At 71.5% G+C, this 112753-nt stretch carries 102 protein-coding genes and 1 pseudogene (2 of these 103 only partly in view); 37 read left to right on the top strand and 66 right to left on the bottom strand.

What is annotated here, in order from left to right:
* Positions 1-1293: the start of a UPF0182 family membrane protein gene (locus ACZ5NW_RS17130; protein WP_468745090.1), read on the bottom strand. Its footprint begins 1698 nt before the window's first position; only the first 1293 of its 2991 coding nucleotides appear in the window; the start codon lies at positions 1291-1293; the stop codon falls past the left edge of the window.
* Between the two features lie 163 nt (positions 1294-1456).
* Between ACZ5NW_RS17130 and ACZ5NW_RS17125 the strand changes: the two genes are divergently transcribed.
* Positions 1457-1999, top strand: a complete 543-nt coding sequence (locus ACZ5NW_RS17125) for a PPA1309 family protein (protein WP_468744640.1) — start codon at positions 1457-1459, stop codon at positions 1997-1999.
* Between the two features lie 74 nt (positions 2000-2073).
* Here ACZ5NW_RS17125 and ACZ5NW_RS17120 read toward each other — a convergent pair whose 3' ends face one another.
* From ACZ5NW_RS17120 to ACZ5NW_RS17105, 4 genes are all read right to left on the bottom strand, one after another.
* A complete protein-coding gene (locus ACZ5NW_RS17120; protein WP_468744639.1) occupies positions 2074-3171 on the bottom strand; it encodes a YlbL family protein in 1098 nt (365 codons plus the stop codon).
* Positions 3172-3225: 54 nt separating this feature from the next.
* Positions 3226-3408, bottom strand: coding sequence for a hypothetical protein (locus ACZ5NW_RS17115; RefSeq protein WP_468745089.1), 183 nt, complete (start codon positions 3406-3408; stop codon positions 3226-3228).
* A gap of 162 nt (positions 3409-3570) precedes the next feature.
* Positions 3571-4032: a molybdenum cofactor biosynthesis protein MoaE gene (locus ACZ5NW_RS17110; protein WP_468744638.1), complete on the bottom strand. Its 462-nt coding sequence runs from the start codon at positions 4030-4032 to the stop codon at positions 3571-3573.
* 134 nt (positions 4033-4166) lie between these two features.
* Entirely contained in the window at positions 4167-5276 is a 1110-nt protein-coding gene (locus tag ACZ5NW_RS17105; RefSeq protein ID WP_468744637.1) for an SDR family oxidoreductase, read from the bottom strand.
* Positions 5277-5470: 194 nt separating this feature from the next.
* Between ACZ5NW_RS17105 and ACZ5NW_RS17100 the strand changes: the two genes are divergently transcribed.
* Positions 5471-6949, top strand: coding sequence for a zinc-dependent metalloprotease (locus ACZ5NW_RS17100; RefSeq protein WP_468744636.1), 1479 nt, complete (start codon positions 5471-5473; stop codon positions 6947-6949).
* Positions 6946-7461, top strand: a complete 516-nt coding sequence (locus ACZ5NW_RS17095) for an NUDIX hydrolase (protein ID WP_468744635.1) — start codon at positions 6946-6948, stop codon at positions 7459-7461. Before ACZ5NW_RS17100 ends, ACZ5NW_RS17095 begins: the two co-directional genes overlap by 4 nt.
* 55 nt (positions 7462-7516) lie before the next feature.
* Here the strand turns inward: ACZ5NW_RS17095 and ACZ5NW_RS17090 are convergent, their stop codons facing one another.
* The 4 genes from ACZ5NW_RS17090 to ACZ5NW_RS17075 form a co-directional block, all read right to left on the bottom strand.
* Positions 7517-8272 (bottom strand): AIM24 family protein, encoded by a 756-nt coding sequence (locus ACZ5NW_RS17090; RefSeq protein ID WP_468744634.1) that lies wholly within the window; start codon positions 8270-8272, stop codon positions 7517-7519.
* A gap of 18 nt (positions 8273-8290) precedes the next feature.
* Positions 8291-8971 carry an AIM24 family protein gene (locus tag ACZ5NW_RS17085; RefSeq protein ID WP_468744633.1) on the bottom strand — a complete coding sequence of 227 codons (681 nt, stop codon included), beginning with the start codon at positions 8969-8971 and terminating at the stop codon, positions 8291-8293.
* A gap of 11 nt (positions 8972-8982) precedes the next feature.
* Entirely contained in the window at positions 8983-10686 is a 1704-nt protein-coding gene (locus ACZ5NW_RS17080) for a TerD family protein (RefSeq protein WP_468744632.1), read from the bottom strand.
* A 157-nt stretch (positions 10687-10843) separates the two neighbouring features.
* Positions 10844-11440: a M48 metallopeptidase family protein gene (locus ACZ5NW_RS17075; protein ID WP_468744631.1), complete on the bottom strand. Its 597-nt coding sequence runs from the start codon at positions 11438-11440 to the stop codon at positions 10844-10846.
* 244 nt (positions 11441-11684) lie between these two features.
* On the opposite strand from ACZ5NW_RS17075, the gene ACZ5NW_RS17070 reads away from it, so the two are divergent.
* Both ACZ5NW_RS17070 and ACZ5NW_RS17065 read left to right on the top strand, forming a co-directional pair.
* On the top strand, positions 11685-12911 hold the full coding sequence (locus ACZ5NW_RS17070) for a TOMM precursor leader peptide-binding protein (protein ID WP_468744630.1): 1227 nt from the start codon (positions 11685-11687) through the stop codon (positions 12909-12911).
* Positions 12904-14274 carry an ABC1 kinase family protein gene (locus ACZ5NW_RS17065; RefSeq protein WP_468744629.1) on the top strand — a complete coding sequence of 457 codons (1371 nt, stop codon included), beginning with the start codon at positions 12904-12906 and terminating at the stop codon, positions 14272-14274. Before ACZ5NW_RS17070 ends, ACZ5NW_RS17065 begins: the two co-directional genes overlap by 8 nt.
* 7 nt (positions 14275-14281) lie before the next feature.
* Here ACZ5NW_RS17065 and ACZ5NW_RS17060 read toward each other — a convergent pair whose 3' ends face one another.
* From ACZ5NW_RS17060 to ACZ5NW_RS17040, 5 genes are all read right to left on the bottom strand, one after another.
* On the bottom strand, positions 14282-14494 hold the full coding sequence (locus ACZ5NW_RS17060; protein ID WP_468744628.1) for a hypothetical protein: 213 nt from the start codon (positions 14492-14494) through the stop codon (positions 14282-14284).
* Between the two features lie 136 nt (positions 14495-14630).
* Positions 14631-14954 carry a hypothetical protein gene (locus ACZ5NW_RS17055; protein WP_468744627.1) on the bottom strand — a complete coding sequence of 108 codons (324 nt, stop codon included), beginning with the start codon at positions 14952-14954 and terminating at the stop codon, positions 14631-14633.
* Positions 14951-15319 (bottom strand): WhiB family transcriptional regulator, encoded by a 369-nt coding sequence (locus ACZ5NW_RS17050; RefSeq protein ID WP_019072119.1) that lies wholly within the window; start codon positions 15317-15319, stop codon positions 14951-14953. Before ACZ5NW_RS17050 ends, ACZ5NW_RS17055 begins: the two co-directional genes overlap by 4 nt.
* Positions 15320-15495: 176 nt before the next feature.
* Positions 15496-15819 (bottom strand): hypothetical protein, encoded by a 324-nt coding sequence (locus ACZ5NW_RS17045; RefSeq protein ID WP_468744626.1) that lies wholly within the window; start codon positions 15817-15819, stop codon positions 15496-15498.
* A 167-nt stretch (positions 15820-15986) separates the two neighbouring features.
* Complete coding sequence (locus ACZ5NW_RS17040; protein ID WP_468744625.1) at positions 15987-18248, bottom strand: ATP-dependent DNA helicase UvrD2; 2262 nt, start codon at positions 18246-18248, stop codon at positions 15987-15989.
* 191 nt (positions 18249-18439) lie between these two features.
* On the opposite strand from ACZ5NW_RS17040, the gene ACZ5NW_RS17035 reads away from it, so the two are divergent.
* Entirely contained in the window at positions 18440-18682 is a 243-nt protein-coding gene (locus ACZ5NW_RS17035) for a mycoredoxin (RefSeq protein WP_468744624.1), read from the top strand.
* Between the two features lie 72 nt (positions 18683-18754).
* Here ACZ5NW_RS17035 and nudC read toward each other — a convergent pair whose 3' ends face one another.
* From nudC to ACZ5NW_RS17010, 5 genes are all read right to left on the bottom strand, one after another.
* Entirely contained in the window at positions 18755-19699 is a 945-nt protein-coding gene (gene nudC, locus ACZ5NW_RS17030; protein ID WP_468744623.1) for an NAD(+) diphosphatase, read from the bottom strand.
* Between the two features lie 152 nt (positions 19700-19851).
* Entirely contained in the window at positions 19852-21264 is a 1413-nt protein-coding gene (locus ACZ5NW_RS17025) for a dipeptidase (RefSeq protein ID WP_468744622.1), read from the bottom strand.
* Positions 21265-21274: 10 nt separating this feature from the next.
* A complete protein-coding gene (locus ACZ5NW_RS17020; protein WP_468744621.1) occupies positions 21275-24835 on the bottom strand; it encodes an ATP-dependent helicase in 3561 nt (1186 codons plus the stop codon).
* 101 nt (positions 24836-24936) lie between these two features.
* Positions 24937-28446 (bottom strand): ATP-dependent helicase, encoded by a 3510-nt coding sequence (locus ACZ5NW_RS17015; protein WP_468744620.1) that lies wholly within the window; start codon positions 28444-28446, stop codon positions 24937-24939.
* A 227-nt stretch (positions 28447-28673) separates the two neighbouring features.
* Complete coding sequence (locus tag ACZ5NW_RS17010) at positions 28674-29060, bottom strand: MGMT family protein (protein ID WP_468744619.1); 387 nt, start codon at positions 29058-29060, stop codon at positions 28674-28676.
* Between the two features lie 186 nt (positions 29061-29246).
* Here ACZ5NW_RS17010 and ACZ5NW_RS17005 point away from each other — a divergent pair, with 186 nt between their 5' ends.
* The 3 genes from ACZ5NW_RS17005 (at position 29247) to ACZ5NW_RS16995 (ending at position 35339) form a co-directional block, all read left to right on the top strand.
* Entirely contained in the window at positions 29247-31991 is a 2745-nt protein-coding gene (locus ACZ5NW_RS17005; protein ID WP_468744618.1) for a lysylphosphatidylglycerol synthase transmembrane domain-containing protein, read from the top strand.
* Between the two features lie 108 nt (positions 31992-32099).
* Positions 32100-33644, top strand: coding sequence for an alpha/beta hydrolase (locus ACZ5NW_RS17000; protein ID WP_468744617.1), 1545 nt, complete (start codon positions 32100-32102; stop codon positions 33642-33644).
* A 138-nt stretch (positions 33645-33782) separates the two neighbouring features.
* Positions 33783-35339, top strand: coding sequence for an alpha/beta fold hydrolase (locus ACZ5NW_RS16995; protein WP_468744616.1), 1557 nt, complete (start codon positions 33783-33785; stop codon positions 35337-35339).
* Between the two features lie 65 nt (positions 35340-35404).
* On the opposite strand, the gene moeZ is transcribed toward ACZ5NW_RS16995, so the two are convergent.
* From moeZ to ACZ5NW_RS16960, 7 genes are all read right to left on the bottom strand, one after another.
* Positions 35405-36583, bottom strand: coding sequence for an adenylyltransferase/sulfurtransferase MoeZ (gene moeZ, locus ACZ5NW_RS16990; RefSeq protein WP_468744615.1), 1179 nt, complete (start codon positions 36581-36583; stop codon positions 35405-35407).
* Between the two features lie 63 nt (positions 36584-36646).
* Positions 36647-37396: a spherulation-specific family 4 protein gene (locus ACZ5NW_RS16985; protein WP_468744614.1), complete on the bottom strand. Its 750-nt coding sequence runs from the start codon at positions 37394-37396 to the stop codon at positions 36647-36649.
* Positions 37384-38343: an NAD-dependent epimerase/dehydratase family protein gene (locus ACZ5NW_RS16980; protein WP_468744613.1), complete on the bottom strand. Its 960-nt coding sequence runs from the start codon at positions 38341-38343 to the stop codon at positions 37384-37386. The genes ACZ5NW_RS16985 and ACZ5NW_RS16980 overlap by 13 nt, the downstream gene beginning before the upstream one ends.
* 110 nt (positions 38344-38453) lie before the next feature.
* Entirely contained in the window at positions 38454-39548 is a 1095-nt protein-coding gene (locus ACZ5NW_RS16975; protein WP_468745088.1) for a hypothetical protein, read from the bottom strand.
* A gap of 365 nt (positions 39549-39913) precedes the next feature.
* On the bottom strand, positions 39914-41689 hold the full coding sequence (locus ACZ5NW_RS16970) for a DUF3492 domain-containing protein (RefSeq protein WP_468744612.1): 1776 nt from the start codon (positions 41687-41689) through the stop codon (positions 39914-39916).
* A 217-nt stretch (positions 41690-41906) separates the two neighbouring features.
* Entirely contained in the window at positions 41907-43436 is a 1530-nt protein-coding gene (locus tag ACZ5NW_RS16965) for a DUF3152 domain-containing protein (RefSeq protein ID WP_468744611.1), read from the bottom strand.
* An 8-nt stretch (positions 43437-43444) separates the two neighbouring features.
* Positions 43445-44410, bottom strand: a complete 966-nt coding sequence (locus ACZ5NW_RS16960; RefSeq protein WP_468744610.1) for an alpha/beta fold hydrolase — start codon at positions 44408-44410, stop codon at positions 43445-43447.
* Positions 44411-44585: 175 nt separating this feature from the next.
* Between ACZ5NW_RS16960 and ACZ5NW_RS16955 the strand changes: the two genes are divergently transcribed.
* The 4 genes from ACZ5NW_RS16955 to ACZ5NW_RS16940 all read left to right on the top strand — a co-directional run bounded on the left by ACZ5NW_RS16955 (position 44586) and on the right by ACZ5NW_RS16940 (position 46502).
* Entirely contained in the window at positions 44586-44810 is a 225-nt protein-coding gene (locus ACZ5NW_RS16955; RefSeq protein ID WP_468744609.1) for a hypothetical protein, read from the top strand.
* A 253-nt stretch (positions 44811-45063) separates the two neighbouring features.
* On the top strand, positions 45064-45705 hold the full coding sequence (locus ACZ5NW_RS16950; protein ID WP_468744608.1) for a TetR/AcrR family transcriptional regulator: 642 nt from the start codon (positions 45064-45066) through the stop codon (positions 45703-45705).
* A 133-nt stretch (positions 45706-45838) separates the two neighbouring features.
* Positions 45839-46066 (top strand): DUF3107 domain-containing protein, encoded by a 228-nt coding sequence (locus tag ACZ5NW_RS16945; protein WP_398859754.1) that lies wholly within the window; start codon positions 45839-45841, stop codon positions 46064-46066.
* A 166-nt stretch (positions 46067-46232) separates the two neighbouring features.
* On the top strand, positions 46233-46502 hold the full coding sequence (locus ACZ5NW_RS16940; RefSeq protein WP_468744607.1) for a hypothetical protein: 270 nt from the start codon (positions 46233-46235) through the stop codon (positions 46500-46502).
* 109 nt (positions 46503-46611) lie between these two features.
* Here ACZ5NW_RS16940 and ACZ5NW_RS16935 read toward each other — a convergent pair whose 3' ends face one another.
* A complete protein-coding gene (locus ACZ5NW_RS16935) occupies positions 46612-47358 on the bottom strand; it encodes a ferritin-like fold-containing protein (protein ID WP_468744606.1) in 747 nt (248 codons plus the stop codon).
* Positions 47359-47869: 511 nt separating this feature from the next.
* Between ACZ5NW_RS16935 and ACZ5NW_RS16930 the strand changes: the two genes are divergently transcribed.
* Positions 47870-50527: a DEAD/DEAH box helicase gene (locus tag ACZ5NW_RS16930; RefSeq protein WP_468744605.1), complete on the top strand. Its 2658-nt coding sequence runs from the start codon at positions 47870-47872 to the stop codon at positions 50525-50527.
* Between the two features lie 163 nt (positions 50528-50690).
* Positions 50691-51569 carry an alpha/beta fold hydrolase gene (locus ACZ5NW_RS16925; RefSeq protein ID WP_468744604.1) on the top strand — a complete coding sequence of 293 codons (879 nt, stop codon included), beginning with the start codon at positions 50691-50693 and terminating at the stop codon, positions 51567-51569.
* Between the two features lie 10 nt (positions 51570-51579).
* Here ACZ5NW_RS16925 and ACZ5NW_RS16920 read toward each other — a convergent pair whose 3' ends face one another.
* A complete protein-coding gene (locus ACZ5NW_RS16920; RefSeq protein WP_468744603.1) occupies positions 51580-52473 on the bottom strand; it encodes an NYN domain-containing protein in 894 nt (297 codons plus the stop codon).
* Between the two features lie 203 nt (positions 52474-52676).
* Here ACZ5NW_RS16920 and ACZ5NW_RS16915 point away from each other — a divergent pair, with 203 nt between their 5' ends.
* On the top strand, positions 52677-52829 hold the full coding sequence (locus ACZ5NW_RS16915) for a hypothetical protein (protein WP_388209616.1): 153 nt from the start codon (positions 52677-52679) through the stop codon (positions 52827-52829).
* A 106-nt stretch (positions 52830-52935) separates the two neighbouring features.
* Here ACZ5NW_RS16915 and ACZ5NW_RS16910 read toward each other — a convergent pair whose 3' ends face one another.
* The 4 genes from ACZ5NW_RS16910 to ACZ5NW_RS16895 all read right to left on the bottom strand — a co-directional run bounded on the left by ACZ5NW_RS16910 (position 52936) and on the right by ACZ5NW_RS16895 (position 56062).
* Complete coding sequence (locus ACZ5NW_RS16910) at positions 52936-53541, bottom strand: MarC family protein (RefSeq protein WP_468744602.1); 606 nt, start codon at positions 53539-53541, stop codon at positions 52936-52938.
* A gap of 53 nt (positions 53542-53594) precedes the next feature.
* Positions 53595-54452, bottom strand: coding sequence for a PHP domain-containing protein (locus ACZ5NW_RS16905; protein WP_468744601.1), 858 nt, complete (start codon positions 54450-54452; stop codon positions 53595-53597).
* 134 nt (positions 54453-54586) lie between these two features.
* Positions 54587-55228, bottom strand: a complete 642-nt coding sequence (locus ACZ5NW_RS16900) for a DUF6758 family protein (RefSeq protein WP_468744600.1) — start codon at positions 55226-55228, stop codon at positions 54587-54589.
* A 249-nt stretch (positions 55229-55477) separates the two neighbouring features.
* Positions 55478-56062 carry a suppressor of fused domain protein gene (locus ACZ5NW_RS16895; protein WP_468744599.1) on the bottom strand — a complete coding sequence of 195 codons (585 nt, stop codon included), beginning with the start codon at positions 56060-56062 and terminating at the stop codon, positions 55478-55480.
* Between the two features lie 443 nt (positions 56063-56505).
* Here ACZ5NW_RS16895 and ACZ5NW_RS16890 point away from each other — a divergent pair, with 443 nt between their 5' ends.
* Together ACZ5NW_RS16890 and ACZ5NW_RS16885 are read left to right on the top strand one after the other, a co-directional pair.
* Positions 56506-57630: a magnesium and cobalt transport protein CorA gene (locus ACZ5NW_RS16890; protein ID WP_468744598.1), complete on the top strand. Its 1125-nt coding sequence runs from the start codon at positions 56506-56508 to the stop codon at positions 57628-57630.
* A gap of 23 nt (positions 57631-57653) precedes the next feature.
* Complete coding sequence (locus ACZ5NW_RS16885; RefSeq protein WP_468744597.1) at positions 57654-58169, top strand: hypothetical protein; 516 nt, start codon at positions 57654-57656, stop codon at positions 58167-58169.
* Here ACZ5NW_RS16885 and ACZ5NW_RS16880 read toward each other — a convergent pair whose 3' ends face one another.
* On the bottom strand, positions 58170-58925 hold the full coding sequence (locus tag ACZ5NW_RS16880) for a hypothetical protein (RefSeq protein WP_468745087.1): 756 nt from the start codon (positions 58923-58925) through the stop codon (positions 58170-58172). It abuts the gene before it with no gap.
* A 233-nt stretch (positions 58926-59158) separates the two neighbouring features.
* On the opposite strand from ACZ5NW_RS16880, the gene ACZ5NW_RS16875 reads away from it, so the two are divergent.
* The 3 genes from ACZ5NW_RS16875 to ACZ5NW_RS16865 are packed head-to-tail and all read left to right on the top strand — an operon-like array spanning position 59159 to position 62274.
* A complete protein-coding gene (locus ACZ5NW_RS16875) occupies positions 59159-60472 on the top strand; it encodes a magnesium transporter MgtE N-terminal domain-containing protein (protein ID WP_468744596.1) in 1314 nt (437 codons plus the stop codon).
* Complete coding sequence (locus ACZ5NW_RS16870) at positions 60456-61097, top strand: DUF1003 domain-containing protein (RefSeq protein WP_468744595.1); 642 nt, start codon at positions 60456-60458, stop codon at positions 61095-61097. Before ACZ5NW_RS16875 ends, ACZ5NW_RS16870 begins: the two co-directional genes overlap by 17 nt.
* Positions 61098-61140: 43 nt before the next feature.
* Positions 61141-62274, top strand: a complete 1134-nt coding sequence (locus ACZ5NW_RS16865) for an Mrp/NBP35 family ATP-binding protein (RefSeq protein WP_468744594.1) — start codon at positions 61141-61143, stop codon at positions 62272-62274.
* Between the two features lie 82 nt (positions 62275-62356).
* Here the strand turns inward: ACZ5NW_RS16865 and ACZ5NW_RS16860 are convergent, their stop codons facing one another.
* The 5 genes from ACZ5NW_RS16860 to sigE form a co-directional block, all read right to left on the bottom strand.
* A complete protein-coding gene (locus tag ACZ5NW_RS16860; RefSeq protein WP_468744593.1) occupies positions 62357-63016 on the bottom strand; it encodes a hypothetical protein in 660 nt (219 codons plus the stop codon).
* A gap of 213 nt (positions 63017-63229) precedes the next feature.
* A complete protein-coding gene (locus ACZ5NW_RS16855) occupies positions 63230-63685 on the bottom strand; it encodes a sec-independent translocase (RefSeq protein ID WP_468744592.1) in 456 nt (151 codons plus the stop codon).
* Positions 63686-63889: 204 nt separating this feature from the next.
* Positions 63890-65338, bottom strand: a complete 1449-nt coding sequence (locus tag ACZ5NW_RS16850) for a S1C family serine protease (protein ID WP_468744591.1) — start codon at positions 65336-65338, stop codon at positions 63890-63892.
* Positions 65339-65415: 77 nt separating this feature from the next.
* Positions 65416-66420: an anti-sigma factor family protein gene (locus tag ACZ5NW_RS16845; RefSeq protein WP_468744590.1), complete on the bottom strand. Its 1005-nt coding sequence runs from the start codon at positions 66418-66420 to the stop codon at positions 65416-65418.
* Positions 66417-67127 (bottom strand): RNA polymerase sigma factor SigE, encoded by a 711-nt coding sequence (gene sigE, locus ACZ5NW_RS16840; protein WP_468744589.1) that lies wholly within the window; start codon positions 67125-67127, stop codon positions 66417-66419. Before sigE ends, ACZ5NW_RS16845 begins: the two co-directional genes overlap by 4 nt.
* 235 nt (positions 67128-67362) lie before the next feature.
* On the opposite strand from sigE, the gene ACZ5NW_RS16835 reads away from it, so the two are divergent.
* Positions 67363-68061, top strand: a complete 699-nt coding sequence (locus tag ACZ5NW_RS16835) for an O-methyltransferase (RefSeq protein WP_468745086.1) — start codon at positions 67363-67365, stop codon at positions 68059-68061.
* Between the two features lie 87 nt (positions 68062-68148).
* Here ACZ5NW_RS16835 and ACZ5NW_RS16830 read toward each other — a convergent pair whose 3' ends face one another.
* Entirely contained in the window at positions 68149-68316 is a 168-nt protein-coding gene (locus tag ACZ5NW_RS16830) for a DUF3117 domain-containing protein (RefSeq protein WP_003966491.1), read from the bottom strand.
* 375 nt (positions 68317-68691) lie between these two features.
* On the opposite strand from ACZ5NW_RS16830, the gene chcB reads away from it, so the two are divergent.
* Positions 68692-69495, top strand: a complete 804-nt coding sequence (chcB, locus tag ACZ5NW_RS16825) for a 2-cyclohexenylcarbonyl CoA isomerase (protein ID WP_468744588.1) — start codon at positions 68692-68694, stop codon at positions 69493-69495.
* Positions 69496-69552: 57 nt separating this feature from the next.
* Here the strand turns inward: chcB and ACZ5NW_RS16820 are convergent, their stop codons facing one another.
* Positions 69553-70137 (bottom strand): DNA-3-methyladenine glycosylase I, encoded by a 585-nt coding sequence (locus tag ACZ5NW_RS16820; protein WP_468745085.1) that lies wholly within the window; start codon positions 70135-70137, stop codon positions 69553-69555.
* A gap of 5 nt (positions 70138-70142) precedes the next feature.
* A complete protein-coding gene (locus tag ACZ5NW_RS16815; protein ID WP_468745084.1) occupies positions 70143-70499 on the bottom strand; it encodes a DivIVA domain-containing protein in 357 nt (118 codons plus the stop codon).
* Positions 70500-70654: 155 nt separating this feature from the next.
* Here ACZ5NW_RS16815 and folP point away from each other — a divergent pair, with 155 nt between their 5' ends.
* Positions 70655-71515, top strand: a complete 861-nt coding sequence (gene folP / locus ACZ5NW_RS16810; protein WP_468744587.1) for a dihydropteroate synthase — start codon at positions 70655-70657, stop codon at positions 71513-71515.
* A gap of 89 nt (positions 71516-71604) precedes the next feature.
* On the opposite strand, the gene ACZ5NW_RS16805 is transcribed toward folP, so the two are convergent.
* Positions 71605-72366 carry an LOG family protein gene (locus ACZ5NW_RS16805; protein WP_468744586.1) on the bottom strand — a complete coding sequence of 254 codons (762 nt, stop codon included), beginning with the start codon at positions 72364-72366 and terminating at the stop codon, positions 71605-71607.
* 110 nt (positions 72367-72476) lie between these two features.
* On the bottom strand, positions 72477-73556 hold the full coding sequence (gene dapE / locus ACZ5NW_RS16800; RefSeq protein ID WP_468744585.1) for a succinyl-diaminopimelate desuccinylase: 1080 nt from the start codon (positions 73554-73556) through the stop codon (positions 72477-72479).
* A 96-nt stretch (positions 73557-73652) separates the two neighbouring features.
* Here dapE and ACZ5NW_RS16795 point away from each other — a divergent pair, with 96 nt between their 5' ends.
* Together ACZ5NW_RS16795 and ACZ5NW_RS16790 are read left to right on the top strand one after the other, a co-directional pair.
* The gene (locus ACZ5NW_RS16795; protein WP_468744584.1) at positions 73653-74630 is read left to right on the top strand and encodes a heavy metal transporter; all 978 of its coding nucleotides are present in this window, start codon (positions 73653-73655) and stop codon (positions 74628-74630) included.
* A 278-nt stretch (positions 74631-74908) separates the two neighbouring features.
* Positions 74909-75313, top strand: coding sequence for an ATP-binding protein (locus ACZ5NW_RS16790; RefSeq protein WP_468744583.1), 405 nt, complete (start codon positions 74909-74911; stop codon positions 75311-75313).
* Positions 75314-75385: 72 nt separating this feature from the next.
* On the opposite strand, the gene ACZ5NW_RS16785 is transcribed toward ACZ5NW_RS16790, so the two are convergent.
* Both ACZ5NW_RS16785 and fdxA read right to left on the bottom strand, forming a co-directional pair.
* Positions 75386-76486, bottom strand: coding sequence for a bifunctional succinyldiaminopimelate transaminase/glutamate-prephenate aminotransferase (locus tag ACZ5NW_RS16785; protein ID WP_468744582.1), 1101 nt, complete (start codon positions 76484-76486; stop codon positions 75386-75388).
* Positions 76487-76602: 116 nt separating this feature from the next.
* Positions 76603-76923 carry a ferredoxin gene (gene fdxA, locus ACZ5NW_RS16780; protein ID WP_003998156.1) on the bottom strand — a complete coding sequence of 107 codons (321 nt, stop codon included), beginning with the start codon at positions 76921-76923 and terminating at the stop codon, positions 76603-76605.
* A 111-nt stretch (positions 76924-77034) separates the two neighbouring features.
* Here fdxA and ACZ5NW_RS16775 point away from each other — a divergent pair, with 111 nt between their 5' ends.
* Positions 77035-78126, top strand: coding sequence for a GNAT family N-acetyltransferase (locus ACZ5NW_RS16775; protein WP_468744581.1), 1092 nt, complete (start codon positions 77035-77037; stop codon positions 78124-78126).
* 17 nt (positions 78127-78143) lie between these two features.
* Positions 78144-78998: a transglutaminase family protein gene (locus ACZ5NW_RS16770; RefSeq protein WP_468744580.1), complete on the top strand. Its 855-nt coding sequence runs from the start codon at positions 78144-78146 to the stop codon at positions 78996-78998.
* Positions 78999-79025: 27 nt separating this feature from the next.
* Here ACZ5NW_RS16770 and ACZ5NW_RS16765 read toward each other — a convergent pair whose 3' ends face one another.
* From ACZ5NW_RS16765 to ACZ5NW_RS16725, 9 genes and pseudogenes are all read right to left on the bottom strand, one after another.
* The gene (locus ACZ5NW_RS16765; protein ID WP_468744579.1) at positions 79026-79640 is read right to left on the bottom strand and encodes a response regulator; all 615 of its coding nucleotides are present in this window, start codon (positions 79638-79640) and stop codon (positions 79026-79028) included.
* On the bottom strand, positions 79637-80836 hold the full coding sequence (locus ACZ5NW_RS16760) for a sensor histidine kinase (RefSeq protein WP_468745083.1): 1200 nt from the start codon (positions 80834-80836) through the stop codon (positions 79637-79639). The genes ACZ5NW_RS16765 and ACZ5NW_RS16760 overlap by 4 nt, the downstream gene beginning before the upstream one ends.
* Positions 80837-80841: 5 nt before the next feature.
* Positions 80842-81582 (bottom strand): ABC transporter permease, encoded by a 741-nt coding sequence (locus ACZ5NW_RS16755; protein WP_468744578.1) that lies wholly within the window; start codon positions 81580-81582, stop codon positions 80842-80844.
* Complete coding sequence (locus ACZ5NW_RS16750; RefSeq protein ID WP_468744577.1) at positions 81579-82490, bottom strand: ABC transporter ATP-binding protein; 912 nt, start codon at positions 82488-82490, stop codon at positions 81579-81581. The genes ACZ5NW_RS16755 and ACZ5NW_RS16750 overlap by 4 nt, the downstream gene beginning before the upstream one ends.
* Positions 82491-82631: 141 nt before the next feature.
* The gene (locus ACZ5NW_RS16745) at positions 82632-84977 is read right to left on the bottom strand and encodes a peptidoglycan binding domain-containing protein (protein ID WP_468744576.1); all 2346 of its coding nucleotides are present in this window, start codon (positions 84975-84977) and stop codon (positions 82632-82634) included.
* Positions 84978-85168: 191 nt separating this feature from the next.
* On the bottom strand, positions 85169-85582 hold the full coding sequence (locus ACZ5NW_RS16740; protein ID WP_468744575.1) for a DUF6113 family protein: 414 nt from the start codon (positions 85580-85582) through the stop codon (positions 85169-85171).
* Entirely contained in the window at positions 85582-86454 is an 873-nt protein-coding gene (gene mshB, locus ACZ5NW_RS16735; protein ID WP_468744574.1) for an N-acetyl-1-D-myo-inositol-2-amino-2-deoxy-alpha-D-glucopyranoside deacetylase, read from the bottom strand. Before mshB ends, ACZ5NW_RS16740 begins: the two co-directional genes overlap by 1 nt.
* 60 nt (positions 86455-86514) lie before the next feature.
* Positions 86515-87381 (bottom strand): hypothetical protein, encoded by an 867-nt coding sequence (locus ACZ5NW_RS16730; RefSeq protein WP_468744573.1) that lies wholly within the window; start codon positions 87379-87381, stop codon positions 86515-86517.
* 40 nt (positions 87382-87421) lie between these two features.
* A pseudogene (locus tag ACZ5NW_RS16725) lies at positions 87422-88273 on the bottom strand (helix-turn-helix domain-containing protein).
* Positions 88274-88563: 290 nt separating this feature from the next.
* Here ACZ5NW_RS16725 and ACZ5NW_RS16720 point away from each other — a divergent pair.
* Complete coding sequence (locus ACZ5NW_RS16720; protein ID WP_468744572.1) at positions 88564-88863, top strand: NIPSNAP family protein; 300 nt, start codon at positions 88564-88566, stop codon at positions 88861-88863.
* A gap of 8 nt (positions 88864-88871) precedes the next feature.
* Here ACZ5NW_RS16720 and ACZ5NW_RS16715 read toward each other — a convergent pair whose 3' ends face one another.
* On the bottom strand, positions 88872-92399 hold the full coding sequence (locus ACZ5NW_RS16715; RefSeq protein WP_468744571.1) for an nSTAND1 domain-containing NTPase: 3528 nt from the start codon (positions 92397-92399) through the stop codon (positions 88872-88874).
* Between the two features lie 247 nt (positions 92400-92646).
* On the opposite strand from ACZ5NW_RS16715, the gene ACZ5NW_RS16710 reads away from it, so the two are divergent.
* On the top strand, positions 92647-93318 hold the full coding sequence (locus ACZ5NW_RS16710; protein ID WP_468744570.1) for a maleylpyruvate isomerase N-terminal domain-containing protein: 672 nt from the start codon (positions 92647-92649) through the stop codon (positions 93316-93318).
* Between the two features lie 129 nt (positions 93319-93447).
* Here the strand turns inward: ACZ5NW_RS16710 and ACZ5NW_RS16705 are convergent, their stop codons facing one another.
* Positions 93448-93642, bottom strand: a complete 195-nt coding sequence (locus ACZ5NW_RS16705) for a hypothetical protein (protein ID WP_468744569.1) — start codon at positions 93640-93642, stop codon at positions 93448-93450.
* 187 nt (positions 93643-93829) lie between these two features.
* Here ACZ5NW_RS16705 and ACZ5NW_RS16700 point away from each other — a divergent pair, with 187 nt between their 5' ends.
* Positions 93830-95950: a S9 family peptidase gene (locus ACZ5NW_RS16700; RefSeq protein ID WP_468744568.1), complete on the top strand. Its 2121-nt coding sequence runs from the start codon at positions 93830-93832 to the stop codon at positions 95948-95950.
* Positions 95951-96078: 128 nt separating this feature from the next.
* On the opposite strand, the gene ACZ5NW_RS16695 is transcribed toward ACZ5NW_RS16700, so the two are convergent.
* The 6 genes from ACZ5NW_RS16695 to ACZ5NW_RS16670 all read right to left on the bottom strand — a co-directional run bounded on the left by ACZ5NW_RS16695 (position 96079) and on the right by ACZ5NW_RS16670 (position 102098).
* Positions 96079-97143, bottom strand: a complete 1065-nt coding sequence (locus ACZ5NW_RS16695; RefSeq protein ID WP_468744567.1) for an ABC transporter ATP-binding protein — start codon at positions 97141-97143, stop codon at positions 96079-96081.
* Positions 97136-98110 carry an ABC transporter ATP-binding protein gene (locus tag ACZ5NW_RS16690; RefSeq protein WP_468745082.1) on the bottom strand — a complete coding sequence of 325 codons (975 nt, stop codon included), beginning with the start codon at positions 98108-98110 and terminating at the stop codon, positions 97136-97138. The genes ACZ5NW_RS16695 and ACZ5NW_RS16690 overlap by 8 nt, the downstream gene beginning before the upstream one ends.
* Before the next feature lie 41 nt (positions 98111-98151).
* Positions 98152-99132 carry an ABC transporter permease gene (locus tag ACZ5NW_RS16685; protein ID WP_468744566.1) on the bottom strand — a complete coding sequence of 327 codons (981 nt, stop codon included), beginning with the start codon at positions 99130-99132 and terminating at the stop codon, positions 98152-98154.
* Positions 99125-100048 (bottom strand): ABC transporter permease, encoded by a 924-nt coding sequence (locus tag ACZ5NW_RS16680; RefSeq protein WP_468744565.1) that lies wholly within the window; start codon positions 100046-100048, stop codon positions 99125-99127. Before ACZ5NW_RS16680 ends, ACZ5NW_RS16685 begins: the two co-directional genes overlap by 8 nt.
* A gap of 6 nt (positions 100049-100054) precedes the next feature.
* Entirely contained in the window at positions 100055-101686 is a 1632-nt protein-coding gene (locus ACZ5NW_RS16675; RefSeq protein WP_468744564.1) for a peptide ABC transporter substrate-binding protein, read from the bottom strand.
* A gap of 103 nt (positions 101687-101789) precedes the next feature.
* Positions 101790-102098 (bottom strand): helix-turn-helix domain-containing protein, encoded by a 309-nt coding sequence (locus ACZ5NW_RS16670; RefSeq protein WP_468744563.1) that lies wholly within the window; start codon positions 102096-102098, stop codon positions 101790-101792.
* Between the two features lie 414 nt (positions 102099-102512).
* On the opposite strand from ACZ5NW_RS16670, the gene ACZ5NW_RS16665 reads away from it, so the two are divergent.
* From ACZ5NW_RS16665 to ACZ5NW_RS16640, 6 genes are all read left to right on the top strand, one after another.
* The gene (locus tag ACZ5NW_RS16665; protein WP_468744562.1) at positions 102513-103055 is read left to right on the top strand and encodes a hypothetical protein; all 543 of its coding nucleotides are present in this window, start codon (positions 102513-102515) and stop codon (positions 103053-103055) included.
* Positions 103056-103261: 206 nt separating this feature from the next.
* Positions 103262-105088, top strand: a complete 1827-nt coding sequence (locus ACZ5NW_RS16660; RefSeq protein ID WP_468744561.1) for an ABC transporter substrate-binding protein — start codon at positions 103262-103264, stop codon at positions 105086-105088.
* Positions 105085-106104 carry an ABC transporter permease gene (locus ACZ5NW_RS16655; RefSeq protein ID WP_468744560.1) on the top strand — a complete coding sequence of 340 codons (1020 nt, stop codon included), beginning with the start codon at positions 105085-105087 and terminating at the stop codon, positions 106102-106104. The genes ACZ5NW_RS16660 and ACZ5NW_RS16655 overlap by 4 nt, the downstream gene beginning before the upstream one ends.
* The gene (locus tag ACZ5NW_RS16650) at positions 106101-107006 is read left to right on the top strand and encodes an ABC transporter permease (RefSeq protein ID WP_468744559.1); all 906 of its coding nucleotides are present in this window, start codon (positions 106101-106103) and stop codon (positions 107004-107006) included. The genes ACZ5NW_RS16655 and ACZ5NW_RS16650 overlap by 4 nt, the downstream gene beginning before the upstream one ends.
* Complete coding sequence (locus ACZ5NW_RS16645; RefSeq protein ID WP_468744558.1) at positions 107003-107968, top strand: ABC transporter ATP-binding protein; 966 nt, start codon at positions 107003-107005, stop codon at positions 107966-107968. The genes ACZ5NW_RS16650 and ACZ5NW_RS16645 overlap by 4 nt, the downstream gene beginning before the upstream one ends.
* The gene (locus ACZ5NW_RS16640) at positions 107965-109002 is read left to right on the top strand and encodes an ABC transporter ATP-binding protein (RefSeq protein ID WP_468744557.1); all 1038 of its coding nucleotides are present in this window, start codon (positions 107965-107967) and stop codon (positions 109000-109002) included. Before ACZ5NW_RS16645 ends, ACZ5NW_RS16640 begins: the two co-directional genes overlap by 4 nt.
* A gap of 64 nt (positions 109003-109066) precedes the next feature.
* Here the strand turns inward: ACZ5NW_RS16640 and ACZ5NW_RS16635 are convergent, their stop codons facing one another.
* The 4 genes in view from ACZ5NW_RS16635 to ACZ5NW_RS16620 are tightly spaced (at most 11 nt apart) and all read right to left on the bottom strand, a layout consistent with a single transcriptional unit that may run on beyond the window.
* Positions 109067-110212 (bottom strand): ABC transporter ATP-binding protein, encoded by a 1146-nt coding sequence (locus ACZ5NW_RS16635; protein ID WP_468744556.1) that lies wholly within the window; start codon positions 110210-110212, stop codon positions 109067-109069.
* Positions 110205-111260 carry an ABC transporter ATP-binding protein gene (locus ACZ5NW_RS16630; RefSeq protein ID WP_468744555.1) on the bottom strand — a complete coding sequence of 352 codons (1056 nt, stop codon included), beginning with the start codon at positions 111258-111260 and terminating at the stop codon, positions 110205-110207. The genes ACZ5NW_RS16635 and ACZ5NW_RS16630 overlap by 8 nt, the downstream gene beginning before the upstream one ends.
* A gap of 11 nt (positions 111261-111271) precedes the next feature.
* Complete coding sequence (locus tag ACZ5NW_RS16625; protein WP_468744554.1) at positions 111272-112222, bottom strand: ABC transporter permease; 951 nt, start codon at positions 112220-112222, stop codon at positions 111272-111274.
* On the bottom strand, positions 112215-112753 hold the 3' portion of the coding sequence (locus tag ACZ5NW_RS16620) for an ABC transporter permease (protein WP_468744553.1). 394 nt of this gene lie beyond the right edge of the window; only the last 539 of its 933 coding nucleotides appear in the window; its start codon lies beyond the right edge, outside the window; the stop codon is at positions 112215-112217. The genes ACZ5NW_RS16625 and ACZ5NW_RS16620 overlap by 8 nt, the downstream gene beginning before the upstream one ends.

Genomic DNA, 112753 nt, shown 5'->3' with positions numbered 1-112753 from the left:
GACGCCGGCCAGGTTCAGCTCGCGCAGGCCGATCACCGTGTCCTGGTCGGTGCCGCTCTGGTTGTAGCGGTCCACGTCCAGGTTGTTCGGGAAGGCGTAGTACTTGCGCATCTGCTGGAGCTGCTGGAACGTCGGCGAGACGATGTTCGGGTCCAGGACGCGGATGCTGGCCGTCTTGGAGACGTCGTCGCGCAGCGTGCTCTTGTCCTTGGTCGGACTGGTGCCGGAGTACTCGCTGACCTTGGCGTCGTCGATGCCGTAGGCCTCACGCGTCGCCTTCAGGTTCTTCTCGACGTACGGCGCTTCCTTGGCCTGCTCGTTGGGCTGGACCTGGAACTTCTGCACGATCGCCGGGTAGAGCCCGCCGATGAGGATCGCGGAGAGCACCATCAGGCCGAAGCCGATGACGGGCAGCTGCCAGGTGCGCCGCCACAGGGTGGCGAAGAACAGCAGCGCGCAGATGACGGCGATGCAGAACAGGATCGTCTTGGCCGGAAGGTAGGCGTTGGCGTCGACGTACCTGAGGCCGGTCCAGTTGTCGGTCGCCTTGAAGTCGCTGGACTTCACCGCGAGCCCGTACCGGTCGAGCCAGTAGGCGACGGCCTTCAGCGCGACGAACACGCCGAGCAGCACCGACAGATGGCCGGTGGCCGCGGCGGTGGCCCGCGCGCCCGGGCTGGTGATGCGCAGCCCGCCGTAGAGGTAGTGGGTGAGCGCGGCGGCGATCAGCGACAGGATGGTGGCGGCGAAGCCGAAGCCGAGCAGGAACCGGTACCAGGGAAGGTCGAAGGCGTAGAAGGACACGTCGAGGTGGAACTGCGGGTCCTTCTGGTGGAAGGGCACGCCGTTGACCCACATCAGCCAGGTCCGCCACTGACCCGCGGCCGAGGCGCCGGCGATCAGGCCCACCAGGGACGTGACCGAGAGGAGCAGCCACGTCTTGTAGGGCGCGATGCCCACGCGGTAGCGGTCGAGGTTCTGCTGCTCCATCGACATGGCGCTCAGCGGCGGCCGCAGCCGGTGGGCCAGCCAGATGTTGAAGCCGACCGCGAGGGCCATGAGCAGGCCGAAGACGAAGAACAGCCCGATCTTGGTCCACAGTGTGGTGGCGAAGACGGACGAGTAGTGCACCGACCGGTACCAGAGCCAGTCGGTCCAGAACCCGGCGAACATGGTGAACGCCATGCCGAGCACAGCCAGGACGCCCAGGGTCATGAGCAGGGTCCGGACACGCCGGGACGGGCGGCCCACTCTGATCCGTGGCCCCGTCGGGCCTCCGCCGCGGTCCGGCATCTGGAAAGCCAAGGTGCGCACCTCGAAGTCGCTGTCGATCCCTCAGGCCCACGTGTTCGCCGGCCCCTCGTGGCCCCCCGTGATCGCGGGCCCACACCTATGCAACTTACTCACCGCTTACTCGGTTCCCGATTCCGGTCAGGAACGAGGCAGGATTGTGACCATGTCCAACACTCCCATGGCGGCGAGCCCGCTCACCCGGGCCGTACTCGAGATCGACGAGTACGCCTCCGGCCTCGGCTGGGACCAGCCCGCTCGCCTCTTCGCCCTCGTAGACACCGCGCGGCTGCGGGCTCAGGAACCCTCGCTCGCCGCCCAGCTCGGCCTGGAGGACGAGCCCGAGACCACCGGTCTCACCCCGATCGAGCAGGACGAGATTCCAACGTCCCAGCCGCTCGACGAGTTCCTGGCCACGATCGCCTGGCCCGACGCGGTGGCCGGCTGCGCGCTGACGATCGAGCGTCTGATGCTGCCCCCGTCCGCCGAGACCCAGGTCCCGACCGACCTCGACGAGGCGAGGCTGGCGCAGTGGGTGGCCCGCCACCCCGACCGCCAGGAGGTCCGGATGACGGTCGCGGTGCTGCGCGACGGCACCCGCGAGTCGGCCCTGCGGCTGCGCGAGAAGGACGCCGCCACGGAGGTCCTCACCGGCTCCGACCTGGTGCCGGGCCTGGCGGAGGCGCTGGCGGCGACGTTCGAGGACTGATCGGATCCCGCGGTACGGCACTGGGGGCGCCCTCGATCGTCAGGGGCGCCCCCAGCCGCGTACGACAGCGGTGATCAGCCCTTGGTGGTGCACTTCGGCAGGTCGGCGGTGTCGCCGCTGCGGATGTCGGCGAGGGCCTTGAGGGCGTCGTCGATGGTGCTCACCTTCACGAGCCGCAGGCCGCCCGGGGTGTCCTTGGCGGCGGCCGCGCAGTTCTCGGCCGGCGTGAGGAAGTACTGGGCGCCCTTGCTGCGCGCGCCGACGGTCTTCATCTCGATGCCACCGATCTGCCCGACCTTGCCGTCGTCGTCGATGGTGCCGGTGCCGGCGACGAACGCCCCGCCGGTGAGGCTGCCCGGGGTGAGCTTGTCGTAGATGCCGAGGGCGAACATCAGGCCGGCGCTGGGGCCGCCGACGTCGGCGAGCTTGATGTCGATGGTGAACGGGAAGGTGTGGTCGGTCCCGGCGGAGATCCCGACGATGGCCCGCTTCTTCCCGGTGTCGGCGGAGGCCGCGGTGGTGATCGTCACCTTCTGTGTGGCGGTCGCCGTCCGGTGCTCCTTCTCGGCGGCGGCCTGCTCCTTGGCCGGGACGATGGTGAAGACGACCTTCTGGCCCGGCTGGTGCTTGGTCACCAGCCCGGCGACATCGGACGGCTGCTTGATCGCGGTGCCGTCGACGGCCTTGATCACGTCACCGGCGTGCAGCTTGCCCTCGGCGGGCGAGCCCTTGACCACGGTGGAGACGATCACCCAGGACTGCACGGGGATGTCCAGCGCCTCCAGGGCGGCGACCTTGGCGCTCTCCTGGGACTGGCTGAACTCCTCGGCGTTCTCCTGGGTGGACTGCTCCTCGGTCTTGCCGTCCGGGTAGAGGGTGTCGTGCGGCACGACCTTGTTGTCGTGCGCCAGCCAGCCGTAGACGGCCTCCACGAGGTTCATCCGGTAGTCCGCGCCGGTGACCCGCACGGTGGTCATGTTGAGGTGCCCGGAGGTCGGGTACGTCTTGCGCCCGGAGATCTGCAGCACCGGCTCGCCGTCGTGATCGCCCAGAGTGTTCACCGTCGGGCCCGGGGACATCTCCGCGTAGGGCACATTGATGAGCACTCCCGCGCACAGGAGCGCGATCAGCATCAGGGTGGAGGCGAGCATCGTCGCGGTGCGGCGTGGCATGCCTCGACATTACGGGACGCCTCTGTCAGCGCACCGTCAGGGCCGCCACCCAGGTCACGTACCGGAGTGCGTCGTCTCCTTGGCCGCGGACTTCTCCATGGCGGCGCGGAAGCGCGCGTACCCGTCGAGCTCGGGCCCGTCGCCGCGCGTCTTCCGGGTCCGGTTGGCCCAACTGCCCCACAGACCGGCACCGACCGCCGCCACCAGCGGAATCAGCAACCAGGCGAGCGCCGCCATGCCGACCTCCCAACCCCGATTGAGCGACCGCAACTGACTGATCAGCAGATTAACCATCCGCACGGACAACGCTCACGGCAGGGGTCCGGTTACGCAACCTGAGGGCCGACAGGGGGAGTCGACGGCGGGATGGGCAGGCTCCGGCCCGCTCCGGCGACCGGGTCAGCAGGCGCCGACCCACTCCTCGCTGCCGTCCGCGAAGGTCTGGTGCTTCCAGATCGGCACCTCGTGCTTGAGGTCGTCGATCAGCTTCCGGCACGCCTCGAAGGCCTCGCCCCGGTGCGCGCAGGACACGGCGACGACGACGGCGAGGTCACCCACGCGCAGGTCCCCCACGCGGTGCACGGCGGCGAGGGCCCGCACGGGGAAATCAGCGACGACCTTCTCCGCGACTCTCCGCATCTCCGCCTCGGCACTGGGGTGGCAGGAGTACGCGAGCGCGTCGACGTCGGCTCCCCCGTCGTGGTCGCGCACGGTGCCCACGAACAGCGCGGTCCCGCCGGCCGCGTCGTCCCCCACGGCCCGGAAGACCTCGTCCAGGGACAGGTCGGAGTCACGGATCGCGATCAGCTTGATGGGATCCTTAGCCGCCTGCTCACCGGGGTGATCGTTCGTAGCTGCCATGCCTCCATCGTGCCGCATGCCACCGACAGCGAGGAATGCGACGTTCACCAGCACGCGCGCGGGGCGATTTGGAGCGTCCTACAGTCACGTGCCCTGGCCGGTCCTCCAGCCACGTGCCGTGGCCGCCGCGCCCCTCACCGCCGCCGAGCCTTCCGAGCCCGTCGTACGACGGCCGCGGCGCCCAGGAGGGCCACCGTCGCGCCGGCCGCGCCCGCCGCCGTCGCGTCCTTCCGCCCGAGCCGGCGCCCGGCGACGGTGTGCCGCCCGGACACCTCCTCCAGCAGTTCGGCGAGGACCTCCTCGTTGGTCCAGCCCGGCCGCCAGCCCGCGTCATGCAGCCGGCTCCCACTGACCACCCACGGATACATCGTGTACGCGAGGTCGCCCGCCGGGGACGGGGTCAGTCCGATCCGGTGCAGTCGGGCCGCCGCGCCGAGCGCGACCGTCGAGGGCAGCTCCATCCGCCGGATCCCGCTGAGTTCCTCGACCTCTTCCTGTTCCAGCCATCCGTCGCAACCGACGGCCAGCTCGCCGTCCACCTTCTCCAGGACGGCGTACTCCAGCGCGCCGCACAGGTCCTCGACATGGCAGAACTGCCACGCGGGCCGCGACCCGGCGACGACCAGCAGCCGCGGCGACTCGAAATACCTGGTCAGCGCGGTGTCGGTGCCTCCGACCAGGATGGCGGGGCGCACGACGGTGACATTGAGCCCGGGGTGCGCGCGGGGCGCGCGCCGCGCGAGCCGCTCGATCTCCAGCAGATCGCCGACGCCGGTCGCCTCCGCCGTGGCCCGCAGCTCGGCGTCCTCCGACAGGGGCAGCTCGTTGTCCGGCAGCGCCCCGTACACCATGGCGGAGGTGCACAGCACCACGCGGTGCACTCCGGCCGCCGCCGCGGCGGTCAGCACGGTCTGCGTGCCGCGCACGTTGTACGCCGTCCGGGCGGCGGCGTCACTCCCCAGGTCGAGATCGAGCGCCAGATGAACGACGACGTCGGCGCCCCGCAGCTTGTCCGCGATCGCCGGGTCCCGCACGTCGAGGATGTGCCACTGCGCGTCGTCGCAGTCGCCCCGCCGCTCGTCGATGGCGACGACCTGCTTGATCTCCGCCGACGCGGCGAGCCGCTCGGTGAGCAGCGCGCCCACGCCGGTCGCGGCGCCGGTCACGGCGACGACGGGCCCGCGCGCACCACCCGGGGCCGAGTGGTTTCGCGCTGCGCGAACCTGCGGATCTGGGGAACTCACCAGGTGTCTCCAGCGGTTGTCTTCCATACGAGCGCGAGTGACGCGTACGTACCAGGTGGCATCCATCCTGCCGCAGGCCGAGAGTCGGCGAAGCACCGAGGCCCATTCGAGCCGGGGTGTCTACGCTGGGTGGTGTTGCAGGGCAGCCGCGCCGTCGGACGAGAACCGGCGGCCTTAACCAGCCGAGGAATCCCGTGAGTGACTCCCCATTCGGATTCGGCCTTCCGCCGGAGGAGCCGGACGACGGCGACGAGGGCAAGAAGAAGGACCAGCAGAGCGGTGGTGGTCAGGGCCCGGGCAACCCGTTCGGATTCGGGCTGCCCGGAGCCGGCGGCCCCGGCGGCGACAACCCTCTCGCCGCCATGTTCGGCTCGCTGAACCCCACCGACCTGGGCGCCGCGTTCCAGCAGCTCGGCCAGATGCTGTCCTACGAGGGCGGTCCGGTGAACTGGGACATGGCCAAGCAGATCGCCCGCCAGACGGTCTCCCAGGGCACCCCGGACGGCGTGAAGGACGCGAGCGTGGGCCCCGCCGAGCGCACCGCCGTAGAGGAGGCCGTCCGCCTGGCCGACCTGTGGCTGGACGACGTGACGTCCCTGCCATCGGGCTCCGGCTCGGCGGTGGCCTGGTCGCGCGCGGAGTGGGTCGAGGGGACGCTGCCGGCCTGGAAGGAGCTGGTCGACCCGGTCGCCGAGCGCGTCGGCACGGCGATGGGCGATGTCCTGCCGGAGGAGATGCAGGCCATGGCGGGCCCGCTGATCGGCGTGATGCGCTCGATGGGCGGTGCCATGTTCGGCTCGCAGATCGGGCAGGCCGTCGGTGTCCTCGCGGGCGAGGTCGTCGGCTCGACCGACATCGGCCTGCCCCTCGGTCCGGTCGGCCGGGCGGCGCTGCTGCCGGTGAACATCGAGACGTTCGGCAAGGACCTGGGCATCGCGAAGGACGAGGTCAGGCTGTATCTGGCGCTGCGCGAGGCCGCCCACCAGCGCCTCTTCGCGCATGTGCCGTGGCTGCGCTCGCACCTGTTCGGCGCGGTCGACGGCTACGCGCGCGGGATCAAGGTCGACACCGCCAAGCTGGAGGACGTGGTCGGTCAGTTCGACCCGTCCAACCCCGAGCAGCTTCAGGACGCCCTTCAGCAGGGCATGTTCCAGCCGGAGGACACCCCGGAGCAGAAGGCGGCCCTGGCCCGTCTGGAGACCGCCCTGGCGCTCGTCGAGGGCTGGGTCGACGCGGTGGTGCACGCGGCCGCGAAGCCGCGCCTGTCCTCCGCCGACGCGCTGCGCGAGACCCTGCGCCGCCGCCGGGCCACGGGCGGCCCCGCGGAGCAGACGTTCGCGACGCTGATCGGCCTGGAGCTGCGCCCGCGCCGGCTGCGCGACGCGTCCCGCCTGTGGGCCTCGCTCACGGACGCGCGCGGTGTGGACGGCCGGGACGCCCTGTGGCATCACCCGGACATGCTGCCGACGGCCACCGACCTGGACGACCCGGACGGCTTCGTGCACCGCGAGCAGCTGGACTTCTCCGAGCTGGACAAGATGCTCGGCGAGGCGGCGAGCGGCTCGCGCTCCGACTCCGGCTCGGACTCGGGCTCGGGCTCGGGCTCGGGTGAGAAGCCGAACCTGAAGAAGGACGGCACCCAGGGCGACGGCAAGGACGACGACACCGAGTGAGCCTCTACGACGACGCGGTCCTCGTACTGAAGAGCTACGAGGACCAGGCCGAGCTGCGCCAGACCTACCTGGAGCATCTGGAGACGCACCCGGACGGCATGTGGAAGGCCTGCGGCGACGGGCACATCACGGCGAGCGCGCTGGTGATCGACCCGTCGCGCGAGCGCGTGCTGCTGACCCTCCACAAGAAGCTGCGGATGTGGCTGCAGATGGGGGGCCACTGCGAGCCGCTCGACGAGACGCTGGCGGACGCGGCGCTGCGCGAGGGCACCGAGGAGTCCGGCATCACGGGCCTGACCCTGCTGCCGGGCGGCCCGGTCCGCCTGGACCGGCATCACACGCCCTGCGCCTGGCATCTCGACGTCCAGTACGCCGCGCTGGCCCCGGCCGGTTCGGTGGAGGCGATCAGCGACGAGTCCCTGGACCTGCGCTGGTTCGGCTACGACGAGGTGGCGACCGTGGCGGACGGGTCGGTCGTACGACTGCTGGAGGCGACCCGCGCCCGGCTGTGAACGAGTAAGGGGCGACCGCACGGGACGGCGCCCCTTACGTCTGTTTTCCGGACGGTCAGCTCCAGACGTTGCCCTGGTTCTGTCCCCGGGCGCCCTGCTGGCCCATGCCGTACTGCGCGGCGAGGCCCGATCCGATCTGGGCGTTCTGCGGCGGCAGCAGCTCGCTCGGCTGGACGAGCGCGTAGCCGCTGCCCATGAAGCTGAGCTCCCAGCCCTCACCGGTGTTGCCGCGGCGCCGCCACACCCCGGACGAGTGCGTCTGCGCCTGCATCTGGACGCGCAGCCCGGTGGACCAGGCGACGATCGCGTCGGCGTCGCAGTTGACGTACTTGTCGGGCGTGACCTGCATCATCAGCGGCGCGCCCGAGGTCATGAGGGCGACCTTGCCGCGGCCGGTGATGTTGAGCTGGTACTTCCCCGAGCCGGAGATGCCGTACAGGCTGTCGACGGCGATGACCTCGTGGTGCAGCGAGGAGTCCATCGCCAGGACGTAGCTGCTGTCGACGGTCAGCCCGTCCTGTTCGACGTCCACCACGTGGATGTGCTGGGCGAGGTTGGCGAGGTAGACCGTGCCCTGCCCGTGGCAGCGCATCAGGCTGAGGCCCTCGCCGGTGTACGCACGCGCGCGTGACTGCTGGCTGCTCTGGTACTCGGCGTCGAACTCGACGAGCCCCTGGTAGGCGACCATCGTGCCCTTGCGGGCCAGGATGTCGTCGTGGCCCTCCAGGACGACGCGCAGCATCTGCTTGTTCTGCAGGCTGTAGCGCTCGGTCGACTGCGAGTCGTTGAAGGCGAAAAGCGGACTCTGCATGACGATTCTGGCTCCCCCTCAGCCCCGGAACCGAAGGCGGTCGGTGCTGTCCTCGCTGGGCTGGACGACGACGATGCCCTGACCGGAGAAGGCCATCTGATAGGCCTCGCCGCTGCCGCGGCCGATCAGCGACTGCGCCTTGAAGCTGCGCTTGCCCTTCACCTTGAGGTTCGGGGACCAGGCGACGAGCGCGTCCGGGTCGACATACGTCTCGTCCTCGCCGCCGCCGCAGTCGACGACGATCGGCTTGCCCCGGGAGGTCAGCGCGACCCAGCCCTGCCCGGAGATCTTGGTGTTCCACAGGCCCTGCCCGGCGAACTTGGCGAGCCCCTTGACGCGTTCGACGCCCCACTGCAGGTGCGCGTCGAAGGCGAGCAGGTTGGTGGCGTTGACGGAGATGCCGTCGCCGTTGAGGTTGATCACGACGACGTCCGCGCCGTAGTCGGCGAGGTAGAGCAGTCCGTCGCCGGAGCACTTCATCAGGGGCGCGCCCTCGCCGGTGATCCAGTCGCGGGCGATCTGGCGCACGGCCGGCGGGTTGGGCTCGTACTGGATGAAGCCCTCGTAGGCGACCATCGAGCCCACGCGCGCGAGGAGGTCGTTTCCGGTCTGCATGGCGACCTTCAGCATGTGGCTGCCGTGGTTGTCCATGCGTGCGGTGACGGGTGCGGGGGCGTAGCCCGCGAGCGGCTGGTTCATGACGGGCTCCCTCAGACCTCGTACGGCTGGACGACGATGAAGTTGCCGGGGGCGCCCCGGAACTGCAGGTTGACGCTCTCACCGGTGTCGCCCGGGTAGGCGTTGCGGCGCATCCGCACCTGACTGGAGACGATCACCTGGGAGGCGGCCGACCAGGCCACGACGGCGTTGCAGTCGGCGAAGGTGGTCGGCGTGACCGGCAGGACGACGGGCGTGCCGTGCGTCTTGACGACGATCGTGCCGGTGCCCTGGAACTGCATCGTGAACAGCGCGCCCCCGGGGATGCCGTGTCCCTCGATGCGGCGGACCTCGTACTGGAGGCTCTCGTCGAAGGCGAGGACGTTCTCGGCGGAGACGCAGATCGCGTCGCCCTGGAGCTCGATCGGGTGCAGGTGGGTGGACGCCTCGGCGAGGAACACCTGGCCCTGGCCGGTGCAGCGCATCAGCTGCATCTCCTGGCCGGTCGCGTTGCCCACGATCCGGCCGGCGAACCCGGCGCCCTTGTAGCTGAAGTCGACCTTGCCCTGGTAGAGCACCATGCTGCCCTGCCGGGCGAGCACGGGCTGGCCGCCGATGCCGAGGTCGACGCGGATCAGCTTCTTGTTCTGCGGCGTCCAGCGCTGTCCTGTGGGCGTCTCCTTGAACCGCTGGAGCGCGGCGCCGACCCCGGCGCCCTGAGGCATCCCCTGGGGGACGCCCTGCGGCGCGCCGTAGGGGGCCTGCTGGCCGGGGACCTGCCCGAACGGCGGCTGCTGGCCGTAGCCGGGCGGCGGGGCCGGGGCCTGCGGTGCCTGGGGGGCGTGGGGGGCCTGGGGCTGGCCGTAGCCGGGCGGCAGCGGGACGGTCTGGCCGGGAGCCTGGCCGTACGGCGGCTGCGGCTGCTGCGGCGGCTGCCCGTAGGGCGCGGGCACGGGACCGGGGGGCGGCACGGGGGCGCCGCCGGGCGCGGTCATGGGCGCGACGATGGTGGGGGCGCCGTGCACGTTCGGCGCGGGCGCCGGGGGCGGAGTCGCTCCCGGGGGCGGCGCGAAGCCGTGCGCGGCGGGCTGCGGGGCGGGGGCCGGGGCGGGCGCGGGAGCCGGGGCGCCGAACGTGGGGGGTGCGGCGGCCTGGGCGGGCGGGGCGAAGCCGGGCGCGGCGCCGGTCTGCGGCGGCTGGGGCTGCTGAGGCGCCGCGGGCGTCTCCTCCTCCAGGACCTCGCCGCCGAAGTTCTTCAGCAGGGCCTCCAGGCCGCCGTCGAAGCCCTGTCCGACGGCCGCGAAGCGCCACACGTCCTTCAGGTAGAAGTCGCCGAGCATCACGGCCCGCTCGGTGGAGAACTCCGCGCCGTTGAAGGCGTACCGGGCCACTTCCTCGCCGCCCGCGACGATGCGGATATAGCCGGGGTCGATCTGCGACATCTGTCCGGCGCCGTCGATGGTCGCCGTGAACGACAGCTTCTGGATCTGCGGCGGGATCCGGTCGAGCGTGACCCGGAAGGACTCCGTGTCCCCCGCCTGGGCACCCAGCAGCTGGATGGACTCCTCGGGTGACTTCGGCTGGTTGAAGAAGACGAAGTACCGGTCGTCCGAGAGCCGTTCCTCGGCGTCGAGGCCGAAGCAGCTGATGTCGAAGGTCAGTCCGGGGGCGGAGATCTGCACGCCTACGTACAGATCCGTGCCCGCGGTGAGGTCACTGATCCTGGCCTTGTGGCCGCGTTGGAATTCCCTGGCCATGCGTTACGACCGTCCCCCATCCCGAGTGAGTACGTCGCGACAGGCTAACCGCAATCCCGGACAACGGCGGACGTCGGTACAGACCCGGTACACAACACCTGTTCAGCGACGACGAGCAGTCCGGTTTGCGGCGGTTTCAGCCGTATCTGACGCGGTCTCACTCCCCGCGCGTGCCGGGCGGATGCGGCAACCGGTCGGCGGCCACCACTCCTTCGAGGTATCCCCGGGCCCGTTCGGTCCGCGGATACGCCTCCAGCAGCCGCCAGAAGTCCGGCCCGTGGCCGGGCACGAGCAGATGCGCGAGCTCATGGAGGAGGACGTAGTCGATGACGTACTCCGGCATGCCCTTGAGCCGGTGCGACAGCCGGATGCTGCCCTCCGCCGGGGTGCACGACCCCCAGCGCGTGTTCTGGTTGGTCACCCACCGCACCGAGGTGGGCCGGGCCCGCCCGGCGAAGTACTGCGTCGACAGCCGCTCGGCCCGCTCCGCGAGCTCCGCATCGCCCGGGACGCGCCGGCTCTCCTGGGCGGCCAGCTTGTCGAGCATGACCCTCACCCAGCGTTGTTCCTCGGCCTCGGACATCCGGGCAGGGATGAGCACGATGGTGCGATCGCCCTCGCGGTACGCGGAGACCGTCCGGCGGCGCCGGGCGCTCCTGCGGACCTCGATCGCGCTCGCCCGTGAGCCGCTCGGCGGCTGGCTCGTCGTGCTGCGCTGTGGCGTTCCGGCGCGGTGCAGTGGGTCGGCGGGCACGCCCCGACGTTACCCGCTGCGCATGCGGGAAGTCCCGACTCCGGGTCGGTTCGGCACCGAACCCGCACGCGGTATGTGCGGCGTACGACGGATTTGTACGACGAATCCCGCCACCTGTGGACAACTTTCCGCGCCGCTCGACGGGCCCCGGCATGCTGGCACTCGTCGGCGGAGCGAGGACCCTCCCACGCCCCCGCTCCGCCGGCACACGGGAGCAGATCTACGGGATCGACGGGGGCCGTTCATGCATCCGATGATGAAACCCGCGCTGCGGCGCGGCTGGCGTGACCTCAACACCGTGCAGTTCGGGATGACCCCGGCGCACGCACTGACGCTCGGTCCGATGGACACCGCCACGGGCCACTTCCTCGACCTCCTCGACGGCACCCGCGGGCTGCCGCTCCTGCGCGAGGAGGCGCGCCGCATGGACCTGCCCGACGGCCATGTCGACCTGCTGGTACGGCGGCTTTCGCGGGCGGGGCTGCTCGACGACGCCCGTGGAGGCGGCGCGGACGCCGACGCCCTGCGCGAGAAACCGGAGGTCCTGGACCGGCTGCGGCCCGACCTGGCCGCCCTCTCCCTGATCACCCCCGAACCGGGCGAGGCGATGCGCGCCCTGGCCGCGCGCCGCCGGCAGCGGGTCCAGGTGCGGGGGGCCGGCCGGGTGGGCGCCCTCCTGGCCTCCCTGCTGTCGGGCGCGGGGATCGGCGAGGTGGATGTGCGCGACGGCGGCCGGGTGGAGCCCGGGGACGTGGCGCCGGGCGGCCTTCCGGCCGACGCGATCGGGGACCGGCGCGACGAGGCGGCCCGTCGCGCGGTGCGCCGCGCGGCACCCGGCCGCGCGCCCCGCAGGACCGCGGGCCCCGCGGCCGCCGAGGACACCGCCGGGTTGTCCCTCGTGCTCCTCGCGCCCCGGGACGACGTGTCGGTGCACGCACCCGACCCGGCCGCCGCCGAAACCCTGATCGCCTCGGGCACGCCCCACCTCTACGCGGGCGTGGTGGAGGGCACCGGTGCGGTCGGGCCGCTCGTCCTGCCCGGTGAGACGAGCTGCGCCGGCTGTCTTCAGCAGGACCGCATCGACCGGGATCCGACCTGGCCGCGCCTGGTGGCCCAGTGGCGCTCGGGGCGCCGCCGCCCGGACCGCCCCTGCGATGTGACGCTGGCCACGACCGTCGCCGGGCTGGCCGCCGCGCACGCGCTCGCCTTCCTCGACGGCCGGACCCCGTCCAGCGCTGGAGCACGCTGGGAGGTCTCCACCCCCACCCTTCAGTGGCACGCGCGACCGGTCTGGCCCCATTCGGCATGCCCGTGCGGCGCGGCGGAGAGGGGTACGGAGAAACGTAAGGGAGAACACACCTCAAAGGACGCGGACTCACACGAGACAATGGCGGAGCAACGGCATTCGACGGAGTTACGCCGTACGGCAGCGACGGCGCGGCCGGCTGGGACTTGGAGGGCGCATGTCTGATCTTCCCCGGAAGGCGGTCACCCGGACCGCCAAGCTCGCCGCGCTTCCGCTCGGCATCGCCGGCCGGGCCACCTGGGGCCTGGGCAAGCGCATCGTGGGCGAGTCCGCGGAGATCGTGGGCCGCGAGCTTCAGCAGCGCACGGCGGAGCAGCTCTTCAAGGTGCTCGGCGAGCTCAAGGGCGGCGCGATGAAGTTCGGGCAGGCCCTGTCCGTCTTCGAATCGGCTCTGCCCGAGGAGGTCGCCGGCCCCTATCGGGTGGCCCTGACCAAGCTGCAGGACGCGGCGCCCCCGATGCCGACCCGCACCGTGCACACGGTTCTCGCGCAGCGGCTCGGCGAGGACTGGCAGGACCTGTTCGTCGCGTTCGAGGACAAACCGGCCGCGGCGGCGTCGATCGGCCAGGTGCACCGGGCCGTGTGGCACGACGGTCGGGAGGTCGCGGTCAAGGTGCAGTACCCGGGCGCGGGCGACGCCCTGCTCTCCGACCTGAACCAACTCAGCCGTTTCGCCCGCCTGTTGGGACCGCTCATCCCCGGCATGGACGTCAAGCCGCTGATCGCCGAGCTGAGGGACCGCGTCTCCGAGGAGCTGGACTACGGCCTGGAGGCCGACGCCCAGCAGACCCACGCGGACGAGTTCGCGGGCGACCCGGACGTCGTCGTCCCGGCCGTGGTCCACCACTGCGACCAGGTCCTGATCACCGAGTGGATCGACGGCGTGCCCCTGTCCGAGGTGATCGCGGACGGCACCGAGGAGCAGCGCGACCGGGCCGGCCAGCTCCTGACCCGCTTCCTGTTCTCCGGCCCCGCCCGCACCGGCCTGCTCCACGCCGACCCGCACCCGGGCAACTTCCGTCTGCTGCCCGGTGGGCCGGACGGCGAGGACGACTGGCGGCTGGGGGTCCTGGACTTCGGCACGGTCGACCGTCTCCCGGGTGGCCTGCCGGCCCCGATCGGCGAGTCACTGCGGCTGACGCTCGACGGCGAGGCCAACGCCGTCTATGAGCTGCTGTGCGAGGAAGGCTTTGTGAAGGAGTCGATCGAGCTGGACCCGGACGCGGTCCTCGACTACCTCCTGCCGATCATCGAACCGGCCCAGGCGGAGGAGTTCACCTTCACCCGCGCCTGGATGCGCAGCCAGGCGGCCCGGATCGCCGATCCCCGCTCCCCCGCCTACCAGCTGGGCAAGCAGCTCAACCTTCCGCCGGCCTACCTGTTGATACACCGCGTCACCCTCAGCACCATCGGCGTCCTGTGTCAGCTCGGCGCCACGGTCCGTATGCGTGAGGAACTGGAGGAGTGGCTGCCGGGCTTCCTGCCGGAGGACCTGCTGGACGAGGAGGAGTCGGCGGCCGAGGCCTGAGCGAGCCCTACCACCAGGCGGAGTCCAGCCGCCCTTCGATCGCCCTGAGGTTGTCGCGGGCGCAGGTGTCGCAGAAGTAGCGGCGGACGCCGTTCTCCACGGAGCAGGTCCAGGTGGTGGGCTGCCGGCCCTCGGCCGCTCTGCCGCAGCGCGCGCACACGATCGGGTGGGGCTCCGTCGAGGAGCCACCGCGGTCACTGCCGCCGGAAGGACTCGTCACGGTGGGGACGATACGCCGCGCGCCGTGGATGCGCGCGCGCAACGCACCGCGGGGGCCGGTCCGTTCGGACGGACCGGCCCCCGTGGGAAGAGCTTCGCCTCCCGGGTCGGGAGGCCACCGCTTCAGGTGTGGGTGACTACTGCATCACGGCCATGGCGAGCGCACGGCGGGCGCGCATCGAGGCGCGCTCGGCCCGGCGCTGCATGCGGCGGGCGGCCGCCAGGCGCTGGGCCTGACGGTCGCGCTCGGCCTCCTGCAGTCGCTCGTGCATATGCGCACGGGCCATGGCTTCTGGAATGAGTTGCATCTCTCGGGTCCTGTTCTGACGCGAGTCGATCGCGCCGGTCATGGTGACGTCTTCGGTCGCGGAGCCTGCGAGCTCGGTGATGGACGGCTTCATCGGGGCCTGCTTCTGGGGGTCGTGCGTGAGGGGGCGGTCGATCGTTCCTGCGGTGTTCATGCCGTGACCGGGTTCTTGCGCGGGCGACCACGCGGCCGCTTCCGGGCGACGACGACACCCTGGACGAACAGCTCGCCACCCCAGACGCCCCAGGGCTCACGCCGTTCCTTGGCGCCGGCGAGGCAGGCCTCGATCAGCGGGCAGGTGCGGCAGAGGGACTTGGCGTACTCGACGTCGGCCGGCGACTCGGCGAAGAAGACCTCCGGGTCGTAGGAGCGGCAGGGGACGGGTACGCCGAGGTTCTCGATGGCGTCGTCGAGCGCGGTGAGCGCGGTGAGCGGGGTCAAGGTGGAGTCCTCCGTGAGGCCGGGCGGGGGGATCGTTTCGGAAGGCGGTACGGACGGGGCGTGCGCTTCGAGTTGCACGGCTGGTCTTCCTCGTCTGGTCGGTCCTGCCCTGTGGGGCCGGGTGTCGGCTTGGTACCGGGTTCTTTTCTTGTCCCGAGGCTCCTTCGGTCCGTTCTCCCGCTTGAGGGAAAACAGAAGGGCCGCGGATCCCGGATGGGGTTCCGCGGCCCTGAAGGCGCCGGCCTGATCGACGATCAGGCTGGATCACTCCAGGGTTCTGGCCCACGGAAGGCCCACATCAGGTGGTGCTGCGTCGTCTGCTTCCGGAATCCGGCACCGGCCGCCGCAAAGGCATAGGCGTGCGCCTGTGCCGCTACTGCTTCCAGTGCCTTGGTCGGTCGCTCATTGCGCTCGCGGACAGGGAGACCCGCGGGGGCAACGGAGGCGGACGCCAGACGACCGGCACGAATGCCGGACACACTGGTGCCCGGGTTCGAGGCGCCGAGCATGCACGTGGAGACGACAGAACGATCGGTCAGTTTGGCGGTGCTGACGGAGCTGGTGTTGATGATGATCACTTCAATCGCCTCCTCTCGGCGTCTCTGGGGATCGGGGATGAACCCGACCCGACGGATATGCAAGTAGAACACGGAATCAGGGCCTCCGAGAAGGCCGCTGTCCCCGTGCCTAAGAACCTATGGGGATTGCTGGGGCATGCGCAAACTATTTTTTCGACGAGTTCGCATCAGTCCCCGGCGCCGTCCCCCTCCAGCTCCTGGCCTGCGCAGATGGCCAGCACATCGGTGCCGTAGCGGTTGAGCTTGCGCATGCCGACGCCGGGGATGCGCGCGAGTTCGCCCGGTTCCTCGGGGACGGTCTCGGCGATCGCCATCAACGTCTTCTCCGTGAAGACGCAGAACGCGGGCTGACCGTTGCGCCGCGCCTGGATCTCGCGCCAGGCCAGCAGCCGCTCGTAGAGACCCTCGTCCATGTCGGAGGGGCAGTCCGCGCAGCGCAGCAGCTTCAGTTCGCCGCCGTCGGTCAGGGTGCGGCCGCAGACGCGGCACCGGGCGGGGGTCCGCTGGGTGCGCCGCGCCACCGCAGGGGCGCCCCCTCCGCCGCCGGTGAAGCCCCGCTCGATGCCCCCGCCGGCGCCGGTGCCGCCCCGGCCGACGGTCTTGCCCGAGCCGGGGCGCAGGCCGTCGAGGAAACGACTGGGCCGGCGATTGGGGCGGCTGCCGGGTGAGCGCGACAGCGACCAGGAGACGTGGAGCCGCTCGCGGGCCCGGGTGACGCCGACGTAGAGCAGGCGGCGCTCTTCCTCGATCTGCTCGTCGGTTCGGGCGTAGGTGATCGGCATCATGCCCTCGGCGACGCCGACGAGGAAGACGACGTCCCACTCCAGGCCCTTGGCCGAGTGCAGGGAGGCGAGGGTGACGCCCTGGACGGTGGGGGCGTGCTGGGCGCCCGCCCGCTCGTCCAGCTCGGCGACCAGGTCGGCGAGGGTGGCGTCGGGCTTGGCGGCGGCGAAGTCCTGCGCGAGGTTGACCAGGGCGGCGAGCGACTCCCAGCGCTCCCTGACAGCTCCGGAGCCGGCCGGGGGCTGGGGCGTCCAGCCCTCGCCGGACAGGACGGCCCGGACCTGCGAGGGCAGGTCGACGGCGTCGGTGAGCGCGGAGTCGTTGCCGCCGAAGCGGGCGGCGCCGCGCAGCGCGATGCCCGCCTTGCGTACCTCCGGCCGGTCGAAGAAGCGCTCGGCACCGCGCAGCTGGTACGGGATGCCGGCGTCGGCCAGGGCCTGCTCGTAGGTCTCGGACTGGGCGTTGGTGCGGAACAGGATCGCGATCTCGGCGGCGGGCACGCCGGCGTCGAGCAGCTCGCGGATGCGGCGGGCGGCGCCCTCGGCCTCGGCGGGCTCGTCGGTGTACTCGGTGTAGCCGGGCTCGGGTCCCGGGGCGCGCTGGGAGACCAGTTCCAGCCGGTGGTCGGCGGCGCGCCCGCGCGCCTGGGCGAGCAGGCCGTTGGCGAGATGGACGACCTGGGGGGTGGAGCGGTAGTCGCGGACCAGCTTGACGACGGTGGCGCCGGGGTGGCGGATGCGGAAGTCGAGCAGGTGGTCGGGGGTGGCGCCGGTGAAGGAGTAGATCGTCTGGCTGGCGTCGCCGACCACGCACAGGTTGTCGCGGTCGCCGAGCCAGAGCTCCAGCAGGCGCTGCTGGAGGGGGCTGACGTCCTGGTACTCGTCGACGACGAAGTGCTGGTACTGCGCGCGGACCTGTTCGGCGATGTCGCGCCGGTCCTGGAGGATCGCGACGGTCAGCAGCAGGACGTCCTCGAAGTCGATGACCGCCCGGTCGCGCTTGAGGTCCTCGTAGGCGGCGTAGATCTGGGCGATCTCGGCGGGGTCGCGGGGGGCCGCGCGGCCGGCCTTTGCGGCGGCGGGGGCGTAGTCGGCGGGGACGGTCTGGGTGACCTTGGACCACTCGATCTCGGCGGTGGTGTCCCGCAGCTCGTTGCGGTCGAGGCGGATGTGGCAGGCGGCGGCCGCGTCGGCCACGAGCTGGACCTTGCGGTCGATGAGCCGGGGCAGGGAGCCACCGATCGCTTTCGGCCAGAAGTACTGGAGCTGACGCAGGGCGGCGGAGTGGAAGGTGCGGGCCTGGACGCCCTGGGCGCCGAGCTGGCGCAGCCGACCGCGCATCTCGCCGGCGGCGCGGTTGGTGAAGGTGACGGCGAGCACGCTGGAGGGCTGCAGGATGCCGGCGCGGACGCCGTAGGCGATGCGGTGGGTGATGGCGCGGGTCTTGCCGGTGCCGGCTCCGGCCAGCACGCACACCGGGCCGTGCAGGGCGGTGGCCACCTCGCGCTGCTCGGGGTCGAGCCCTTCGAGCACCGCGTCGGCCGTGTCCGGTACCCGCGGGAAAAGGGTGGAGTGCGTTGCTGCTGTCACACCGCCATGCTGCCAGGTCGGCGGAGACGGACGAGCCGGTTGTCCACAGGCGGGCACCCGCGGTCGTATTAATGCGGCGGACGTCACTGCCGCTGCGGCGGACGTCCCTCCCGGTGCGGCGGGGACGTCCCTCCCGGTGCGGCGCAGGTCACCCCGGGGCTCCCTACCCCGGGCGGGAATGGTGGCTCGATTCCGTGTGTTCCTCTCCTGGACGACCTTCCCCCGACCTGCTGAAGGAGTGCGACGAGATGCAGGGCACTGTGACGATGTACAGCACCACGTGGTGCGGCTACTGCCAGCGACTGAAGAAGCAGCTGGACCGCGAGGGCATCGGGTACACCGAGATCAACATCGAGCAGGACCCGGCGTCGGCCGCGTTCGTGGAGAAGGCGAATGGCGGAAACCAGACGGTCCCGACGGTGCTCTTCGCTGACGGTTCGACGCTGACGAACCCTTCGCTGGCCCAGGTGAAGCAGAAGATCGGCGTCTGAGCGCGGACACGACGAAGGGGTGGTCTCCCGGTGCGGGAGGCCACCCCTTCGTCGTGCGCGGACGCGTCGTGCTCAGATGAAGCTGCGGGTCGGCAGCGGCTTGCCGTACCAGAGTTCGATCAGGCGGGCCGCGATCGAGATGCCGTACGGCGGCAGGACCTCGCCGGACTCGAAGGCGGTGCTGAGGTCGTCGCGGGAGAACCAGCGGGCCTCGTGGATCTCGTCACCGTCGACGTCGATGACCGTGGACGTGGCGCGGGCCACGAAGCCCAGCATGAGGCTGGAGGGGAACGGCCAGGGCTGGCTGGCGATGTACTCGACCGGGCCGACGGTGATGCCGACCTCCTCGGACACCTCGCGGCGCACGGCCTGCTCGATCGACTCGCCGGGCTCGACGAACCCGGCGAGGGTCGAGAAGCGGCCCTCCGGCCAGTGGACCTGGCGGCCGAGCAGGATCCGGTCGTCCTCGTCGATCACGGCCATGATCACGGCGGGATCGGTGCGCGGGTAGTGCTCCGCGCCGCACGCGGGGCAGCGGCGGATGTGGCCGGCGGCGGCGATGACGGTGCGCTCGCCGCAGCGGGAGCAGAAGCGGTGGGTGCGCTGCCAGTTCTCCAGGCCGACCGCGTGGACCATGAGGCCCACGTCGCGCGGGGAGAGCAGCAGGCCCGCCTCGCGCAGTCCGGCGGCGCGCGCGGACTGGTCGATGCGGCCGGGCAGCGCGTCCTTCTGGAGGGCGAAGTAGCTCACGCCATCGGCGTCGGTGCCCAGGAAGTAGCGGTGGGCCTCGGTGAGGGGCGCCTCGAAGGAGGGGGTCATGACGAGTTCGGTCCGGCCGTCGGGCGTCTCGTCGATGAGGACCTGGCCGCCGGAGACCACGAAACAGCGCGTCGTGGGGTGGCTCCACGCCGCCGCGAGCCATGCCTCGTCGAGCCGGTGGTGCGCGGCCCGGTCGATGCCGCTCGGGGCGGTGAGCGAGATGGGCCGGTCGGCGTTCTGGTCGGTCCAGGTGGTCACGAGTGCTTCCAACTCCCCCGGTGGAACGGTTGTTTCGGCGGGCGGTTCAGCGGTGCGTACGACAGGGGCGACCTGGTCCGGGGCGGTGTGCTGATGCGGGGCGGTCCCTCCAGTGTGCCCCGCACGCGGCCACCACGGACCGTGTGCGACGGTCAGGGCGCATGGCGCCAGTTCTCGGCGAGGTCGCCCCACAGATAGGCGGTGGTCTCGACGCCCTTGAGGAGGAGGTCCAGCTCGACCTTCTCGTTGGGGGCGTGCCAGCCGTCCGAGGGGACGGAGATGCCGAGGAAGAGGACCGGGGCGCCGAGGACTTCCTGAAGGTCGGCGGCGGGTCCGGAGCCGCCCTCGCGGGTGAAGCGGACGGGCTTGCCGAAGGCGCGGCCCATGGCGCGGACGACGGACTGCAGGGCGGGGTGGTCCAGCGGGGTCAGGCACGGGCGCGTGGCCGGACTGAAGTCGATCTCGTGGCGGATTCCGTCAGGCAGCTGCTCGGCGGCCCACGCGCGGACGGCCTTCTCGATGTGGGCCGGGTCCTGCCCGGCGACGAGGCGGAAGGACAGCTTCACCATGGCCGACGACGGGATGATCGTCTTGCTGCCGGGGCCCTGGTAGCCGCCGCCGATGCCGTTGACCTCGGCGGTGGGGCGGGCCCAGACGCGTTCCAGGGTGGTGTGCCCGGCCTCGCCGTGGGTGGCGCGGGACTTGGCGGTGCGCAGCCACTGCCGCTCGTCGAAGGGCAGCTCGGCGAAGAGTTCGCGTTCCCGGTCGGTGAGTTCGACGATGCCGTCGTAGAAGCCGGGGATCGCCACGCGCGCGTGCTCGTCGTGCAGGGCGGCGACCAGGCGAGCTACGGCTGTGGCCGGGTTGGGCACGGCGCCGCCGAAGGAACCCGAGTGGATGTCCTGGTCGGGGCCGTACAGCCGGATCTCGCAGTCGGTGAGGCCGCGCATGCCGGTGCACACCGTCGGGGTGTCCTCGGACCACATGCCGGTGTCGGAGACGATCACGGCGTCGGCGGCGAGCCGACCGGCGTTCTCCTCGACCAGGGCGCGGAAGTTCGGCGAGCTGGACTCCTCCTCGCCCTCGATGAGGAGCTTGAGGTGGACGGCGGGCGCGGTGCGGCCGGTGGTGGCGAGGTGGGCGCGCACGCCCAGCGTGTGGAAGAAGACCTGGCCCTTGTCGTCGGCCGCCCCGCGCGCGTAGAGCCGGTTGTCGCGGACGACCGGCTCGAAGGGGTCGCTGTCCCAGCCGTCCTCGCGGGCGGCGGGCTGTACGTCGTGGTGGCCGTAGACCAGGACGGTGGGCGCCTCGGGGTCGTCGGAGGGCCACTCCGCGTAGACGGCGGGCGCGCCGGGGGTCGGCCAGACCTCGGCGGTGGGGAAGCCGGTCGCCTTGAGGCGGGCGGCGAGCCAGTCGGCGCTGCGGCGTACGTCGGGCGCGTGGTCGGGCTGCGCGGAGACCGACGGTATGCGCAGCCACTCGGCGAGGTCGTCGAGGAAGGCGGCGCGGTGCTGCTCGATGTACGCGCGGACGGCGCTGACGTCGCTGTCAACGGGATGGCTCATGGTCACGAGCCTATCGGCCCGCGCCGACATCCCGGTCGGGCGGTTCCGCGGGGTTCTCTCGCGCGGGCGGCGCCCCACGCGTGTGCGTGAGGGGCGTTTCCCCTGCCAACAGGCGCTCCAGCGCTGCTCGGTCGGGCAGGGCGCCGGGGCGTACGACCTCTCCGGTGCGCACGTACAGGAACGCCGTCGTGACCGATTCCACAGGGACACCCTGCTGTTCGGCCCAGGCGAGCCGGTACAGGGCGAGCTGGAGGGGGTCGCCGGTGCGGTCCCGGCCGGTCTTCCAGTCGACGATCTCGTACGTCGTGGTCCCCCCGTCGTCGTCGCGGTAGACGGCGTCGATGCGGCCTCGTACGACGCGGCCGGCGAGGGAGAGCTGGAAGGGCGCCTCGACGCGGTACGGGGTGCGCCGGGCGTACTCGGTGCGCTCGAAGGCGTCCTTGAGGTCGCGCAGGTCCCGCTCGTCGGCGATCTCGGCGTCGGCGCCGGGCAGCTCGTCCGGCTCCAGCAGCGGCAGCGTCAGCTCCTCGAAGCGGGCCTCCACCCACGCGTGGAAGCGGGTGCCCCGGCGCGCGGCCGGTTGCGGGGGGCGCGGCATGGGGCGCGCGAGGTCCCGCGCGAACCCGTCCGGGTCCTCGGCCAGCCGCAGCATCTGCGACGCGGTGAGCGTCGTGGGCAGCGGTACGTCGGTGACGGCCTGGCGGGCGCGCAGGAGCTCGCCGGTGAGCGCGTCGAGGTCACGGTCCCAGGAGGCGACGGTACGGGCCTCCTCGGGCGTGAGCCGCTCCCGGGGCGGCGCGGGCCGGGGACGCGCGTGCGAGGGCTCGGCGGCCGGGGCCTGGTGAGGGACGGTCGGGCGGCCGTCGGTCCGGGTGGCGTGGGACGGGGCGGCGCCGGTCTCGCGCGCGTGCTTCTCGGTCGGCTCCTGCTCGAAGAGGTCCTCGTCGAAGGGGTCGGCCTCGTCGTACGGTGGCTCGTCCTCCTCCGGTGGCGGGGGCCAGTCCGGGTCGTCGTACGTGTCCGGGTCGTGTACGGCGGTGGCGAGCGCGTCCTCCTGGGCGGCGAGGGCGTCGAGGTGGGCGAGGACCGTCTCGGCGGCGGCGCGGCGGCGGGCCAGGGCGGCGTCGTCCAGGGGCAGCGGCCAGACCTGGTCGGCGGTGGCCTCGTGCAGGACGGGGTTCTCCTCGTCCTCCCGGGGTTCGTCGGCCCAGGCCTCGATCTCGCCGTGTCCGGCCGCGCAGTGCTCGTACAGCGCCGTCAGGAAGCCGGACGGGCCGCGGGGCTTCTTCTGGCTGGGGCCCCACCAGTGGCCGGAGCCGAGGAGAAGGGTGCGGGGACGGGTGAAGGTGACGTAGCCGAGGCGGAGCTCCTCGGTGTGCTGGTGCTCCTTCATGGCCTCGTGGAAGCCCTTCATGCCCCGCGCGTCCCAGGAGTCGACGTCGGGGAGGGTGGCGGCGTCGCCGCGCAGTTCGTGCGGCAGCACCTTGGCCTGGGCGGTCCACTTCTCACGGCCCCGGTCGCTGGGGAAGGCGCCGGTGACCAGGCCGGGGACGGCGACGACATCCCACTCCAGGCCCTTGGACTTGTGCGCGGTGAGCACCTTGACGGTGTTCTCGCCGCCCGGGAGGGCGTTGTCGAGGCCCTTCTCGTACTGGGCGGCGGTGCGCAGGAAGCCGAGGAAGGCCAGCAGGGTCGCCTCGCTCTCGTTGGACGCGAAGGAGGCGGCGATGTCGAGGAAGTTCGACAGGGTCTCGCGGCGGCGGGCGGCCAGGGCGTGCGGGGACGCCGACAGCTCGACCTCCAGGCCGGTGACGGCCAGCACCCGGTGCAGGACGTCCATGAGCGGGTCGGACAGGGAGCGGCGCAGGTCGCGCAGTTCGGTGGCGAGGCGGGCGAAGCGCACGCGCGCGTCCGGGGAGAAGGGCAACCCGTCGTCGTCGCCCCCGCCGTCGGCGCCGTACAGGGGGCTCTCCACGAAGGTGTCGAGGGCGTCCGCCAGCGATATCACCTCGGACGGGTCGACCCCCTCGACGGCCTCGGCGAGCCTGCGGTCGGGGTCGTCGGCGTCGTCCACGCGCGCGTGGGCCACGAGCCGCCGGGCCCGCCGCCCGAGGAGGGCGAGGTCGCGCGGGCCGATGCGCCAGCGCGGGCCCGTCAGCAGGCGGACCAGGGAGGCATTGGCGCCGGGGTCCTGGAGGACCTCGCAGACGGCGACCAGGTCGGCGACCTCGGGCAGGTGCAGCAGCCCGGACAGGCCGACGACCTCGACGGGCACGTCCCGGGCGACGAGGGCGCCCTGGATCTCCGCGAAGTCGGTGGCCGTACGGCACAGCACGGCGATCTCGCCGGGCGGCGTGCCGGTGTTCACGAGGTGCGCGACGGAGTCGGCGATCCAGTCGATCTCCTCGGCGTGGGTGCGCAGGAGGGCGCAGCGGACGATGCCGTCGCGTTCGGCGCCCGGCGCGGGGCGCAGGGCCTCCACGCCCGCGTGCATGGCGCGCAGGGGCTCGGCGAGGCCGTTGGCGAGATCGAGGAGGCGGCCGCCGCTGCGGCGGTTCTCGCTGAGCGCCTGGCGCGCGGCCGGGCGGCCGTCGGCGTGGGCGAAGTGTTCGGGGAAGTCGTCGAGGTTGGCGACGGAGGCGCCGCGCCAGCCGTAGATCGCCTGGCAGGGGTCGCCGACGGCGGTGACGGGGTGGCCGGTGCCGTCGCCGAAGAGGCCGGCCAGGAGGATGCGCTGGGCGACCGAGGTGTCCTGGTACTCGTCGAGCAGCACCACGCGGAACTCGTCGCGCAGGACGCGGCCCACCTCGGGGATCGTGGCGAGGCGGGCCGACAGGGCGATCTGGTCGCCGAAGTCGAGCAGGTCGCGTTCGCGTTTGGCGGCGCGGTAGCGGATCACCAGGTCGGCGAGTTCGCGGCGGGCGGCGGCCGTCTCGGGGACCTTGCGCAGGTCGGCGTTGGTGAGCTTGGCGCCTTCGAGGGCGGTCAGCAGACCGGCGTCCCACGCGCGAAGGTCCTCGGGCCGTACGAGGTGCTCGGAGAGTTCGGCGTCGAGGGCGAGGAGGTCGCTGACCAGGTCGGCGAAGGAGCGGGTGAGCGCCGGGTAGGGGCCGGGGGCCTCGCGCAGCACGCGCGCGGCGAGCTGGTAGCGGGTGGCGTCGGCGAGCAGGCGGGACGTGGGCTCCAGGCCGATGCGCAGGCCGTGGTCGGTCAGCAGACGGCCCGCGAAGGCGTGGTAGGTGGAGATCACCGGCTCGCCGGGCGGGTTGTCCGGGTCGATGGCGTCGGGGTCGGTGACGCCGGCCTTGATCAGGGCCTTGCGGACGCGTTCGGCGAGTTCACCGGCGGCCTTGCTGGTGAAGGTCAGGCCGAGGACCTGTTCGGGGGCGACCTGGCCGGTGCCGACCAGCCACACCACGCGCGCGGCCATCACGGTGGTCTTGCCCGAGCCGGCTCCGGCCACGATCACCTGCGGGGCGGGCGGCGCGGTGATGCAGGCCGTCTGCTCCGGGGTGAACGGGATCCCGAGAAGCTCCTTGAGCTGCTCGGGATCGGTGATACGGGCGGGCATTCGTCAGAGGCTAGCGGCGGCCACTGACAGCCGAGGCCCGATCGGCCGTCCGGGGCGGAAGGAACGCAGGTCAGCACGGGTGGTGCGATACGTCACCCGGTTTACTCGACGACGTGTCTGCCCTCCGGTCGCGCGCTGCACGACGCCTGGAACGCGCAGTGCGCGCAGTGCTGGCCGGCGGACGGGGTGAAGCGTTCGTCGAGGACCTTGCCCGCGGCGGTCGCCAGCAGATCGCCCACCCACTCGCCCGCCAAGGGCTCCTGCGCCTGCACCTTGGGCAGGGTCTCGCCGCCGTCGCGCTTGGCGGCGCCCTGGCGCAGGTGCACGAGTTCGGCGCCGCCCGCCTCGGGGCGTACACCGTCGAAGGCCGCGTCGACGGCGCCCTCGCGCACGGCGAGCTGGTACACGGCCAGCTGCGGGTGGCGGGCCACCTCGGCGGCGGTCGGGGCCTGTTTGCCGGTCTTGAAGTCGACGACGTAGGCGCGCCCGTCGCCGTCGGCCTCGACGCGGTCCATCTGGCCGCGGATGCGCACCTCGTACCCTCCGGTTTCGAGGGTGACGTCGAAGTCGTGCTCGGTGGCCACCGGCGTACGGCCCGTGCGGTCCATGACGTGCCAGCGCAGGAAACGTTCGAGCGCCACGCGCGCGTTGTCCTTCTCCTGCCGCGACTTCCACGGCGCGTCGAAGGCGAGCGCGTTCCACACCGAGTCGAGGCGTTCCATGAGGACGTCGAGGTCGGCCAGGGTGTGTCCGGAGGCGACCTCGTCGGCGAGGACGTGCACGACGTTGCCGAAGCCCTGGGCGACGGTCGCGGGGGCGTCGGCCTTGACCTCGCGGCCGAGGAACCACTGCAGGGCACACGTGTTGGCGAGTTGGTCCAGAGCGCTGCCGGACAGCACGACGGGCTGGTCGCGGTCGCGCAGCGGGACCTTGCTCTCGGTCGGCTCCCACATGCCCCACCAGCGGTACGGGTGCGCCGACGGGACCAGGGGGCGGCCCTCCTCGTCGGCGAGCGCGGCGAGGCGGGCGAGACGGCGCGCGGCGGCCTCCCTGAGGGGCTCGGAGACGCGCGGGTCGACGGTGGTGGCGCGCAGCTCGGCGACGAGCGCGGCGACCGACAACGGGCGGCGGGGCCGGCCGGTGACGTCCCTGGGTTCGACGCCCAGCTCGGTGAGGAAGCGGGAGGGCTGGTCGCCGTCGTCGGCGGGCGCCTTCACGGCGGTCACGACGAGACGGTCGCGCGCGCGGGTGGCGGCGACGTAGAACAGGCGGCGCTCCTCGGCGAGCAGGGCGCCCGGGGTGAGCGGTTCGGCGAGTCCGTCGCGGCCGATGCGGTCGGCCTCCAGCAGGGAGCCGCGGCGGCGCAGGTCGGGCCACAGGCCCTCCTGGACGCCCGCGACGACGACCAGGCGCCACTCCAGGCCCTTGGAGCGGTGCGCGGTCATCAGGCGGACCGCGTCGGGGCGTACGGCGCGGCGCGCGAGGGTGTCGGCGGCGATGTCCTCGGCCTCGATCTCCTCCAGGAAGTTCAGGGCGCCGCGACCGCCGGTGCGCTCCTCCGCGCGCGCCGCCGTCGCGAACAGCGCGCACACGGCGTCGAGGTCACGGTCCGCGTTGCGCCCGGCCGCGCCGCCGCGCCGGGCGGCCCTCTCCAGGCGGCCGGGCCACGGGGTGCCCTCCCAGAGGTCCCAGAGCGCCTCCTCGGCCGTGCCGCCGCGCGCGAGGCGCTCACGGGCGGTCCTGAGGAGGGCGCCGAGGCGCTGGGCCCCGCGCGCGTACGCCGGGTCGTGCACCGCCAGCCGCTCCGGCTCGGCGAGCGCCCGGGCGAGGAGCTCGTCGGAGGGCGGCGGCAGCGTGTTGCCCCCGGCGCGCTCCTCGTCGCGCAGGGCGCGCCCGAGCCGGCGCAGGTCGGCGGCGTCCATCCCGGCGAGGGGCGAGGCGAGCAGGGTGAGAGCGGTCTCGGTGTCGAGCCAGCAGGGGCCGGCTTCCGCGGCACCGTCGGCGGCTTCGTCGACCGCGCCGTCGGACAGACCCGTGCCCTCCGCACCCGGGCGCACGTCCTCGTCCCCCGCTTCACGCGCGCGTGCGTCACCGGCTGGCTCCCCCGCATCACGCGCGTGTGCGTCGCGGTCCCGCTCCCCCGCGTCACCCGCGTGTGCGTCACCGCCCCGCTCCTCCGCCGTCTCCCCCGCGCGTGGCTCGCGCGGCCGGTCCGTCGCCTCCGCCGTCGCCACCGCCCGTAGGGCCGTCAGCAGGGGGGCCACCGCCGGTTCGTGGCGCAGGGGCAGGTCGTCGCCGTCGATGTCGAGGGGGACGCCGGCCGCTGTCAGGGCGCGGCGGACCGTGGGGATGGTGCGGGAGCCGGCGCGCACGAGGACGGCCATGTCGCTCCAGGGGACGCCGTCCTCCAGGTGGGCGCGGCGCAGGATGTCCGCGATGTTGTCCAGCTCGGTGCCGGCCGTCGGGTACGTGTAGACCTCGACGCGGCCGCCCTCGCGCGTGGGGGTGAGCTCGCGGTGGGCGCGGACCTTCTCCGCGGGCAGGCGGGTCAGCGGCATGCGCTGGGTGAGCAGGCGGGTGGCGGAGAGCAGGGCGGCGCCGGAGCGGCGGGACGTGCGCAGGACCTCGACGGGGGCGGGGCGGCCGCCGGGGCGGGTGAAGGTCCCCGGGAAGTCGAGGATGCCGTTCACGTCGGCGCCGCGGAAGGTGTAGATCGACTGGTCGGGGTCGCCGAAGGCGACGAGGGTGCGGCCGCCGCCGGCCAGGGCGTGCAGCAGCCGTACCTGGGCGGGGTCGGTGTCCTGGTACTCGTCGACGTAGACGGCGTCGTACTGCGCGGCGAGCCGTTCGGCGGCCTCGGGGCGGCGGGCGAGGAGCACCGCGCGGTGGACGAGTTCGGCGTAGTCGAGGACGCCCTGCTGGTCGAGGACGTCGAGGTATTCGGCGAGGAAGGCGGCCGCCGCCCGCCAGTCGGGGCGCCCGATGCGCCGGGCGAAGGCGTCCAGGGCGTCGGGGCCGAGGCCGAGCTCGCGGGTACGGGCGAGCACCGCGCGGACCTCGTCGGCGAACCCGCGCGTGGTGAGGCAGGCGCGCAGTTCGTCGGGCCAGCGCACATGGGCGAGGCCGAGGCGTTGCAGGTCGAGCTGGCCGGCGAGCAGTTCCCGGACGGTGACGTCCTGCTCGGGGCCGGAGAGCAGCCGCAGGGGCTCGACGAAGAGGTCGCTGTCCTGGTGGGCGCGGACCAGGGCGTAGCAGTAGGAGTGGAACGTGGTCGCCTGGGGGGCGTGGGCGGTGCCCATGCGCAGGGCCATGCGGTCGCGCAGCTCGACGGCGGCCTTGCGGCTGAAGGTCAGGACGAGGATGCGGGCGGGGTCGGTGCCGCGGGCGACGCGGGCTGCCACGGACTCGACGAGGGTGGTGGTCTTTCCGGTGCCCGGACCTGCGAGGACGAGCAGGGGGCCGGTCGTGTGGTCAACCACGGCGCGCTGTGCGGCGTCCAGATGAGGGGGGTCCACACGGGTCGGCGGGGTACGGACCAGTCGGTAAGCGCCACGGCTCCCCTGCCGCACCGGGGGGTGCGGCAGGCGTCGGGTGGAGGAAGAGGAGCTCACGTGGTTCGCCGGTCCTGGTGGGTGTGCAGATGCGCGGGATGAGCGGGACGCGTGCGGCCGACGCTACGCCGACGAAGACTACGGAAGCAGGGCTCCCGCTTCTTCCCGTCCGCCTCGCGCGCCACGCGCGTCCCTTGCCCATCGAACGTACGTCATGTCACGGACGTGCCTCGTTTCCCCCGTACGGACCACAGGGTCCCCTCAGGCCGGTCCGATGGCGGAAGCTGTCAGGTGTGACCCTCCGCGTGTTCGCCGCCGTCCCAGCGCGCCCGCCTCATGTCGATGCGCGGCACGTGGCCCTCGGCGGCCCTGCTCGCCTCCTTCAGCGGGGTGCCCTCCGCGCGGTAGTGGTCCAGGGCCCGCAGTTCGTGGCCCGGCAGCAGCACCCCGTCGGCGCGCACCACACGCCACCAGGGGACGCTTCCGCCGTAGAGGGCCATCACCCGGCCCACCTGGCGGGGGCCGCCCTCCTCCAGCCACTCCGCGACGTCGCCGTACGTCATGACGCGCCCCGGCGGGATCATTTCGGCGACCTCAAGGACCCGCTCGGCGTACTCCGGCAGCTCGCCCGCGTACTCCGGCCGGGCGTCGTCCGGAAGGCTCTGCTCGCTCATCCGCCCCATCCTGCCCCACCCCACCGACAACGCGACCGGCCCGCCACGGTGGGTGACCCTCGCCCCCGAGCGGCGCTTCGGGCAGACTGTGCGCCCCCGCGTTTGCACCCTGATGCCCCCGTGTGTCGGTGGGGCATGCCACCATCGTGCGGGCGGTGACCGGTGATACGAGATCAAGAAGAGACGATGAAGCAGCAGGGTGTGCACCCCGAAGACGCGGAGGGCACCTCTGATGCTGCGTCGCGCCCGGACACCGGCCCCGGCCCGGCCGACGCGGACACCGGGCTCCCGGCGCGGCCGCCGGAGGACGGGGAAGCGGAGCCGGTGGACGTGACGGGCATCGACGAGGTCGAGGGCGACGAGCCGCTCCTCCCCGCGCGCGTGCACCGCCCCTCCGACCTGATGCGGCTGCTCATCGGCGTCCTGGCGATCGTCGTGCTGCTGGCGATCGCCGCGTTCGCGCACGGCACCACGTCCGGTCTCGAACAGGACATCAACAAGGGCACCGGGCAGGCGCCCGACCTGCTCATCAAGATCGCGGGACTGGCGTCCAGCATCGCGATCCTGCTGGTGCCGGTGGCGTTCGCGATCGAGCGGCTGATCAAACGCGACGGGCTGCGCATCGCCGACGGCGTGCTCGCGGCCGTCCTCGCGCACGGGGTGACCCTGGCGACCGATCTGTGGGTCGCCAAGGCCGCCCCCGACTCCATCCAGGAAGCGCTCACCCAGCCGTCGCCCGGTGACATCAACGCCCTCACCGACCCGGTGCACGGCTACCTGGCCCCCGTCATCGCGTACATGACGGCCGTCGGCATGTCCCGCAGACCGCGCTGGCGCGCGGTGCTGTGGATCGTCCTGATGCTCGACGCCTTCTCGATGCTCGTCACCGGCTACACCACGCCGTTCTCGATCATCCTGACCGTGCTGATCGGCTGGAGCGTGGCCTACGGCACGCTGTACGCCGTCGGCTCGCCGAACGTACGGCCCACCGGGCGCACCCTGATGGCGGGGCTGCGCACCGTCGGCTTCCACCCGGTGAGCGCGGCCCGCGAGGACGCGCCGGACACCGACAACAGCGACCGGGGCCGGCGCTACTTCGTCACCCTGGAGGACGGCCCTCCGCTGGACGTCACCGTGGTGGACCGCGAACAGCAGGCGCAGGGCTTCTTCTATCGCGCGTGGCGCAATCTGACCCTGCGCGGCTTCGCGACCCGCAGCAGCCTTCAGTCGCTGCGCCAGGCCCTGGAACAGGAGGCGCTGCTGGCGTACGCGGCGATCGCGGCCGGCGCCAACGCGCCCAAGCTGATCGCCACCAGCGAGCTCGGACCCGACGCGGTCATGCTCGTCTACGAGCACACCGGCGGGCGCACGCTGGACTCGCTGGCGGAGGAGGAGATCACCGACGAGTTGCTGCGCAACACCTGGCGCCAGGTGCAGTCGCTGCAGTCGCGGCGCATCGCGCACCGCAGGCTCTCGGGAGACGCGATCCTGGTGGATCGTTCCGGCACGGTGATCCTCACCGATCTGCGCGGCGGCGAGATCGCGGCGGGTGAGCTGCTGCTGCGCATGGACGTCGCCCAGCTGGTGACGACGCTCGCCCTGCGCGCGGGCGCGGAGCGCGCGGTGGCCTCGGCGGTCGCCGTGCTCGGCCCGGACGCCGTCGCGGACTGTCTGCCGATGCTCCAGCCGATCGCGCTGACGCGCTCCACGCGCGCGACCCTGCGCCGACTCGCCCGCGAGCGGGCGCAGCGCGAGCGGGAGGCGGTCCTGGAAGCGGCCCGGCTGGCCAAGCAGGCCCGCCTGGAGGGGGCCGGGGACGACAGCGCCGGGACCACGTCCGAGAAGTCCGGCAAGAAGGCCGTACGCGCAGAGGCGCGGGCCGAGAAGCGGGCCCTCGACGAGGCGCTGGAGGAGGCCCGCGAGGAGGATCTGCTGACGCAGATCCGGCACCAGGTGCTGCGGATCCGCCCGCAGGCGCCGGTCGAACCGGCCCGCCTGGAGCGGGTGCGGCCCCGCACGCTGATCAGCTTCATCGCCGGGGCCATCGGCGCGTACTTCCTGCTGACGCAGCTCACCCACATCGAGTTCGGGCCGCTCGTGGCCAACGCCGAGTGGGGCTGGGTCGCGGCGGCGGTGCTGTTCTCCGCGCTGAGCTATGTCGCGGCCGCGATGAGCCTGCTGGGGTTCGTGCCCGAGCGGGTGCCCTTCCCGCGGACGGTGGCGGCGCAGGTCGCCGGGTCCTTCGTGAAGATCGTCGCGCCGGCGGCGGTGGGCGGGGTCGCCCTCAACACGCGCTTCCTGCAGCGCGCGGGCGTGCGGCCCGGGCTCGCGGTGGCGAGCGTCGGCGCCTCGCAGCTGTTCGGGCTGGGCTGCCACATCCTGATGCTGCTGTCCTTCGGCTATCTCACCGGCACCGAGAAGACGCCGTCGCTGTCGCCGTCCCGCACGGTGATCGCGGGTCTGCTGACGGTGGCGGTGCTGGTGCTGGTGGTGACGTCGGTGCCGTTCCTGCGGAAGTTCGTCGCCACGCGCGTACGGTCGCTGTTCGCGGGTGTCGTGCCGCGCATGCTGGACGTGCTGCAGCGGCCGCAGAAGCTGGTCACCGGCATCGGCGGCATGCTGCTGCTGACGGCCTGCTTCGTGATGTGCCTGGACGCGTCGATCCGGGCGTTCGGCAACGAGCAGACCTCCATCAGCATCGCCAGCGTCGCCGTCGTGTTCCTCGCCGGCAACGCGCTCGGCTCGGCCGCCCCGACGCCCGGCGGTGTGGGCGCGGTGGAGGCGACGCTGACGGTCGGTCTGATCGCCGTCGGCCTGCCCAAGGAGGTCGCCGCGCCGGCCGTCCTGCTGTTCCGGCTGCTGACCCTGTGGCTGCCGGTCCTGCCGGGCTGGCTGGCCTTCAACCACCTGTCGCGCAAGGGCGCCCTGTAGGGGACGCCGGTCGCGGGCCGCTCCCCGCGCGCGGGGCCGGTTCCCCGCGCGTACCTCGGACGGCCCGCGCCCCGCGCGCGCAGTGGTGCGCGACTTCAGGATGGGATCATGCCGAACCCCTCCCGCCGGCGCGCCGCCGTCCTGACCGCCACCGCCGTCCTGCTGTCCTCCCTGGTGGCGGGGTGCGGTGACGACTCCGACGACGAGGACCTGACGGAGCAGAAGCTGAGCTGGAAGGACTGCCCGGCGCCGTCGCAGGCGGAGGGCGGCGGCAGCGCCCCTTCCCCGCTGCCGGGCGGCCGGCGGTGGCAGTGCGCGACCATGAAGGCGCCCCGGAACTGGGCCAAGCCCAAGGGCGACACGATCGGCATCGCCCTGATCCGTGCCAAGGCCAGCGGCAGCCGGAGCGCACGCATCGGCTCCCTGGTGTTCAACTTCGGCGGGCCGGGCGGCTCGGGCGTCTCCACGCTGCCCGCGTTCGGCGACGACTACGCGAAACTGCGCACCCGCTACGACCTGGTGAGCTTCGACCCGCGCGGGGTCGGCCGCAGCGCGGGCGTGAAGTGCGAGAACGACCAGCAGCTCGACGCCTACTTCCAGCAGGACATGACGCCCGACGACGCCGCCGAGCGCACCACGCTGCTGGACAACACCAAGGAGTTCAACTCGGCCTGCGAGAAGCACTCCAAGAAGATGCTGCCGCATGTGCGCACCACCGACGCGGCCCGCGACATGGACCTGATGCGCCAGGTCCTCGGCGACGCCAAGCTGTACTACTTCGGCATCTCCTACGGCACCGAACTGGGCGGCGTGTACGCCCATCTGTTCCCGAGGAACGTCGGGCGGGCCGTCTTCGACGCGGTCGTCGACCCGACGCAGACACCCGAGCAGGGCGCCCTCGGGCAGGCCCAGGGATTCCAGCTCGCCCTCGACAACTTCGCCGAGGACTGCACGTCGAAGGCGGAGGACTGCCCCGTCGGGGACACCCCGCAGGAGGTGAAGGACCGTATCGCCACCCTGCTGAAGAGCCTGGACACCAAGCCGATCCCGGGCATCTTCCCCCGCGAACTGACCCAGACCGCCGCCACCAACGGCATCGCACAGGCCCTGTACTCGAAGGACTTCTGGGAGTTCCTGACCAGCGCCCTTGAGCAGGCGTACGAAGGGGACGGCAGGGGGCTGATGCTGCTGTCGGACTCGATGAACGGCCGCAGCGAGAACGGCGAGTACAGCAACATCACCGCGGCCAATGTCTCCATCAACTGCGCCGACGACAAGCCGCGTTACTCCCCCGGCTACGTGGAGAGCCGGCTGCCCGCGTTCCGGGACGCCTCCGTTCTCTTCGGGGACTTCCTGGCCTGGGGCATGGTCAGCTGCACGGACTGGGCGGTGGCCGGTGTCGCCGACCATCCGGAGGTGAGCGCCACGGGCTCGGCGCCGATCCTCGTCGTGGGCAACACCGGCGACCCGGCCACGCCGTACGAGGGGGCGCGGAAGATGGCGGAGGCGCTGGGCCCGGGCGTCGGGGTGGAGCTGACGTACAAGGGGCAGGGGCACGGCGCGTACGACAGCAAGAACCCCTGCGTCCAGCGTGCCGTCGACGGCTATCTCCTGGACGGGAAAGTGCCGGCCGCCGGGACCGTCTGCTCCTGACCACCACCTCCCGATCGCAACAAAAGTGCAGGTCAAAAGGTTATCCACAGGCTCGGACGGGAGTCTTGTGATCCGCCTACCATGGCCTGACCGCCGTTCGCCGCCCGGTGCGGACGGCTCGTGAGGGGGGACACGCACATGGCGCGTTTCGTACGGTGGACGGCGCTCGGCGCCGCAGCCGCGCTGCTGGTGACGGGGTGCAGTGGGGGCTCGTCGGACGCAGGGGACGACGGCAAGGGGGCGGGGTCCTCCGCCGCGTCGTCGACGGGGGCGTCCACGGCGGCCGCCTCGGCCGCCCTGCCCGCCTCGCTGACCGGGCAGAAGCTCGACTGGGGCCGGTGCAAGGGGACGCCGGACCCGCCCTCGCCGGGCCCCACCTGGCAGTGCGCGACGCTGAAGGCGCCTCTGGACTGGTCGAAGCCGGACGGGCCGACGATCGGCCTGGCGATGGTGCGGAAGAAGGCGAGCGGCGGGGACCGCATCGGATCGCTGCTGTTCAACTTCGGCGGGCCCGGAGGCTCGGGGGTCTCGACCCTGCCGGCCTACGCGTCCACGGTGTCCTCCCTGCGCGAGCGGTACGACCTGGTGAGCTGGGACCCGCGCGGGGTCGGCGGCAGCGAGGGCGTGCGCTGCCGCTCCGACAAGGAGATCGCGGCCGCCGAGTCCCTCGACGCCACCCCCGACACCCAGGCCGAGGAGACGGCGTACTTCGCGGACGCCACCGCCTTCGGCAAGGGCTGCCAGAAGGCCGCGGGTGAGCTGATCGCTCATGTGTCGACCACGGACAGCGCGCGCGACATGGACCTGATGCGCCAGGTCCTGGGCGACGCGAAGATGCACTACTTCGGCATCTCCTACGGCACCGAACTGGGCGGCGTGTACGCCCACTTGTTCCCGAAGAACGTGGGGCGGCTCATCCTGGACGCGGTGGTCGACCCGGGCGCCGACTCGGTGGGCCATGCACTGAACCAGACGCGGGGTTTCCAGCGCGCGCTCGACGACTACCTGAAGTCCACCGGCCAGGACCCGAAGGAGGGCACGCGGAAGATCGCCGCGCTGCTGGACCGGATCGACGCCAAGCCGCTGCCGACGTCGTCCGGGCGCGAGCTGACCCAGACGCTCGCGGTCACCGGCATCGTGGTGCCGCTGTACAGCGAGGCCGGCTGGCCCAGCCTGACCAGGGCCCTGAAGACGGCCGAGGAGGGCGACGGCTCGGAGCTGCTGACGCTCGCCGACTCCTACAACGAGCGGGACTCCTCGGGGCACTACGGCACGACGACCCACGCGCAGCGGGTCATATCGTGCCTGGACGACCGGCAGCGGCCCACCGCGCGGGAGACCAAGCAGCGGCTGTCGGAGTTCGAGAAGATCTCGCCGGTGTTCGGCGACTTCCTCGGCTGGGACACGGCCGGGTGGTGCCACGACTGGCCGGTCGCCGGGCAGTTCGACACGCCGGAGGTGAGCGCGGCGGGGGCGGCGCCGATCCTGCTGGTGGGCAACACCGGGGACCCCGCGACGCCGTACGAGGGCGCCCGGAAGATGGCCGACGAGCTGGGCAAGGGTGTCGGTGTGCTGCTCACCTGGAAGGGCGAGGGACACGGGGCGTACGGCAGCGGGAGCGACTGCGTCGACTCGGCGGTGGACTCCTACCTGCTCGACGGCACGGTGCCGAAGGACGGCAAGGTCTGCTCATGACGACGGCGGGGGCCCCGAGCACCCGTGGTGCGCGAGGCCCCCGCCGAAGGGACCGGGAAACCGGGTCAGTAGACCGGCTTGTGCGGTTCGATCTGGTTGACCCAGCCGATCACGCCGCCGCCGACGTGGACGGCGTCGGCGAAGCCCGCGGACTTCAGGACCGCCAGGACTTCCGCACTGCGGACACCCGTCTTGCAATGCAGGACGATCTTCTTGTCCTGCGGGAGGGTCTCCAGGGCGGTGCCCATGAGGAACTCGTTCTTCGGGATCAGCTTGGCGCCCGGGATGCTGACGATCTCGTACTCGTTGATCTCGCGGACGTCGATGATCTCGATGTTCTCGCCGTCGTCGATCCACTCCTTGAGCTGCTTGGGAGTGATCGTCGAGCCGGCCGCGGCCTCCTGGGCCTCCTCGGAGACGACGCCGCAGAAGGCCTCGTAGTCGATGAGCTCGGTGACGGTCGGGTTCTCGCCGCAGACCGCGCAGTTCGGGTCCTTGCGGACCTTGACCTGGCGGTACTGCATCTCCAGGGCGTCGTAGATCATCAGGCGGCCGACCAGGGGCTCGCCGATGCCGGCGAGGAGCTTGATGGCCTCGTTGACCTGGATGGAGCCGATGGAGGCGCACAGCACGCCCAGCACGCCGCCCTCGGCGCAGGAGGGGACCATGCCGGGCGGCGGGGGCTCCGGGTAGAGGCAGCGGTAACAGGGGCCGTGCTCGGACCAGAAGACGGAGGCCTGGCCGTCGAAGCGGTAGATCGAGCCCCACACGTACGGCTTGTTCAGCAGCACGCAGGCGTCGTTGACCAGGTAGCGGGTCGCGAAGTTGTCCGTGCCGTCGACGATCAGGTCGTACTGGCTGAAGATCTCCATCACGTTGTCGGCTTCCAGCCGCTCCTCGTGAAGGATCACGTTCACGTACGGGTTGATGCCCTTGACGCTGTCGCGGGCGGACTCGGCCTTGGAGCGGCCGATGTCGGACTGGCTGTGGATGATCTGGCGCTGCAGGTTCGACTCGTCGACCTCGTCGAACTCCACGATGCCGAGGGTGCCGACGCCCGCGGCGGCCAGATACATCAGCGCCGGCGAGCCCAGGCCGCCGGCGCCCACACAGAGCACCTTGGCGTTCTTCAGCCGCTTCTGCCCGTCCATCCCGACGTCGGGGATGATCAGGTGGCGGGAGTACCTGCGGACCTCGTCTACGGTGAGCTCAGAGGCTGGCTCGACCAGGGGTGGCAGCGACACGGGGACTCCGTTGGTCGGTCTATCACTACGGTTGTTCTCTCCGTAACAGTGCCATGGCCTTTTTCATTCCGAGACACCCATCCCGATCCGCGAGACGATTTCGTCCCAGTAGCCGGGCATGGTCTCCCACGGATCGGCCCTGCCGCCCCCGTCGGTGCGGTCGGTGAACCAGATGGTGGCCGCGCCCTGCCAACGGGCGATGCGCAGCGCCTCCTCCAAGTGCGGTCGGGGCACACCGTGCACGAAGTGACAGAAGCGCTGGGGCGGATGGTCGGCGGTCCACTCGGCGGCCTGGGACCAGCGGTAGTCGGCCCAGCAGCCGGAGAAGGTGACCAGCTGGTCGGCGTGCTCCGCGTAGTCGGGGTGCGGGGGGCTGCCGTGGCCCAGGACGATGTGGGACTCGTCACGCAGGCCGCGCAGGGCGCCGATGGTGCGGCGGATCCCCGGGAGCGCGTGCCCGCTGCCGGGACAGCGGTCCAGGAGGAAGCCGTCGACCCGGTACCAGTCGGCGTACTTGCCGGCGTCGCCGGCGAGGTCGCCCTGGGAGCGGGCACCGTACGCGGTGTCGAGGCGGCCGAGGACGCGGACACCGGCGTCGCGCAGCCGGCCCACCGCCTCCAGGCAGTGCGGGTCGGGGCGGGCACCGGGGCCGTCGGCGACATTGAGGACGACCCAGTGCAGGGGTGCGCCGGGGCGGGCGAGCTCGCCCCACTCGGCCGGGGCGAGCAGGGGGTGGGCGAGGCCGGGGATGCCGAGGCCCGCGTGGTCCTCGGTGGTCGCGCTGCCCGCGGCGGTGCTGGTCAGATACGGCATGCCGCCTCCATCCAGATGTCGGCGAGGGACTCTTCGAGGTTGATCCTGGGGCGCCAGCCGAGCCGGTCGCGCGCGGTGCGCACATCGGCCTGCTGCCAGCTGCCGCAGCCGTCCGGGTACGGGTACGCGACCGGGGCGGCGTGGTCGGGGTCGTGCCGGGGATGGCCGATGGCCGCCCGCAGCGGTCCGGGCGGACCGTCGAGTTCGTGCAGGGCCCCGCCGTATCCGGCGACGCGCGCGAGGGTCGCGGCGGCGTCGCGCAGCCGCACGGCGCGTCCGGAGCCGATGTTGATGACGCCCTGCGCGGCGGAGAGCGAGGCGGCGTGCACGGCACGGGCGACGTCGCGGACGTCGACGAAGTCGCGTTGCGCGCCGAGGCCGCCGAGTTTCAGCTCGCCGTCGCCGGACTGCATGGCCCGGCGCATCGCCTCGGCGAGCCGGCCGAGCGGGGAGCCCGCGGGCGTGCCGGGGCCGGCGGGCGAGAACACGCGCAGGACGACGGCGTCGAGGCCGGAGCCGAGGACGAGTTCGGTGGCGGCGAGTTTGCTGACGCCGTACGGGCCGCCGGGGCGGGGGACCGCGTCCTCGGCGGTGGAGGAGCCGGGCTGGCTCGGGCCGTACTCCGCGCCGCAGCCGATCTGCACCAGGCGGGCTCCGCAGCCGCTGCGGCGCAGGGCCTCGCAGACGGTGGCGACGGCGACGGTGTTGTGCCGGGTGAGCTCGCGGGCTCCGCCACGGGTGGCGCCGGCGCAGTTGATGACGACCTGGGGGTGGACCGCGTCGAGGAAGCGGGTGAGCGCTCCGGGACTGCCGGTCGCGAGGTCGAAACGGACGTCTGCGTCGTCGCCACGGCCGAGCGCGGTGAGCTGGACCGCCGGGTCGGCGAGCAGGCGGTCGGCGACGAAACGCCCGAGGTAGCCGTTGGCTCCGATCAGCAGGACCCTCATCGTGCGGCTCCCGGGGTGTGCGCTCCGGTCGCTCCGGATCGGGAGGTGGTCATCTGGTCTCTCCTTCAGAGGTGTTGCGGTTGCCTGCGCAAGGGGGGTGGCGGGGAGCGTCATGGTTCGTCCGGGCGCGCGTGGGCCGAGGCCCTGGTCAGGGTGCGGGTCGCGTGGATCAGGAGGGTCAGGGCGGCGGCTCCGCAGACGAGGGCCGGCACACCGGCCGGACCGTAGGCGCCGACCACGGTGTCGACCGGGGCGGAGAGCGCGCCGCAGCCCGGCAGACGACCCGCGAAGACGGCGGCCAGGACGGCTCCCTCGGCGGCCACGGCCGCCGTGAGGACGGCTCTCGGCGCGTGGGTGGACCCGTGGACGGCGAGGAGGCGGGCGAGCAGCAGCAGGGTGCCCAGAGCGAGGGTGGGCGCGTAGGCGGCGGGTTCGTCCAGGGCCTCGGCGCACAGCGCGGTCAGCGCGGCGAGCGCTCCCACGAACACGACGAACGTGCCGAGCAGCAGCGGCCGCACGGAGGCGGCGAACTCCTCCAGGCCGCGGCTGGCGGCCAGCCTGCGCCGGGCGCGTACGGCGAAGAAGTGGGCGCACCAGGCGGCGGGCGCGCAGGCCAGGGCGAGGGTGAGAACGGGGGCCAGGGCGAGCGGCCAGTCGCCGTGCGGGGCGCCGGTGGGCAGGCCGTCGGGGCCTCCGTCGAGGGCCACGTCGAGCAGGCCGTCGCCGAGAGCCGCGTAGGCGAGGAGCCAGCAGGTGCGCGTGGCCGTGCCAGAGGGGGTGGGGCGCGTGGTGCCGCGGGGGCTCAGGGGGCCGTGGCGCAGGACGGCGCGCAGGGCGAGGGCGACGGCGAGCGTTCCGGCGGCCGCGACGGTGAGGCGGACCCTGCCGTCCGTGAGGCGCAGGCCGGCGGCGGCCGCGGCGCACAGGAGGCCGGGCAGAAGGGGCAGGAGCGCGCGGACGGCTCGGCGGCGCGGGGAGGAGTCCGGGCGCGGCGACGGCTCCCGTACGGTCCGGTCGCCGGTGCCGGGGCGGGCGCGGGTGTCGCCGTCGCGCGGGACGCGGGCGTACATCTCCTCCGCGAGCGAGAAGACGTCACGGTGCCGGAAGCGGGCGGCGGTGCGGTCGGTGAGGCCGTACGCCTCCAGCCCGGCCGCGATCTCCAGCGGATCCACGGCGCGTTCGCACAGGTCGCGGTGACGGTGCATCAGCGCTTTGACGGGGTCCACGGCGCCTCTGCGGGGGGCCGGCCTCTGGGGGGCGGCGGGGGGCTCGGGCCACGTGGGTGCGGAGGGCGGACGGCTCGGTGCGGCGGACGGACGGTCCGGTGCGGCGGGCGCGCGCCACTCTGCGGGCGGCTCTGCGGGCGGCTCTGCGGGCGGCTCGAACACCGCATCGCCGCCGGCGTCCGGCTCAACGGCCGCGTCACGCCCCGCAGGCGGCAGGTCCCGTACCTCCGGTGCTTCCGGTACCTCCGGTGCTTGCCGTACGTCCCGCACGGCCTGTTCCGAGCGCTCGTCCCACGCTCCCGGGTTCGCCGGTGTTCCCGGCCTGTCGAGTTCGCCCAGGCCGCTCATCGTGCCCCCTCCCCCGCCGGGACCGTCCCCCGTACCGGCGGACCCGCCGTCCATCCGGGGCCGCGGCGGGTGACGGCGCGCGAGGTGAGGTCCGTCCAGCGGCCCGGGACGTGTGCCTCGGCCGGGACGGCGAAGGGCAGGGGGTCGCCGGCCGCGTCGAGGACGACCCGCCGGACGGGGCACTGGGCGACGGTCTCCAGGTAAATGCCGTGAAATGCCGCGATGTTCTGCTCGACGGTGAACAGTTCGAGCGCGCGGGCGCGGGCGGCCGCGCCCAGGCGCGCACGGCGCTCGGGGTCGCGCAGCAGCGCCACGCACGCCTCGGCCAGCGCACGCGGGTTGCGCGGCGGTACGACGAGACCCGTGCCGCCGATGACCTCGACCACCGCGCCGACGTCGGTCGACACGGTCGCGCGCCCGCAGAACATCGCCTCGACGAGACCGAGCGGGAAGCCCTCGACGACGCTGGACAGGACGGCCACGGCGCCCACGCCGTACGCGTCGGCGAGGGTCGGCGCCTCGGGTCCGCCGATCTCCTCGAAGGACACCGGGTTGTCGCCGACGGTGTGCGGCCCTTCGGCCTCGTCGGGGAAGAGCTGGGCGGCGAGCACCCGGCAGTGGCCCAGATACGCCTCGCCCTCGGCCCCGCCCGGCGCGCCGATGATCCGCAGCCGCGTCTTCGGCTCCTCCTTGCGGATCTCGGCGAAGGCGTGCAGCAGGGAGACCAGGTCCTTGGCCGGTTCCACCCGGCCGACCCACACCAGCGTGTCGGGGTCGGCACCGTCCGGGGACTCGCCCACCTCGGCGAAGCGGGAGGCGTCCATGCCGGGGTAGACGGTGCGCAGCTTGGCGCGGTCGGCGCCGCAGCGCTCCTGCCAGCGGCGCGCGTGGGCGTTGCCGGGCGTGATGAAGGTGGCCTGCCGGTAGACCTCGGCGGCGAGCCGGCCGTGGAAGGCGGCGAGCAGGGCCCGTACGGCGGGTGGCGCGGCCTCCTCGGCGGGGCCGCCCGCTCCCAGGTAGTGCCTGCGCAGCCGCACGCCGTACTCCGTGACGAGCAGCGGTACGCCCGAGAAGTGGCGGGCGAGCAGTCCCGGCAGGGCCGCCACTCCCCCGGACGCGGCGTGGCACAGGTCGACCGAGCCCAGCCCGTCGTCCTCGTACCAGTCGAGCGAGAGGGGGCGCAGGGCGCGTTCGAGGTGGGCGGTGACGGTGAGGAGCTCGGGGACGCGCGCCTCGCGCGCCGTGCGCAGCGCACCGGGCGCGCGGCAGGCGCGTTCCAGGGCGCGCACGGCCCGCTCCGAGCGGAGCGCTCCGGCGAGCCCGCCGGTGTCGCGGGCGAGCTCGGCGAGCCCGTACAGCGCGTTGGTGAAACGGTCCGCCTGATGGGCGGAGCCAGGCTCCTCCGCCCGGGCCGAACTCCCGTCGCGAAGATCCCAGCCCCTGTCGCGGAGAGCCGGATCGCCCTCGCCGCGGAGAGCCGGATTGCCCTCGCACAGGGCGGCCGCCAGTTCGCCGTAGCACTCGGCGAAGCGCCGGCGCGCGCGGCGCCCGAGGGCGGCCCCGTCGCCGGCCGTCCACAGCGGCGCCGTCCGCACTCGGCCGACCTGCGGAGGAAGGGCGACCCAGCCCGCGTCCTCCTGGTGTTCGCTGCGGCTGAGCGCGTAGATGTCGAACTCGTGCTGTCCGAGCCCGCGCACGAGCCGGTCGCACCAGAGGCCGGCGTCACCGCTCACATACGGATAGCCGCCTTCCGTCAGCAGTCCGATGCGCACGCGTGCACCCCCGTTCTCCCTTGTGGGGAGCCGCCGTTGACCCGGCGGCTCGCAGCGGGACGAACGTATGCGGACAAGGTGGTGGTGCGATGGACGGTTGTCCGTCGCACCACCAAAAGGGGTGAACGGTCGTAACTTTCCCGTGCGGGTGGCGTTCCGTCGCGCTAGGAGATCATGCGTGTACGAAACGTTACGCCGGGGCGAGGTGTACGGTGCGTCAGTGCCCGGGGTACGGCCACGGGTTGGGCAGACAGTGGATCCCGTCGTGGTCGAGGAACTTCGTCTGCTGTTGCATGACCGGGGCGAGTTCGCCGTTCTTGTCGCAGGTCACATGGCTGTAGCCGAGGCGGTGGCCCACCTCGTGGTTGATGAGCATCTGCCGGTAGGCGTGGAGGTCGTCGCCGTAGGTCACGGAACCCTGCGCCCACCGGTACGCGTTGATCATGACGCGCTCGGTGGCGGCGGAGTCGCAGGAGACGTTGTCCTCGGTGGTGTCCAGGCCGGACTTGGCGCACCAGTCGGCCGTGGTGCCGGGGCTGGCGAGCGTGATGACGAAGTCCGGCTTGCCGGTGTGGATCCGCTCGAAGGTCCGGGCACCGGCGTGCGCCCAGCTGCGGTTGTCGTTGAGCGTCTTCTGTATGGCCTGCGCGAAGAGCTCGCCGTCGAGCCCGAGGCCCTGCTCGACGTCCACGCGGTAGGTGTACTTCTGCCCCTTGCCCGGGGCCTTGGCGATCCCCGGGACCGCGTCGAACTTCCCCGAACCCTTGAGTTTGGCGCTCAGCGGGTACCGCGTGGCCATCATCTGGTCGTACGTCAGCGTCGTCACGCCGGCGGACGCGGACGACGACGGACTCGGCCGGTCGTCCCCGCGCGAGGCGTATTCATGGGTGTCCCGGGCCTGGTCGGTGGCCGACCGCGCCCGTACGTCGTCGCCGTCCCGTCCGTCCGCGACCTGCCCGGCGACGACCACGGCGAGCACGGTGGTGACGGCGGCGGCCGCGATGCCGGTGAAGGCGCGGCCCTTGCCGCCCTTGGCGGGGGCCGGCGTTCCGGTGGGAGGCACGTCGTCGTCGGGGTCGGTGGTGAGGGGCTCCCAGTCGGTGACGGAGAGACGCGCTGCGGCCCCGGTAGCCCTGGAGGCCCCGGCCGCCCCGGCGGAGCCGGGCGCGGTGGCCCGCTGGCGGCGGCCGCCGAAGACGTCGTCGTCCTCGTCGAAGGCGTCGAGATAGTCCGGGCGCGGCCCGGAGGGATACGCCGGCCGCTGCCGGGGAAGCGTGGGCTGCGCCCCGGCGACCGCCCCACTCGCCCTCAACTCACCCCAGCCACCCCCAGCTTCGGCCTGCTGGGGATGCCCACCCCGCACTTGAGGAAATCCGTGAGCGGGGGTGCCGTCGGGAAGGCGGGGGGTGCCGTGGGCGGGGGTGCCATCCGGAAGGCGGGTGGTGCCATGCGCCGGGGTGCCATCAGGGAAACGCGGCACACCACGCGTCTGCGTCCCGCGCCCACGCTCAGGCGCACCCTGCCCGGACACGGACACACCGTCGCCGGACCGAGGCGCACCCGCGCCCCCTTGACCCGGCCCCGGGTGCCCCTGCCGCCCCAGCTGCCCCTGCGGCCCCGGCAGTCCTTGCCGCTCTCGCTCCCCCGACGGCTGCCCCTGAACCCCCCGAATCGTCCCCGCCCCGGTGTCGCCCTTGGCGGGCTTGGCGGGCTTGGGCGCGGGGCCGCGCCTGCTGTGGCGTCCCACCGGTCCCCTCAGCTCCCCGCCGCCGTGGTCTCCGCGAGGAACTCGCGGAAGGCGGTCGCCACCGTTTCCGGGTACTCCATCATCGCCACGTGCCCGGCGGTCGGCAGGGTCAGGAGGCGGGACTCACGGAAGGTGCGGGCGGCCCGCTGGGCCATGCGGACGCCGACGAGTTGATCGCGGCCGCCGTAGACCAGGAGGGTCGGGGCGAGGACGCGCTCGGCCTGGCGCCACAGCGCCTGCTGCCCGCCCAGGGTGTACGCGTTGACGATCCCGCGCGCGGAACGGGTCATCGCGTCCCAGAAGTACGGCAGTTGGAGCCGCCGCTCCAGTTCCTCCACGGCGTGCCCGAACGCCTCCGGTGTCACCCGCCCGGGATCGCCGTAGCACAGCCCCAGGACGCCCCGTACGCGCTGCTCGGCCGTCCATTCGCGGGTGAGCCGGCTGAAGAGCGCGGCCGCGCCCGGCAGGCCGAGCAGCGCCGTCGGCACGGCGGTCCGCTGCACGCGCAGCTCGGGCAGCGCCGGGGAGATGAGGGTGAGCGTGCGCACGAGGTCGGGCCGCACGGCGGCGACGCGCGTCGACACCGCGCCGCCGAGCGAGTTGCCGAAGAGATGGACGGGCCCGCGGCCGGCCGCGTCGAGATGGCGGATCACCGCGCGCGCGTGGGCGGTGACGGAGTAGTTGCCGTCGTCCGGCGGCGGGGAGTCGCCGAAGCCCGGCAGGTCGACCGCCTCGCTCTCGACGACCCCGTCGAGCAGCGCCATCAGCGCGGACCAGTTCTGCGAGGAACCGCCCAGCCCATGGACGTACAGCGCGGGGGGCAGGCCCTCGCGCGCGGGTGGGCGCGAGCGGATCGTCAGCGTGACGCCGGGGAGCCCGACGGACCGCAGCCGTTCGCCGTCCGCGATCCGGACGGACACCGCCTCCGGAAGCACACTGGTGGGCGGCACGGCGGGCAGCTCGGTCGAAGACATGCGGCAATGTTACGAGACGATCACGCAGTGGCTCACGTGTTCGGCGTCACAGAGGTCCACTGTTCGGCCCCACAGAAGTGGCCGCCGAACACCCGGACGAGGCTAGGCTCGTAGAAAGGGCACCCGCGTGTGGCCCCTGCTTCCCCCAGGGACGTTCGTAGGAAGGGAGCCCGCAATGGCTGTCGACCCCACCGACCCCGACACCTTCGAGCAGTCGGACACCGAGGCACCCACGGAGTACGACGTGGAAGCCCCGGAGAACGACGCCGCGGAGCAGCACGCCGACATCGCGCCGGACCGCGACGACCCCCTCGAAGCCGTGGACCCGGCCCGGGCGAACGAGGCGGATCTCGTCGAACAGACCCGGGTCGTCTCCATCGACGAGGACGACTACCGATGAGACATCGGTGAGGTGCCGCTGAGCCGGCGCTGGGCGACAGCGGTTTCCTGGCCGGAAAACCCGGAAAACGGGGTCACGGGCTTCTACAAGGACGCCCATTATGCCCGGGCAACAGCCGTTTGAAACCTTTCGCACGGCTTTCGTCGGCGTCCGGTCCGTGAAATTCTGCGCTCGCACCGCGCACACCACGGTTACCGAAAAGTACGATGGCGGCGCGGCGGCACACCGCATATGGACGACTTTGGGAGGCGGCGTGACAGCCATCGAGCAGACAGAGGCGGCGCGCCCGCGGGGCACGCGCCTGCCGCGCCGAGCCCGACGGAACCAGCTGCTGGGCGCCGCCCAGGAAGTCTTCGTGGCACAGGGCTACCACTCGGCCGCGATGGACGACATCGCCGAGCGCGCCGGCGTCAGCAAGCCGGTGCTCTACCAGCACTTCCCGGGCAAGCTCGATCTCTACCTCGCCCTGCTGGATCAGCACTGCGAGGCCCTGATCCAGTCCGTACGGAACGCGCTTGCGTCGACGACCGACAACAAGCAGCGCGTCCGGGCGACCATGGACGCCTACTTCGCCTACGTCGAGGACGACGGCGGCGCCTTCCGTCTGGTCTTCGAGTCGGACCTGACGAACGAGCCCGCGGTACGCGAGCGCGTGGACAAGGTGACCAACGACTGCGCCGAGGCGATCTGCGACGTCATCGCCGAGGACACCGGTCTCTCGCGCGCGGAGTCGATGCTGCTGGCCTCCGGCCTCGGCGGCCTCGCCCAGGTGGTGGCCCGCTCCTGGCTGCACAGCGACCGCAGCGTCCCGCGCGACCAGGCCGTCCAGTTGCTGACCTCGCTGGCCTGGCGCGGCATCGCCGGCTTCCCGCTGCACGGCACCGAGCAGCACTGACGCGTTTTGTTCCCGCCCGCTGTTCGCTCCTGGCGTTGCCGGGCGGAGCGTGTACGTCCCCTCGCCGGGCTAATGTGTGCAGCGTACGGCGCGGACGCCCGCGCACCTCACTGACCGTCGGAGGGACATAGCCGTGGAGGTCAAGATCGGCGTGCAGCACGCGCCCCGCGAGATCGTTCTGGAGAGCGGTCAGACTGCCGAGGAGGTCGAGCGCGTGGTGGCCGAGGCCCTGGCCGGCAAGTCGCAGCTGCTCAGCCTCGTGGACGAGCACGGCCGCAAGGTCCTGGTCCCGGCGGACCGCCTCGCGTACGTGGAGCTGGGCGAGCCGGCCCCCCGCAAGGTGGGCTTCGGCGCGCTGTAGCCGCACACGCGTCGAGAGGGCCCGGTGACATGAGGTCACCGGGCCCTCTTCGTGTTCCCTCACGCCCGGAGCGCGAGCCGGCCCCTCGCGAGGATTGCATTCCGCAGGTCACGGGTATGACGGGCTACGACCTCGGTGCACAGCCCGGCCACCTGGGAGGGACCACATGATCTTGGAAGCGCTCGGCTCCGCTGTGCTCGGCATCGTGCTCGCCTGGGTGGCGGTTCGCCGCCTGTCCCACCGTCTGCCCGCCGCCACACTGGTGTTCGCGACCTCCGTCGCCGGAGCCCTCTTCGGCGCCTTCCTCACCGACAGCGCCCTGGACTCCGCCGGCGTCGCCGTGAGCCTGGCAGGCGCGGCGGTGGTCTCGGCGGCGTCCCTGTCCCTGCTCCTCCGCCCGTCGGGAAGACTCCGCCGCCGATCAGCGACGGCGTAAGGCTTTCGGGTACGGGCGAAGCCCGACCCGAAAGGGGCGCGGGGAACTGCGCGACCAGCCACCACGGCGAGAAGGCCGCGCACCCCGGGCAACCACCCCGAACGAAGCGCTAGGCCGCCAACCCCAGCGCAGCCATCCGCTTGGTGTGCGCCTCAGTGATCCGCGAGAACATCCGCCCCACCTCGGCGAGATCGAACCCGTCGGCCACGCCCCCCACGAGCATGGTCGACAGCGCATCCCGGTCGGCGACGACCCGCTGCGACTGTGACAGGGCCTCCCCCATCAGCCGCCGCGCCCACAGCGCGAGCCGCCCGCCCACGCGCGGGTCGGCGTCGATGGCCGCCCGCACCCGCTCCACGGCGAAGCCCGCGTGCCCGGTGTCGTCGAGCACGGCCAGCACCAGCGCGCGCGTGTCGGAATCCAGCCGGACCGCGACCTCCCGGTAGAAGTCGCTCGCGATCGAGTCACCGACGTAGGCCTTCACAAGGCCCTCCAGCCAGTCCGACGGCGCGGTCTGCCGGTGGAAGCCGTCGAGCGCCGCGACGAACGGCTCCATGGCGCCCGTCGGCTCCTCCCCGATCTCCGTGAGCCGGTCGCGCAGCCGCTCGAAGTGGTGGAACTCGGCCGACGCCATCTTCGCCAGCTCCGCCTTGTCCTCCAGGGTGGGCGCCAGCTTGGCGTCCTCCGCGAGCCGCTCGAAGGCCGCGAGCTCGCCGTACGCGAGGGCGCCCAGCAGGTCCACGACGGCGGCACGGTACTGCGGGTCGGCGGAGGCCGTGGCCCAGTCCTGGGCCGCGATACCGGTGGCGGGCCGCTCGTCGTTCCCGGGCTTGTCAGAGGTCGTCATGAAGCGCACAATAGCCCGCCTTCCGCGCGGGGGAAGTCCCTGGTCAATCAGTGTGACCACGACGACGCGCGGGACTGTGACGACCACAACGTGACCGAATCGGCCATCGCATGTGCGGGATTCCGGGGTATGGTGGTAATGCGCCTGCTGGGTACCTAGCCGTATCCCGACAGGCCGCACGTATGAGGATGCCCGGTCGGTGGCCCGATCGGCTCCGACCCGACAGCCCTCCTGGTCGTCCGTACAGCTCAACGCGTACGAACTCAGAGGGACACCCTCAGCGGTGAGAGCGCTAGAGCGTCGGCAGAGGTCCCGTGTCATACGGCTTGCCCGAGTGGGTCGACCGTAAGGCAGCCGACGTCCCCGGCACGGTCCGTCAACGACCCCCGCGCTCGCCTCGCACCGCGCACACAGAAGAGGCAGCACCCTGACTACGACGTTCAGAGATCTCGGAATCCTCCCCGAGACCGCCGAGGCCCTTGAGGCCGTCGGCATCACCACCCCCTTCCCCATCCAGGAGATGACGCTCCCCGTGGCCCTCTCGGGCACGGATGTCATCGGCCAGGCCAAGACCGGCACCGGCAAGACCCTCGGCTTCGGACTCCCGCTCCTGGAGCGCGTGACCGTCCCCGCCGACGTGGAGGCCGGACGCGCCGCTCCCGAGGCCCTCACCGACGCCCCGCAGGCGCTCGTCGTCGTCCCCACGCGCGAGCTGTGCACGCAGGTGACCAACGACCTGCTGACCGCCGGCAAGGTGCGCAATGTGCGCGTTCTCGCCATCTACGGCGGCCGGGCCTACGAGCCCCAGGTCGAGGCCCTCAAGAAGGGCGTCGACGTGATCGTCGGCACCCCGGGCCGGCTGCTGGACCTCGCGGGCCAGAAGAAGCTCGACCTCAAGCACATCAAGGCCCTCGTCCTCGACGAGGCCGACGAGATGCTCGACCTGGGCTTCCTGCCCGACGTCGAGAAGATCATCGACATGCTGCCGGCCAGGCGGCAGACCATGCTGTTCTCGGCGACCATGCCGGGCGCGGTCATCGGCCTGGCGCGCCGCTACATGTCGCAGCCGACGCACATCCGCGCCACCGCGCCGGACGACGAGGGCGCGACCGTCGCGAACATCAAGCAGTTCGTGTACCGCGCGCACTCCATGGACAAGCCGGAGATGGTCGCGCGCATCCTGCAGGCCGAGGGCCGCGGGCTGGCGATGATCTTCTGCCGCACCAAGCGCACGGCGGCGGACATCGCCGAGCAGCTCCAGCGGCGCGGCTTCGCCTCGGGCGCGGTCCACGGCGACCTCGGCCAGGGCGCCCGCGAGCAGGCGCTGCGCGCCTTCCGCAACGGCAAGGTGGACGTGCTGGTGTGCACCGACGTCGCCGCGCGCGGCATCGACGTCGAGGGCGTCACCCACGTCATCAACTACCAGTCCCCCGAAGAGGAGAAGACGTACCTGCACCGCATCGGCCGTACGGGCCGCGCGGGCGCGAAGGGTACGGCGATCACCCTCGTCGACTGGGACGACATCCCGCGCTGGCAGCTGATCAACAAGGCGCTGAAGCTGGACTTCAACGACCCGGTCGAGACGTACTCCACCTCCCCGCACCTCTTCGAGGAGCTGGACATCCCCGCGGGCACCAAGGGTGTCCTGCCGCGCTCGGAGCGCACGCGCGCCGGGCTCGACGCGGAGGAGCTGGAGGACCTCGGTGAGCCGGGCAGCCGCGCTAGCCGTGGCCGTACGCGCGGCGGACGGGGCGACTCCGGCACCGCCGAGCGCGAGCGCCCGTCCCGCACCCCGCGCAGCCGCCGTCGTACGCGCAACGGTTCGCCCGTCGACGCGACGCCGGACTCGGCCGAGCGGACGGAGACCGGCCCCGCGGCCGGGCAGGCACCCGCGGTCGACGAGGCCGGACCGCGTACGCCGCGCCGTCGCCGTCGCACCCGCGGCGGATCGTCCGCCCCGGCCGCCGCTACGACGGCTGCCGCGCCGGAGACGGCTCAGGCCGCCGTGGAGACGGCGGAGGGCCCTGCGGCGCTGGACACCCGTCCGGAAGCCCCGGAGACCGGCATCGAGACCCCGTCGAAGCCGCGCCGCCGCCGCACGCGCCGGAACGCCGAGTCGACGCCGGTGACCGCCGAGACGGCCCCGGTGACGGTGGTCGAGCCGCAGCCGCAGGCCGCGGAGGCCGTCGAGCCCGCCATTGCTGCCACGCCGCGCCGCCGTACGCGCAAGGCGACCGCGGCGGAGACGGCGGTGGACACGGCCGAGGCGACGGAAGCCAAGCCGCGCCGCACCCGCAAGGCCACGGAGCCGGTCGTGGAGCCGGCTGTGGAGCCCGCCGAGGTCGCGGAGACCAAGCCGCGTCGGACCCGCAAGGCCGCGGCGCCGGTCGTCGAGGCGGTCGAGGCCGTCGAGGTGACGGAGTCGAAGCCGCGCCGGACCCGGAAGGCCGCCGAGGCCGCGGTGGACACCGCCGAGGCCGTGGAGACCAAGCCGCGCCGCACGCGCAAGGCCGCGGCGCCGGTCGTGGAGGCCGCTGAGGCCGCCGCCGAGGCCGCGCCGCGCCGCACCCGGAAGACCGCGGCCGCCAAGGCCGAGGCCGCCGTCGACACGGCCGAGGGCACGGAGGCCAAGCCGCGCCGGACCCGCAAGGCGACGGCCGCGGTGGTGGACGCACCCGAGGGCACGGAAGCGGCGGAGGTCAAGCCGCGTCGTACGCGCAAGACGGCCGCCGCCGAGGTCGCGGTGGACACCGCCGAGGGCACGGAGGCCAAGCCGCGTCGCACGCGGAAGACGGCCGCCGCCGCCCCGGACGCCGGCGAGGCCACGGAGACCAAGCCGCGCCGGACCCGTAAGGCCACGGCTGCGGAACCGGTCGTGGAGGCCGCTGAGGCCGCCGCCGAGGTCAAGCCCCGTCGCACGCGGAAGACCACGGCCGCCAAGGCCGAGGCCGCCGTCGACACGGCCGAGGGCACGGAGGCCAAGCCGCGCCGCACCCGCAAGGCCACGGCCACCGCGGCAACGGCAGTCGAGGCGCCGGAGACCGCCGAGGCGAAGCCGCGCCGCACGCGCAAGACGGCCGCCGCCGCCGAGGCTCCGGCCGACGCGGCCGAGGTGAAGCCGAGGGTTCGGCGTACGCGGAAGGCGACGGCCGCCGCCGAAGCCCCCGCAGAGAGCTGATCCTCTCCGCACCACCCACCCGACGGCCCGGCCCCGCACCCACGCGGGACCGGGCCGCCGGCGTTTCCTCACCCGCCCGGGCAAACTCGGCCGTCGGCCGTCAGCCTGCCCCGTCCGACCGCCTCCTCCCCCACGCACACCCCCACCCGATACCCTCCCTCCCGTGACCAGGCCGACCTTCCCCCCGCCCCCCGGTGCCCACGCGTACGCCCTGCGTACCGCGCGTGGGGAGTTCGCCGTCGTCGACGCGCCCGTGCGCGACGGAGTGCCGGTGAGGGGGGTGGCGATGCTGCTGCCGGGGTTCACCTCCAGCAAGGAGGACTTCCAGCTGCTGCACGGGCCCCTTGCCGCGCGCGGGTATCGGACCATCGCCGTGGACGGGCGGGGGCAGAACGAGTCGGACGGCCCCGAGTACGACGAAGCCCCCTACGCGCAGGCGGAGTTGGCGTTGGACGTGCTCGCGCAGGCGGCCTCGGTCGGCACGCCGGTGCATCTGGTGGGCCACTCCCTGGGGGGCCAGATCGCCCGGGCGGCCGTGCTGCTGGACCACTCCCCGTTCCGCTCCTTCACCCTGATGGCGTCGGGACCGGCCCGCGTCTCCGAGTCGCAGCAGGCCCGGGTGAAGCTGCTGCACGACGTGCTCGCCGTGATGACCATGGCGGAGGTGTGGCAGGCGATCCTGGCGATGGGGCCGCCGGAGGAGGTCGGCGGTCCGGCCCGGGGTTTCGGGCAGCTGGAGCAGCTGCGGCAGCGGTGGGTGAACCACAAGCCCGCCCAACTGCTCGCCACCGGACGCCAGTTGTGTGTGGAGCCGGACCGGGTCGATGAACTCGCCGCCGTTCCGCTGCCGTTCCACGTGCTGTCGGGCGCCATCGACGACGCCTGGCCGGTGCCGGTCCTCGACGAGATGGCGATGCGGCTGCGCGCGCACCGGACGGTCGTCCCCGGGGCCGAGCACTCACCGAACCTCGACCAGCCCCTGGCCGCCGCCCACGCCCTCGCCGATTTCTGGGACAAGCAGGACGGCGACGACTGGGAGTAGGGGCCAGGTACTAGTACTGCGTCTGCAGGTGTTCCCAAAAGCCGTCGCGGAGGGCGCGCCTGAGGTCCGCCTGGCCGCGCAGTGAGTACTGGAGAAGGCCCTCCGCCTCCACCAGCAGGTCCTGGTCGACCGAACCGGGCAGGTAGGGGTGGCCGGGCAGCAGGTCGCCCAGGGACTGCCGGCCGCGCGCCGCGAGCCACTTTGCGGCGATCTGCGCGCCCACGAACCGTACGTCCTCGCGGCTCGGCCGGGCCGCCGTCGACTCGTAGGCCGCCGGGGTGCGCCGGGAGACGTACGGCTTGAAGAAGTCGAGGTCGAGGGTGCGCTGGCTGTCGACCTCCCAGAGGAGGGGTTCCGCCTGGTTGCGGCCCTCCGGCGCCTCGATGCCCCAGAGGTGGACGCGCGCCCCGTACCCCTGTGCCGCCTCGACCGCCGAGACCAGATCCTCGTCGCCGCCGAGCAGGGCCGCGTCGCTGATGGCGCGGTGCCGGGCCAGGGACTCCAGGTCGCTGCGGATCAGCGAATCGACGCCCTTCTGCTGGTTGTTGGCGTTGAGATTGCCGAGGCGGACCTTCACATCGGGGAGTTCGGCGATGGACTGCTGCTCGGCGGTGTGGATGCGGCGGCGGGCGCCGTCGTACCAGTAGACCCTCAGCAGCCGGCTGTCGGCGAAGATCGAGCGGGCCCGGTCGATGAGCGCCTCGATCAGACCCTCGGCGTCGAGGTCGAAGGCGCGCCGGTCCTCCGTGCCGGCGACCAGCCGGCCCGCGGCCGCGTACAGATAGCCCGCGTCGACGAAGATCGCATGGGTCGAGGGTGTCTTGGCCACCTCGGCGAGCATGCGGTTCAGGAGCTCGTTCGTGCGGTCGATGCGGGCGGCGAGGGCCGCGAGGTCGTCGTTCATCGCCTCCATTGTCCCGGCGGTCACGCTGCGAACACAACCGGTTCCGATCGGTCCCAGGCCCAGTCCCGGGCAACCTCTTACTCGCTAGTAATTAGTCGTTCGAAAAATTTCTTTAGCGTAGGGAATGTTTGTAACACACAGACCGTTGACTCCTCATGTACAGCAATCCTCGTCAGGAGGATGACCAGACGAAGGGAGAAGCCATGCGCTTCGAAATCATGCGACTCGACGACGTCGACGGCACGCCCGTGGACACCACCGTCGTGGACGCCGCCTCCGTCAACCGGATCGTTCAGCAGGCCGCCGCCATAGGTCAGCGGCTGTGGATCCGCCCCGCCGAGAGCACGGCCTCGTAACAGGCGCGGGCCACCGCAGATGCTTCGGAGCCCCCGCCCGGCAGTGACGCCGGGCGGGGGTTCCGCGCTGATACGCCCGGAGCCTGCCCCAGCTGCCCCGGCTGTCCTAGCTGCCCTGGATCACCTGGGTCACGCCGTTGATGATCTGCTGGACGGCGATCGCCGACAGCATCATGCCCGCGAGCCGTGTCACCAGCACCACGCCGCCGTCCTTGATGACCCGGATGATCAGCAGCGAGTAGCGCATGACCAGCCACAGCACCACATGGATGGCGAGGATCGCCGTCCACACCGAGAACTGCGTGGCGACGGAGTCCGCCTTCTGCACGGCCAGGATGACGGACACGATGGCGCCCGGACCGGCCAGCAGCGGCATGCCCAGCGGCACGAGCGCCACGTTCACGTCCTTGGTCTGCTTCGGCTCGTCGGTCTTGCCGGTGAGCAGGTCCAGGGCGATGAGCAGAAGCAGCAGCCCGCCCGCGATCATCAGGGCGGGTACGGAGACGTGCAGGTAGTTGAGGATCTGGTGGCCCAGGAGCCCGAAGACGGTGATCACACCGCCCGCCACGCAGACGGCCTGGAAGGCCATCCGCTTCTGCACCTTGCCGGGACGCCCGGCGGTCAGCGCGAGGAAGATCGGGGTGATCCCCGGGGGATCCATGATGACAAAAAGGGTCAGGAAGAGAGAGCCGAAGACGGCGACGTCGAACATGGGTGTACTGGCCTTGCTGAAAAGTGAGGAAGGGTGAGCGCGCGGGAGGAGCCTCAGGCCCCGCCGGCCCCCGGCACCGGAAACGCGCCCGTGGCCCGACGTGTGATCTCGCCGTACACCTCGGGGTCGGTCGTGTACTCGCCGAGTGCGACGGCCTTGCGGCTGCCGTGATAGTCGGAGGATCCCGTCACCAACAGACCCAGCTCGCCGGCGAGACCGCGCAGCCGCGCCCGGGTCTCCGGGTCGTGGTCCATGTGGTCGACCTCGATACCGTCCAGGCCGGCGGCGGCCATCTCGGCGATCGCGGACTCCGGCACCGTACGACCGCGCTTGCTGGCCGCCGGGTGCGCGAACACGGTGACCCCGCCCGCGCCCTTGACCAGCCGGATCGCCTCGAACGGATCGGTCTCGTGCTTCTCGACATAGGCCCGGCCGCCGTCGGCGAGCCAGTCCTCGGTGAAGGCGTCGCTCACGCTCGGCACCACGCCCAGTTCGACGAGCGCGGTGGCGACATGCGGCCGCCCCACGGAGCCGTCGCCCGCGATCCGCGCGACCTGTTCCCAGGTGACGGGCACGCCGAGCGCCTGGAGCTTGGCGACCATCCCGCGGGCCCGCGGCACCCGGTCGTCCCGCACCAGCTCCCGCTCGGCGAGCAGGGCCGGCTCCTCGGGATCGAAGAGGTAGGCCAGCATGTGCATCGAGATGCCGTCGAGACGACAGGACAGCTCGGCGCCGGTGACCAGGGTGAGTCCGGCGGGCAGCGCGGCGATGGCCTCGCCGTACCCCCGGGTGGTGTCGTGGTCCGTCAGGGCGACGACGTCCAGGCCGGCAGCGGCGGCGTGCCGCACCAGCTCGGCGGGGGTGTCCGTACCGTCGGAGGCCGTGGAGTGACAGTGCAGATCGATGCGCACGACGCGGACTCCAGGCGACGGGGACGGAAGGGGACGCTCAAGGATAACCGGATTTTCCCGCACCCCTTGTCACACCCGCAGAGCGTGAGCGCCCCCTACATCCGTAGATCGCGAGTGCCCCCGCGTGTACGGACCTACGGCTTGAGCAACCGCGGTGAGAGCGCCCCGCACGGGACCAGCTCGATCTCGGCGCCGGCGTCCCGCAGATCCGTGAGCACCAGCTCGTCGTAGAGGAGCAGTCCCGATGTCTCGGGCCATGTCACGGCCCACAGCCACAGCCCCAGCGCCTCCCCGGCGAAGACGGCCCGGTCGTCGGGTGTGCCGGAGACATGCCAGAGCGGAGTCGGCCGCCCGGCGGCGAGCACCTTGGCCTGCGGGGGTTTCTCCACGTTCAGATACGGCCCGGGGTCGGGTCCGTCGATGCCGGCGTACCGCGCGCCGAGGCCCACGCCGAGCTCCTCGGCCACCAGGATCATCTCGCCCATGCCGCCCAGCGGCCCGGGCCCGGAACAGGCCACCGCCGTGGCCCGCCCTCCGCTGCGGTCGTCCCCGGCGCACGCCACGCCCGTGAACAGCCAGCCCACCGGCAGCGGCCACGGCATCCACACCGGAACCTGGGTACGGGCCACGACGACACCGAGGGCCTCGACACTCGGCGGTATCACGGGCTGCAGCGGATGCACCGTCCCGTGCACATCGCACTGCCACGTATCGGCGAAGAGGCCGGGAGCCCTGACCCGGCCACCACACTTCGGGCAACTGGGTTCGCCCCTCATAGCGCTCCACGGTCCTACCCGTTCCGCGCCACGTCAAGGACGATCACCCGTCCGGACGGAACCAACTCGGATCGACGCGACGAGCGGCCGCAAACCCCTCCGGCGCGCCCCTTCCGCTCCCCCGGCGCGACCCTTCCGGTCCCCCGGCGCGCCCCTTCCGCTCCTCCGTCGGGGACGGCGGCACCGAATGCGCCAACTACCGCGCGGGCGCCGTGAGTTTGCTCACCCCGCTCACCCCGCTCACCCCGCTCAGCCCAGCGCGACCGAGGAGCGGGCCGGGTCCCTGAGGTCCGTCCCGTTCGTCAGCCACCGCTCCTGGAGCGCCTGCGCGCCGTGCACCCGCTTCCAGGCGGCCTCGTTCGGCGTCATCGGCAGCAGCGGCAGGAACCGTACGGGCTCCATCGGCTCGTCCAGTTCCAGGTCCTCGACGAGTCCGCCCGGCTCGGCGACCAGAACCGAGGTGAAGGGAGCCCCCGGCCACAGCGGCTCACCCACGTCGAGGGAGGCGCCCGGTGCCACGACAACACCCTCGACCTGCGGGGACGCGGCAAGAACGGCGAGTGGGCGGAGCACCTTGTCGGTGTCGGCGAGACCGCCGCGCACCGAGAGGACGAACTCCACGCGCGGCCCCTTGACGGGGTCGGCGAACATCGCCGTGGGGTCCGTCATGGGGTGCGCGGACATGCCGAGCGTGGCGTAGCGGACGATGTCGCCCTCGTGGAAGCGGAGCACCTCGATGCGGTCGGTGCCCAGGAAGGTGACCGCGGCACGCGCGTCCGGTTCGCCCAGCGCCGAACGCAACCGGGCCTCGACCAGAGGAAGAACATCTGCCATGCCGCGAGCATAGAACTCGTCAGTAGCGGGCAAAGCAGCGCCTTGACACTTCAGTCGGCTGATACTCTTGCCCGGTGGTTCGGGGCAGCACGCATCGGCGTCGCGATCTAGCCCCGACGCCGAAGGAACTCCCTTACGAGGGACCGGCCGGAGGAGGTGGGGCTGTCATGGATCGAAGTCACCCGTGCAGTACCACTCGCTCTTCCGCCTGTTGAGTCAGCCGCTCTGGTCCTGGCTTCTCCGCCTTTCGCGCGCATCTTCACCCGGAAGAGCACTTCGTTTCGATTTGCCTGATCTCAGTCAGTAGCGAAGCTCGCCACCGCGACGGTGCGGTGCTCCCCGCTTTGTGGACGTGCCAAACATCCGCTGATCGGACGTCCCCATTCCGGGTAGTTCCACCCGTTGTGGCGGTCTTTCTTTGCTCGTCGCGAAGGAGCCCTGCCATGTCGATGATCCGCGACCTGCGTGCCGTGGTCCGCCCCTCCCGTCCCTCGCTGCGCAAGCACACCAGCGGCTACGACACCACCTTCGAGCCCGTCTGCGACCCCGCGTCCTCGGCCGTCGTCGACTGCGCCGTCTACCGGGACGGCGCGCGGGTGGCCACCGACAAGCCGCTCACCCCGCAGGAGGCGATGCGCCGGGTGCGGCGCGACGGCGGCTTCGTCTGGATCGGCCTGCACGAGCCCACCGAGGCCGAATTCGCCGGTATCGCCGGGGAGTTCGGGCTGCACCCGCTGGCCGTGGAGGACGCCGTCCAGGCCCACCAGCGGCCCAAGCTGGAGCGCTACGACGACTCGCTGTTCACCGTCTTCAAGACCGTGCACTACGTCGAGCACGACGAACTGACGGCCACCAGCGAGGTCGTCGAGACCGGCGAGGTCATGTGCTTCACCGGACGGGACTTCTTCATCACCGTCCGGCACGGCGGCCAGGGTTCCCTGCGCGCCCTGCGGCACCGGCTCCAGGACGACCCCGAACTGCTCGCCAAGGGCCCGTCGGCCGTGCTGCACGCCATCGCCGACCATGTCGTCGACGGCTACATCGCGGTCGCCGACGCCCTCCAGGACGACATCGACGACGTGGAGACCGACGTCTTCTCGCCGGGCCGCAAGGGCACCCCGCGCGGCACCGACGCCGGCCGGATCTACCAGCTCAAGCGGGAGATCCTGGAGTTCAAGCGGGCGGTGTCGCCGCTGCTGCGGCCCATGCAGCTGCTCAGCGAGCGGCCGATGCGGCTGATCGACCCCGACATCCAGAAGTACTTCCGGGACGTCGCCGACCATGTCGCGCGCGTGCACGAGCAGGTCATCGGCTTCGACGAACTGCTCAACTCGATCCTCCAGGCCAACCTGGCGCAGGCGTCCGTCGCGCAGAACGAGGACATGCGCAAGATCACGTCCTGGGCGGCCATCATCGCCGTACCGACGATGGTGTGCGGGGTCTACGGCATGAACTTCGACTACATGCCGGAGCTGCACGCGAAGTACGGCTACCCCGTGGTCATGTCGGTCATGGTGGGCCTGTGTGTCGGCATCCACCGCACGCTGAAGCGCAACGGCTGGCTCTGAGCGCGCCTGGATAGGCTGGCGCCATGACTAGCGAGCTGCTCGACCAGGCCCTCGTCGAGGAGGCCACCAAGAAGTCCGGCCTCATCTGGGTCCAGGGTCCCGGCGTCCCGGCCCGGGCGCTGTGGCACGCGTGGCACGAGGGCGCGGCGTGCGTCGTGGGCGACGGCCCGGGCGAGCAGCCGCTGCCGGGGCTCGCGGACGGGGCCGAGGCCGAGGTGACGGTCCGCAGCAAGGACAAGGGCGGCCGGCTGGTCTCCTGGACCGCGCGGGTCGTGGCTCTGGAGCCCGGTTCCGAGGCGTGGGACGCGGCGGTCGGCGAGCTGAAGGGCAAGCGGCTGAACGCGCCCGACGGCGAGGCGATGACCGGGCGGTGGGCGCGCGAGTGCCGGGTGCTGCGCCTGGAGCCGACCGGGACGACGCTGCCGCTGCCCGACGGGAACCTGGCGGCGCGACCGCTGCCGTCGCCGGCGACGACCCGTCAACCGGCCCCGGCCGGGCTGCCGAAGCTGCTCCTCAGGAAGAAGAAGCGGCGGAGGTAGTCAGGACGCCGGCAGCTGCTTGCCGTAGTCCACGGTCTCGCCCTTCGCCGGTTCCTTCAGGGCGAAGTCCTTGCCCCACGCCGAGAAGGTGAGCGTGCCGGCGCCGCCCGCCCGCACCAGGCGCAGGGGGTACGGCTCGCCCTCCAGGGAGACGTCCAGGGTGCCGCCGGATCCGTCGTCGCCGGTGATGCGGATCGTGCGGGTACCCGACTGCTCGTGATGCCCGTCCGTCTTCAGGGTGCCGTGCAGAGTGATCAGGCTGTCGAGGAGGAGGTTCTTGTCCGTGAAACCGCTGAACTTCTTGTACGACGGGTCCCCCGCCGGCACCTTCACGTACTTGCCGTCGAGCTTGTCGGCTGCGGCCGTGTCCGAGCCGTTGTCGTCGGAGGAGTCGTCCTTGCCGTCGGGGTGGTTCCAGAATCCCGCGTCGGCCTTCAGATACAGCTGGTCGCCGATCCGCAGCAGATGGAAGGTGGTCCCCTCCGAGGTGACCGAGCCGGTGCCGCCGTTCGCCTTCAGCCGCATGTCGAGCCGGTAGGTGTGACCGCTGGTGACGACGGTCCCGGCGAGGCGTACCGCGTCCACGGAGCCGGCCGCCGCCCTCGTCTTCGACTGGATCTGCCCGGCGGGCAGCTTCCCCACGCCGTTGGTGCCCTCGTCCGGGTCCCCTCCGCAGCCCGTCAGCCCGAGTCCCGTCACGACCAGCGCGCACACGGCGCTCACCAGCACGGTCCGGCGCGTACGGCCCTGGGGCATCGCAGTCACGTCAGGGGGCTGCCTTTCTGCGGGGGTGTGCTGAGCGGCGCGTACCGCAGCGTACCGGGATGCGAGATCGAGAACGGAGCCAGTCCGTCCGGACCGCCCACCAGGGCGTCTCCGATCGGGACGGGCTAGCCTGAAGCCCGCACAAGTGGGCATTCACGGCAATACGAAGCAGGAAACGAAACAGAAAACACAGCAGGAAACCCGCAAGCGAAGGAAGCACAGCCATGGCCTCCGGCGCCCCCCGGATCTTCGTCTCGCACCTCTCCGGTGTCGCCGTCTTCGACCCCAACGGCGACCAGGTGGGGCGGGTGCGCGACCTGGTCGTCATGCTGCGCGTCGGCCGCAGACCGCCCCGGCTGCTCGGACTCGTCGTCGAACTGTCCACCCGCCGCCGTATCTTCCTGCCCATGACCCGGGTGACCGGCGTCCAGAGCGGCCAGGTGCTGAGCACCGGCGTGCTCAATGTGCGCCGCTTCGAGCAGCGGCCCACCGAGCGGCTCGTGTTCGGTGAGCTCCTCGACCGGCGCGTCACCCTCGTCGAGACCGGCGAGGAGGTCACCGTCCTCGATCTGTCGGTGACCCAGCTGCCGGCCCGCCGGGACTGGGAGATCGACCGGGTCTTCGTCCGCAAGGGCAAGAAGGGCGGCGCCTTCCGCAGGACCAAGGGCGAGGCGCTCACCGTCGAGTGGTCGGCCGTCACCGGCTTCTCCCTGGAGGAGCAGGGGCAGGGCGCCGAGAGCCTGCTCGCCACCTTCGAGCAGCTGCGCCCCGCCGACCTCGCGAACGTCCTGCACCACCTCTCCGCCAAGCGCCGCGCCGAGGTCGCCGCCGCCCTCGACGACGACCGGCTGGCCGACGTCCTCGAAGAGCTCCCGGAGGACGACCAGATCGAGATCCTCGGCAAGCTGAAGGAGGAGCGCGCGGCGGACGTCCTGGAGGCCATGGACCCGGACGACGCGGCCGACCTGCTCGCCGAACTGCCCGAGGACGACAAGGAACGGCTGCTCAGCCTGATGCAGCCGGACGACGCGGCCGACATGCGGCGCCTGCTGACGTACGAGGAGCACACCGCCGGCGGTCTGATGACGACCGAGCCGATCGTGCTGCGGCCCGACGCGACCGTCGCCGAGGCGCTGGCCCGCGTCCGCAACCCCGACCTGTCCCCCGCCCTCGCCGCGCAGGTCTACGTCTGCCGGCCGCCCGACGAGACGCCGACCGGCAAGTACCTCGGCACGGTCCACTTCCAGCGGCTGCTGCGCGACCCGCCGTACACCTTGGTCACCTCGGTCATCGACGACGATCTGCAGGCCCTGGGCCCCGAGGATCCGCTGCCCGTCGTCGCCGGGTTCTTCGCGACGTACGACATGGTCGCGGCGCCCGTGGTGGACGAGGCGGGGTCGCTGCTCGGCGCGGTGACCGTGGACGACGTACTGGACCACATGCTGCCGGAGGACTGGCGGGAGACGGAGTTCCACCTGGACGAGACGCCCGTGGGGGACGACGTCGAGGGGGGTGCTCCGCATGGCTCCCGAACGTGAGGGCGGACGGGACGGACGCGACCGCCGCGAGGGGCGCGACGCCCGCGCGCACGCGACGGCGGGCCGCGAGCGCGTCCCCTCCGGGGCGACGGCGACCGGCCGTCCCCGCGCCCGTCTGGACCAGCCGCGCACGCCCCGGCGCCGGTTCGTGCCCGAGTGGGACCCGGAGGCCTTCGGACGGCTCTCGGAGCGCATCGCGCGCTTCCTGGGCACCGGGCGGTTCATCGTCTGGATGACGGTCGTCATCATCCTGTGGGTGGCGTGGAACGTCTTCGCGCCCAGCGGCCTGCGCTTCGACAACTACCCGTTCATCTTCCTGACCCTGATGCTCTCGCTCCAGGCCTCCTACGCCGCCCCGCTGATCCTGCTCGCGCAGAACCGGCAGGACGACCGCGACCGGGTCAACCTCGAACAGGACCGCAAGCAGAACGAACGGTCCATCGCGGACACCGAGTACCTGACCCGCGAGATCGCCACCCTGCGCGTCGGTCTGGGCGAGGTCGCCACCCGGGACTGGATCCGCTCGGAGCTGCAGGACCTGGTGAAGGAGTTGGAGGGCCGGCACGACGGCCAGGTCGTATTCCCGGCAGAAAGGTCAGCCGGGCGTGACGCAGACGACCGCTGAGGGGCATCCCGAAGGCCCCCGGGCTCGCCGTACCATCGTCCTTATGGCTACGGAAGACGCGGTGCGCGAAGCACTGGCGACGGTGAACGACCCCGAGATCAACCGCCCCATCACCGAACTCGGGATGGTCAAATCGGTGGAGATCGGGGCGGACGGAGCGGTCGCGGTCACCGTGTACCTGACGGTGTCCGGCTGCCCGATGCGCGAGACGATCACGCAGCGCGTCACCGACGCCGTCTCCCGGGTCGAGGGCGTCACCCGCGTCGACGTCACGCTGGACGTGATGAGCGACGAGCAGCGCAAGGAGCTGGCGAACGCCCTGCGCGGCGGCCAGGGCGAGCGCGAGGTCCCCTTCGCCAAGCCGGGCTCGCTCACGCGCGTGTACGCGGTCGCCTCCGGCAAGGGCGGCGTCGGCAAGTCGTCGGTGACGGTGAACCTGGCGGCGGCGATGGCGGCGGACGGCCTGAAGGTCGGTGTCGTCGACGCCGACATCTACGGCCACAGCGTGCCGCGCATGCTGGGCGCCGACGGGCTCCCCACTCAGGTCGAGAACATGATCATGCCGCCGTCGGCGAACGGCGTGAAGGTCATCTCCATCGGCATGTTCACCCCGGGCAACACGCCCGTCGTATGGCGCGGCCCGATGCTCCACCGCGCCCTCCAGCAGTTCCTGGCGGACGTGTACTGGGGCGACCTGGACGTCCTGCTCCTGGACCTGCCGCCCGGCACCGGTGACATCGCGATCTCCGTCGCCCAGCTGGTCCCGAACGCCGAGATCCTGGTCGTGACCACGCCTCAGCAGGCGGCCGCCGAGGTCGCCGAGCGCGCCGGCTCCATCGCCGTCCAGACCCACCAGAAGATCGTCGGCGTGGTCGAGAACATGGCCGGCCTGCCCTGCCCGCACTGCGGCGAGATGGTCGACGTCTTCGGCACGGGCGGCGGCCAGCTGGTCGCCGACGGCCTGACCCGCACGACGGGCGCGACGGTCCCGGTCCTGGGCTCCATCCCGATCGACGTCCGCCTGCGCGAGGGCGGCGACGAGGGCAAGCCGGTGGTCCTGACCGACCCGGAGAGCCCGGCGGGGTCCGCGCTGCGGGCGATCGCGGGGAAGCTGGGCGGCAGGCAGCGGGGTCTTTCGGGACTGTCCCTGGGGATCACCCCCCGGAACAAGTTCTAGTACGACACGCCCGTACTACGCACTCGCAAGGGGCGCGGGGCCGCATCGAGGTGCGGCTCCGCGCGGTTCCCCACCGGCAGCCCTACTCGTAAGCGCCGATGTCCTTGATCATGGCGAACCCGAGACCGTAGGCACTCATGCCTCTCCCGTACGCCCCGACGTGCACGCCCTCCCCGGTGGAACCGGCCAGCACCCAGCCGAACTCCGACTCCCGGTAGTGGAAGGGCGTGGGCACCCCGTCCACGGGCAGGGACAGCGTGGACCATTCGGGTCCGCCCAGGTCGTCGGCGAGCGCCCACGCCGTCTCGGTCTGCTGCTCCAGCCAGTCGTCCCGCAGGGAATGGTCCATCTGGCCGGGCCAGGTGAAGGACAGCAGCCCCACACCCGCCAGCCAGGCCGCCGAGGAGACCGAGGTGGCCTCCAGCAGCCCCGTGCCGTCGGCGCTCCGCCGGGACGGGTTCGCCGCGACGGTCACCACGACCGCGAACTTCCCCCGGTCCTCTCCGGCCGTCTCATGCCGTACGGACGGCTCGTCGCCGTGTCCGATGGACCCGTGCTCGACGGCCCCGTCGGCCGCCGTACCGACCTGCATCAGCCAGCGCGGCCCCGTGAAGGCCTCGTCCAGGCCGTACCAGGGGAAAGGCGCCTGCAAGTAGCCGTCGACGGTGCGCCGGGCGGAGGGGACCTGCTGTCCGCCCTCCGTGGCCGGCGCCTGCACGACCGCCCCACTCGTCGTCTCCATGTGCCCGGACGCCTCCTCGCTCTCGCCGGACCGGTCCGGCCCGCCCCCCTTCGGGCGGCCCCACTCGTCGGAGTACGGTCCGCACAACAACTCGGCAGCATATCCACCCCGCCCCGGGCAGCAGGGAACGCGCCCGGCGCGCGAGGCGCACGGGCGGCGTTTTCAGCTGTCAGGAGCGGCGTGTTCAGGCGGTCAGGAGCGGCGGTGCGCCCGTCAGGTGGCGTCCGCGTCGAAGGGCGGACGGTCCTCCTTGCCCGGATCCTCGGGCTTCTTGGTCATGTCGATACGACCGCCCGACGAGTCGGAGGCGCCGGAAGAACCCGAAGAACCCGAGGACGTGCCCGAGTCGCGGCCGTGGACGGCGTCGGCGACCTCGGCCATCTCCCTCTTCAGGTCGAAGCCGTTGCGGATCTCCTTCAGCCCCAGGTCATCGCTGTCCAGCTGCTTGCGGATGAACGTCTTGGGGTTGAGGTCCTCGAACTCGAAGTCCTTGAACTCCGGGCCGAGTTCCTGGCGGATGTCCTGCTTGGCGCTCTCCGAGAACTCACGGATCTTCCGGATCGTGCGCATCACGTCCTGGATGACCCTCGGGAGCTTGTCCGGACCGAAGACGAGCACGGCCAGGACGATGATCGTCACCAGCTCGAGCGGTCCTATGTCATTGAACACCTGAAGCTCCTTGTGTGTCCGGGCCGGGTCCACGGTACCTGTCGCACCTGTCCGGCCGGTACCGCCCCGTGCGCTCGGAGTGTGCCGGTGAGGACGGTTTTCCGCGTTGTTTGCCTTGTGGGCCTGAGTTTCGGGGCCCCATCTGTGAGGTTCCTGTCAATCCGGGCCGATCACACCCGATCGAACCCGATCGCTCAGATCCGATCATTGGGAGGATCCGAGGACCAGAGTGAGCGTGCGCCGCGCGCCGTCGCGTTCGATCGTGAGCTCCAGCTCGTCACCGGGGCGGTGCGCACGGGTCTTGACGATCAGTTCGTCACCGGAGTGGACGGGCTGTCCGTCGACCTCGGTGATGACATCACCGGCCCGGAGCCCGGCCCGGTCGCCCGCGCCGCCGGGGGTGACCGGTGCGGCGCCGTCCCGGCCTTCGGTTCCGATACGGGCGCCGTCGCCGGTGTAGTCCATGTCGAGGGTGATGCCGATGACCGGATGGGTCGCCCGACCGGTGTCGATCAGTTCCTCGGCGACGCGCTTGCCCTGGTTGATCGGGATGGCGAAGCCGAGGCCGATGGAGCCGGACCGACCGTTCTCGGCGTCGGAGCCGTCGCCCGCGGAGCGGATGGCGGCGTTGATGCCGACGACCCGGGCGTGGGAGTCGAGGAGGGGGCCACCGGAGTTGCCGGGGTTGATCGGGGCATCCGTCTGCAGCGCGTCCACGTACGACACGTCGCTGACGCCGCCGCCCTCGGCGCCCTCGCCGCCGGCGGTGATGGGGCGCTGCTTGGCGCTGATGATGCCGGAGGTGACGGTGCCTTCGAGGTCGAAGGGGGCACCGATGGCGACGACCGGATCGCCGACCTGGACGTTGTCGGAGTTGCCGAGGCGCAGGGGCCGAAGGCCGTGCACACCGCTCACCTTGACGACGGCGAGGTCGTAGCCGCTGTCGCGTCCGACGACCTTCGCCTCGGCGGTCTGGCCGCCGCTGAAGACGACGGTGATCCGCCCGTCGCCGCCGGCCGGCTCCACGACGTGGTTGTTGGTGAGGATGTGGCCCTGGGTGTCGAGGACGAAGCCGGTGCCGGTGCCCGACTCCGCGCTGCCGCTGACATGCAGGGTCACCACGCCGGGCAGGGCGCGGGCGGCGATCCCGGCGACGCTGTCCCGGGGCCGTCCGGAGGGCTCAGGACCGGCCTGCGGGAGCTGGATGCCGCCGAGGCCGCCGGTGCGCTCCAGATGGGCGCCCACGAGCCCGCCGACGGTCCCTGACCCGAGCGCCAGCACCAGCGCACCACCGATCAGCGCCTTCCGCGCCCGCCTGCGCCGCTGCGCCACGCTGAGCACAGCGGCCCCGTTCTGCTGAAGGGACCCGACCGCACCCCCCTTGACGGCCCAGGGGTCATACCGCCGCCGGGGATCAGCCGACGGCACGTCATCGGGGCCGGTGATGGCTATGGGCTCGCCGTAGGGAGGGGTGCTGTACGGGTCGGGGTCGTGCAGCGGCTCGCCCGGCTGACGCGCGACAGAGGCACCCTCACCGAACGGCACCTCGGACGTCACCTCAGCCCCGGCCGACGTCCCGACCGGTCCCGCCGTTTCTTCGGGCTCGGGCCGCCGTCGCTCGGCCTGCTCGAAGTCCCCCGTGCGCTCGTCCATGCTCTCCCCGCAGCCGGCCGCAGCTCGTCGATCCAGGCTGGATTCAATCAGGTCGGGGAGAGCGACGCGCTACGGGCTCAGCGGTCGGGCTGCGGGGTGGGTGTGGGGGCGGAGGTCGTGTCGGGGACGGGTGCGGCGAGGGACGCGGACGGGGTGAACTGCGGTGCCGCGCTCGCGGCCCGCCAGGACGTCAGGGAGATCGGCGAGGTCACGTCGAGCGGGCGTATCAGCGGGGACATCGCCGCCGCCCCGGCGACCACGGGGGTGGTGAGGTCGTCACGGCCGGCCACCGCGGGGGACGGCACGCCGGGGAGGAGCGGTGCCGACACCTCGGTCGGCGCCACGGCGTTGTTGTCCCCGCGCTGTCCGCCGCCCTGGGCGAGCAGCGGGCCGGTGGCCCGGCGCCGCTGGCTCTCGGGCGTGGTGGCGGAACCGGCGCCGGGGGTGCGGGCCGGGGTGACATTGCTGCCGTTGCCCGAGGCGCCGCGGGCGTCCGCTGTCGTGTCGACGGGGACGCTGCCGGTCATGCCGCCCAGGGCGATCGCGGCCAGCGACACGGCGCCGGCGGCGGCGAAGGCGATCCGCATCCCACGGGACCGCTCGGCGTCATTGCGGCCGACGAGATGGATACGGAAGCCGGGCTCCGCGGAGCCGGACGGCAGCACCGGGCCGCCATGGGCCGGAGACGGGTCGTAGGAGAGGTCGAAGGGGTCGCCCCGCTTCACGCCGAAGATCCCGGAGATTCCAGAGATTCCGGAGATCCCGGTGCCCGCGGGGGCTCCGAAGCCGGCTCCCCCGCCCAGCGGCGTGCCACCGCCGTCCGGGTCACCTCCTCCGGGGAGCCCCTGAAGACGTGCCAGGAAGCTCTCGGAGGGGGCCGGGGGGGCCACCGCCGCGAAGACGTTCTTCAGACGGCGCTGGGCGTCCACCTCCGCCTTGCACTTGGGGCAGGTGGCCACATGCGCCAGTACGCGCTCACGCGCGTCATGACCGAGCTCTCCGTCCACCAGGGCGGAGAGTCGGTCTCCGAGATGCTGCTCTGCGAGGTGTCCCTCCGCAGGATTCGGCCGTGATCCACTCACGCTGTCGCGCCCCCTCCCCTCAGAGCGGGAACGCGAGAGATGAGGGAGCGGCGCTCGGCGCGCGCCTCCGGCGACCGGTGGGCGAGGGCCTTGCGCAGCTGGGAGCGGCCGCGGTGGATGCGGGAGCGGACCGTGCCGAGCTTGACGCCGAGGGTCGCGGCGATCTCCTCGTACGACAGTCCTTCGATGTCGCACAGGACGACCGCGGCGCGGAACTCCGGCGCGAGCGTGTCCAGGGCCTGCTGGACGTCGGCGTCGAAGTGCGCGTCGTTGAAGATCTGCTGCGGGGTCGGCTCCTTGCTGGCGAGCCGCTCGGCCGCGTCCTCGCCGAGGGTGTCGAAGCGGATGCGCTGCTTGCGGCGGACCATGTCCAGGAAGAGGTTGGTCGTGATGCGGTGCAGCCAGCCCTCGAAGGTGCCCGGCGTGTATGTCGACAGGGAGCGGAAGACACGGACGAAGACCTCCTGGGTGAGGTCCTCGGCGTCGTGCTGGTTGCCCGTGAGGCGGTAGGCCAGGCGGTAGACGCGGCCGCTGTGCGTGCTGACGATCTCCTCCCAGGTGGGCGGAGTCCACGCCTGCCCGTCCGCGTCGGTGGAGAAGGTCGCGGTCCGGTCCTGGCCCGCGGCGGGGCCGGCGACGTGGGTGTGGTCAGCGGTGTCGGTCACGGGTTTCGGCCTGCCCGCCGATCCGAGGAAGCGCCGCAGCACTCCTCCGCGATCCCAGGGCGCGGCCGCACCTCCCCTGTCAGCTCTGGTGACGTCCAGTGGAGCCCCTACCATAGCCACCTCGCCCGTTAGCTCCCCATAAGCGGTTTTACGAGAATTTGATCTGGGCTGATACGGCTCATACGTCTGCGTCAGCAGTTGATCGCCGTCCCACCCTGTCCCGTGATCCAACCGTGTCCCCCCGTCATCGTTCCCACCCCTTCAAACGCACGGTCCCATCTGCGGGTTCCCGCCCCCAACGGATACAGTCACGCCCAGGCAACCACGGGGACAGGAGAGGGTCATTACCGGCAACCGGCAGGCAAGCTGGGCGTTCGCCGACGCCTACGCCGCCGAGGACGACACGCTGCGCTGGGCCCGTGACCGGGCCCGTGAGGCGGGGCTGCGCTCGGTGTCGCCCAGCACGGGCGCCGCGCTGCGCCTGCTCGCCGCCACCGTGGACGCCAAGGCCGTCGCCGAGATCGGCACCGGTACGGGGGTCTCCGGCATCCACCTGCTGCACGGAATGCGCCCGGACGGCGTCCTGACCACCGTCGACCCCGAGCCGGAGCACCAGCAGTTCGCCCGGCAGGCGTTCCGCGCCTGCGGCTTCGCCAGCAACCGGGCCCGTTTCATCCCGGGCCGCGCCCTGGACGTGCTGCCGCGCCTCGCCGACGCCGGCTACGACCTCGTCTTCTGCGACGGCGACCGGCTGGAGCTCCTCGACTATCTCGCTGAATCGTTGCGCCTGCTCCGCACCGGCGGCCTGGTGGTCTTCGAGGGCGTCTTCGCCAACGGCCGCACGGTGGACTCCGGCCCGCAGCCCACCGAGGTCATACGGATCCGGGAACTGCTGCGGGCGGTGCGGGAGAGCCAGGAACTGGTGCCGTCACTGCTGCCGGTGGGCGACGGACTGCTGTGCGCGGTCAAGCGATGAGCCGCCGCGCGGGGATGCCGGGCAAAACAGCCGCCCCGGCACCGATGACGATGCCGGGGCGGCTGAAAGGGTATGGTCGCTGGCGCGTCAGCCGACGACTTTCTTGAGGGCGTCGCCGAGGGCGTCGGCCTCGTCAGGGGTCAGCTCGACGACGAGCCGACCGCCGCCTTCGAGCGGAACGCGCATGACGATGCCCCGCCCCTCCTTGGTCACCTCGAGCGGGCCGTCGCCCGTCCGCGGCTTCATGGCCGCCATGCTCGTTCCCCTTCCTGAAACCAGCTCATCGTCAAAGCCGACGGCCCCTGAAGGGCACGCGCCGCCCAGCGTGGGACACGCGACACCGGCATCGAACACATTGCTTCCAAGCCATTATCCCGCATCTCAGGACCCGATGACCAACATCGGTCGGCATCGCTTGGGCAACGCGCGCGAGCAAAACCACCCAATTCGGCGATGTGACTGCGATACTGCGCGGCCCCCCGGACTTAGGCCGTCCGAGAACCGACCCCCATTCTTTGACGCAGGTCACACATGAGGTCCGGTGCGCGGACGGCGATCTCCGTCATGCTGTCCTTCAGACAACGACGTACTGAGCGGTACGTCAGTGCCGCCACACGGAGGGGACATCCCATGGCCGACACCGTGCTCTACGAGGTGAGCGACGGGCTCGCGACGATCACCCTGAACCGCCCCGAGGCGATGAACGCGCTGAACGTCGCGACGAAGGTCGCCCTCCGGGACGCCGTACGGGCCGCGGCGGACGACGACGCCGTACGGGCCGTGCTGCTGACGGCGGCCGGGGACCGGGCGTTCTGCGTGGGCCAGGACCTCAAGGAGCACATCGGGCTGCTCGCCGCGGACCGGGAGACCGGGTCGCGGCAGACGATGAGCACCGTGCGGGAGCACTACAACCCGATCGTGCGGGCGCTGACCGAGATGCCGAAGCCGGTGGTGGCGGGCGTGAACGGCGTCGCCGCCGGGGCGGGCTTCGGTTTCGCGCTCGCCGCGGACTATCGCGTCGTCGCGGACACCGCCTCGTTCAACACCTCGTTCGCCGGGGTCGCCCTCACCGCCGACTCGGGGGTCTCCTGGACCCTGCCGCGCGTCATCGGGCCGTCGCGGGCGACCGATCTGCTGCTCTTCCCTCGCACGATCAAGGCCCAGGAGGCGTACGAGCTGGGGATCGTGAACCGGCTCGTCCCCCAGGCCGAGCTCGGGGCGGAGGCCGAGAAGGTCGCGCGCGAGCTGGCCTCGGGGCCGACGGTCGCCTACGCCGCGCTCAAGGAGGCCGTGGCCTACGGCTTCTCGCACTCCCTCGCCGAGACGCTGGAGAAGGAGGACGAGTTGCAGACTCGGGCGGGGTCGTCCGAGGACCATGCGATTGCGGTGCAGGCGTTTGTGCAGAAGGAGCGGCCCAAGTATCTGGGTCGCTGAGCATCGTGGGGAGCTGCGGGTTCGCTGTGGCTGGTCGCGCAGTTCCCCGCGCCCCTTTCAGGGGCGTCTGCTCACGCAGGTTGCCAGGTGGTCGTCGACCAGGCCGCATGCCTGCATCAAGGCGTACGCCGTCGTGGGCCCCACGAAGCGCAGGCCGCGCTTCTTCAGTGCCTTTGACAGGGCCGTTGATTCGTCTGTGACCGCCGGGACGTCTGCCAACGTCTTCGGGATCGGGCGAGTCGTCGGATCCGGGGCGTGGGACCAGATCAGGGTGTCCAGGTCGCCCGGGGTCCAGTCGGCCAGGACGCGGGCGTTGGCGAGGGTCGCGTCGATCTTCGCGCGGTTGCGGATGATGCCGGCGTCGGCGAGGAGGCGTTCGCGGTCCTCGTCGGTGAAGGCGGCCACCTTGGCGATGTCGAAGTCGGCGAACGCGGCGCGGAAGCCGGGGCGGCGGCGCAGGATGGTGATCCAGGACAGGCCGGACTGGAAGGCCTCCAGGCTGAGGCGTTCGAAGAGGGCGTCGTCGCCGTGGACCGGGCGCCCCCACTCCTCGTCGTGGTACGTCACGTAGTCCGGCGTCGACAGGGCCCACGGGCAGCGCGGGACGCCGTCGGGTCCGGCCAGGGCGGCTGCGGCGGCGATGTCGGTCACTGGGAGTCCTCCTCGGGCTTCTCCATCGACACACGCGGGCCGTGGGACGCGGACGCCTGGACGCCGGACAGCGCCGACTCCAGATCGGCGATCCGGGCGTCGCGCTCGGACAGCTCGGCGGCGAGGCGATTGAGGGCGTCGTCGACGTCCGCCATGCGGTAGCCGCGGGCGGCCAGCGGGAAGCGGAGGCCGTCGACGTCGGCGCGGGTGACCGGGCGGTCGTAGGGCAGCGGGTCGTGCAGCCGCTGCGGGGCGGCCTCCGGGAGCGGACCGGTGCCCTCGCCGCCGCCCACCACGGCGAGCGTGACCGCGGCGACCACGACGGCGAGCGCGATGACCAGGAAGAAGAACATAACCATCGGTGGGTCCCCACGCTTCGGTGCCTGCGCATCGTCTCTGCGCATCGGATGCACGTCGGATCTGTGTGGGTCCGATCGTGCCATGAGGGTGTGACAGTTAGGGTCGCAGGCGGTGGATGTCCACGACGTACTAGGTGAGGTCACAGGGGATGCTCAGGCTGGGCAGGCGTGAATTCGGCGCGCACGAGCCGGTGATCATGGCGATCGTCAACCGGACCCCCGACTCCTTCTACGACCAGGGCGCGACCTTCCGTGACGAGCCGGCCCTCGCGCGCGTGGAGCAGGCGGTGGCCGAGGGCGCCGCGATCATCGACATCGGCGGGGTGAAGGCGGGGCCGGGCGAGGAGGTGACCGCCGAGGAGGAGGCGCGGCGGACGGTCGGCTTCGTGGCCGAGGTACGGCGGCGCTTCCCCGAGGTCGTCATCAGCGTGGACACCTGGCGGGCGGAGGTCGGGGCGGCCGTCTGCGAGGCCGGGGCGGATCTGCTGAACGACGCGTGGGGCGGGGTGGACCCCGGGCTGGCCGAGGTCGCCGCGCGCTACGGGGTGGGGCTGGTCTGCACCCACGCGGGGGGCTCCGAGCCACGGACGCGGCCGCACCGGGTGACGTACGACGACGTCATGGCCGACATCCTGCGGGTCACCGTGGGGCTGGCCGAGCGGGCGGTGGCGCTGGGGGTGCCGAGGGAGTCGGTGCTGATCGATCCCGGGCACGACTTCGGGAAGAACACGCGGCACAGTCTGGAGGCGACGCGGCGGCTGGGGGAGATGGTGGAGACCGGGTGGCCGGTGCTGGTGTCGCTGTCCAACAAGGACTTCGTCGGGGAGACGTTGGACCGGCCGGTGAAGGAGCGGGTGATCGGGACGTTGGCGACGACCGCGGTGTCGGCGTGGTTGGGGGCTCAGGTGTACCGGGTGCATGAGGTGGCGGAGACTCGGCAGGTGCTGGACATGGTGGCGTCGATCGCGGGGCACCGTCCGCCGGCTGTGGCGCGTCGGGGGCTCGCCTAGGCCCACCCACCACCCGTTGAAGAGCCTTTGAGCTCAGTTTCTCGAGATACCGAGACGGGTGGGTGGGTGGGAAAACAAAGACGGCCAGGTCAGCGGGCGGCTTCCTTCGACACCAGCGCCACCGCTTCCCCCACGTCGTCGGTCACATGGAACAGCAGCAGATCCTTCTCCGACGCCTTCCCCTGCGCCACCAGCGTGTTCTGGATCCAGTCCACCAGGCCGCCCCAGTAGGCGCTGCCGAACAGCACGATCGGGAAGCGGGTCACCTTCTGCGTCTGCACCAGCGTCAGCGCCTCGAAGAGTTCGTCCAGCGTGCCCAGCCCGCCGGGCAGCACCACGAACCCCTGCGCGTACTTCACGAACATCATCTTGCGGACGAAGAAGTACCGGAAGTTCAGCCCGATGTCGACGTACGGGTTCAGCCCCTGTTCGAAGGGCAGCTCGATGCCCAGGCCGACCGAGATGCCGCCCGCCTCGCACGCGCCCTTGTTGGCCGCCTCCATCGCGCCGGGGCCGCCGCCGGTGATGACCGCCCACCCCGCTTCCACGAGAGCCCGGCCGAGCCGCACCCCCGCGTCGTACTCCGGTGAGTCCACCGCCGTGCGCGCCGAGCCGAACACGCTGATCGCGGGCGGGAGTTCGGCCAGCGTGCCGAAGCCCTCGATGAACTCCGACTGGATGCGCAGCACCCGCCAGGGGTCGGTGTGCACCCAGTCCGTGGGGGCGCGTTCGTCCAGCAGCCGCTGGTCGGTCGTGCTGCGCGTCACCTGGTCGCGCCGCCGGAGGACGGGTCCCAGGCGCTGCTCCCCCGGCCGCTGGTGCGTCCCCTCGGGGTTGCCGGTCGTCGCCATGTGCGCTCCCTCCGCTTGCGGGTCTTTCGGCTTCAGCGTAGATCGCCGCCGGTTACGGGCGAGGGACTTCGGCGTGTCCGCCATGAACCGCCGAGGTCGCCCGGTCCGTCTCAGGCGGTCAGCCAGTCCCGCAGGCGCTCCTCCGCCGCCAGGATCTTGGCCGTCTCCACGCGTTCGTCCCGCTTGTGCGCCAAGTGCGGGTTGCCGGGGCCGTAGTTGACCGCCGGGATGCCGAGGGCGGAGAAGCGGGAGACGTCCGTCCAGCCGTACTTGGGCATCGGGGTGCCGCCGACGGCCTCGATGAAGGCGGCCGCGGCCGGGTGGGAGAGGCCGGGCAGGGCGCCGGGGCTGTGATCGTCGATCACGAACTCCGCCACACCGCAGTCCGCGAACACCTCGCGGACGTGGGCGATCGCCTCCGCCTCGCCGCGGTCGGGCGCGTAACGGAAGTTGACCGTCACCACGCACTCGTCGGGGATGACGTTGCCGGCGACACCGCCCGAGATGCGGACCGCGTTGAGGCCCTCGCGGTACTCCAGCCCGTCGATCACCGGCCACCGCGGTTCGTACGAGGCGAGGCGGGCCAGGATGGGGGCGGCCGCGTGGATCGCGTTGGAGCCCATCCATCCGCGCGCGGAGTGCGCCCGCTCGCCCTGTGTCCTCAGCAGGACCCGCAGGGTGCCCTGGCAGCCGCCCTCGACCTGGCCGTCGGACGGTTCGAGGAGCACCGCGAAGTCGCCCTCCAGCCACTCCGGGTGGGCCTCGGAGATGTGCTTCAGGCCGTTCAGCTCGGCGGCGACCTCCTCGTTGTCGTAGAAGACGAAGGTCAGGTCGCGGTTGGGGGCGGGGACGGTGGCCGCGATGCGCAGCTGGACGGCGACGCCGGACTTCATGTCGCAGGTGCCGCAGCCCCACAGCACGCCGTCCTCGTCGAGCCGCGACGGCACGTTGTCGGCGATCGGGACGGTGTCGATGTGGCCGGCGAGGATCACGCGCTCCGGGCGGCCCAGGTTCGTGCGGGCGACCACGTTGTTGCCGTACCGGTCGACGGTGAGGTGCGGCAGGGCGCGCAGGGCGGTCTCGATCGCGTCCGCGAGCGGCTTCTCGCCACCGCTCTCCGAGGGGAAGTCGACCAGCTGGGCGGTGAGCGCGGCGGCGTCCAGAGCGAGGTCAAGGGAGGTGTCGGCCATGCCGTCGACCCTAACGCGCCCGCTCACCGGCCGGGTCCGCGAACTGTTGTCCACACCCGTCTCCTGCGTTTCAGTACTCTCCAGTACCTTGTACGCGTGCCAGCGCCGACACCCTCCTCCTCGAAGCGTCGTGGCCGCCCCATCCGTTTCGGGGCGGGCCTCATGGTCCTGCTCGCCGTCGCGGGCTATCTCGTCGCGCAGTACATCACCGGAGGTGCCGGTGACCCGGGCTGCAGAGTCGTTTCGGGAGACGGCGGGACGGGGTCGTACGAGTTCTCGTCGGAGCAGGCGGTGAACGCGGCGACGATCGCCGCCGTCGGCACGAACCGGGGCATGCCCGAGCGGGCGGTGACCATCGCGCTCGCGACCGCGCTCCAGGAGTCGGGGCTGCGCAACATCTCCCACGGCGACCGCGACTCGCTGGGCCTGTTCCAGCAGCGGCCCTCGCAGGGCTGGGGCACCGAGGCGCAGATCATGGACCCGACGTACGCGGCGAACATCTTCTACGAGCACCTCGGCAAGGTGCGCGGCTACCCGGAGCTGCCGCTGACGGTCGCCGCGCAGCGGGTGCAGCGCAGCGGCTACCCGGAGGCGTACGCCAAGCACGAGACGGACGCGACCATGCTCGCCGCCGCGCTGACCGGGCGGTCGGCGGCCACCCTGACCTGCGAGGGGCGGCCCGGAGTCGACGCGACGGAGACCGGTCCGGACGCGGTACGGGCGGCGCTGGCGCGGGACTTCGGGCGGGCGGTGCTGCAGCAGACCGCGTCGGAGACGGACGCCGCGTCGCCGTCGAAGGCGCCGTCGGCGGGCGGGACCGGGCAGGGGCCGACGGCGCGCAGCGGCGGGCGGACCGTCACGCTGCCGGTGACCGCCGAATCCGGCGGCGACGGGCGCAGCGCCCGTGAGCGCGGCTGGCAGCTGGCGCACTGGGCCGTGGCCAATTCCTCGGCACTGCACATCGAGCGGGTGTCGTTCGCCGGGCGGGAGTGGGTCGCCGGGACCACCGACGGCCGGTGGCGGTCGACGGGATCGAACCGGGCGGACGGGGTGCGGGTCGTCACCGCGCGGTAGTACGGGACGTCCCTCGCACGAGTTAAGCGGGGTGCGGTCGGCTTGCCCTGTGCGCGGGTTTTCCCGACGTCACCCCCGTACCGGCCGAAAGCCTTGAGAACACAGGGCTGCGACGATTCTGCGGACTTTCACACCGGACGCCCTTTGTCCGTTTTTATCCGTAGCCGATTATGCGACGCATTACCCACTCTTTACGTCGGTGATCCGCAACCTTCCCGGGGAGTCGAGCGGTAGTCAGGGCGCACGTGTTCCGCATTCTCTTCCGTCGAAGGAGCAATATGTCCCTCCCCCTGACCCGCCGGATGGCCCGTGTCGCGCTGCTTGTCGCCGCGGGAGCGGCCGCCGGGGTCGGTGCGGCCGGCTCCGCCGGTGCGGCCCCCGCCACCCTGCCCGCCACCCCGGACCTCGGCGGGCTGACCGCCCTGGACGGGGCGGGCGTCGGCCACGTGGTCGACGGTGCGACGCACAGCACGACCGGGCTCGCGCACACCGCCGGAACCAAGGCGCCCTCGGCGCAGAAGACGGCCGGCAAGACGGCGGGCAAGGCGGCCGGGGACGCCGGGAAGATCCTCGGGGACACGGCGTCGACCGCGACGAAGGGTGGACTGCCCACGGAGTCCCTCACCCAGGGTGGACTGCCCGGGGCGGAGACCCTGCCGGTCAAGGGACTGCCGCTCGGCTGACGCCGGTTCTTCGGGGAGGGGCTCAGGACGGTGGTCCTGGGCCCCTTCCCCTGTCTGTCGGCGCGGGGGCGCTCAGGCTCGCGTGAGTCGGTCCGTGGCCGCGCGGACGCGCTCGTCCGTCGCCGTCAGGGCCACGCGGACGAACCTCTCGCCCGCCTCGCCGTAGAAGTCGCCCGGTGCCACCAGGATGCCCAGGTCGGCCAGGTGGGCCACGGTGTCCCAGCAGGACTCGTCCCTGGTCGCCCAGAGGTAGAGGCTGGCCTCGCTGTGCTCGATGCGGAAGCCGTGGGCCAGCAGGGCCTCGCGCAGGGCCGTGCGGCGGGCGGCGTAGCGCTCGCGCTGCTCGTGGACGTGGGCGTCGTCGCCGAGGGCCGCCACCACGGCCGCCTGCGTGGGCGCCGACGTCATCATGCCGCCGTGCTTGCGGATCTCCAGCAGGGGCGCGAGCACCGCCGGGTCGCCCGCCAGGAAGGCCGCCCGGTAGCCGGCCAGGTTCGACCGCTTGGAGAGGGAGTGGACCGAGACGATGCCGTCGTACGAGCCGCCGTTGACGTCGGGGTGCAGAACGGAGACCGGGTCGGCCTCCCAGCCCAGCTCGATGTAGCACTCGTCGGAGAAGAGCAGCACGTCGTGCTCGCGCGCCCAGGCGACGATCCGCGTCAGCTCCTCCTTGCCCAGCACCTTGCCGGTGGGGTTGGAGGGCGAGTTCAGCCAGAGGAGCCTCAGGCCGTCCGGGTCGAGGTCCGTCGGGTCGTCGTAGGTCTCGTACTCGGCGCGGGCGAGCCGGGCGCCCACCTCGTACGTCGGGTACGCGAGCCGCGGGTACGCCACCCGGTCGCCGGGGCCGAGGCCGAGCTGGGTCGGCAGCCAGGCGACGAGTTCCTTGGAGCCGACGATCGGCAGGACGTGCCGGTGGGTGAGCTCACGGGCGCCAAGGCGGCGCTCCAGCCAGCCGGTGATCGCGTCCCGCAGCGCCGGGGTGCCCCAGACCGTCGGATAGCCCGGGGAGTCCGCCGCGTCGATCAGGGCCTTCTGGATCAGCTCGGGGACCGGGTCGACCGGAGTGCCGACGGAGAGGTCGACGATGCCGTCCGGGTGCGCGGCGGCCGTCTTCTTGTACGGCTCCAGCTTGTCCCAGGGGAAGGTGGGCAGGCGGTCGGAGACTGCGGACACGGTTACTCGCTCACTTTCGTCGGTACGGCAAACGCCTCGGTCCCGTGCGGCGGCGATCATGGCGATCAGGCCGTACGGGACCGAGGCGGCGCGGGTCGTGCGGGCCGCTTGCGCGGTTACTCGGCCTGCGGCGGCAGAGCGGCCACGAACGGGTGATCGCGCTCGATCAGCCCGAGCTTGCTGGCGCCGCCAGGGGAGCCGAGCTCGTCGAAGAACTCGACGTTCGCCTTGTAGTAGTCCTTCCACTCCTCCGGCACGTCGTCCTCGTAGAAGATCGCCTCGACCGGGCAGACCGGCTCACAGGCACCACAGTCGACGCATTCGTCCGGGTGGATGTACAAGGACCGGGAGCCCTCGTAGATGCAGTCGACCGGGCACTCCTCGATGCACGCCTTGTCCTTCACGTCGACACAAGGCTGCGCGATGACGTAGGTCACGCTGTCGTTCCTCCTCGATAGGGCGCTGGCGGGCCTCCCACAGGCCCCGCCGCCTGGCGCGCGGGAGCGCGGCGTCGTCGATGCCCGCCCCTAGTATCTCCGTTCTTGGGCATGATCCGAACAGGAGGGGTGGACAGACCTGTGAAATTCACGGCCGGTGGGCGCCTTGAGGTCCGTATCACCGCTGCTGACGTGGGTAAACGAGTATCGGTACGACAGCTGATCGGCGACCCCGTCACCGAGCGGCGATTCACCGACACGCTGGGTGTTCTCACATCATGGGATGCCGGTGTGCTGGTGATCACACGGAAGGACGGGGAGAGCGTCCGGATTGACGAGTCCTCACTCGTCGCCGGGAAGGTCGTTCCCGCCGCTCCGGCCCGCCGCCGGGGCCCCGCCGCGTCGTACGAGGAGCTCGCCCGCGTCTCCGCGCGCGCGTGGCGGCCGGTGGAGAGCGAGTGGCTCGGCGCGTGGGAGCTGCGGGCGGCCGCCGGCTTCACCCGGCGCGCCAACTCCGTGCTGCCGCTGGGCGACCCGGGGTTGCCGCTCGACGCGGCGCTCGACACCGTAGGACGCTGGTACGGCGAACGCGGCCTGCCCGCCTACGTCCAGACCGCGACCGGCGCCGAGGGCACGCAGGAACTGCTGTGCGCGGAGCTGGAGCGGCGCGGGTGGGTGCGGGAGGTGACCGCCGAACTGTGGGTCGGGGCGCTGGCGCCGCTGGCCGAGCGGGGCGAGCCTGGTGGTGTCGAGCTGTCGCGCCGGGCCGACGAGGCGTGGCTGGCGCGCTATCAGCGCAAGGGGGTGAGCGAGGTGGCCCTGAGGGTGCTGGGAAGCGGGCCTTCGGTGTGGTTCGCGTCCGTGCCCGCGGAGAGTGGCGGGGCGCCCGCCGCGATCGGGCGCTGTGTCGTGGACGGGCGATGGGCCGGGTTCGCGGCCGTCGAGGTGGATCCCGCGCTGCGGCGGCGGGGGCTGGCGTCGACGGTAATGGCGGCGCTGGCCGCGCGGGCGCTGGACGAGGGGGCGTCGGCGGCGTGGCTCCAGGTGGAGACCGACAATCTGGGGGCGCGGGCACTCTACGAACGGCTGGGCTTCACCGCGCACCACGCGTACCACCATTACCGGGAGCCGGAGGCATCCGGTCCGGCTTCCGGTCCGTCGTCCGACGCGGATGCCGGTTCGCGCCGGTATCGATCGTCGTGAGGGGGCACGAGCCTGCTATGCGTCGTCCTCCTTATCCCCCGTCGCCCGAGCGGGCCGCCGATCTGAAGCGGCGGTTCGCCGAGGAGGTGCGGTCCGAGCGGCCCGACCTCGTCACGCTGTGCCTGCTGCTCGGGGCGGTGGCCGACGGGACGCTCGACGAGGCCGGCCTGGACGCCGTGCAGGTCGAGCTGGACCGGCTGGCCGGCGAGCTGCCGTTCCGCCCCGACGGGCCGCGCGCGTGGGCCGTGGCGCTCGGCGAACTGCTCGGCGAGCGGTACGGGTACCGGGGCTCCCTCGCGGACTACCAGCGGCTGGAATGCTCGCTGCTGCACGAGGTGCTGCGGCGGCGGCGCGGGCTGCCCATCCTGCTGTCCGTGGTGTGGCTGGAGGTCGCCCGGCGGGCCGGCGCGCCGGTGTACGGGGTGGCTCTGCCGGGGCACTTCGTGGTGGGGTTCGGGTCACGGGAGCGGCAGGTGCTGGCCGACCCCTTCGACGGAGGGCGGGTACTGACGGGGTCGGACGCGGAGATGCTGGTCGTGGGGGCGACCGGGGCTCCGCTGGATCCGTCGATGCTGGTGCCCGCGGCTCCCTTGGAGGTGGTCCAGCGGATCCTCAACAACATCCGGGCGTGGGCCGCCGCCCGGCCCGAGCGGTCGGATGTCGCGCTGTGGGCCGTCGAGTTGGCGCTGCTGGTGCCGTCGCATCCCGCGCGGTTGCGGTACGAGCGGGGGCAGTTGCTGGTGCAGCGGGGGGACTTCGTGGGCGGGGCCGTGGAGTTGGAGGAGTACGCGGACCTGGTGGAGGTCGTCGACGAGGCCACGGCGGAGCGGGTGCGGGGGCAGGCCATGGCGGCTCGGGCGCTGCTGAACTGAGCGCGCCCGCGGTCCCTCACCGGCGTTTCACAGCCAGCCCTTCTCCCTCGCTATCCGCACGGCCTCGGTCCTGTTGCGTGCCGCCAGTTTCTGGATCGCCGTGGACAGGTAGTTGCGGACCGTGCCCTGGGAGAGGTGGAGGGTCGCCGCCAGGTCCGCGTTGGTGGAGCCGTCGGCCGCCGCGCGCAGCACCTCGCGTTCGCGGTCCGTCAGCGGGTTCGCGCCCCCCGCCAGCGCCGCCGCCGCCAGCGTGGGGTCGATGACCCGCTCGCCGGCCAGCACCTTGCGGATCGCCTCCGCCAGTTGGGCCGCGGGGGCGTCCTTCACCAGGAAGGCGTCGGCGCCCGCCTCCATCGCGCTGCGCAGGTAGCCGGGGCGGCCGAAGGTGGTGAGCACCACCAGCTTCAAGGACGGGAACTCCTTGTGCAGTTGGGCCGCGGCCTCGATGCCCGTCGCGCCCGGCATCTCGATGTCGAGGAGCGCCACGTCCACCGCGTGCTCCCGGGCGGCCGCCACCACCTCGTCGCCGCGCGCGACCTGGGCGACCACCTCGATGTCGTCCTCCAGCCCGAGCAGCGCCGCCAGCGCCTCCCGGACCATCGACTGGTCCTCGGCCAGCAGGACCTTGATCATGCGCGTCATGCACCGGATCCTACGGGCGCCGCCGTGGCGACGGGAACGCGGGCGACCAGGCGGAAGCCCCGGCGGACGCGGCTCGCCTCCAGGACGCCGCCCACCTTCTCCAGGCGCTCGGTGAGGCCGGTGAGGCCGTTGCCGGGGGCGTTGCCCGCGCCGCCGGAGCCGTCGTCCTCGACCGACAGCTCCAGCACCGGCCCGTCCAGGGTCTGGCGCTTGACCACCTCCACCACGCAGCGGCGGGCGCCACTGTGCCGTACGACGTTCGTCACCGCCTCGCGCAGCGCCCAGGCGAGGACCGCCTCGCTCTCCTCGGGGATGTCGGTGAGGTCGGGTTCGGCGGGGAGTTCGGCGGTGACCCCGGCCGCGGTCAACGCGACCTTCGCGCCCGCGAGTTCGGCGGAGAGGCGGGGGCGTCGGTAGCCGGAGACGGCCTCGCGGACGTCGACGAGGGCCTGGCGGCTGACCTGTTCGATGTCGGCGACCTGCTGGGCCGCCTTCTCGGGGTGCCCCGGCAGCATCCGGCCGGCCAGCTCGCTCTTCAGTGTGATCAGGGACAGGGAGTGGCCGAGCAGGTCGTGCAGGTCGCGGGCGAGCCGCAGCCGCTCCTCGTTGGCGGCCAGCTGGGCGACCGTGGCCCGGGCCTCGCGCAACTGGATGGTCGTCCGCAGGAGTTGGGTCACGCCGGTCATCGCGAAGCCGATGAGCAGGACCAGCACGATCAGGTCGGCGGCCTCCGACCAGCCGGCGTGGAGGCCGACGAGCATCATCAGGGCCGCCGTGCCCGGGATCGCCCAGTACGCCATGCGCAGCGGGAGGGCGACTCCGCAGGCCACGGAGACGTAGCAGAACAGGCCGAGCCAGGCGGAGCCGAGGGTGAGGCAGAGCAGGACGGCGAGGGCGGCGGTGGCGCCGATCAGGATGGCGACGACCTTCAGGGGCCAGGGCGCCGCCCCCATGTTGCGGAAGAGCAGGGAGAGGTAGACGCCGACGAACACCGCGAGGCCCAGCCAGCCGGCCACCGTGCCGCCGGTGGTGTGGTCGCCGGAGACCAGGTCGTGGACCGGCGAGCTGAGGAACACCAGCCAGACGCCGATCCACAGCAGCTTGCGCCGCCACAGGTCGCGCCGGGTGCGGGCCGGGGTGCCGAGACCGATCGGCGAGAACGCCCCGGGCTCGTCCGACAGCGGGTCGACCGTCATACCGCTCACGCCTTCAGTGTGTCCTTCCGGTACAGCCAGGCCGCGCCGCCCGTGAACAGGGCGAAGAACACGGCGAGTACGGCGATGTCCTTGAGGTGCGGGGCCTGGCTCTGTTCGATCGCCTGGCCCAGCGCAGCGTACGCGTGCGTGGGCACCCAGCGGGCGATCTCCTGGAGCCAGTCGGGGAAGCTCGTGGTCGGCATCCACAGGCCGCCGAGGATGGACAGGCCGAAGTAGGTGATCATCGTGATGGGGCGGACCGCGTCACCGCTCGCGAGGTAGCCGAGGGCCACGCCGAGCGCGGCGAACACCAGGCTGCCCGCCCAGATCACGCCGGTCAGCGCGAGCCACTGCCACGCGTCGAGGCGTACGTCCTTCACGGCGGCGGCGACGGCGAAGACCACGACGATGGACGGCAGGCTCACCACGGCGGCGCCGGCCGTCTTGGCGAGGACGTACCCGCGCCCCGGCAGTGTGGTCAGCCGCAGCTGCCGCACCCAGCCGCTCTCCCGCTCCTTGGCGATGCGCTCGCTGTTGCCCATGAGCACGGCCGTCAGCGCGCCGAAGGAGGCCATCGAGACCATCATGTAGGTCGGCAGGGTCAGTCCGGTCCCGTCGACCTTCTCGGTGGCGTCGGCGCTGCCCGCGATCAGCAGGAACAGGACCGACGGGTAGATCACCGAGAAGAACAGGAACTTGCGGTTGCGCAGGGCGCGGGTCAGTTCGAGCTTGATCAGGCTGTTCATCGGGCGCGGGCCTCCTCGGCTGCGGTGATGGCCACGAACGCCTGCTCCAGACCGAGCCCGGCGACTTCGAGGTTGCGGGGGTAGAGGCCGAGGCCGTAGAGCGCGTGGACGGTGGCGTCGGCGTCGGCGGACTGCATGCGGACGGTGGGCCCGGAGATGTCCAGGGACGTCAGGAACGGCAGGTCCCGCAGCGGGCCCTCGTCGATCGGGTCCGCCAGGTCGAAGGAGATCCGGCGCGCCCCCGCCTTCGCCTTGATCTCGGCGGCGGTGCCGTCGGCCAGCAGCCGGCCCCGGTGCAGGACGAGCACCCGGTCGGCGACCGCGTCGGCCTCCTCCAGGTAGTGGGTGGCGAAGAGGACCGTGCGGCCCTGCTCGGCCTGTTCGCGCATGGTCGCCCAGAAGGCCTGGCGGGCGGTGACGTCCATGCCGGTGGTCGGCTCGTCGAGGACGATCAGATCGCTGTCGCCGGCGGTGGCGAGGGCGAAGCGGACGCGCTGGGCCTGGCCGCCGGAGAGCTTGTTGACCTTGCGGTCGGCGATGCGGTCGATCCCGGCGCGGGCGAGGACGTCGGAGGGCCGGTACGGCCTCGGGTGCAGGGCGCAGGCGAGGCGGACCAGTTCGGCGACCGTCACCTCGTCCATCAGCCCGCCGCTCTGCAGCATGGCGCCCACGCGTCCGGCGGTGATCGCCTCGCGGGGGCCGGTGCCGAACACCCGGACGGTGCCGCTGTCGGCGGGCCGGAGCCCGAGCAGCAGGTCGAGCGTGGTGGACTTGCCGGCCCCGTTGGGCCCCAGCAGGGCCACGGTCTCGCCGCGGCGCAGGGTGAGGCTCAGTCCGTCCACGGCGAGTACGTCGCCGTACGCCTTGGTCACCCGGTCGAAGTCGACCGCCGTCTCTGTCGTCGTCATGGCAGCCATCGTGTCCGGGCGGGGCGGTGACCCGGCAGTGTCGGCGGTCCTGACTGCCGCATGACAGATGTCATGGGCGGTACGACGATGGGGGCGCCCGGCGATCGCCGGGCGCCCCCATCGGGTGCGGTCGCGCCGGCGTCAGCTCGGGTCGGTCTCGATGATCGCGACGCGGTCGGTCTTGCTCTTCAGGGCCGGGCGCAGGGCGCTGATCACGTCCTGGACGGTCACGGCGGTCTTCTGGCCGGTGCCCCGGGTGATCAGGACACCGTCGAAGGTGCCGCCGTAGAGCTCCTTCAGCGCGGCCTCGTTGTAGCTCTCGACGAGCTTGCCGTCGACCGCCTTGACGCCGAGGAACTTCCAGAGGGAGTTCTCCGGGCTGAAGGAGATCTTGTGCAGCCCGTCCTTGGTCTTGATCGTGACCCGGCCGGACATCGCCGGTTCGGCGAACTCCTTCATCATCCGGTCGACCTCGGCGTTGCTGACCGTCGGCTGCCTCGCGGCGGTCGGGACCTTCACCGCGGGGGCGGTGCCGGTCTCCACCTGGGTGCGGTAGGCGGCCTCGACGGCGTCGGCGGCCTGGTCGGCGTCGATGCCCTGGCCCGCCTTGCCGTAGACGGCGACGGCCTTGCCGGACTGGAACCTGATCGTGCCGTCGGCGGACGAACCGGCGCCGCCGGCCGCGCTCTCCAGGGCCGCGTGCAGCTTCTCCTCGTCGACCGGCATCGCGGGCTCGATCTCGCGCTTCTGCCCGAACAGCGAGCCGACCACGGAGACGGGGTTGTAGTCGCTCTTCGCGGCGGCGTCGACGGTCGCCTGCATGTCGAACTGCAGCCCCGCCTGATCCGGCTTGAGGGTGACCGTCCGGCCGCCGACGGACAGCTTCAGCGGCTGGGCGACCCGCTTGTCGAAGGCGTCGTCGAGCTTCTTGACGGCGTCGTCGCGGGTGCCGCCGCCGATGTCGACGCCGAGCACGGTGGTGCCCTTGGGCACGTCGGAGTGGTTCATCAGCAGGCCGGCGCCGTAGACGCCGACGGCGCCCACGACGAGCACGCCACCGAGGAGGACCAGCTTGCTGCGGCCCTTCTTTTTCTTCTTCGGCGCGGCCGAGGACGCGCTCTGCTGGCTCTGCGCGCTCGGCTCGGGGAGCTTCGGCGGGGTGTGCTGCCGGGTCCCGTCGGACGGCGCGCCCGGCGCGCCGAAGGGACCGCCCTGGACGGTGCCCGGAGGCACGACCGGGATACCGCTGGTCACGGTGTGCCCGGAGACGTTGTCGGGACGCGGGTAGCCGCCGTTGGCGCCCGGCTCGGGGGCGTGCTTCTGCGGGGTGAGGATGGCGGTGTCGTCGCTGAGGCCGACGCCGGGGCGCATGCCGTTCGGCGCGCCGCCCGGGGCGGTCGGGGCGCCGGGTCCCGCGAATCCGGCGGGCGCGCCCGGGCCGGCCGCCGCGACCGGCGGCACCATGGGGCCGTCCCCGGTGACGGGGCCGGAGGTCGGGCCGGCGGGGCCCGCGGGACCGGCCGGCCCGTGCGCTCCACCCGGGCCGCCGGGGCCGCCCTGGCCGCCGGGACCGCCGGGGCCCGCGAAGTCGTGGAAGCCGCCGAAGTCCTCGTAGCCGTCGAGCCCGGCCGGGCCCTGCGGTCCGCCGGGGTGACCGGGTCCACCAGGTCCGCCGGGGTTCTGGGTGCCGTCCGAGAAGTACGGCAGGTCGTCGCGGCGCGCCTCGGAAGCGCCCCCCTGGCCCGGACCCTGCGCCGAGGCCTGACCCTGGCCGGGACGGTTGCCGCCGCCCCGGGGCCCCGCCGCCAGCACCTCGGTGACGTCGAAGGAACCGGTGCCGCCGCCGTGTCCGGGGGCCACCGGACCGCCGGTGGCGCCGCCGGGCAGGCCCGCGCCCTTGCCGGGGCCCGAACGGGATCCGCCGGGCGCGGACATGGAACCGACCACCCCGCCCGGGCGCCCCGCACCGGCACCGGGACGCGGCGCACCGGTCCCGCCGGGTGCGGAAGCGGGAGCCGCGGGGGCGGGGGCGGCCGAACCGACCGCCAGCCCGGCGCCGTTGGTGGAGCCGCTGCCCTGACCGCCCTTGGTCCCGCCCGACTTGCGGGGCGCGAACCAGTCGCTGGTCTTCTCCTCGGCCCCGGGGGCGCCCTCCGCCGGCTTCTCCTCCGCGACGGGCGCCGCGACGACACCCATGGTGCCCGTCGTCTGCGCGTCGGCGGCGGTGTCCTCGGCGGCGCCGTCGGCGTCGCCAACGGGCTTGCGCACGACGACCGGCGGGATGGGCCGGGATCCGGGGATGTTGATGCGGATCCGCGTGGTCAGCGTGGTCTCGGTCTTGCGGTCCTCGGACTTGGCGGCCGAACGGCCCGCGTCCGCACCGGCGTCGGACACCACGGGGGTGCCGTACGGCGGCGTACCCGAGGGGTACGCGGCTCCACCGCGCCCGTTGGGCCCGGAGGACGGACTGTCAGTTTCACGACTCAAGGCAGGTTCTCCAGGTTGGCTCCGCCGCCCGCCACGACCTCACATGGGGGGTGCCCCGCCTCGAACGGGGTCGAGGCTCCGGGATGCTCGGCGGCGCGCTCCACCATACTGGCCACTTCTCACCCGTATCCCACGACCGCCGGGGAAACCCACACGGGATGCGCACGCTCATGCCACGGCGAAGTGGTACGTCACTTGCCAAGTCGGACGTCGTCGCCGACCGGTTGCCGCCCGAAACCAAGGGTGGCGCAGATCACAGCGAGGGCCATGCCGCCGAGCAGGAAGAGATAGGAGCCGCCTCCCGCGCCGAACAGGAAGTCGCCCTCCGGGCGTGCGGCGGTGAGCAGGACGACGGCGATCATCCAGCCGGCGGCGGGTGCGACGGCCCCCGCGCGGCCGCCGACGGCACGGGCGCCGCCGAGGAAGAGCCCGGCGGCACCGGCGAGCGCGAGCAGCAGCCCGCCGGGGAACCAGCCGGCCTGGACGAGGGCGCCGGCGGCGCCGGTGATCGCGCCGAGGAGGAAGAGGCCGAGATAGGCGGCGATGCGCCCGAGGGACGGGGCGCGCAGCGGCTGGGCGAGCAGGGAACCACGGTCGGCGGACATCAGGCCACCCCTTCCAGACCGGCGAACAGGTCGTCCTCGCGCCCCTCGCCGTGGGCCCCGTGTTCCCCGCGGACGAGTTCGTAGTACTCGGTGGTGAACAGGGGCTGGGCCAGCTCGTTGGAGAGCGCGAAGTACGGCGCGTCGGGGGCCACCTCGATCTGGGTGGCGTGGGCGCGCATTGCGGCGGTCTTGGCGGCGGCGTGGGCGGTGCCGTCGATCGCGGTGGTGACGCGGTCGTCGTCCACGACACCGGGTACGTCGTCGACGACGGCGCTCTTGGTGAACGGCAGGGCGGGCAGCTCGCCCTGGAGGCGCTGGAAGGCGGCCTCGGCGACGGAGCGCGGGAGCCGGTTCCAGTAGACCTTGGGGACGCTCCAGCCGGCGTCGGCGGCGAGCTCCACGGCGCGCATGGCGACGCGGTGGGCCTGGATGTGGTCGGGGTGGCCGTAGCCGCCGTTGTCGTCGTAGGTGACGAGGACCTGGGGCCGGACCTCCAGGATCACCTGAACGAGATGTCCCGCGGCCTCGTCGAGGTCGGCCTGCCAGAAGCAGCCGGGGTCGTCGTTGTCGGCGATGCCCATCATCCCGGAGTCGGTGTACCGTCCGGGGCCGCCGAGCAGCCGCACGTCGTCGACGCCGAGCGCGCGGGTGGCGGCGGTGAGCTCGCGCAGGCGGAAGTCGCCCAGGGCGGCACCGGTGAGATGCCGCAGCTCCGGCGGGATGACCTCACCACGCTCACCGAGCGTGCAGGTGACCAGCGTCACCCGGGCGCCCTCGGCGGCATAGCGCGCCATGGTCGCGCCGTTGTTGATCGACTCGTCGTCCGGGTGCGCGTGCACCATCACCAGCCGCCGTCCGAACACATCCATCATGCGCCCACCCTACGAGGCGCCCCGCCCCCCTCGCGCACCTCCCCGGCGAGCGGCCCCTGATCACCCCGCGAAGATGTCCCCGGCGGATGCCGCGGTGACGGCACGGGTGAGCCACTGCCGAAGAAGATCAGGGTCGTCACAACTGGTGACGCGCTCACGAATCTCGTCAGGGATGTCAAGACCGCGCGTTTCCAGAATGAGCAGAATGTCCTCGGCCCGCCCTTGGGCACGGCCCTCGTCGCGGATCTCTTCGGAGATGGACGACTTGTAGAAGGAAAGGTCCACGGCCACCAGGTTCCTCCAGAATTCTGCGGCCCGACACACGCTGTCCAGGCCTCGTGTGGTGAGTTCGACGATGGGGTCGACGACGGATTCGGGCATGTCCCGCAGAGCAGTGGACAGGGCTTTCAGTATCCCATCGACGTCCGGATCCTTCGCGTGAGTGATGGCGGACAGGGCGGCCAGTGCCAGGTCTGCGCGGGCCTCGTCCGGGTCGGTGATGTAGGGCATGTTGTGCGGCCCGGCGACAAGCGGGCGCACGGTCAGCGCGGCCCACCATTCGGGGCCGATCGACACAGGTCGGGCAGCCCACTCGGCCGTGGCCCGATCCTGGCAGACCACGAGCAGCAAGGGCGGGGTCTTGTACTTGGTGTGGAGGAAAGACAAGTAGTAGGCCCAGCTGGAGGGCTTGTTCGGGTCTTTCGCGCTCTGTGCTTCGACGGCCAGCAGGAGCGGGGCATCACCGTCGAAGCGCAGCAGTGTATCGACGCGACGCTCGACGGGTTGGACCTCGGTGACATCGGTGGGCAGGACGGTGACCGACGTGGGCTGGATGAGGGGAAGGCCGAGCACCTTGGAGACGCCCATGAACAGGCTGGGGTACTCCTGGAAGATGCGGTGCATCGCCTCGTGGGACGAGTTGACCATGCGGTTCCTTCGCGTGGGTGGGACTTCAGGTTGCTGCGGCCTATGACGCCCGGCAGTCGCGGGAACGGCCGCCGGGCTCGGGCGAGCGGAAAGCGCGGTCGCAGCCGTCGCAGGTGCGGAGTGGGTGCCTGACGGCCAACGGCGGGGCCACTGCGGCGCCGAACACGGGCGGGGGTGGCAGCAGGGCCATGAGGCGGTGGGCCAGGAAAGCGGCGGGGCGGCGGAGGCCTTCGGCTGGAAGGTCGGCGGTGAGGGCCTGCCGTACGGAGGTGGGGGTGACATCGCGTTCCAGCCAGGCGGCAACACCCGGAGCGAGGTGGGTGATGTTGCAGGTGGAAAAAAGCGACGGGAGTCGTGGCGGCGGAGTTCGGCGAGGAGGTCGGTGGCCGCCTGGAGGAGGGCGGGAGCGGGGCACGAAGGGCGCGGGACCGCGGGGAGGGGCTTGCGGGGAGTGCGTTGCTTCGGTTTGGCAGGGGTGCGGCGGGTGCTCGGCGACGGGCGTACGTCGTTGGTGGCCGGGCTGGTTGCAGGAGACCGTGCGGGTGATGATGCGACCGCCGGGGATGCGTTCGCGTTCGCGACGGAGATAGCCGTGGGACTCCAGTTCGCGCAGGGCAGCGGCGATGCGAGTCGCACCCTCGGGGAAGCGAGCGGCGAGGGACTTGATGTCGACTCGGGCGCCCTTGGGCAGGGACTGGATATGGACCGCCAAGCCGATGGCGAGGAGGGACAGTTCCGCGTGCTGGGCGAGGTGGTTGCCGATCACCGTGAAGCGGGTGGTGTGGCGGGCGTTGTCGTGGACAAGGCCACCAAATTGCCGCCGGTTCGGGTGTTTGTTGGCGACGCCGCGGGACTGGGCGTGCGAGTGCGCGCTAGGGTTCTGCGTATCCATCGGGAAGGTTCCGTCTTCCTTGGTGGTCAGGCCCTCGCACTGGGATTGCCGTCCCTGCGGGGGCCGTCGCATGTCTGCGGTTGTTGCAGCGAGCGTAGAGCAGCTAACCACTCAAATTTCCTGCTGAGTTGGCATATTCACCCACGTGAGTGGGTTTGGGCCGCGGGCGGGAGGGGTGGGGCTTGGTCGGGTTCTTTCACCCTTGTGGTCCTTGAGAAAGACCACCCCCCGCACCGGAGCGCGAGTTACCGGGTTCCCGTCCAACTGCGCGGTCGGAGAGGATGTCTGCCATGCCGAAGACGACACAGTTGCGTACGTACACCGTCCAGGACGGCCTGCTCGACGAGTGGGTGGAGAGGTGGCGGGAGGAAATCGTGCCACTTCGACTGGAGTTGGGGTTCGGCATCGGACCGGCGTGGGTGGACCGGGAGCACAACCAGTTCATCTGGCTGATCTCGTACGACGGCCCTGAGACGTTCGCCGAGCGCAACGCGCTGTACTGGTCGTCGCCCGAGCGAAAGGCCATGGGTCTGAACCCGGACGACTACCTTGTCCGCACCGAGGAGCGCACGGTCGAAACGGCCTACTGATCACACCGTCACGCCGGGTCGAGCGGCAGCAGATGCTGCCGCCGCTCCTCACGAGTGAGCGTACGGAAGACGCGCCCCCGGGCAGTCGCCTCCAGTCGGTCGTAGTCCGGCTCCGCCCGCCACACACGCGCCGTACCGTCGGCCGAGCCCGTGAGCAGCCTCGTGCCGTCCGGGGACCAGGCCACCGAGGTCACCTTGTCCTGGTGTACGCCGACGATCGCCATCTCCTCAAGAGTGGTGGCGGACCAGATCCGCACTGTGCGGTCGTCGGCGCCTGTGGCGATGTGGCGGCCGTCAGGTGACCAGGCGACGGCGCGCAGCCGCCCCTCATGCCCCTTCAGCACCTCGATGCGCCGGCCGGTGACGACGTCCCACACGGCAGCCGTCCAGTCGCCGGAAGCGGTGACGATCCGCGTCTCGTCCGGCGACCAGGACGCGTCCTCCACGTAGTTGTCGTGGCCGCGCAACACGGTGAACTGCCGCCCCTCCCCGATGTCCCACAGTCGGCAGCTACGGTCGTCGGAACAGCTGGCGAGTCGCCGTCCACTCGGCGACCAGGCGACGCGCCCCACCCAGTCCTGATGTTCCGTGAACCTCAGGAGCTCGGCCCCGTCCGGAAGGGACAGAACACGCACGGCGCCGTCATGAGCACCGGTAGCGATCCGCCCGCCGTTCGGCGCCCAGGCGCACCCTTCTACGACCTCGCTCTGCTGCTCGAACAGCGTGCGCCCGCGCTCGTCGACGACCCGGAACAGTCCGTCGTTCGTGCCGAACGCGAGGCGTTCCCCCTGGGGGGCCCAGGCGACGGCCCAGACCCGATCCGTCACCTGAGTGACCGGTCCGGCCGGTACGCCGGTGGCCGCGTCCCACACCCGTACGGTGCCGTCGTCCGAGGCTGTGGCGATACGGCTGCCGTCACTGGACCAAACGGCTTCATTCACCGGGCCCCTGTGTCCGTCGGCCATGACGACCTCGGCGCCCCGCGGACGGAGATCCCACACTCTGCTGGTGCCGTCGGTGGAGCTGCTGGCGAGCATCTTCCCGCAAGGTGACCAGGTGACGCCCCACACGGTGTCCGCGTGGCCACGCAGCACGGCCAGCACCTTGGCGTCCTCGGTGTCGACGACCCGCACGGTGCGGTCGGAGGAGGCGCTGGCCAGCATGCGCCCGTCCGGCGACCAAGCCAGGTTCCAGACGTAGTCGGTATGTCCTCGCAACAGCAGGCGCAGATCGCCGCTTCGGGAGTCCCAGATGCGGGCGGTGTGATCCCCGGAGCCGGTGGCGACGCATTGGCCGTCCGGCGACCAGGCGATGCCCTCGACGAAGTCCGAGTGCCCAGTGAGTGTGGTGGCCACCGTACCGGTCGTCAGGTCCCACACGATGGCGGTCTGGTCGTGGGAGGCGGAGGCCAGGCGGTCGCCGTCAGGAGCCCAGGCCACACCCCACACGTCCTCATCATGCCCACGCAGCTCATGGACGAGCCGCCCTGTCTCGGCCTCCCAGACGCGCACGATCCGGTCCTTGGAACTCGCCGCGACATGGCGGCCATCCGGCGACCAAGCCACCTGTCTGTTGATGTCTCCGGCACCGGTCAGCAGCCGTACCGGCTCTCCGGAGACGGCGTCCCAGATCCGTACGACACGGTCACGTCCGGTGGTCGCCAGTTTCGCCGAGTCCGGAGACCAGGCGGCGGACTCGACCATGACGCCGTCGCACGGCAACACCAGCCGTGGGCGTCCGGACGGTGCGTCGTAGACGCGACCCGTGCCATCCCTGGATGCCGTGGCCAGCATGCGCCCGTCCGGGGACCAGGCGATGTGACGGACGGTGTCCGTGTGCCCGTCGAGCCGGGAGCGGAGGTGACTCGCCGCCAGCGCCGCCATCAGCCCGCGCCGGGCCGAGGTCGTAGGCGCGCACTCGCCGAGCGCGGCGAGTGACAGCAGGAGGGAGCGCTCGGGCTCACTCTCGGCACTCAGAAGAACCTGACGGCCGATGCTGTCGGAAACCCGGGTCAGGAAGGTCAGGTCGCGGCGCTGCGACGATTCGACGAGCGCGCGAGCGGGCTCGGACGCCTGCCCGGCCTCCTCCAGTGCCTCCAGCCAGCGCCGGGCGGCTGTGAGGCGTTCCCCGGTGAGGAGGTAGTCGTCACTGCGTGCGGCACGCTCCCAGTCGGCGGCCCACCGCTCCAATTCGGCACGCTCACGAAGTCGTTCGGCACGGGCCTCGACCTCCTGCCGCAGCGGGGCCCACTGGCGGAACAGGGCCTCGTGCGTGACCTGCGCACAAGGCTCACTACTGCCCATGACGTCGGTGCGCAGCAGCCGTGCTTCCACGAAGGCATCGACGACGTGGCGGTCCTGTTCATCGAGTTCGGACAGCGGCACATGGCGGCGGGCCACGTCCTGTCCCTCAACGGTGACGAACCTCAGCAGCACGCGCAGGACGGCGTCGATGCCCACCCCCGCGCCGAGCCCGGTCACGGTGTTGTCCGCCTGGCGGGCCAGCGCGCCGGGAACTCCACCGAGCCGGCGGTACAACTCCTCGTTGACCGTCCCGCCGGGGCCGGAGGCGTAATACAGCTCCTGGAGGAGGTAGGCGAGCAGTGGTAGTGCGTCGTCCGTCCCGGTCTCGCTCACGATGGAGTCGACGACTCCCGGTTCGAAGCCGAGACCGACAAGGGCGCCGGGTCGCTCCACGACGTCGGCGAGCTGCGCTCTGCCCAATGTGCCGATGGCGACGGGATGTTGAAAGAGCTCCGCCTGACCGGCGTCGAGCAGCCTGCCGAGCAGGTCCACGCGGAGGGTGGCCAGCACGCGAACTGCCGGGTCCTGTTCCACACAGGCACGCAGCGCTTCGAGGAACTGGGCGCGTTCACGTTCACTCGCCAGTGTGACGACCTCCTCGAACTGGTCGACCACGAGGAGCACCCGCCGGAACCGGCCGCCCCGCAGGCGGGACAGCTCGGCTCGCAGCGCATCCGGCCCCTGGCGCAGCCTGCGCAGCACGGCGGTCGCCGGTTCGTGCCCACCGGCGGCGGCCGCCAGCGCACCCGAGAGGGCGCCCAGCGGGCTGGGGCCGGGGGCGAAGGCCGGTAAGACGGTCCAGCGGCGTTCCCGAAGCCTGGGCATCACCCCGGCCCGGACGAGTGAGGACTTTCCGCTCCCGGACGCCCCGACCAGCAGCAGAAATCGCTCTCCGGGCCGGGTCGCGGTGGCGTGCAGCCTGCGGGTCAGCTCGACGGCCTGTGCCTCCCGGCCGAAGTAGACGGCCGCCTCGTCCTCGTCGAACGCGTCGAGCCCCGGGTACGGCACCCGATCACGCGGCCACTCGATGCGGGGCGGCGCGGGATTCTCCAGCCGATAGACGACGACCTGTCCCACCACAAGAGCGACGATCAGTACGCCGATGACCGGAACGGAGAAGCGCTGAATCGCTTCGAATCCCCAGGGAGCCTTGTCGGTGTTGGTCGCGTAGTTGGTGGCGATCCCGAGCAAGGAGGCGACCAGAGCCAACATGATCTGGAGCGCGACCTGCATGCGGTTCCTCATCGAATACCGCGCATCCCCGTGCAGCCGCTCTCCAGCACTCTCATCCCCCGTCTCGCTGGTCCGAAAGGCCGGCACGACATCATCGCGTCGTCGTGCGTCCATGACCATCTTCTGGGGCTCGGCGGGAGCGTTCAACGGTGTGTGCGGGTTTCAGCCACGAGTGTCGGGATCCGTCTGGCGGACGCGGCCGCCGTGTCCAGGAATGCGGTGCCCCCACCCGAGGTTGACCCAGCCGATGATCGTCGGTGATGGACAGGAGGACGGCAAGGTGGCGCAGGTCAGGGAGCTTTATCTGGCGGTGGCCGAGGTGGCGGCGGAGCTGTTGGCCGTGCCGGAGGTCGCGGACGGCTGGCATCGGCCCTCCGCACTGGCGGAGCTCAGCGTCCAAGGTCTGGCCGGTCATCTGGCCGGGCAGGTCTTCTTCATCCCGAAGATACTGGCGGAGCCGGAACCCTCCGAGCCCGCCATCTCGCTCCACGAGTACTACGCGCGCGTCAGCTGGATCGGCTCGGACCTCGACACGCCCTTCAATCGGGGCATCCGGTCCAGCGGCGAGGAGGAGGCGTCCGACGGCGCGGCCGCGCTGGCCCTGCGGGTCGCCGCGTGCGTCGAGGAGCTGCGCGGCAGTCTGCCCACCGCGCCGGATCGTCTGGTCCGCCGCCCCACGTGGGGGCCGTGGTCGATCAGTCTGGACGACTTCGTCACCAGTCGGATCCTGGAGCTCGTGATCCACTCCGACGACCTCGCGCACAGCGTCGGGGTGCCGACGCCGGAGTTCCCGGCCCCGGCCGTCGAGGCGGTCGTGGACGTGCTGTCACGGATCGCCTTGAGGCGGCACGGCGCGACCGACGTCCTGCGCGCCCTGAGCCGCAGCGAACGCGCACCGGCTTCCATCTCGGCGCTCTAGCCGGAGGTGGGTCGCCGACGGCCGACCCACGAAGGGGGCGCCGCCGCAGCGGACGCGCACGGCTCTGACGGCCGTGCGCGTCCGGCCCGCCCCCCCGGGGATACGACGTGGATCGTGCGGCGGGGTGCGTCAGAACTTGATGCTGCTGATCATGCTCGCCACGTTTGTCGTCAGATCGCTGATCGTCGGGGCCATCGTCGACGACGCCAAGTAGAAGCCGAGCAGGATGCAGACGACGGCATGACCACCCTTCAGCCCTGACTTCTTGATCAACAAGAAGACGATGATCGCCAGCAGCACCACCGCCGAAATCGAGAGTGCCACGGCGGCTCACCTCCAAGAACCCGGGTACGTGGGGGAAACAGAGCGGGTGAACTTGTAAATCCATACAACAGCCAGCAGGTTCATACCCACACAGCGCTAGTGATCATAACTATGAGTGCGCGCGCATCTGTCGGCGCACGGACGCACAAGGGGGCGTATGGCCAATCATGGCCAATAGGGTCGGGGCATGACGACGACCTCCGACTCCTTCCCTCGGCGGCACGCCCGCACCCAGCGTTTCACCCTCGGCGCGCCGCGTTCGTTCACCGTCGCCCCGGACGGTTCCCGTGTCGTGTTCCTGCGGTCGCATTCCGGTACGGACCGGGCGAACGCCCTCTGGGTACTCGACCCCGCGGAGGGTGCCGAGCGGGTGGCCGCCGATCCGCTGACCCTGCTCGGCGGTGTCTCGGAGGACCTCTCGCCCGAGGAGCGGGCGCGTCGTGAACGCAGCCGCGAGGGCGGGGCCGGCATCGTCGACTACGCCACCGACGAGGCCGTCGAACTGGCCTCTTTCGCCTTGTCAGGGCGGCTCTTCACGGCCGAGCTGCGGGCCGGTACGGCACGTGAACTGCCGGTCCCGGGGCCGGTGATCGACCCCCGCCCCTCCCCCGACGGGCGGCATGTCGCCTATGTCGCGGGCGGCGCCCTGAGGGTCGTGGCGGCCGAGGGGGCGGGGGACCGGGCGCTCGTCGAGTCCGACGGCCCGTCTGTTTCCTATGGAATGGCCGAATTCATCGCCGCGGAGGAAATGGGGCGTTCGCGCGGGTTCTGGTGGTCCCCGGAGTCGGATCGGCTGCTCGTGGCGCGTGTGGACGACACGCCGGTGGAGCGGTGGTGGATCTCGGACCCGGCCCATCCGAAACGTGACCCACAACACGTCCCTTATCCGGCGGCCGGGACGCCCAACGCCGAGGTGCGGCTGTTCGTCGTCGACCTCGCCGGGGTGCGCACGGAGGTCGTCTGGGACCGGGCGCGCTATCCGTATCTGGCGCGAGTGCACTGGTCAGGGGCGGGTGCGCCGCTGCTGCTCGTACAGGCGCGCGATCAGCGCGGCCAGCTGTATCTGGCGGTGGACACCGACTCCGGGGCGACCCGGATGGTGCATGCCGACGAAGATCCGATTTGGCTGGATCTTTTCGGTGGGGTGCCCTGCTGGAGCCCCTCCGGACAGCTGGTCAGGATCGCCGACGAAGGGGGTGTCCGGGTCCTCGCCGTGGGCGAACGGCCGCTGACCGGGGACCAGTTGCATGTGCGGGCGGTGCTGGACGTCTCCGCCGACGACGTGCTGATCTCGGCCTCGGCCGGCGAGGGCGCAGATCAGCCGGAAACCGGTGAGGTGCATGTCTATCGCGTCAACGAGCTCGGCGTCGAGCGTCTTTCCCAGGAGCCCGGGGTGCACTCGGCCGTGCGGTCGGGGGGCGTGACCGTGCTCGTGTCGGCGACGCTCGACCGGCCGGGCACCCTGGCGCGCGTCCTGCGGGACGGGAAACACACGGCCACCGTCACGTCGTATGCGGACGATCCCGGCCTCACCCCGCGCGTGACGCTCACCGAGGGGGGCGCACGCCGCATCCCGTGCGCCGTGCTTATGCCTACGGACTACCCCTCTGACACCTCCTCGCCGCCCCTGCCCGTCCTGCTCGACCCCTACGGCGGTCCGCACGGCCCCCGGGTGGTGGCCGCCCACAACGCCCATCTGACCTCGCAGTGGTTCGCCGACCAGGGCTTCGCGGTCGTCGTCGCCGACGGGCGCGGCACGCCGTGGCGCTCGCCCGCCTGGGAGAAGGGCGTCCACCGGGACTTCACCGTCTCCCTGGACGACCAGATCGAGGCCCTGTCCGACCTCGCGAAGACCCATCCCCTCGATCTGTCACGGGTGGCGATCCGCGGATGGTCGTACGGCGGCTGGCTGGCCGGGCTCGCCGTGCTGCGGCGGCCGGACGTCTTCCGCGCGGGCATCGCCGGCGCGCCGGTCACCGACTGGCGGCTCTACGACACCCACTACACCGAGCGGTATCTGGGCGATCCCGCCGGCGATCCGGCGGCGTACGCGAAGAGTTCGCTGGTGACCGACGACGGACTGTCCTCCCCCGCCGAGCCGCACCGGCCGCTGATGATCGTGCACGGCCTCGCCGACGACAACGTGGTCGTGGCGCACGCCCTGCGGCTGTCCTCGGCGCTGCTGGCGGCCGGCCGGCCGCACGAGGTGCTGCCGCTGTCCGGGGTCACGCACATGACCCCGCAGGAGCAGGTCGCGGAGAATCTGCTGCTGCTTCAGGTGGACTTCCTGAAGCGTTCGCTGGGATAACGGCGCAAACGCCCACGAACTGCGTTAACACGCAGGCAACTTGGTGGAAGCGGTACCGATATACGGACGCGCGACGCTGAACAGCGTACGGCCGTGCGGGTGCCGTAAACGAGCCGGGGTGCGCCATGTCACCCCGGCTCGTTGCCGTTCGTCTCCGGCGGGACCACTTGCTTCTCCTCCGCGAAGTGGCACGCCGAGTCGTGCGCCGCCGGGCCGGTCGCGTGCCGGAACGCCTCCGGGACCGCGAGGAGCGGCACCTCGACCGCGCACCGCTCCTGGGCCTTCCAGCAGCGGGTGCGGAAGCGGCAGCCGGACGGGATGTTCGTCGGGGAGGGGACGTCACCGGTGAGGATGATCCGTTCGCGGTGCTCGCGCGCCTCCGGGTTCGGGACCGGGACGGCGGAGAGCAGGGCCTGGGTGTACGGGTGCGTGGGGTGTTCGTAGATCTGTTCGTCGGTGCCGATCTCCACGATCCGGCCGAGGTACATCACGCCGACCCGGTCGGAGATGTGGCGGACGATCGACAGGTCGTGGGCGATGAAGACATAGGAGAGGTCGAAGTCGTTCTGGAGGCGGTCCAGGAGGTTGATGACCTGCGCCTGGACGGAGACGTCGAGGGCGGAGACCGGTTCGTCGGCGACGATCACCTCGGGGCGCAGGGCCAGGCCGCGGGCGATGCCGATGCGCTGGCGCTGACCGCCGGAGAACTGGTGCGGATAGCGGTTGATGTACTCCGGGTTGAGACCGACGACGTCCAGCAGCTCCTGGACCCTGCGACGCCGGTCGCCCTTCGGAGCCACCTCGGGGTGGATCTCGTACGGCTCCCCGATGATGTCGCCCACCGTCATACGCGGGTTCAGCGAGGTGTAGGGGTCCTGGAACACCATCTGGATGTTGCGGCGGACCGCCTTCAGGGCACGCCCGGACAGCTTGCTGATGTCCTCGCCCTTGTAGTGGATGCGACCCTCGGTCGGTCTCTCCAGGTTGACCAGCATCTTGGCGACGGTGGACTTGCCGCAGCCCGACTCGCCCACGATGCCGAGTGTTTCGCCCTTGGCGAGCGTGAAGTCGACGCCGTCGACGGCCTTGACCGCGCCGATCTGCTTCTTGATGACGATGCCCTGGGTGAGCGGGTAGTGCTTGTGCAGCCCGCTGATCTCCAGGATCGGCTCTGCCGTCCGGACGTCAGCCATTGAGGCACTCCCTCCAGAAGTGGCAGGCGCTGCCGCGGGTCTCCGAGACCTGGTACAGCGGGGGGACGTCCGTGCGGCACACGTCCTGGGCCATCGGGCAGCGCGGGTGGAAGGCGCAACCGGGCGGGATGTGCATGAGGTTGGGCGGCAGGCCCTTGATGGCGTAGAGCTCCTGGCCCTTCTGGTCGAGGCGCGGGATGGATTCGAGCAGGCCGCGCGTGTAGGGGTGGGCGGGGGCCTTGTAGATGTCGTGCACGGGGGCGGACTCGACGATCCGGCCGGCGTACATGACCGCGATCCGGTCGGCGACGTCCGCGACGACGCCCAGGTCGTGGGTGATGAGGATGAGGCCCATGTGGTACTCGCGCTGGAGGTCGGCGAGCAGGTCCATCACCTGGGCCTGGACGGTCACGTCGAGCGCGGTCGTGGGTTCGTCGGCGATGATCAGCGCGGGCTCCAGGGCGAGCGCCATGGCGATCATGATGCGCTGGCGCATACCGCCGGAGAACTGGTGGGGGTACTGCCTGACCCGCTCCTTGGCGGCCGGGATGCGCACCCGGTCCATCAGCTCCACGGCCTTGGCGCGGGCGTCCTTGCGGGACATGCCCCGGTGCACGACGAACATCTCGCCGAGCTGGTCGCCGACGGACAGGACGGGGTTGAGGGACGACAGCGCGTCCTGGAAGATCATCGCCATCTCGGCGCCGCGCACCTTGCGCCGTTCGTCCTCCTTGAGCCGGAGCAGGTCCTGCCCCTGGAAGAGGATCTCGCCGCCGGTGATCCGCCCGGGCGGCATGTCGAGGATCCCCATGATCGCCTGCGCGGTGACCGACTTCCCGGACCCGGACTCCCCGAGCACGGCGAGGGTCTCCCCCGCGTCCACGGAGTAGCTGACCCCGTTGACGGCCTTGGCGATCCCGTCCCGCGTCTTGAAATCCACCTGGAGGTCCCGCACTTCGAGCAGCACGTGTCCGCCGCCCCGCACCTCGTCCACTTCGAGCACGACCCTCACCTCAACTTCGGATCAAGGGCGTCGCGGACCGCGTCGCCGAGCATGATGAAGGCCAGGACTGTGATGGCCAGGGCGCCCGAGGGCCACAGCAGGGCGTGGGGGGCGTTGCGGACGTAGGGGGAGGCCGCGGAGATGTCGATGCCCCAGGAGACGCTGGGGGGTTTGAGGCCCACGCCGAGGTAGGACAGCGTGGCCTCCAGGGCGATGTAGGTGCCGAGGGCGATCGTGGCGACGACGATCACGGGGGCCACCGCGTTCGGCGCGATGTGGCGCAGCAGCTGGCGGGAGCTGGAGGCGCCCAGGGCCCGCGCGGCCTGGACGTAGTCGTTCTGTTTGGCCGTGATCACCGAGCCGCGGGCGATACGGGAGATCTGCGGCCAGCCCAGCAGCACCATGAAGCCGATGACCGGCCAGATCGTGTTGCTGGTGACCACCGACAGCAGGACCAGGCCGCCGAGGACCACCGGGATCGCGAAGAAGATGTCGGTGACGCGGGAGAGGATCGAGTCCGGGGCGCCCCCGAAGAAGCCCGCCAGGCCGCCGAGGATCGAGCCCAGGACGGCGACCCCGAGGGTGGCGCAGACGCCGACCGTGACGGACGTCCGGGCGCCGTAGACGGTGCGCGTGTAGACGTCGCAGCCCTGGCCGTCGAAGCCGAAGGGGTGGCCGGGCTGGGAGCCCTGCTGGGCCTTGGCGAGGTCGCACTTGAGGGGGCTCTGCCAGGTGATCGCCGAGGGCCACAGGGAGATGAAGACCAGGAAGAGGATGATCAGGCCGGAGACGATGAAGACCGGGTTGCGGCGCAGGTCGCGCCAGGCGTCGGACCACAGGCTGCGCGGCTTCTCCTGGGGGCCGGTGCCCTCGGGTCCTCCCGGGGTCTTCTCCAGGGTCGTCGCCTCGGAGGCCGCCAGGTCCATCTGGCCGCCCATCCCGGTCCCGGCGATGGCGCGCTCGGGCTCGTACGGCTGCTCAGGCATAGCGGATCCTCGGGTCGAGTACGGCGTACAGGAGGTCGACGAGCAGGTTGAACACCAGGAAGACCAGGACGAGGACGGTGACGAAGCCGACGACGGTCTGGGTGTTCTGGCGCACGATCCCCTGGTACAGCTGGTAGCCGACGCCGTGGATGTTGAAGATCCGCTCGGTGACGATCGCGCCGCCCATCAGGGCACCGATGTCCGCGCCGATGAAGGTGACCACGGGGATCAGGGAGTTGCGCAGCAGGTGCCGGATGACGACCCGGTGCCTGGGCAGTCCCTTGGCGACGGCCGTACGGACGTAGTCGGACCGCTTGTTCTCGGCGATGGACGTACGGGTCAGGCGCACGACGTAGGCGAGGGAGACCGATGCCAGCACCAGGCCGGGGACGATCAGTTCGTCGAAGGTGGCCTCGGGCGAGACGGAGGGTTTGATCCAGCCCCACTCCACACCGAGCAGCAGCTGGAGCAGCAGGCCGGTGACGAAGGTGGGGATGGAGATCACGACGAGGGTCATCAGCAGGACGCCGGTGTCGACCGGGTGACCGCGACGCGTCCCGGTGATCACGCCGAGGGTGATGCCCACGACGATCTCGAACAGGATGGCGACAATGGTGAGCCGGATGGTGACCGGGAAGGCCGTCGACATCAGCTCGGTGACCGGCTGGCCGTTGAACGCCGTCCCGAAGTCACCGGTGAAGACGTTCCCCATGTAGGTCAGGTATTGCTGCCACACGGGTTTGTCGAGGCCGAACTCCTTCTTCAGCTGGGCGGCGGTGGCCGGGTCGCACTGGCGCTCGCCGCACAGGCCCGCGATGGGGTCGCCCATCACGTTCACCATCAGAAAGATCAGCAGCGTGGCTCCGATGAACACGGGGATCATCTGGAGCAGCCGCCGGACGACGTAGCGCCCCATGACCGGTCAGCCGACCTTGATCTCGTTGTAGACCGGCACGGAGAACGGGTTGAGCTTGACGTTGGACAGCCGCTGGGAGTAGCCGGCGCTGCCGTTCTGGTACCAGAGCGGAATGGCGGCCATGTTGTCCCGCACGACCTCCTCGGCCTGCTGGAAGGTCTGGATGGCCTTGCCCGTGTCGCTCTCGGCGTTGGCCTGGTCGACGAGCTTGTCGAAGTCCTTGTTGGACCACTTGCCGTCGTTGGAGGAGGCGTTGGTGTAGTAGAGCGGCTGGAGGAAGTTCTGGATCAGCGGGTAGTCCATCTGCCAGCCGGCCCGGAAGGGGCCCGTCATCTTGTGCTGGCCGATCTGGTTGCGGAAGTCGGCGAAGGTGCCGATGGGGTTGCCGACGCAGGCCTTGTTGTTGCCGAGGGCGTTGTTGATGGAGTTGCAGACCGCGTCCACCCACTGCTTGTGGGAGCCGGTGTCGGCGTTGTACGAGATCTTGACCTGTCCGCCCGGCAGGCCCCCGCCCTCCTGGATGAGCTTCTTGGCCTCGGAGGGGTTGTAGTCGCAGGAGTCGCCGCACAGGCCGTCCTGGAAGCCGCCCTCCTTGCCGAGCACCGGTGACGTCCAGTCGGTGGCCGGTGTGCGGGTCTTCTGGAAGATCGTGTCGGTGATCTGCTTGCGGTTGATCGCCATGGACAGGCCCTTGCGGACCTTGACGGAGTCCGGCTTGTTCCAGTCCGGGTCGTAGAAGGGGAACGCGAGGGTCTGGATGATGCCGGCCGGGGTGTTGAGGTAGCGGTCGCCGAGGTCGTTCTTGACGTTCGCCAGCTGCGCGGCGGGCACGTCGTCGACGAGGTCGAGGTTTCCGGCCAGCAGGTCGGTGTAGGCCGTGTTGTTGTCCGTGTACACCTTGAGCGTGACGCCGCCGTTCTGCGCCTTGTCCTCGCCCGCGTACCCGTCCCACTTCTTGAGCTGCATCTGGGAGCCCTTGGTGTAGGACGCGATGGTGTACGGACCGTTGCCGACGGGCTTGCTCAGCCAGGTGGAGTGGTCGGTGAAGAACGACTGGGGCAGCGGGGAGAACGCGGCGTAGCCCAGGGTGTCGGGGAAGGTGGAGAACTTCTGGGTGAGCTTGATGGTGAAGGTCTGGGGGCCGGTGACCTTCAGCCCGGACAGCGTGTCGGCGGTCTGCTTGCTGCCGTCCTCCGGGTGGACCTTGTCATAGCCCTCGATGTAGCCGAAGAAGTACGCGTTCTTCTGGTTGTTCTTCAGGCTGGCGCCGTAGTTCCAGGCGTCCACGAAGGATTTGGCGGTGACCTTCTCGCCGTTGCTGAAGGTCCAGCCGCTCTTGACGGTGACGGTGAAGTTCTGCGAGTCGGTGGTGTCGATCTTCTGGGCGAGCATGTCCTCGGCCGCACCGGTCTGCGGGTTGTAGCGCTTGAGCCCGCGGAAGACCATGTCGAGGACCTTGCCGCCCTGCACCTCGTTGGTGTTGGCGGGCTCCAGCGGGTTCTGCGGGTCCCCCCAGGAGGCACTGAGCACCGCGCCGCTGTCGCTGCCACCGCCGCCGCCCCCGCTCCCGCAGGCCGTCGCCGCCAGGACCACCGCCGCCGCTGCCGCGGCCCACTTGGCGTGCGTGGCTCCACGCATGGATGCCTCCTCTTGAACGCGCTGCTCCCGAGCGCTGTGCCGTCAGCGCCGGAGCACTGATCCGTTATCGGCCAATATCGCCAGATAACGGATCATCCGCATATCACGATCGCCCGTACGCGGGACGGACCACCCGTTCGTACGGCTGCGCCCGGAAGGACACCCGCATGTCGCCCTGCGGCGAGAGCGCGATCAGCAGGTTCGCCGCCATGGCCGCGGCCAGCCGCTCCAGCAGGGGCAGGGTGGGCACCCCCTTGCCGCACTCCAGTCGCGAGAGCGCGCCCTGACTCATACCGGCCCGCACCGCGAGGCGCTGCTGGGTCAGCCCCAGCTCCACACGCCGGGCGCGCACCGCCGCCCCGAGCGGACGTCCGAGACCGCCCCACACATCCCCACCGCGCGCAATTCCCATACCTCTCCCCCAATTCCTCGAACAGCGGTCACCAAGGGCGTGTTCGCCGGAATGAGGAGACACGGCGAGGCGCCGCACGGTTCCGCCTTGAGGAAATCTTGAGTGTTCACAGAGCCTTATGCCGAGGAATGCATATCCTCCATGGATTGTGAGCCACGCCACATTTCATACTGCAAAACCCGCCACCAAACCGGACAGGGCCGACGAATCAATGGGGCCTCAATTTCCGTTTTCAGGAGCTTCGTTCACCGCCGCGCGGCCGGGCGCCGGGCCTTCGTGATGCATTGCAGTTGCCAAGCCGCGAGGAGCCTGGCCAATCTTCCGTTGCGCCGAGGACGACGGCTCGAACGCCGGTCGGACAAAGGCCATCGACCAACCGACAGAAATTCTGAATTGTTACGGGGGACAGACCCGATGAAGAAGATCGTGGGCTCCACGCTCGCGTCCGCCCTGCTCGCCGGCGGCATCGTGACCGTCGCCGCGGCGGCGCCCGCCTCCGCCTCCTGCGCGCCCAACCCGGGCACCGGCTACCACATCACCAACAAGTCCACGGTGAGCAAGCCGACGAACCTGCACAGCGACTGGGTGTACGACAACGTCCCCGGCACCATCGGCTACAACAAGACCAAGACGGCCACCGTCAGCGCGAGCGGCACCGCGGGCGTCGAGGCCGAGGCCGGGGTCATCTTCGCCAAGGCGAGCACCTCGTTCAGCGTGACCCTCGGCAAGTCCTGGTCGAAGTCCAGCAGCTGGCAGTACACGCTGCAGACCAAGAACAAGGCGGGCAAGACCAAGGTCCGTATGACCATGTTCCACGAGTCGAAGAAGTTCCTGGTCACGAAGTACTCGTACTACTACGACGGCCACTGCAAGTACCACGAGAGCACCACGTGGAAGAAGTGGATGGTCGCTCCGGTGAAGAAGGACGCCAATGTGTGGGGTCTGGAGTGGAAGTAGCGGCGGCGGCGCGCTAGCGCCGTAGCTCCGTGACATCGGCCCGCCGGGGTTCCCGGCGGGCCGTCAGCGTTTCACCAGCGGATCGTCACCGGACTGGACCAATCACGGTCAACTCTCCCGTGACCGAGGCGTTTTCGCAGGCAGAGTGGGGTATAGAGACCCACCTACCAGCCGTCCTGCGTGAGCGATGACGCGAGGTCACCTCCATGAAGCAGCACGAACCGCACGGCCCCAGACCGCTCCTGGCACCCCGGATCGTCGCCGCCGCCGGTGCCGCCGCCCTCCTCCTGTCGGCCGCCCCGACGTCGTTACCGAAGGCGAACGCCGCGGAGAAGAAGGTGCTCACCGTCGCCGTGGCGCAGAGCGTCGACTCCCTGAGCCCCTTCCTGGCCACCCGTCTGGTCAGCACCAGCATCAACCGGCTCATGTACGAGTACCTGACGGACTACGACCCCGGTGACGCCCACGCCGTCCCCGGCCTCGCCACACGGTGGTCCCCGTCGTCCGACAAGCTGACCTGGACCTACACCATCCGCTCCGACGCCACCTGGTCGGACGGCGAGAAGGTGACCGCCGAGGACGCCGCCTGGACGTTCACCAAGATGATGACCGACGAGAAGGCGGCCACCGCCAACGGCAGCTTCGTCGCCAACTTCGAGAACGTCACCGCGCCCACCCCCACCCGGCTGGTCATCCGGCTGAAGAAGCCACAGGCCACCATGACCGCCCTCGACGTGCCGATCGTGCCCAAACACATCTGGGAGAAGGTCGGGGACCTGTCGAAGTTCAACAACGACAAGGACTTCCCCGTCGTCGGCGACGGCCCGTTCGTCCTCACGGACTACAAGGCCGACAGCTACGTCCGGCTGAAGGCGAACAAGACGTTCTGGCGCGGCGCCCCGAAGTTCGACGAGCTGCTCTTCAAGTACTACAAGGACGGCGACGCGGCCGTCGCCGCCCTCCAGAAGGGCGAGGTGTCCTTCGTCGGCAATCTGACCCCGGCCCAGGCCGCTGCCCTCAAGGGCCGCCCCGACGTCAAGGTCAACGACGCGCCCGGTCGCCGCTTCTACGCCCTCGCCACCAACCCCGGCGCCCGCGCGAAGGACGGCACGGCGTTCGGCGACGGCCACCCCTCCCTGCTCGACCAGCGGGTGCGGCAGGCCCTCTTCCTCGCCGTGGACCGCACGACACTCATCGACAAGGTCTTCCAGGGCCACGCGGTCCTCGGCGCCGGCTACATCCCGCCGCGCTTCTCGTCGTACTTCTGGAAGCCACCGGCGGACCAGGAGCTCGCCTACGACCCGGCGAAGGCCGCCCGGCTCCTCGACCAGGCCGGCTACCGGAAGAACGGCTCCGGCGACCGCGTCGGCAAGGACGGCAAGCCGATCACCTACCGCGTGCTGTGCCACGCCACCGACCCCAACGACAAGGCCGTGGGCCAGTATCTGAAGGAGTGGTGGGGCAAGCTCGGCATAGGGGTGCGGCTCGACTGCCTCGACAACGTCAGCGACCCCTGGCTCGCCGGCACCTACGACCTCGCCTTCGACGGCTGGTCGGTCAACCCCGACCCCGACTTCGTCCTGTCGATCCACACCTGCGGGGCACTGCCGGCCACCCCCAAGGACACCGGCGCCACCGACAACTTCATCTGCGACAAGCCCTACGACCAGCTGTACGCGCGGCAGCTCGCCGAGTACGACACGGCCAAGCGGACCGAGCTGGTCAAGCAGATGCAGTCACGGCTGTACGGCCTGGCGTACATGAACGTCATGGCGTATCCCAACGCCGTGGAGGCGTACCGCACCGATCAGATCGCCTCGATCGAGACGATGCCGAAGGCCGCGGGCAACATCTACGGTCAGGACGGCTACTGGAGCTGGTGGTCGGCCGAACCGGCGGACTCCGGGGGCTCCTCCGGATCGGGGCTGTCGGGCGGCGCGATCGCCGGAATCGCCGTCGGCGCGGCCCTGCTGGTGGCCGCCGGCGTGTTCGTGACGCTGCGGCGGCGGGCGACCGCGGAGGACCGCGAGTGACGGCGCTCGACGCGGCCCCCGTCGCGCGGCCGACGAGCGGCAGCGGCTATCTCCGCTACGGCGCCGCCAAGGTGGGCGGCGCCGTGGTCTCCCTGCTCGCCGTCCTCGTCACCGGCTTCTTCCTGTTCCGGCTGATCCCCGGCGACCCGGTGAAGACCATGACCGGCGGCCGCCCCGTATCCGCCGAGCAACTGGCCGCGTACCGGAGGGAGTTCGGACTCGATCTGCCGCTGTGGGAGCAGTTCACCGACTACTGCGGCAAGGCCCTCACCGGGGACCTCGGCACCTCGTACCAGTTCCGCGCCCCGGTCCTGGACAAGATCACCGAGGCCCTGCCGAACACCCTGCTGCTGACCGGCACGGCCTTCGTCCTGTACACCGCGCTCGGCGTCTTCCTCGGCACCCGCTCGGCCTGGCGCCACGGCCGCCTCGGGGACCGGTTCCACACCGGACTGGCGCTGACCCTCTACTCCGTGCCGTCCTTCTGGCTCGGGCTGCTGCTCATCATCGTCCTCGCGGTGGGCGTCGGCCCCATCCCCGGGATGTTCCCGACCGGCGGCATGGAGTCGGGCGGCGAGGAGGGCTTCGCCTACGTTCTCGACGTCGCCCACCATCTCGTGCTGCCGGTGATCACCCTGGTCGCCGTCGAGTACGGCCAGACCCTGCTGGTCACCCGCTCGGCGCTGCTGGACGAGATGGGCAGCGACTATCTGACGACGGCCCGCGCCAAGGGCCTGCGTGACGACCTGGTGCGCCGCCGGCACGCCGTCCCGAACGCCCTGCTGCCCACCGTCACCCTCGTCTTCGTCAACCTCGGCCGGACGGTGGCCGGGGTGATCCTGGTCGAGACCGTCTTCTCCTGGCCCGGCCTGGGCGGCCTCTTCTACCAGGCCCTGAGCGTGCCCGACCTGCCGCTGGTGCAGGGCCTGTTCCTCTTCTTCGCCTCGGCGGTGATCGTCATGAACACGCTGGCCGACCTGGTCTATCCGCTGCTCGACCCGAGGGTGGGCCGATGAGTACGGCCGTGGCCTCGCCCCGGGCCCTCGCCCGGCAGCGGCGCCGACGGGCCGCCCTGCGGTTCTGGCGGGCGTACCGCGGCCATCGCTCGGGCCTGCTGGGGCTCGCCGTGCTCGGGGTGTTCGCGCTGGTCGCGCTGACCGCGCCGCTGACGGTCGGCTCGGACGTGGTGAGCGTGACCGGGGCGCCGGGCCGGCCGATGGAGAGCCCGAGCGGTGAGTTCCCGCTGGGCACCGACCGGTTCGGCCGGGACCTGCTCGGGCTGGTGGTGTGGGGCTCGCGGGTGTCCCTGCTGGTCGGGCTGCTCGCGGCGGTGCTCTCCGTGGCGATCGGCGCCCTGGTCGGCATCACCGCCGGGCACTTCAAGGGCGTCTACGCGACGGTGCTGATGCGGATCACGGACTGGTTCCTCGTCATGCCGACGCTCGTGCTGGCCATCGCCCTGGCCACCGTCATGTCCCGCTCACTCGGCACGGTGATCCTGGCGATCGGCGTGACGTCCTGGCCGACCACGGCCCGGCTGGTGCGGGCACAGACGCTGGCGGTGGAGTCCCGGCCGTACATCGAGCGGGCCACGGCGCTGGGCGGCGGGCACGGGCACATCATGACCCGGCACGTCCTGCCCAATGTGATGCCGCTGGTGCTGGCCCAGACGACGCTGATGGTCTCGTCGTCGATCCTGGCCGAGGCGACCCTGGCCTTCCTGGGCCTGGGCGATCCGACCGTCGTCTCCTGGGGCGGACTGCTCCAGGACGCGCGCGAGGCGGGGGCGGTCAGCGCGGGCGACTGGTGGTACCTGGTGCCCCCGGGTCTCGCGATCGCCGCGGTGGCCCTCGCGTTCACGCTGTGCGGGCGCGCGGTGGAGTCGGTGCTGAACCCGAGGCTGGGGGTGGGGCGGTGAGCCTGCTGGAGGTCAGGGGGCTGGAGGTGACGTATCCCGGCGGGGCGCGGGCCGTGCGGGGCGTGGACCTCGCGGTCGGGGCCGGAGAGAGGCTGGGCATCGCCGGGGAGTCGGGCTGCGGCAAGTCGACGCTGGCGCTGGCCCTGCTGCGGCTGCTGCCGCAGGGCACCGATGTCTCCGGCGAGATCCTGCTGGACGGCGAGGACGTGCTCGCGATGCGCTGGGGACGGCTGCGGGCGGTCCGCTGGGCGGGGGCGTCGATCGTGTTCCAGGGGGCGATGCACTCGCTCAATCCGGTGCACCGGGTGGGCGACCAGATCGCCGAACCGATCGTGTTGCACGGCAGGGCGACGGCGGCCGCGGCCCGCCGCCGGGCCGGGGAACTCCTGGAGCACGTGGGCCTGCCGGCCGCCCGCGCCTCCGCGTACCCCCACGAGCTGTCGGGCGGTCAGCGCCAGCGCGTGATGATCGCCATGGCGCTGGCCTGCGACCCCCGGCTGATCGTCGCCGACGAGCCGACGACGGCGCTGGACGTGATGATCCAGGCGCAGATCCTGCGGCTGATCGAGACGCTGGTGACCGAACAGGACCTGGGTCTGATCATGATCAGCCACGATCTGGCGGTCCTCGCCGACACCTGCGACCGGCTGGCGGTGATGTACGCGGGCCGGGTGGTGGAGGAGGGCGCGGCGCGCGAGGTCTACGAGGACGCGCGGCACCCCTACGGGCGGGCCCTGGCGTCGGCGTTCCCCCGGATCGGCGACCCCGGCTCCCGGTTCGCCCCGCGGGGCCTGCCCGGCGATCCCCCCGATCCGGCGGACCTGCCGGCCGGGTGCGCGTTCCATCCGCGCTGCTCGGTGGTGACGGCGGCCTGCGCGACACAGGACCAGCGGCTGCGGGAGGCGGGCGGCGGCCGCCGGGCGGCGTGCGTGCACGTGGCGGACGTGAGGAGCGCGACATGACCCTGCTGACGGCCCAGGCCCTGCACGTGGCCTTCCCGGGACGACACGGCGGACCCCCGGTCCGGGCGGTGGACGGCGTCGAGCTGGAGGTGCGCCCCGGCGAGATCGTCGCGCTGGTCGGCGAGTCGGGCTGCGGCAAGACGACACTGGCCCGCGCCCTGCTGGGCCTGGTCCGCCCGAGCTCCGGGCAGATCTCCTTCGACGGGACGCCGCTGTCGTACACCTCCCGCGCCCTGAAGGCGTACCGCAGGCGCGCCCAGCTGATCCTCCAGGACCCGAGCGGCTCGCTCAACCCGCGGCACACGGTCTACGACGCGGTGGCCGAGGGCCTGCGCATCCACGGGTACGCGGGGGACGAACGGGAAGCGGTCGCGCGGGCCCTCTCCCGGGCCGGCCTACGCCCCCCGGACCGCTTCTTCCTGCGCTACCCGCACGAACTGTCGGGCGGTCAGCGCCAACGGGTGGTGATCGCGGGCGCGCTGGTCCTGGAACCCCGGCTGCTGGTGGCGGACGAGCCGGTGGCGTCCCTGGACGCGTCGGTACGCGGCGAGATCCTCGCCCTGCTCCTGAAACTGCGCACCGAACTGGGCCTGGCCGCCCTGGTGGTGACCCACGACCTGGGCCTGGCGTGGAACGTGGCGGACCGGGTGGCGGTGATGTACCTGGGCCGCATCGTGGAGACGGGCACGGTGGAGGAGGTCCTGACGAGCCCCCGCCACCCCTACACCCGCTCCCTGCTCTCGGTCCTCCCGGAGGCCCCGGGCACCCCGATCGTCCTCACCGGCGAACCCCCGGACCCGTCCCGCATCCCAACAGGCTGCCGCTTCAGACTGAGATGCCCGGTGGTGGCGAGCGGTGAGGCGGAGAGGGCAGGGATAGCCGACCGCTGCCGCACGGAGGACCTCCCGATCCTGCACGCCGGCCGAGAGCCCCAAGCAGCCTGCCACTGGCCACCAACGGTGACGGAAAGGGGCGCGGGGAACTGCGCGACAAGCCCCAACGCACCCGCGGACGACATACGACCGACGGCGTAAAACACCAGTTCCCGGCACCCCTCAAAAAAGGGGTACCGGGAACAACGGCCAAGGCGCCGCAGGCTTACGCGTGGACGACGTCCTTCTCCTCCGCGAAGTGGCAGGCCGACTCGTGCGCCGCCGGAGTGTCCTCCCCCTTGAACCGCTCGGGGATCGCCAGGACAGGCACCTCCTCCGCGCACTTGTCCTGCGCCTTCCAGCAGCGCGTACGGAAACGGCAGCCCGACGGCGGGTTGGCCGGCGACGGCACATCCCCGGTGAGGATGATCCGGTCTCGGTTCTCGCGCGCGTCGGGGTCCGGCACCGGCACCGCCGACAGCAGCGCCTGCGTGTAGGGGTGCGTCGGGTGGTCGTAGATCTGCTCGTCCGTACCGATCTCGGCGATCTTGCCGAGGTACATCACGCCCACCCGGTCCGAGATGTGCCGGACGATCGACAGGTCGTGCGCGATGAAGATGTAGGAGAGGTTGAACTCGTCCTGCAGTCCCTCCATCAGGTTGATGACCTGTGCCTGGACGGACACGTCCAGCGCGGAGACCGGCTCGTCGCAGATGATGATCTCGGGGTTGAGGGCCAGGCCGCGGGCGATGCCGATGCGCTGGCGCTGACCGCCCGAGAACTGGTGCGGGTAGCGGTTGATGTACTCCGGGTTGAGACCGACGACGTCCAGCAGCTCCTGGACCCTGCGACGCCGGTCGCCCTTCGGAGCCACCTCGGGGTGGATGTCGAAGGGCTCCCCGATGATGTCGCCCACCGTCATACGCGGGTTGAGCGAGGTGTAGGGGTCCTGGAACACCATCTGGATGTTGCGGCGGACCGCCTTCAGGGCACGCCCGGACAGCTTGCTGATGTCCTGGCCCTTGTAGAAGATCTCGCCGGCGGTGGCCCGCTCCAGGTTCATCAGCAGCTTGGCGACCGTGGACTTGCCGCAGCCGGACTCGCCCACGATGCCCAGGGTCTCGCCCTGGTACAGGTCGAAGGAGACCCCGTCGACGGCCTTCACGGCGCCGATCTGCTTCTTGAACAGGATGCCCTGGGTGAGCGGGAAGTGCTTCTGCAGATTGCGCACCTGCAGAATCGGCTCACCGCGCTCCACGGGCGCCTCGATCGCGGCGACCGACTCCGTCTCGGAGTGGACGTCCGCGACCTCCACCTCGGAGACGTTCGGCGTGGCGTCCTGCTGCTCGTCGTTCTTGCTGAGCTCAGCCATGGATCGTCTCCTTCCAGAAGTGGCATGCCGAGGCACGGCCGACGAGTTCGCCGCCGTCCTGCTCGGTGACCGGCGCCAGCGCCGGGATCTCCTCGCGGCAGATGTCCTGGGCCTTGGGGCAGCGCGGGTTGAACGCGCAACCGCTCGGGACACGCAGCAGGTTGGGCGGCAGACCCTTGATCGCGTAGAGCTCCTGGCCCTTCTGGTCCAGGCGCGGGATCGAGTCCAGCAGACCACGGGTGTACGGGTGCGCGGGGCGCTTGTACAGCTCGTGGACCGGGGCACGCTCCACGATCCGGCCCGCGTACATCACGGCGATCTTGTCCGCGACGTCGGCGACCACGCCGAGGTCGTGGGTGATCAGGATCAGACCCATGTTGTACTCGCGCTGCAACTCCGCGAGCAGGTCCATGACCTGGGCCTGGACGGTCACGTCGAGGGCCGTGGTGGGCTCGTCGGCGATGATCAGGTCCGGCTCCAGGGCCAGCGCCATGGCGATCATGATGCGCTGGCGCATACCGCCCGAGAACTGGTGCGGGTAGTCGTCCACCCGGGCCGCGGCGGCCGGGATCTTCACCCGGTCCATCAGCTCGATCGCCTTGGCCCTGGCCTCCTTCTTGGACAGGCCCTGGTGGACGCGGAACATCTCGCCGAGCTGGTAGCCGACGGTCAGCACCGGGTTCAGCGAGCTGAGGGCGTCCTGGAAGATCATGGCGATCCGGCTGCCGCGGATCTTGCGGCGCTCCTCGGCGGACATCTTCAGCATGTCCTGGCCGCGGAAGAGGATCTCGCCCTGCGGGATCGACGCCGGCGGCATGTCGAGGATGCCCATGATCGCCTGCGCGGTCACGGACTTGCCGGAGCCGGACTCGCCGAGGACGGCGAGCGTCTCACCGGCGCTCACGCTGTAGTTGACGCCGTTGACGGCCTTGACCACGCCGTCGCGGGTCTTGAACTCGACGTGCAGGTCGCGCACTTCGAGCAGCGGCCCGTCGTCAGCCCCGCCGTCGCGCGGCGAGGGCACGGAAACTTCTTCGATGACGGTCACGTACGCCTCCCTCAGCGCATCTTCGGGTCGAGGGCGTTGCGTACGGCCTCACCGAGCATGATGAACGCCAGCACCGTGATGCTGAGCATGATCGACGGGTAGAGCATGATCCACTGTGCTACGCGGATCTGGTTGCCGCCGTCGGAGATGTCGTTGCCCCACGACACGCCGTTCAGGCCGAGGCCCAGGTACGACAGCGTGGCCTCGGCGCCGATGTAGACACCGAGCGAGATGGTGGCGACGACGATCACCGGGGCGAGGCTGTTCGGCAGGATGTGCCGGAACATGATGCGCGAGGTGCTCGCGCCGAGCGCCTTGGCGGCCTGGACATAGTCGGCCTGCTTGGTGGTGATGACCGCGCCGCGCATCACGCGGGCGATCTGGGTCCAGCCGAAGAAGCCGAGGGCGCCGATGACGACCCATGTCGTGCGGTGCTCGAAGGAGTTCAGCGCGACCATGGTGCCGAGCAGGAACGGGATACCGAAGAACACGTCCGTCAGGCGGGACAGGATCGAGTCGACGAGGCCGCCGAAGTAGCCGGCGATCATGCCGACCAGTCCGCCCACCAGGGTGACGACGATGGTGGTGCCGAAGCCGACGGCCACCGAGGCCCGGGTGCCGTAGATGACGCGCGCGTACACGCTGCGGCCCTGCTGGTCGTAGCCCAGCCAGTCGGCCGAACCTATCTCGCCCAGCTTGGGCTTCTGCAGGTAGTGCTTGGACAGGTCGCCCAGGATCGGGTCCGTGCCGGTGAACCAGCCAGGGAAGAAGGTGACCGTCAGCAGGAAGACGATCAGCAGGCTGGAGACGATGAAGATCCAGCTGCGGCGCAGATCCGCCCAGGCGTCGCCCCACAGGCTGCGGGCCTTCTCCGGCTTGGCCGGAGCGGCGGGAGCGGCGGTCGGAGCCGCGGCGGTCTCCGCCACGGCGTCCTTGACATCGGTCTTGGTCACGTCAGGCATAGCGAATCCTCGGGTCCAGGACCGCGTAGAGCAGGTCGACGAGCAGGCTGGCGAGGAGGTAGATGATGACCAGGATGGTCACCAGACCGACCAGGGTGGTGCCCTCGCGTCGCACGATGGACTCGGCGATCGTGCCGCCCACACCATGAATGTTGAAGATGTGCTCGGTGACGACCGCGCCACCCATCAGGGCGCCGATGTCGGTACCGAGGTAAGTGACCACCGGGATCAGCGAGTTGCGCATCAGGTGGACACCCACGACGCGACGCCGCGGCAGGCCCTTGGCGATGGCCGTGCGGATGTAGTCGGCGCGCAGGTTCTCCGCGATCGAGGTCCGGGTGAGCCGGGTCACATAAGCCAGCGACGCGGTGCCGAGGACGACGGCCGGGAGGATGAACTGGGTGAGGTCCGTGTCGTCGTTGACGCTGGGCGCCACCCATCCGAGCTGGTCGGAGAAGACCATCTGGAGGATGAAGCCGAGGACGAACACGGGCATCGAGATGAGCAGCAGCGTGATCAGCAGGACCACGT

The sequence above is a fragment of the Streptomyces sp. NPDC032126 genome (assembly GCF_055580085.1).
The sequence above is the reverse complement of the archived record's forward strand: the minus strand, read 5'-3'. Positions and strand labels throughout refer to the sequence as shown.

What these genes read in the sequence shown, in the direction of transcription:
- ACZ5NW_RS17125 (WP_468744640.1), top strand. Translation starts at nt 1,457, where the DNA reads ATGTCCAACACTCCCATGGCGGCGAGCCCGCTCACCCGGGCCGTACTC.
- ACZ5NW_RS17120 (WP_468744639.1), bottom strand. Translation starts at nt 3,171, where the DNA reads ATGCCACGCCGCACCGCGACGATGCTCGCCTCCACCCTGATGCTGATC.
- ACZ5NW_RS17115 (WP_468745089.1), bottom strand. Translation starts at nt 3,408, where the DNA reads ATGGCGGCGCTCGCCTGGTTGCTGATTCCGCTGGTGGCGGCGGTCGGT.
- ACZ5NW_RS17110 (WP_468744638.1), bottom strand. Translation starts at nt 4,032, where the DNA reads ATGGCAGCTACGAACGATCACCCCGGTGAGCAGGCGGCTAAGGATCCC.
- ACZ5NW_RS17090 (WP_468744634.1), bottom strand. Translation starts at nt 8,272, where the DNA reads ATGCAGAGTCCGCTTTTCGCCTTCAACGACTCGCAGTCGACCGAGCGC.
- ACZ5NW_RS17085 (WP_468744633.1), bottom strand. Translation starts at nt 8,971, where the DNA reads ATGAACCAGCCGCTCGCGGGCTACGCCCCCGCACCCGTCACCGCACGC.
- ACZ5NW_RS17080 (WP_468744632.1), bottom strand. Translation starts at nt 10,686, where the DNA reads ATGGCCAGGGAATTCCAACGCGGCCACAAGGCCAGGATCAGTGACCTC.
- ACZ5NW_RS17070 (WP_468744630.1), top strand. Translation starts at nt 11,685, where the DNA reads ATGCATCCGATGATGAAACCCGCGCTGCGGCGCGGCTGGCGTGACCTC.
- ACZ5NW_RS17065 (WP_468744629.1), top strand. Translation starts at nt 12,904, where the DNA reads ATGTCTGATCTTCCCCGGAAGGCGGTCACCCGGACCGCCAAGCTCGCC.
- ACZ5NW_RS17055 (WP_468744627.1), bottom strand. Translation starts at nt 14,954, where the DNA reads ATGAACACCGCAGGAACGATCGACCGCCCCCTCACGCACGACCCCCAG.
- ACZ5NW_RS17035 (WP_468744624.1), top strand. Translation starts at nt 18,440, where the DNA reads ATGCAGGGCACTGTGACGATGTACAGCACCACGTGGTGCGGCTACTGC.
- ACZ5NW_RS17025 (WP_468744622.1), bottom strand. Translation starts at nt 21,264, where the DNA reads ATGAGCCATCCCGTTGACAGCGACGTCAGCGCCGTCCGCGCGTACATC.
- ACZ5NW_RS17020 (WP_468744621.1), bottom strand. Translation starts at nt 24,835, where the DNA reads ATGCCCGCCCGTATCACCGATCCCGAGCAGCTCAAGGAGCTTCTCGGG.
- ACZ5NW_RS17010 (WP_468744619.1), bottom strand. Translation starts at nt 29,060, where the DNA reads ATGAGCGAGCAGAGCCTTCCGGACGACGCCCGGCCGGAGTACGCGGGC.
- ACZ5NW_RS17005 (WP_468744618.1), top strand. Translation starts at nt 29,247, where the DNA reads ATGAAGCAGCAGGGTGTGCACCCCGAAGACGCGGAGGGCACCTCTGAT.
- ACZ5NW_RS17000 (WP_468744617.1), top strand. Translation starts at nt 32,100, where the DNA reads ATGCCGAACCCCTCCCGCCGGCGCGCCGCCGTCCTGACCGCCACCGCC.
- ACZ5NW_RS16995 (WP_468744616.1), top strand. Translation starts at nt 33,783, where the DNA reads ATGGCGCGTTTCGTACGGTGGACGGCGCTCGGCGCCGCAGCCGCGCTG.
- ACZ5NW_RS16985 (WP_468744614.1), bottom strand. Translation starts at nt 37,396, where the DNA reads ATGCCGTATCTGACCAGCACCGCCGCGGGCAGCGCGACCACCGAGGAC.
- ACZ5NW_RS16980 (WP_468744613.1), bottom strand. Translation starts at nt 38,343, where the DNA reads ATGAGGGTCCTGCTGATCGGAGCCAACGGCTACCTCGGGCGTTTCGTC.
- ACZ5NW_RS16975 (WP_468745088.1), bottom strand. Translation starts at nt 39,548, where the DNA reads ATGCACCGTCACCGCGACCTGTGCGAACGCGCCGTGGATCCGCTGGAG.
- ACZ5NW_RS16960 (WP_468744610.1), bottom strand. Translation starts at nt 44,410, where the DNA reads ATGTCTTCGACCGAGCTGCCCGCCGTGCCGCCCACCAGTGTGCTTCCG.
- ACZ5NW_RS16955 (WP_468744609.1), top strand. Translation starts at nt 44,586, where the DNA reads ATGGCTGTCGACCCCACCGACCCCGACACCTTCGAGCAGTCGGACACC.
- ACZ5NW_RS16940 (WP_468744607.1), top strand. Translation starts at nt 46,233, where the DNA reads ATGATCTTGGAAGCGCTCGGCTCCGCTGTGCTCGGCATCGTGCTCGCC.
- ACZ5NW_RS16930 (WP_468744605.1), top strand. Translation starts at nt 47,870, where the DNA reads ATGACGCTCCCCGTGGCCCTCTCGGGCACGGATGTCATCGGCCAGGCC.
- ACZ5NW_RS16920 (WP_468744603.1), bottom strand. Translation starts at nt 52,473, where the DNA reads ATGAACGACGACCTCGCGGCCCTCGCCGCCCGCATCGACCGCACGAAC.
- ACZ5NW_RS16915 (WP_388209616.1), top strand. Translation starts at nt 52,677, where the DNA reads ATGCGCTTCGAAATCATGCGACTCGACGACGTCGACGGCACGCCCGTG.
- ACZ5NW_RS16910 (WP_468744602.1), bottom strand. Translation starts at nt 53,541, where the DNA reads ATGTTCGACGTCGCCGTCTTCGGCTCTCTCTTCCTGACCCTTTTTGTC.
- ACZ5NW_RS16900 (WP_468744600.1), bottom strand. Translation starts at nt 55,228, where the DNA reads ATGAGGGGCGAACCCAGTTGCCCGAAGTGTGGTGGCCGGGTCAGGGCT.
- ACZ5NW_RS16895 (WP_468744599.1), bottom strand. Translation starts at nt 56,062, where the DNA reads ATGGCAGATGTTCTTCCTCTGGTCGAGGCCCGGTTGCGTTCGGCGCTG.
- ACZ5NW_RS16890 (WP_468744598.1), top strand. Translation starts at nt 56,506, where the DNA reads ATGTCGATGATCCGCGACCTGCGTGCCGTGGTCCGCCCCTCCCGTCCC.
- ACZ5NW_RS16885 (WP_468744597.1), top strand. Translation starts at nt 57,654, where the DNA reads ATGACTAGCGAGCTGCTCGACCAGGCCCTCGTCGAGGAGGCCACCAAG.
- ACZ5NW_RS16880 (WP_468745087.1), bottom strand. Translation starts at nt 58,925, where the DNA reads ATGCCCCAGGGCCGTACGCGCCGGACCGTGCTGGTGAGCGCCGTGTGC.
- ACZ5NW_RS16875 (WP_468744596.1), top strand. Translation starts at nt 59,159, where the DNA reads ATGGCCTCCGGCGCCCCCCGGATCTTCGTCTCGCACCTCTCCGGTGTC.
- ACZ5NW_RS16870 (WP_468744595.1), top strand. Translation starts at nt 60,456, where the DNA reads ATGGCTCCCGAACGTGAGGGCGGACGGGACGGACGCGACCGCCGCGAG.
- ACZ5NW_RS16865 (WP_468744594.1), top strand. Translation starts at nt 61,141, where the DNA reads ATGGCTACGGAAGACGCGGTGCGCGAAGCACTGGCGACGGTGAACGAC.
- ACZ5NW_RS16860 (WP_468744593.1), bottom strand. Translation starts at nt 63,016, where the DNA reads ATGGAGACGACGAGTGGGGCGGTCGTGCAGGCGCCGGCCACGGAGGGC.
- ACZ5NW_RS16850 (WP_468744591.1), bottom strand. Translation starts at nt 65,338, where the DNA reads ATGGACGAGCGCACGGGGGACTTCGAGCAGGCCGAGCGACGGCGGCCC.
- ACZ5NW_RS16830 (WP_003966491.1), bottom strand. Translation starts at nt 68,316, where the DNA reads ATGGCGGCCATGAAGCCGCGGACGGGCGACGGCCCGCTCGAGGTGACC.
- chcB (WP_468744588.1), top strand. Translation starts at nt 68,692, where the DNA reads ATGGCCGACACCGTGCTCTACGAGGTGAGCGACGGGCTCGCGACGATC.
- ACZ5NW_RS16815 (WP_468745084.1), bottom strand. Translation starts at nt 70,499, where the DNA reads ATGTTCTTCTTCCTGGTCATCGCGCTCGCCGTCGTGGTCGCCGCGGTC.
- folP (WP_468744587.1), top strand. Translation starts at nt 70,655, where the DNA reads ATGCTCAGGCTGGGCAGGCGTGAATTCGGCGCGCACGAGCCGGTGATC.
- ACZ5NW_RS16805 (WP_468744586.1), bottom strand. Translation starts at nt 72,366, where the DNA reads ATGGCGACGACCGGCAACCCCGAGGGGACGCACCAGCGGCCGGGGGAG.
- dapE (WP_468744585.1), bottom strand. Translation starts at nt 73,556, where the DNA reads ATGGCCGACACCTCCCTTGACCTCGCTCTGGACGCCGCCGCGCTCACC.
- ACZ5NW_RS16790 (WP_468744583.1), top strand. Translation starts at nt 74,909, where the DNA reads ATGTCCCTCCCCCTGACCCGCCGGATGGCCCGTGTCGCGCTGCTTGTC.
- ACZ5NW_RS16775 (WP_468744581.1), top strand. Translation starts at nt 77,035, where the DNA reads ATGATCCGAACAGGAGGGGTGGACAGACCTGTGAAATTCACGGCCGGT.
- ACZ5NW_RS16770 (WP_468744580.1), top strand. Translation starts at nt 78,144, where the DNA reads ATGCGTCGTCCTCCTTATCCCCCGTCGCCCGAGCGGGCCGCCGATCTG.
- ACZ5NW_RS16765 (WP_468744579.1), bottom strand. Translation starts at nt 79,640, where the DNA reads ATGACGCGCATGATCAAGGTCCTGCTGGCCGAGGACCAGTCGATGGTC.
- ACZ5NW_RS16760 (WP_468745083.1), bottom strand. Translation starts at nt 80,836, where the DNA reads ATGACGGTCGACCCGCTGTCGGACGAGCCCGGGGCGTTCTCGCCGATC.
- ACZ5NW_RS16755 (WP_468744578.1), bottom strand. Translation starts at nt 81,582, where the DNA reads ATGAACAGCCTGATCAAGCTCGAACTGACCCGCGCCCTGCGCAACCGC.
- ACZ5NW_RS16750 (WP_468744577.1), bottom strand. Translation starts at nt 82,490, where the DNA reads ATGACGACGACAGAGACGGCGGTCGACTTCGACCGGGTGACCAAGGCG.
- ACZ5NW_RS16740 (WP_468744575.1), bottom strand. Translation starts at nt 85,582, where the DNA reads ATGTCCGCCGACCGTGGTTCCCTGCTCGCCCAGCCGCTGCGCGCCCCG.
- mshB (WP_468744574.1), bottom strand. Translation starts at nt 86,454, where the DNA reads ATGATGGATGTGTTCGGACGGCGGCTGGTGATGGTGCACGCGCACCCG.
- ACZ5NW_RS16730 (WP_468744573.1), bottom strand. Translation starts at nt 87,381, where the DNA reads ATGGTCAACTCGTCCCACGAGGCGATGCACCGCATCTTCCAGGAGTAC.
- ACZ5NW_RS16720 (WP_468744572.1), top strand. Translation starts at nt 88,564, where the DNA reads ATGCCGAAGACGACACAGTTGCGTACGTACACCGTCCAGGACGGCCTG.
- ACZ5NW_RS16715 (WP_468744571.1), bottom strand. Translation starts at nt 92,399, where the DNA reads ATGCAGGTCGCGCTCCAGATCATGTTGGCTCTGGTCGCCTCCTTGCTC.
- ACZ5NW_RS16710 (WP_468744570.1), top strand. Translation starts at nt 92,647, where the DNA reads ATGATCGTCGGTGATGGACAGGAGGACGGCAAGGTGGCGCAGGTCAGG.
- ACZ5NW_RS16700 (WP_468744568.1), top strand. Translation starts at nt 93,830, where the DNA reads ATGACGACGACCTCCGACTCCTTCCCTCGGCGGCACGCCCGCACCCAG.
- ACZ5NW_RS16695 (WP_468744567.1), bottom strand. Translation starts at nt 97,143, where the DNA reads ATGGCTGACGTCCGGACGGCAGAGCCGATCCTGGAGATCAGCGGGCTG.
- ACZ5NW_RS16685 (WP_468744566.1), bottom strand. Translation starts at nt 99,132, where the DNA reads ATGCCTGAGCAGCCGTACGAGCCCGAGCGCGCCATCGCCGGGACCGGG.
- ACZ5NW_RS16680 (WP_468744565.1), bottom strand. Translation starts at nt 100,048, where the DNA reads ATGGGGCGCTACGTCGTCCGGCGGCTGCTCCAGATGATCCCCGTGTTC.
- ACZ5NW_RS16675 (WP_468744564.1), bottom strand. Translation starts at nt 101,686, where the DNA reads ATGCGTGGAGCCACGCACGCCAAGTGGGCCGCGGCAGCGGCGGCGGTG.
- ACZ5NW_RS16670 (WP_468744563.1), bottom strand. Translation starts at nt 102,098, where the DNA reads ATGGGAATTGCGCGCGGTGGGGATGTGTGGGGCGGTCTCGGACGTCCG.
- ACZ5NW_RS16665 (WP_468744562.1), top strand. Translation starts at nt 102,513, where the DNA reads ATGAAGAAGATCGTGGGCTCCACGCTCGCGTCCGCCCTGCTCGCCGGC.
- ACZ5NW_RS16660 (WP_468744561.1), top strand. Translation starts at nt 103,262, where the DNA reads ATGAAGCAGCACGAACCGCACGGCCCCAGACCGCTCCTGGCACCCCGG.
- ACZ5NW_RS16650 (WP_468744559.1), top strand. Translation starts at nt 106,101, where the DNA reads ATGAGTACGGCCGTGGCCTCGCCCCGGGCCCTCGCCCGGCAGCGGCGC.
- ACZ5NW_RS16640 (WP_468744557.1), top strand. Translation starts at nt 107,965, where the DNA reads ATGACCCTGCTGACGGCCCAGGCCCTGCACGTGGCCTTCCCGGGACGA.
- ACZ5NW_RS16635 (WP_468744556.1), bottom strand. Translation starts at nt 110,212, where the DNA reads ATGGCTGAGCTCAGCAAGAACGACGAGCAGCAGGACGCCACGCCGAAC.
- ACZ5NW_RS16625 (WP_468744554.1), bottom strand. Translation starts at nt 112,222, where the DNA reads ATGCCTGACGTGACCAAGACCGATGTCAAGGACGCCGTGGCGGAGACC.